The organism is Sphingomonas sp. Leaf21, from assembly GCF_916858675.1.
In the GTDB taxonomy this organism is placed as follows: domain Bacteria; phylum Pseudomonadota; class Alphaproteobacteria; order Sphingomonadales; family Sphingomonadaceae; genus Sphingomonas.
This window is the reverse complement of record NZ_CAKASM010000001.1, coordinates 512,208-596,691: the sequence shown is the minus strand read 5'-3', so window position 1 is coordinate 596,691 and position 84,484 is coordinate 512,208. Positions and strand designations below refer to the sequence as shown.

The following is an 84,484-nucleotide window of genomic DNA, read 5'->3' as shown; positions in this document are numbered from 1 at the left end:
GAAATTGGGTTTCCCCATCGTCGCCTCCTGTCCTCAAAATTAGGACCCGAGGCGTCCAGAAATCTAGGGGCTACTCAAAAACTAGGGGCTACTCACCCGCTCTTGATCCACGTGGCAAGCGTGTGAGCCGCGAGCATCCTCAAGCCGGTACTGGTGAGGCGCAGATCGCGGCGGGCAATACCAGCCGCGACCGTTGCGGCGCAGATCATCCGCATCTGTGGCTGGTCACCGATCTCGCTGGCGGCACCGATCAGCCGCACGGGCCAACTATCGCGCTCCTCGTTCACCTCTGAGGTAAGTTTACGGTCGGCCTGTTCGACAGCGTTAGGTTTGCGTTGACCATCCATCGCCGTTCAACAGATGGATCGATCCGTTGGCTCCGTCAGGCGATACAGGGAACCGCTGTTTTATTGAGTGCCTTCTGCCAATGTCGGTTTCTGGGTCACGACGCCCGATGTCGTCATGGCAAGCGCCTGACCGTGCCAGGGCCGCGAGATTACGCCATCTCCTCGACCTCATGCATGTCGACCACGCGGTGTTCGCGGGCGCTGATTTCCGCTGCCACGCCCATCGCTACCGCGCGAAGACCGTCCTCCGCGGACACCTGGACGGGGCCGTCGCCGCGTACCGCGGCGGCAAATGCGAGGTGCTGGTAATAGGTCGCGCCCTCATGGCTGCCCGCCGCATGTGCCATCGGGTCGATCGCGATGCGGGTCCTCTCGACGCGCTTCTCCCCGCCGAAGCCAACGCGCGGGCTATACACCAGTTCGCCGGGCGGGATGTGGACGTCGAGGCGAGCGGTGTCGCCGGTCGCGCTCATTTCCTCCTGATGCTCGGCGCCATCCGCGAACATCGACAGGTCGAGCAGGGCGCGCACGCCATTGGCGAAGTCGATGGTAGTGAAGCTGTTGTCGATGATGTCGGGCGTGCGGCCGTCATACCGTTCGTCGAGATGGTTCACGTCCATCGCGCCCGAGCAATAGACCCGCAGCGGCTCCGCCTGGACGATCAGCCGCATCAGGTCGAAGAAGTGGCAGCATTTCTCGACCATCGTACCGCCGGTATTGGCCTTGAAGCGGTTCCAGTCGCCGACCTTGGGCAGGAAGGGGAAGCGGTGCTCGCGGATCGACAGCATCTGCAAACGGCCGACACGCCCGCCATGGATGGCATCGATAAAGGCGGCGGCGGGGGGCATGAAGCGATATTCCATGCCGGTCCAGAATGGCCGGGCATGATCGGCGGCGCGCTCGACGATCCAGCGTGCATCGGCGATGGTCGTTGCCAGCGGCTTTTCGCAAAGGATCGCCGCATCCATGCCGAACAGCGGCTCCAGGACGGAGCGGTGGGTGTGATTGGGTGAGGCTATAACGACCGCATCGACACGAGCTTCGCGGGCAAAGGCCTCGACACTTTCATGGGCGGTGACGCCCGCCGCTGCCGTGCCCAGCGCGTCGCGGGCCCAGTCGAGCGATTGTGGCACAGGGTCGGCGACCGCCACGATCTGTGCGCCCGGGACCAGCGCGATGTTGCGCAGATGTTCGACGCCCATCATGCCCGTTCCAACGATCCCGTACCGAATTGGCGCTACCATTGCCCGTGTCCCTATGCCATTCCGACGCCCGATGACGACCATCCGCCTTTCCCGCGAAGCACGGCCGCTCGGCAAGAGCGCAATTTTTGTGTCCCCGATAGCTTGGGGCATGTGGCGTTTTACCGGCGATGACGTCTCGGCGGCGCGTGCCCGTGTCGAGGCGGCGCTGGATGCCGGGATCACGCTGTTTGATACCGCCGATATCTATGGCACCGACGATGCCGGGTTCGGATCGTCCGAGACGCTGCTGGGCCGGGTGCTTGCCAGCGCGCCGACGCTGCGCGAGCGGATGGTGATCGCCACAAAGGGCGGCATCTGGCCGGGCGATCCCTATGATTCGAGTGCCGCCTATCTGGCCGAGGCGCTCGACGCGTCGCTGGCGCGCATGGGCGTCGAGCGGGTCGAGCTGTACCAGATCCACCGCCGCGATTTCCTGAGCCATCCGCAGGAGGTCGCCGCCGCGCTGACCCGCATGGTCGAGACGGGCAAGGTCGCCGGGATCGGCGTGTCGAACCATAGCCCGGCCGAGGTCGATGCACTGGCGACGTTCCTGGGACTGCCCATCCTGTCCACCCAGCCCGAATTCTCGCCGCTGCGCCCTGCGCCGCTGTTCGACGGCACGCTGGACCAAGCGATGGCGCGCGACATGACGGTGCTTGCCTGGTCGCCGCTGGCGGGCGGGCGGCTGGTCGCGGGGGATCATCCGGCTGCGGCGTTGCTGGCAGAGCACGGCCAGCGCTGGGGCGTCGATGCTGCTACGGCCGCTTTGGCCTGGGCCATGGCGCATCCGGCGCGGATCATTCCGATCATCGGATCGCAAAATCCCGACCGCATCCGCGCGGCGGCGGACGTGTATCGCGTCGAGTGGACCCGCGCCGAATGGTATGCCGTGCTTCAGGCCGGAATGGGAGAGCGCCTGCCATGACCGATACGTTTGGCCCTTGCGAGATCAGCTGGTTCTCGGCGTTGTGCGACGACGATTACGAGTTTCTGGGCGTGCCCGACCCGGCATTGCGCTCGAGCTGGGAGCATTGCCGCGACATCGTGTTGCAGGCGGAAACGGCAGGGTATGACAATTGCCTGCTGCCGTCGGGCTATGCGCTGGGCATGGACACCACTGCCTTCGCCGCCGGGATCGCGCCGCTGCTCCGGCGGATGCGGTTGCTGATGGCGGTGCGGATCGGCGAAAGCTGGCCGCCGCAATTGGCCCGGCAGATCGCGACGATCGACCGGATGCTGGGCGGGCGGCTGACCGTCAACATCATCTCCAGCGATCTGCCCGGCGAGACGCTGGACAGCGCGCCCCGCTACGCCCGGACGGTCGAGGCGATGCACATCCTGCGCACCCTGCTCGACGGGAAACCGCTCGATCATGTCGGCGATTTTTGGAAATTGAAGCTCGACCCGCCGCGCTTGACGACTGTCTCGGGGCGGTGCCCGCCCTTCTATTTTGGCGGCCTGTCGGAGGCTGCGCGGGAGGCGGCCGCCGAAGGCGCGGACGTCTATCTGATGTGGCCCGACACGATGGAGGGGGTGCGCGCCATCGTCGCCGACCTGCGCGCGCGGGCCGCGCGGCGTGGCCGCAGCTTGCGCTTCGGATATCGCGTCCATGTCGTGGTCCGCGAAACCGAGGCGGAGGCGCGCGCCGCCGCCGATCGGCTGCTGTCCAAACTGGATGACGCGACCGGCGCGGCGATCCGGTCGCGCTCGCTGGACTCGCAATCGGCGGGTGTCCGGCGCCAGGCCGAACTGCGCGAGGGGAGCGACGACGGCTATGTCGAGGCCAATCTGTGGACCGGCATCGGTCGGGCGCGTTCGGGTTGCGGCGCGGCGATCGTCGGCGATCCCGATCAGGTTCTCGCCAAGCTGCAGGCCTATCGTGAAGCGGGCATCGATGCGTTCATCCTGTCGGGCTATCCGCACGCGGCGGAGGCCGATCTGTTCGCTCGCCACGTCCTGCCGCAGATCGACCATGCCCCGCTGACGCTGTGACCCGCTTGGCGATCGGCTTGGCGGGGCGATAGAGAAACTGTCTCGCCGCCATGCCTTGCGCGTCGCCATGATAGGGCCATGAGACGTGTCGGGGAATTGAGCGCGCGGCATCGCGGGCTGTTGTTTGCGCTGGTCATCACCGCCGGTGTGCTGAACCTCGTCGACCGGCAGGTCATCGCGGTGCTGAAGCCGGTGATCGCTGCCGATCTCGGCTGGAGCGACGATGATTACGGCACGTTGGCCGCCTGGTTTCAGGGGGGCGCGGCGGTCGGTTTCCTGTTCAGCGGCTGGATCGTCGACCGGCTGGGCGTGCGCTGGGCCAATCCGATCGGGGTGGCGGCGTGGAGCGTCGCGGCGCTGCTCCACGGCTGGGCGCGGTCGATGGGGGCGTTCATCGCGGTACGCGTGGCTCTGGGCGCGACCGAGTCGATGGGGACGCCGACCGGGATCAAGACGGTCGCGGCCGTCCTGCCGCCGCGCTGGCGGTCGGCCGGATTCGGTGCGGGCAACGCCGCCAATAGCCTGGGCGCGATCCTGGCGCCGCTCGCGATTCCGATCCTCGGCCTGACATTCGGCTGGCGGGGTACGTTCATCGCGGTCGGGCTGATCGGACTGGTCTGGGCCCTGACCTGGTTGATAGCGGCGCGGGGAATCGTCTTTGCCGCGCCCAAGTCGGCCGACGCCGCGCCGCCGTTACCCGACGCGCCGCTGCTGCACGACCGGCGGACCTGGGCGGTGGCGGGGGCCAAGCTGTTGTCCGATGCGACCTGGTGGCTGTTGCTCTTCTGGCTGCCCGACTTCTTCCACCGACAGTTCGGGCTGTCGGGCGTCGCGCTGGGCGTACCACTGGCGCTGGCCTATGGCGGTGCGGCGATCGGCTCGCTGGTCGGCGGGGTCGTGCCGACCCGGCTGCTCGGACGGGGCTGGTCGGTGAATGCGGTCCGCAAGGTCGTGCTGCTTGCCGCCGCACTGGCCGTCGTCCCGATCCCGCTGGCGCTGCTCACGCACAGCTATCCGATCGCGGTGTCGTTGATGGCGCTGGCGCTCGCCGGGCATCAGGCCTTTTCGACGAACATCTTCGCGATGATCGCCGATATCGTGCCGCAGCACCGTGTCGGTCGGGTGACGGCGTTCGGGTCGTTTTGCGGCAATATGGGCGGGGTAGCGATCGCCAAGATCGCCGGGCTGACCCTCGCGGCGGGGCTCGGCTATCTGCCGTTGCTTCTCTTCGCGGCGGTGGCCTATCTGGCGGCGCTTGGCTGGGTGCAATTGCTGCTACCCCGGCTCAGGCCGATCGAGACCGAAGGCTAAAGCCCCGCTGCTAACGGGCGAGGTGCTTCTTTATTTCCCATGCGATAAGTGGGCATTAGCCTCCGCGTCGATCTGAAAGGGGACCCGATGATCGATCGACGCTTGTCCGTGCTGCTTGTCGGCACCGCTTTTACCCTCATTGCCACGTCCGCCGCCGCACAGGATGCGCCTCCCGCCAGGGCCGATGCCAAGACGGAGGCCAAGCCCGCCGATGGCGAGGTGGTCGTGACCGCGCGCTATCGCAACGAAACGCTGCAACAGGTTCCGATTGCGATCACCGCGCTGGAGGGCGGGGCGCTGGCGGAGCGGCAACTCAACAATCTCGAACGGATCGCAGCTTCGATCCCGTCGGTCGGCTTTCGCAGTGGCGCGTCCAACAAGGATCGCACCGTCTTCATCCGCGGTATCGGCACGATCACGACATCGCCCGGCGTCGAGCCGTCGGTGTCGACAGTCCTCGACGGCGTGGTGCTGACCCGTCCGGGCCAATCGACGCTCGATCTGGGCGAGGTGGAGCGGATCGAAGTATTGCGTGGGCCGCAGGGGACGCTGTTCGGCAAGAACGCGTCGGCGGGCGTGGTCAATATCGTCACGCGCAATCCGACCGACGAATTCCATGCCTTTGGCGAGGCGGGCGCGACCACCGATCAGGAGTATCGCATCAAGGCGGGCGTCTCGGGTGCGATCGTACCGGGCAAGGTTCAGGCGCTGATCGGAGGCCTCTACAGCGATTTCGACGGCAACCTGCGCAATGTCGCGACCGGCCATGACGCGAACGGCTCGCGCCGTTACGGGGCGCGGGGCAAGCTGGTGGTGACGCCGTTCGACACGCTGAAGATCACCGCGATCGGCGACTATCTGAACACGCGCGAGACGGTGGCGGCGGTCTACAGCTCGACCCGGCAGATCGCCTATCCGACGAACGTCATCACCGATTCCGCCGCCCTGGCCACCGCCCTGGCCGGGCAGGGGATCGTCGCGTCGCCGTCGAACCGGCGGCTGGCGACCGATATCGACACCAACGTCAGCGACGAGAATTATGGCGGCTCGCTGACCGGCGAACTGACGCTGGGGGACTATCACGTCACGTCGATCACCGCCTGGCGGCAATGGTTGAACCAGCAGCGTCAGGACTATGATGGCCTCGCCCAGCTGACCCCCGCCTTTCCCTCGGGGGTGGACGATGGCACGGTCAACAGCCGCCAATTCTCGCAGGAGTTGCGCCTGACCTCCCCCAAGGGCGGACTGATCGATTATGTGCTGGGCGCCTATTATCTGCGGGCGCGGACCGACGAGCGATACCAGCGGGCACTGACCACGCTGTCGGGCACGACGCGGACCGACACCACCGGCATCGCCAACTACGGCGTCACCAACCACAATTATGCGCTGTTCGGCGAGGCGAACATCAACTTCACCCCGCATTTCCGGGGTATCGCGGGCTATCGTTCGACCTGGGATACGCTGGACTTCTACCATGTCCGCACGTCGACCAACGACCCGACCAACAGCGGCGCGGCGTCGCTCGACCGGCCCGGCATTCGCGCCTATCACAATGCGACGGGCCGCACCGATGCGCGCGGCGACAGCTATCGCCTCGGGCTCCAGCTCGATCTGGGCGAGCATGCCCAGACCTATTTCACCTATTCGCGCGGTTACAAGGGCCCGGCCTACAACGTCTATTTCAACATGCGTTCGCTCAATGCGACGACCCTGCTCGACGAAGTGCCGCTGAATCCGGAGACGTCCAATTCCTATGAGGCCGGGATCAAGGGCAGCACCGCTAACCGCGCGCTGAGTTATGCACTGGCGGTCTATACGACCGATTTCGACGGCTATCAGGCAAACTTCACCGACTCGGTCGGTGGCGCGCCGGTCACGCGCCTGATCAACGCCGGGTCGGTCCGGTCGCGCGGGATCGAAGCCGACGTTACGTTGCGGCCAGCCCGGGGCTTCACCGTCGACCTGTCAGGCGCGTTCACCGATGCGACTGTCCGCAACTTCAACTGTCCGGTCGGCGCGCCGGTCAGCTGCAACATCAACGGACAGCCGCTGCCCTTCGCGCCGCGCGTGCGCCTGTTCGAGAATGCCGCCTATCGTTTCGCCCTGTCGGATACGCTGTCGATGGAGTTGCAGAGCGACGTCACCTTCAGCAGCAAGGTGCAATATTCGCTGGCCGAGACGCCCAACACCGTCCAGCCCGCCTATGCCATCTGGAACGCCAGCGTCGCGCTGATCCGGCCCGGCGACGGGTGGCAGTTGCGCGCCTATGTGAAGAACATCGCCAATACCCCTTATGCCAGCTTCCTGAGCAACGGCACCTTCGGCGGGACCGTCCGCTTCGCGCCGCGCGACGACCGGCGTTACGCGGGCCTGCTATTGCGGAAGGACTTCTGATGACCGGCGACACCACCCGGCGAGGGGTGCTGCTGGCCGGAACCGGCGGTGCGTTCGGCCTCTATTCGATGGCGGCGGGGGCGGTCCCCGAACCGCGCCGGTCGCGGCGCCTGCCGCGTCTGCCGGGCATCAGACCGCGCAACATCCTGGTCGTGCTGACCGACGACCATCGGTACGACGCGATGGGTTTCATGAAAGCGCAGGATTTCGGCGACACGCCCACGCTCGACCGGCTGGCGCGCGAGGGAACGCATTTCCGCAATGCGTTCGTCACCACTGCGCTCTGTTCGCCGAGCCGGGCGTCGATCTTCACGGGCCTTTATGCCCATCAGCACAAGGTCGTCGACAATAACCACCCGATTCCGCCGGGCCTCGTTTTCTATCCCGAATATCTCCAGGCGGCCGGTTACGACACCGCGTTCATCGGCAAGTGGCATATGGGCGACGAGGGAGACGGCCCGCAGCCCGGCTTCGACCATTGGGTCAGCTTCAAAGGGCAGGGGAGCTATCTGCCCAGTGCCGACGGGCTGAACGTCGATGGCCGCAATGTGCCGCAAAAGGGCTATATCACCGACGAGCTGACCGATTACGCGATCGACTGGATCGGCAAGCGGCCCAAGGGCCGCCCCTGGATGATGCATCTGGCGCATAAGGCGGTGCATTCCGAGTTCATTCCGGCAGAGCGCCACAAGGGGCGGTACGACAAGGAGACGTTCCGCTATCCCGCCTCGATGGCGCCCAACGCGCCGGGGCGGCCGATGTGGGTGGAGAACCAGCGCAACAGCTGGCACGGCGTCGGATATCCCTATCACGGCACGCTCGACATCGGCGACTATTACAAGCGTTATATGGAGACGCTGCTGGCGGTCGACGAGGGGCTGGCGCGGATCATGAACCTGCTGGAACAGCGGGGCGAGCTGGACGATACGCTGATCCTGTATCTGGGCGACAATGGCTTCATGTTCGGCGAGCATGGGCTGATCGACAAGCGCACCGCCTATGAGGAATCGATGCGCATCCCGATGCTGGCGCGTTGCCCGGCGCTGTTCCCGGCAGGCAGCGTGGTCGAACAGGTGGTCGCCAATATCGATATCGCCCCCACGCTGCTCGCCGCGGCTGGACTTCGCGCGCCGGACGGCATGGCCGGGGCCAACGCGCTGCCGCTGGTGCGCGATGCGAACGCGCCGTGGCGAGACGAACTCCTGTATGAATATTATTGGGAGCGCAATTTCCCGCAGACCCCGACCGTCCACGCCCTGCGTGAAGACCGATACAAGTACATGCATTTCCATGGTGTCTGGGATATCGACGAACTGTACGATCTGGCCGAGGACCCGCACGAGACGAACAATCTGGTCGCGAGCCCCGGCCATGAGGATCTCGCCGTGCGAATGAGTGGCAAGCTTTTCGCGCTGCTCGAGCAAAGCCACGGCATGGCCATCCCGTTAAGTGCCGATGCGGGGCAGCGAAATGAACTTCGCGATCCGAAAGGGCCACCACAGGCAGCGTTCCCGCCACGATTCTATCGATCGGGCAAGTCGGCATCATCGTGAACCACGAGCTGCCAAGCCCTACGGTCCACTTCGAGTGTCGGATACGGTGTCATGAGGCGCATAGCCCGACACCGTGATTTCCAGCTGAATGAATGTCCGAACTTTGGAAGCGGAACGGTTGCCCTTCATGACCGGATGCCGGTCGTTGCCGCCTCCGGATTGGGCTTTCCGTATCAATCCTCGTATTCGTCCAGCAGCACGCGCAGCTTTTCGGCATCTTTCGGCGTAGCTGGATTGTAGATGATCATCCCCAACTCGGGTCGGCCCTCCACCGCGAACGACGAATAATCCATCGCGAGCAATCCCGCATTGGGGTGACGGATCCGCTTCACCCCTTCACCATGGGCAACCACGTCGCTGTTCTGCCACAATGCCATGAATTCGGGGCTGACCGCGCTGAGGTCCGCTACCAGCTTGGTGACCTCCGCGCTGGTGCCTGCATTTGCCCGCGCTACGTCTGCGCGAAAGGCGCCCACGACGAAGCGGGCGATGCTTTCCCAATCCTCGTTCCGTTTGCGGACATGGTCGCTGCCGAACATCAGGCGGAGGATGTTACGATCTTCACGCGGCAGCTTGGAATAGTCGGTAAGAAGTACTGTCGCCGCGCGGTTCCATCCCACGACATCCCACATCGCTGTCTTGATGATCGCCGGGCTCAGCACCATCCCGTCAAGCACGCGCTGTAGCCGGGGGGTGATGCCGTCGACCTGCTGGTATCGGGCCTCGGGAAGGCGACCCAGGCCCAGCATGTACAGGTGCTCGCGTTCCGGCTCGGTCAACATCAGGCCCTTGGCGATCCGATCGAGAACGTCCGCGGACGGCGCACCGCCGCGCCCCTGCTCCAGCCAGGTGTACCACGTCGGACTGATGTTGGCCCGGCTCGCCACCTCTTCACGACGCAGCCCGGGCGTGCGTCGCCTGCCGCCGCCAAACCCGAATGCCGCCGGATCGAGGCGCGTGCGGCGATTACGCAGATAGGTGCCGAGCTGGTTGGGCGCTTCGCTGGCCATCATCGATCCTGTTGCAGCTTATACCACGATAAGGTCACTACTTTAACAGGGTCGTGCGGACAGCGATACGCCGCTGTGACAACAAGGAGATAGCTCATGCGGGTATTCCTGACCGGCGCGACCGGCTTCATCGGTTCGCACATCATTCCCGAACTGCTCGGCCGTGGCCATCAGGTTCTCGGTCTTACGCGATCCGACGCAGGCGCACGCCAGCTTGAAGCCGCGGGTGTCGACGTTCATCGCGGTGATCTCGACATGCCCGAGACGCTCGCGCGTGGCGTCGCGGCGGCCGATGCGGTGATCCACTGCGCATTCGACCATGATTTTGCGAATTTCGTCGAGAACACCAGAAAGGACGAACGCAACATTGCGGCCATGGGAGAGGCGCTGGAGGGAACGAGAAAGCCGTTTCTGATCACCTCGGGGGTGGGCAGCGGCATGCCGCTGAATGGCGGGCCAGCGACGGAAGACGTGCTCAACCCGCACCACGCCAACCCTCGCATCGCGACGGAGCTCGCAGGCGCGGCACAGTTGGCGCGCCGCATCGACGTGCGCACTATTCGATTGCCCCAAGTGCACGACACCACCAGGGCCGGGCTGATTACGCCGCTGATCGCCGAGGCGCGCCGGGCGGGCGCGGTGGCGTATGTCGGGGATGGGCAGACGCGCTGGTCCGCCGCGCACGTCAGCGACGTGGCGAAGCTCTATGTCCTGGCGCTTGAAAACGGCGAGCCGGGGGCCCGTTACCATGCCTCGGCGGAGGAGGGCGTCACCGCGCGCGCCATCGCCGAAGCAATCGGCAAGGGCAGCGGGCTACCGGTGCGCTCGGTCGCGGCGGATGAGGTCGAGCGCTATTTCGGGTGGATGGCCCCCTTCGCAAGGCTCGACATGACGGCGTCTAACGCCTGGACGCGCGCCCGGCTCGGGTGGGAGCCGACTGGCCGCGATCTGCTTACCGACCTCGCCGCGATGGATTATTCTGCGACCAACGCGGGGTGATCTGTCCTCGGTTGCTCACTGGCTGATCGGATCGCCGTCAAGCCGGTGAGCAACGCCAAACGCCACCGGCGGCATGGTGAGCGGTATCGTCGGGCTGCTGACGCATGGACGAGCGGTCGAACCTAGAAAGCCGCGGGAGGCCCTGAGCGTCGCCTTCTGGGTCGTCCTGCCAGCACAATACGCAGCGCCGGTCCGACCCGAGCATGGTCACAGCGCCATAGCCGCTGCTGGCGCAGCGTGGAGCCGTTCGATATCGGCCCGTGGAGGCGCACCGAACAGTCGCCGATATTCTCGGCTGAATTGCGATGGGCTGTCATAGCCTACCGCAAAACCTGCCGTGCTCGCCGTGGCGCCCTCCGTCAGCATCAGCCGTCTGGCCTCCTGCAACCGCAGCTGCTTTTGATATTCCAGCGGCGTCATGCGGGTGATCGCCTTGAAGTGCAGGTGGAGCGAGGAGGAACTCATCCCGGCCTCGGCTGCGACGTCGTCGATGCGGATCGGCGCATCGAAACGCCGGCGGATGGCGGCGATCGCGCGGCTGACCTGATTGAGATGGCTGCCAGCGGTGGCTACGTGACGAAGCATGGGACCGTGCGGCCCGGTGAGCAGACGATAGAGGATTTCGCGCTCGATCAGCGGCGCCAGCGCGCCGATCGTGTCGGGTCGGTCGAGGAGCCCGACCAGCCGACATGCCGCGTCGATCAGGTCGGGATCGCCGGGGTAGACGCCGAGCACGGGCAGATCCGTACGGGCCACCCCGCCGCCCTCGCTCGCTATCAGATCGGCCAGCATCGCAGCATCGAGATCGATCTTGCAGCAAAGATAGGGACGCTCGGGACTCGCATCCAGCACATGACCGACCAGCGGCAAGTCGACCGAGACCAAGAGGTAATGGGCCGCATCATAGACCACGCTGTGTTCGCCGATCGACACCCGTTTCGACCCCTGGGCTATTATGCAAAGGGACGCTTCGTAGACGGCGGGCGTGGGGGTGCTCGGCGCGTCGGCTCGAATCAGCGACACATGCGGCATCGTCGTGCTGCAAATGCCTGTGCCAACGACGTATCGATCGATGAGGGCGGAGAGTTGGGCGATCCGGTCCATGCCGACGATCCTTCCCCACTCGCGCGCCATGGGCAAGCACCCGGCGCTCATTCTGGAGGATCGTGCAAGCCATTCGGGCAATCGCTCTACCGCCTGACACGGGCGATGGCCCATCTGCGTTCCGTCACCACAACGGAAGGACCGCATCATGGCAGGAAATATCGACAAGGTCGTCCTCATCACCGGCGCGTCGAGCGGGATTGGCGAGGCGACCGCGCGCGAATTGGCGGCGGTCGGTGCCCGGCTGTTCATCGGCGCGCGTCGCGGAGAGCGTCTGAAGGCACTGGCGGAAGAACTGGGCGAGACCGTCGCCTGGCGCGAACTCGACGTCACCGACGGCGCCGATTTCGACGCGTTCGTGGAGGCCGCCGAAGCGCGCTTCGGGCGTGTCGACGTGCTGGTCAACAATGCGGGTGTGATGCCGCTCTCGCCGCTTGCTGCGCTCAAGCGCGACGAATGGAAGCGGATGGTCGACGTCAATATCCACGGCGTCCTCAACGGCATCGCCGCGGTCCTGCCGCGGTTCGTGGCGCAACGGAGCGGCCAGGTCGTCAATGTCGCCTCGGTCGCCGCGCACATGGTGATGCCGACCGCCGCGGTTTACTGCGCCACCAAACATGCCGTACGGGCCATCACGGAAGGGCTTCGGCAGGAGCATGACGAGGTCCGTTCGACATTGATCTCGCCGGGCGTCGTCGCCACCGAACTGGGGCATGACATCACCGATCCCGAGGTTGCGGCGGCACTGACCGGATGGCGGAAGAAGTCGCTGACGCCGGATGCGATCGCGAGAGCGGTTCGCTATGCCATCGAGCAACCGGAAGGTGTCGACATCAATGAGGTGATCGTACGCCCGACCGCAGCGGACATGTGAGTGCTCGGGCGTGCCGGTGGCGTAGCGGGCACGCCCAAACGATGGACACGAACTTTACGGCCGCTCCCGCCCGCTGGCGGTCATTCGCCGTTCATGGGGCCGGTGTCGAACGTTGGGCCGCGATCGACCAAGCCCCACGGCCTGCCACAGACGAAGGATCGCAACGGGTTCGAGCGAACGGGAGCCTCCTGATGACGTGCTCGATCCTGAATAGCATTAGTGAAATCAGGATAGCCCATTTACGATCGCGGGCATGGTTGCTACGATTTCCTTTCGAGTGGTCTCCCCGCTCATACTTTGCGGCCTGAGAGCAAGCATCTCAGGCCGATTTTTTATGAACGTCAGCAATCGATTGTATGCGAGGAATGGATGGTGGGTGACGTCGTCGTCTCGCCATTCCGACACCGCCGCAGGCGGTTAAAGATTGTCAGACTAATGATTGACGACGCCCGTAAATGAAAGCATACTATCACCAACGAAAGCCACTAATGGCTGAGGGTTCATTAAACCCATGGGAGGATGTATGACGCGAGCGATCCTGCTGACGACGGTATCGGCATTGCTGTTCTGCGAGAGCGGCGCGATGGCGCAAACTGTGCAACCAGTGGAGGCTGCTCAGGCGGGCGGCACGGACGCTGCGGCCCCGGTGGCTCAGACGGGCGACGAGATTGTCGTCACCGGTTTCCGCCGCTCGCTCGACCTCGCCAACGAGGCCAAACGTCGTGCCGATGTGGTGAGCGACGTCATCTCGGCCGAGGATATCGGCCAGTTTCCGGACCTCAACCTGGCGGAGTCGCTCCAGCGCATCACCGGCGTGCAGATCACGCGGTCGGCGGGCGAGGGGTCAGGGGTGTCGATCCGTGGTCTGCCACAGGAATTCACCCGCGTTCAGTATAATGGCCGTACGCTGGGCAGCGGCGGCACGCGCTCGTTCGACTTCACCGCCTTCTCCGCGTTGTTCACCAGCGCGGTCGAGGTCATCAAGTCGCCGACCAGCGACATGATCGAGGGCGGGTTGTCCGGCACCGTCAACGTGCAGACGGCCCGCGCGCTGGACATCGGCAAGACGACGGTCAGCGCCTCGGTCGAAGGCGTGTACGAGCAGGAGCGCGACAAGGTGACCCCGCGCGTCGCGGTGCTGGGCAACTGGGTCAACAAGAGCGGGACGTTCGGCGTCAATGCCGGGATCGCTTATGAAAAGCGCGAATTCCTGGAAAAGTTCGTCAACACCTATGGCGCCGAGACGAGCCGGGAATCGCCGCTGTTCAATGCGGCGGGGCAGGCTGTCCAAGGCGGCAAGACGCCCCCGATCGATTACAATCGCGATGGCGATTTCAACGACACCTACAGTTTCATGCATGGTTATGACGTCTGGAACAATCGCGGCCGTCGCGAGCGCCTGACCGGCATATTGGGGTATCAGTTCAAGCCGAACGACTCGCTCGAAATCTATGGCGACGCCTTTTACAGCCGGTTCAACAACGACACCTATACACGCCGCGCGCAGCTTCGGCTGACCGACATCGCGCCACAGATAGCGGGCGGCACCAATTACGGGGTGCAGTCGAGCGTCATCGATACCGGCTTCAACAGCCAGTTGCTGGGTGGATCGCAGGGTTTCCTGACCACGCTCGACGCCGACGGAATCAGCAACCAGGCGACGGCGCGTGGCACCTTCGCGCGGATCGAGGTGCTGTCGCTGGCGCAGGGCGTCAAATGGACGAGCGGCGCGCTGACCCTGGAAGGGCAGGGCGCCTATTTCCGGTCGACCAACAACAATCGCAATTTCGGGCTGCAGGCGCAGGCACGCGCGTCGGCGGCGGTCAGCTTCCCCAACGGTATCGGCAACGGACCGTCGATCGACTTCGTGCGTGGCTATGACCAGCTCAACGCCAACAACTTCTACCTGAACGTCGCCGATCTCGCCGCCTTCACCAGCACGGATCGCAATTGGGAGGGGCGCTTCGACGCGACCTATGCCCTGTCTGATGGCGGCTTCTTCCGTTCGGTCAAGGCAGGCGTCTATGCCAGCGATCGCCGCTTCCGGAATACGGCGGGCTTCGCGGTCCTGAACGCCGACCAGATCGCCGCCTTGTCGGGCGGCAAGCTGGCCGTGACGCCGGGAATCGAGGGCGGCGGCGGCATCCCGGCTGGCGGCTTCCTGACGCCGGGCGATTTTTCGGGACTGCCCGGCAATCCGCAGTTTCTCGTCGTCGACACCGGCAAGTTCGACGCGATCGTGCCGCGCGCCGCCTATTTCGACGACCAGAACGTGCCCCCCCAGGCAGGCCAGGGTTTCGATGTCGGCGAGAAGACCTTCGCGGCCTATTACCGCACCGACTTCATGAACGGCGACGAGCGGCTGGCTGGCAATATCGGCCTGCGCTGGGTCCAGACGCGGACGACCTCGATCGGGCTCATCCCCGACCTGAACAACATCATTATCGAGCCGGACCGGGTCAATGTCACGGTGCCCGCCGCGGGGCAGACATCGGTCAAGGGTGTCTACAGCGCGCTGCTGCCCAGCCTCAACATCCGCTACAACCTGACGCCAGAGCTGCTGATCCGCGGCGCGGCGGCGCGCGTGATCGGGCGGCCGGGGCTCGGCCAGCTGTCCGCCGGTACGTCGGTCGACGCCAATGTGCGCGCGATCAACTCGGGCAATCCGACGCTTCGCCCCTACAAGTCCGATCAACTCGACCTATCGCTCGAATATTATTTCGCGCGGGGCGGGCTGTTGTCGGTGGCGGCCTTCTACAAGCACCTGACCGACTATATCGTCTCGGGCCAGACGACCGAGGTCTATACGGTGTCGCTGCGCACCGGTGGGTCCTCGACGCTGGAATTCCGCCGCAACCAGCCGCTGAACCTGCTGAATGGCGACGTGAAGGGTATCGAGCTCGCCGCGCAGCTGCCCTTCTCCTACATCACCACCGCGCTGGACGGGCTGGGGCTGTTCGGCAACTACACATATATCGACGCGCCCTCGATCCCCCGCACCCAGGGCGGCGAGGCATTCCCGCTCGACGGTGTCGCCAAGCACAATTACAATATCGGCGGCTATTTCGAGAAGGCGGGCTTCGCGGTGCGCGGATCCTATTCCTATCGCGGTCGCTACTCCAATGGCGGCGGAACCTTTGGCGACGGGAATTTCGTCGAGCCCTATGGTCAGCTCGACGGGTCGATCAGCTACAAGATTTCGCCCGCCGTCGATGTCAGCATGGACGTGACCAACCTGCTCGACGCGCATGCCAAGCAGGTCAATTCCTTCGGCCTGTTCTCGTTCGAGGGCTTCACCGGTCGGCGGTTCACGGGCGGTGTCCGGTTCCGCTTCTAAGCACTGAAGGGTCGGATCGCCCCACCGCGTGCGCGGGCGAGCCGACCGATACCAAGACAGTTCGGGAGATGCTGAGATGAAGACGACACGGCGCGAAATGATCGGCGGCGGCCTGGCGGCAACCGCGCTGGCACCCGCCGCGGTGTCGGCGGTGACCACGGTGCCGACACCGGTCGGGGCGGGGCGCGCCCTGAAGGTGGCGCCGCCCGTGCGCTTCACCCCCGATTGGGCATCGCTGACGGCGGGCTATAGCGTGCCCGACTGGTTCCGCGATGCCAAGTTCGGCATCTGGGCGCACTGGACCGCGCAATGCGTTCCCGAAGCCGGGGATTGGTATGCGCGCGACATGTACCTGCCCGGATCGCGGGCCTATGCTCATCATGTCAAGCATTACGGACATCCTGCCGATGTCGGCTTCATGGAAATCCAAAACAAGTGGAAGGCAGAGCGCTGGGACCCGGCGCGCCAGCTCGACCTGTACAAGCGGGCGGGTGCCAAATACTTCATGGCGCTGGCCAACCATCACGACAATCTCGACATGTATGCATCCGCGCACCATCCGTGGAACTCGACCCGCGTTGGCCCGCGCAAGGACATCGTCGGCACCTGGGCCAAGCTGGCGCGCGAGCGGGGCATGCGCTTCGCCGTTTCCAACCATTCGGCACATGCCTGGCACTGGAACCAGCCGGCCTATGGCTATGATCCCGAAGGGCCCCGCGCGGGCCAGCGCTACGACGCGTGGAAGCTGACCGCCGCGCAGGGGCGGGGCAAATGGTGGCAGGGCCTCGATCCGCAGGCGCTCTATTGCGGGCGCCACATGCCGATGCCCGACGGCATCCGCACCGTCGACGCCGCCAATGCCTGGCACGAGGCGACCGATCGCCTGTGGACCGAAGGGGTTCCCGCCGGCACCGACTTCGCCCGCAACTGGCTGCTTCGCTGCCAGGATCTGGTCCAGCAGCATCGGCCCGACATGATCTATTTCGACAATTTCGACCTGCCGCTTGAGCAGTACGGCCTCGAATTTGCGGCGTGGTACTATAATCAGTCGATGAAATGGAATGATGGGCGGCTTGAGGCGGTGGTCACCGCCAAGATGACCCCGCCGCAGCGTCGCATGGGTATCGTCGACGATGTCGAGCGCGGGGGGAAGAACTATATCGAGCGCTTTCCGTGGCAGACCGACACGTGCATCGGCAACTGGCATTATGATGCGGATCTCTATGCGCGCGACGGGTACAAGTCGGCGGCGACGGTTATCCATACGCTGTGCGACGTGGTGTCGAAGAACGGCAATTTGATGCTTTCGGTGCCGATGCGCGGCGACGGGACGATCGACGAGAAGGAAGAACGGATCGTCGAGGAGATCGCTGCCTGGATGGGCCGGTTCGGCGGCGCGATCTATGGCACGCGGCCCTGGACGATCAACGGCGAGGGACCGACCAAGGCGAATGCCGGTCTGTTCTCCGAGGGTGGTCCCAAGTCGCCCTATACCGCGCGCGACATTCGCTACGCCACGCGGGACGGCAATCTTCACGCCTTCCTGCTGGGATGGCCCGAGGACAACGTCGCCCGGCTCACGCTGCTGGGCGGCAACAACCCCACGATGCAGGGGCAGGTCAGTCGCGTGACGATGGCGGACGGCGGCCCGCCACTCGCGTTCCGGCGGACCGCCGACGCGCTGGAGGTCACGCTGCCAGCGACGGCGCGACGTCCGATCGGGTGCGGCCTCATCATCTCGGGTCCCAACGTAGCAGCATGATGGCAATTTAAGTTCCTGCGGCTGCCATACGCCATGCACTCGTCCGCTGGACCGCGCTGACGCGCGCGCTCATCGCGAACAGCCACGCGACGCCTGTCGTCCGCCCATCGATGCGCCGCCGCCGTCGATCGCATGGGCGCGAGTGGCAGGCGTGACATTGATCGGCCGCCTTGCGATTGCCCGGCGCGTGATTCCGTCCTAATCAGGTCATGCTGCGAAAAACGACGGCGTGGTTGCCACCACCCGTCGCGCATACGTCGGCGGTTCGCCGACCAGTGGCTCCATCAACGTCGACACGGGCCCAGCCCGTGCGAGCGAGGAGCGCGAGACATGCGGGAAGAAGTCACCATCATCGGCGCGGGTCTAGGCGGCCTGATCCTTGCCGGCATTTTGCACATGCACGGCGTGAAGGTCGTCGTCCACGAGGGTGAGGCGTCGCCGGACGCGCGAACGCAGGGCGGGCTGCTCGACCTGCACCAGCATAGCGGTCAGCGTGCGCTCCGCGCGGCGGGGCTGTTTGAGGCATACCGACGACTGGTGCGCCCAGGCGAAGACGCCAAGCGGATCGTCGACCGGAAGGGGACGGTGCTCCTCGACCGGACCGGCGATCCCGCATCGGCACGGCCGGAGGTGGATCGCGGCGAGCTTCGCCGGTTGCTGCTGGACGTGTTGCCGCCCGGCCTGGTGCGCTGGAATAACAAGGTCGTCTCGATCCAGGCGACCGGACGGGGTTGCCATAGGGTCACGTTCTCTGACGGTTCGGAGACGCAGACGACGCTGCTGGTCGGCGCGGACGGCGCTTGGTCCCGGGTCCGCTCGCTCGTGACCGATACCCGCCCCAGTTATACCGGCACCTGCTTCCTCGAGCTGCACCTCGCTGCCGACGATCCGCGCGCGAGCGCCGCGGCGAAGGTGATCGGAACGGGCACGCTGATGGCCGTGGCATCCGGCCAAGGCATCCTGGCGCACCGCAACGCCGATGGCAGCATTCACACCTATGTCGCGGTGAACCGGCCGGAGACATGGCTGACGCGCAACGCGGCGTCGCTGACGGAGCGGGTCGCGTCCCTGTTCGACGAGTGGGCGCCATCGCTCCGAGCGCTGATCACCGGCGGCGATGCGCGGCCGATCGTTCGTCCCATTCATGCACTGCCGCCGTCGCTCACCTGGCCCCGAGTGCCGGGCGTCACGCTGCTGGGGGACGCGGCACATCTGATGTCGCCGTTCGCGGGTGAAGGCGCCAACCTCGCCCTGCTTGATGGCGCGGAACTGGCGCGAGCGCTCGTCCTTGGCGGCGGCGACCGCGAGGACGCGCTGGCCGATTACGAATGCGACCTGTTCGCGCGCAGCGGCCCGGTCGCGCAGCGCAGCGCCGCCAATCTCGAACGCTTCTTTGGGCCGGACGCGCCAAATAGCATGGTCGAGCTATTCGCGAGACGATAAACGGACGTCAGATAAGAGGCGTTGAATGACCGGATGTGGTTCGTTCCGGCATCCGTGCTGTTCCATTGTGTCGTTCCAGCTCCGGCATCACGACTCCTGACGATCGTCACCACGACCGGTAGGGCGCAATGCGCGCGGTCGATATCAAACCATAGAGTTCGTCGCCCTTGCATCCAGAGGATCGCCAGTGCCCAGCGGGCGATCAGGCTGCGTTCGGCATGACATCCTGCTCTGTCTCGATACAGGCGAGCGCCATCATCATGACCATGCGATCCTCGACCGTGACGATACCCTCGATGACACGACCGCAACGCCGCTCGCCAAGCTCGGGCGGCGGCTGCATGGCCTCCCGATCGATCGCCACGATGTCGTTCACCGCATCGACGATGAGCCCCTGCAACTGGTTTCCCGTCTGGACGACGATGATGACATGTCGCGGGGTGGGCTCAGTGACACCCCAACCGAGCAGTTGCCGCAGATCGATCACAGGCAACACGACCCCGCGAAGATTCACGACCCCGCACACGTGCGCAGGTGTATTGGGTAGCGGCGTCGCGACCGACCAGGCGCGGATCTCCCGAATGGCCATGACATCGACGCCGAGCAACTGACCGCCCAGTTCGAAGGTGATGAGCTGCTGTATCACCGGCCGCTCCTCAGAACTCAGACCAATCAGCCTCGGCGGCAAGCGCGGTATTACCCAAGGTCCGCGTCGACGCGACCCGCGCGATCCGCCGACCGGCGACCGCGGCGCGCTCCTGGAGTTGGTGAACGGGAGAAACAGAGGCCGATGCGACATTTCCGGTGCGGAAGCGCGCGATCTGCTGGCTGAGGCTGTCAGCTTCGTCGGCCAAGCTGCGCGCGGCGGCGGTAGCCTCCTCCACCATCGCGGCATTCTGCTGCGTTACGCCGTCCATCTCGCTCACGGCCGTGTTGACCTGATGCAGGCCGGTGGCCTGCTGTTCGGCGGCCGATGCAATGTCCGACACCATCCCGCTGACACCGCCGATACGGTCGATGATCTCGGACAGGGCGTGACCTGTCTGATCGACCAGCCGCACGCCAGCGGCGACCTGTTCGGACGAGGCGGTGATGCGGCTCTTCACGTCCTTGGCGGCGTCGGCCGACCGCTGCGCCAGTGCACGCACCTCGGATGCCACGACGGCGAAACCCTTGCCCGCGTCTCCAGCGCGCGCCGCCTCGACGCCGGCATTCAACGCCAACAGGTTCGTCTGGAAGGCGATGCCGTCGATGACCGAGATGATCTCGGAAATTTCGTTGGATGTGCGCTCGATACCGCCCATCGCCTGCACGGCTTCGCGCACAACTGCGCCCGAGCGCTCGGCAAGCTCACGCATACCCTTCACTGCCTCGTCCGCACTGGTCGCGCGCGCGGCGGTGGAGCGCACCGTCGCGGTGATCTCGTCCATCGTGGCGGCTGTCTCCTCGAGACTGGCCGCCTGCTGCTCCGTGCGCTGGGACAGATCGTCCGAAGCCTGCCGGATGTCGGCGGCGCCGCCGTTGATACCGGACGCGGCGTGGGACACCTGCACCATCGTCGCCTGCAAGGCCTCGGCGGCATTGTTGAAGTCGGCCTTCAGCTTCGCAAACGGACCGGTCAACTCGACATCGACCCGCGAGATGAGGTCGCCTTCTGCCAAGCCCGACAGCCCCTTGCCGATACTCTCGACTATGAGCGCCGTCTGCTCCGCCTTGGCGCGCTCGGCCGCCGCCAACTGGTCACGCAGACCGCCAAGCGCTTTCGCCAGCGCCCCGACCTCGTCAGCCCGGTCGCTATCCGGGACGATCACGTCCATCTTGCCTGCCGCCAGCTCAGAGAGAGCGGCCGTCGCACCGGACACGGGCCTGGCGATCTGACGGATGAGCAGGAACAGGATGGCCGCCATTCCCCCCAGTGCTACCACCAGGGCAATCATCATGAGCATGCGGGCACGCTCGTAGGTGGTGGCATTGTCCTGCGCAGCCTCGCGGCCCAGTTGCCCCTGCAGGTTGGACAGATCGTCCGCCGCCTTCGCCATCTCGTCGAACTTCGCCATCATCGGGCCACCGAGCAGGGCGCCAGCCTCGACGTTCTGGTTCTGCCGGGACAATGCCATCAGACGGGTGTCCAGCTCCAGATAGCCGGGCCAGCGATCGGCGATGGTAGCAAGCATCGCCTTGGCCTGCGGCAACGCCACGATCTCGTTGAGCTTCGCCAGCCTTGCATTGGCGATCCCGCGTGCGACATCCTTCTTCGCGGCAATTCTGTCCATGGTGGCAGGATCGGTCGAGAGCACATGAGCACCTTCCGCTGCACGGAACTTGGCTATGGCTGTCGCAAGATCATCCGCAAGCGTCACCTTCTCCATTCGATTGAAGGCGATGTCGGATGCCTTTGCGTTCATCGTGCTCATTTGCCACGAGGCGAAGACGACCAGGCCGATCAGGACGGCGCCAAGGGTGCCAAAGGCGACGAGCAGCTTGGACGATATTCGAAGGTTCTTCATGGCTAGGGCCCCATCCCACAGATGAAGCATATTCTACGGTTAAAAGGTAAATATGCAGTTTGCGTGGATTTAACCGTATCGTTGCGAGATTTGCCCAGCCTTGGAGGCCATCCACGCCAGACATCTTTAAATCAGTCTGATTACACATAACGGATCGCATTCATGCGCAGTTGCAAGATGCGAATGACAGGGCTCCGTCAAACCCCGGCGCAAACGCCTCGTTCGTCTGGGGCAGGCGACGTTGGCGCGCTATCGCTCTGATCGCCATCAGGACACAGCCCACGTCGATCGATAGGCGTTGAACGCCCGGGCGAACTCGCCGGCGACCGCCGCATTCGAAAGCTGGTACTCCTCCTCGACGCCGCCGGGCGTTGTGAAAACCTTCCGGCCGTAGAGGCATAGCGGAATCGGGTAGCTTTCGCGGAAGCGCAGGTCAGGCGAGCCGTTCTTGTTCACCTTGGCCCAGCTATGGCCGACGACCTGGCTGTCTCCGGGAACGTCCTCGTCCTCAACGAACTGCACAGCGGTGAACGCTAGATCGATCTCCCTCAGGTCGATCAGCGCGAACGCACCGTCCTCTCGCGGCATCAGTGCTACGCCTGGAAAGATCAGGATATGCTCGCCGTTGACGTTCTGGAATCGCATCGCACGTCCTTCGAACCGGACGAGATCGGAACCCGAAAATTCGAGCGTCACCGGCGTGCGCGTGATCGTTCGCGAGGCGTAGGACCGTTCGACCACACGGTTGCCGATAGGCGGTTTCACCACCGGTCGGTCAGGACACACTCCCGCGACGGAAGTACGCCCACCCGGCAAACGATGATGATGTGCTATTGATTCTCATTAGGGATGTTTGTAGCTTCTCCAAAAATGAGGGGCTACAATGAGATTGATCGCTTACCTGCTCTGCACCGGCACACTGGTCGCTGCGACACCCGGCCTTGCGCAACAGGCGCCCGCTTCCACGCAGGAAACGCAACCGGACGACATCATCGTCACCGGCGAGAAGTCGAACAGGACGCTTCAGGAAACGACGACAAGCGTCGCGGTCACGACGCCCGAGCGCATTCGGCAGGAGAACATCCTGACGATCCAGGATGTCTACAATCGCACCGCCAACGTTTCGGAAACCTATGGCTCCGCCGGCTTCACCATTCGCGGGATCAACAACCAGGGTGTGGGTGCGGGCGGCAACGCGGACACGGCGACGGTGTACGTGGACGGCGCGCCCATTCCTCGCCAGGCGCTGTTCGGCGGTCCCACCGACCTTTGGGATATCGATCAGGTCGAAGTCCTGCGCGGGCCGCAATCGACCATCCAGGGCCTGAACGCGCTGGCTGGTGCCATCGTGCTGACGACCCGCGATGCCTCCGTCACCGACTATAGCGCTGACGGCCGTATCCTGTGGACGGACCGCAACGATCGCACCTTCTCGGCCGCGGCAGGCGGTCCGTTGATCCGTGACGAGCTGGGCATCCGCCTGTCGGCCGAGCGTCGTGCTGATCGCGGCATCATCCGCAACGTCACGCGGGGCGGTTACGACGACAGCCTGCGCACGCTCAACCTGCGCGGCAAGCTCCACTGGACGCCGCAGGCGCTGCCGGGCCTCGATGTGAAGGCGAGCTACAATCGCGTGCGGCGCGATGGCGGCTATCTCTACGAATATACCAACATCTCGACGCCGGACTTCTACGATCACCGCCGCGCGACCGGCGACCAGCCCAACCGAGGCTATATCCGTTCCGACATCGCGGTGCTGAATGTCGGCTACGAGATCGCCCCCCGCCTGCGATTGTCGAGCGTCACCTCGTTCAACCGCACCGCGACGCTGGCACAGACGGATGCGGACGGCACGGCCGCCGACATACAGTTCATCAGCAACGACAGCCGCTACCGGACCTGGACGCAGGAACTCCGCCTCAACTACGATGGCGAGCGGCTGAGCGGCGTGCTGGGCGCCTGGGCCTATCGCCGCTCCGGCGGGCTCGACGCCAACAGCCGCCTGAACATCGCGACTCCCGTCACCACGATCGTCGGACTGTTGCAGGGCGGCGGCTTTCCCGCGACCGCCGCGCGGCAGATCGCGACGGCCTATGCCACCGCGCTGCCGCAGATCCCGGTCCGCTATATCGCCGATCAGCCCCTGCTCGTCAGGAACGCGGCGCTGTTCGGCGACGGTCGACTGCGTGTGACCGATCGCCTCTCGCTGCTCGCGGGCTTCCGCTACGATCACGAGGACAATCGCTACGGCGCGGAGACGATCGCCACCTTCAACGGCACATTGCCCAGCCCGGCGGCGTTCGGCGCGGCTGGCACCCCGCTCAACCTGGCGGTGACCGCGATCAACCGCGGCGTGCTCGGCCTGGTCGCGCAGGCGGCATCGGCGCGGGCCAGCAACGCCCGCAGCTTCGACGCCTTCCTGCCGAAGGCTGGCGTCAGCATGGAGTGGACGCCCGATCTGACCACCGCCTTCACCGTGCAGCGCGCCTATCGCTCGGGCGGGTCCAGCCAGAACCCGGCGCGCGCGACGCTGGTCGCCTATGATCCGGAATATAGCTGGAACTATGAGGGATCGCTGCGCTCGCGCTGGCTGGACGGCAGGCTGACGGTCAATGCCAACATCTTCTATGTCGACTGGAAGGACCAGCAGACGACCGCCTTCTTCGGCCTCAACGCCTATGACTATAATACGGTGAACGCCGGCAAGTCGCACCTCTATGGCGGGGAACTGGAGGTGCAGGGCCGCCTCAATCGCATGTTCGATGCGTATGCCTCGGCCGGCTACGTCCGAACCAAATATGATCGCTTCGACCTGCCCACGGGTTCGACCAGCACGGTCGATCTGACCGGATCGCAATTCCCCTATGCGCCCCGCTGGACGCTGGCGGCTGGGATCAACGGCCGCGTCGGTGCCCTCGTCGGCAACGTCAACGCCAATTATCGCAGCGCCGTCTTCACCGATGTCGGGACCGAGCAGACTCAGTCGCTTGTGTCCGGCCGCACGGTGGTGAACGCCCGGCTCGGCTATGATGCCGGTCGCTGGACATTGTTCGCGTTCGCCCGGAACCTGCTTGACGAGGATTACCTCCAATACCGCACCCCGGACGGCAATCGCGGCATCGTCGGCGATCCGCAAACGTTCGGTGCCGGTCTGGAAGTGCATCTGTGACGGCCCTAGCCGTGCTCGTCGCTGTCATCGGTGGATCGGCCGGTGCCACGTGGCTGCGGCGCGCATGGGCGGATCGGCAGCACGAGCGGGTCGGCTTGATCGTGAGCGGATGGGCGGTGCTCGCGGTCACCGTCCTGCTCGATGCGGCGTGGGTCGGCTGGGTAAAGGGAAGCGCGCTCGCCGTGGCCGGGATCGGTGTGGCCGCGCTGGTCGTCGTTGTCCAGGGGCGAACCGTCCGTGCGGCGCGTGCCGGGCGAAGCGCGAGCCTCGCGCCCGAGCCGCTTGAAGGACCATCGAAGGCGTGGCGCGGCTGGCTGAAGGCGCTGCTGGCCGGGCCGCTCGGCATGACGGCGGCCATGGGGATCGCCTTCTGCTACGCGACCTGGGCACCCGGCGATCCACGAACCCGGATCATCACCGGCGGTCTGCTGATGCCGGTCGTCTGGGCACTCGCCATGACCTGGACGCTCGCCGATCAGCGGCTCCTCCGCTCGCTGGCCGTTCTCCTGGGCACGACAGTCGCTGGCTTCATGCTGGCTGCCATGCGGGGCCTGGTATGAAGACCGCCAGCAAACAGGATGCGCCACGGGGCTGGCCGTTGTCGCCGCGCACCGTGCGGGCGGTGCTGAGCGGCCACGGCCTCCTCGGCCTCGCCTTCGCCGCGATCATCTATCTCGTCTGCCTGACGGGCGCGCTGGCCGTCTTCGCGCACGACATAGCACGCTGGGAACAGCCTGATACGCCATCGATCACGGCGCTTGCCCCCGGCGCGCTCGACCAGGCCGTCCGATCCGCGCAGGCGAACGGCCCGGCTCACGCCACGCTGTACGTCTCGCTGCCTTCGAGGGAGGAAGCAGAGGCCAGCATCATCGCCTATACGCCAACACTTCACCGCGAATGGGCGGCTGATCGGAACGGCACCTTGGTCGAGCGGCGGACTCCCATCGCCGACTTCCTCGTCGATCTGCATATCGCGCTGCACCTGCCCCGCGCCTGGGGCGGTTTCGTCGTCGGCCTGACTGGCGTCGCACTTCTTTCGTCGCTGATCTCAGGTATTCTCGCGCATCCGCGCATCTTCAAGGATGCCTTCCACCTGCGACGGGGCGGCGCGCGACGGTTGCAGGAAGCGGACATGCACAACCGCCTGGGCATCTGGGCGCTGCCGTTCCACCTTGCCATCGCGCTGACCGGCGCTCTGCTGGGCCTCAGCACGTTGATCGTCGGCGTCCTGGCGATGCTCCTCTACCGGGGCGACACGGCGAAGGTCTACGGGCTGTTCACGGAAGCACCGCCTGCCATCAACGCCGTGGCGGCACCGCTCCCGCCGCTGGAGCCGATGCTCGCGGAGGCGCGACGTCGCAGCGATCGGGCAACGCCAAACCAGCTCATCATCGAGCGCGCGGGGCGTGCCGACGCCCGCGTCACCATCTCCTCCGAACGTGATCGTCTGCTGGTGCCGCAGGATACGACCATCTTCGACGCGAAGGGCAGGGTCGTGAAGGACCAGCACCCGGCCGACCTCGTGCTGGGAACCCGGATGCTGGGCGGGATCCGCCAGCTTCATTTCGGATGGTTCGGCGGTCTGCCGGTACGGCTGCTCTACGGCCTGCTGGGGCTGGCGCTTTGCATCGTCACGTCGAGCGGCGTGACGATCTGGCTTGCGCGTCGTCGCGATCGTGGCCGCGCCGTACCGCTGTGGGAGCGGTTGTGGGCAGGCATCGCATGGGGACAACCATTGGCCCTGGCAATGGTTGGCATCACCGGGCTCGTCGCTCCTGCGCAAGACGGCATTTTGATCTGGGTCTGGCTGGCGACGACGGCGTGCTCGCTGATCATCGCCGGTGGCGCGCAAGGGTTCGATGCATCGAACGGAGCCGCGCGATATCGTCATCTGGTCGCAGCCAGCACGCTTGGGCTTGCTTTGGTCTACCTGGTCACCCGTCAGCTAGGCTTGCCGGGAATGGGGGTGGAGCTTGCGTTGCTGGCAGGTGCCGGGCTGTTGTTCCGGCATCCGGCTAGCAAACACCGGCGGGAAGGACGGACCGCCGGGTAGCAGCGGGCGCTTCACGCCGCGCCCTCTCCACCTAGGTTGATGCCCGGTCACGACCGAGCGGTTGTGACACCACTATCCGTCGTCCAGGCTATCAGGCGATGGCGCTGAGCGAGCCTGGCTACGGCAACGTGATCGCACGCGACGAAACCTTGTTCAATGCGTCACGCTCTTCCAGCCAAGACCAGTCTATCAAGGCCGTCGTCGCCGATCTTCGTGACCGTGGGGGCCATGGTGGCGAGGGGGCGGCGGATGCGATGGTATGTATGGGAGATACGATCACGCATTGCGACGACTGCGACCTCGGGCAGAGCCTGGAACAGGCGGCGGTGTTCGCCGATGGATCAGATCGGCTTGTCCATCGGCGCGATGGAAGCAGCAGCTGGTCCCGACCGAACGGGGTTGGGAAACGTGCCTGCCATTCTGTCAGCGCGGTGGGCGTACCCCGAGGGTCTCACCGACATCCGAGATGCGAACACGGCCTGACCGCTGCGATCTGGATTGCCCCTGTTCGGGCGCCCGAATATCATCTGGCCATGTCGCCGTATGTCACGACGTCGCTGTCGCCCATCCCGGCCGGGTGGCAAGCGCTTCATCATGCCATCCTGGCGGATGGCACCCTCGCCGCCATCGTGACCGACGTCGATCTGGCCAGCGAATGGGCGCGGATTCACGCCAGCCCTGACGGGCATCTCGACCCGCCTGGCCGCATCGATGATCTCACCAAGGAGGGCTCGGCCAAGCTACTGAGCTGGGGTGAGGATGGCTGGAAGGAAGGCCCCGTCTTCCCGCTCGAAACGCCACATCCGCTGCTTGGACGCTTCGCCGATGGCCGTTGGCTTGTGGTCGGCTCTCGTACACGCGGTGATCCCAATGCCCGCATCTTGTCCCCGGACGGTTCGCTTCTGACCCGGTTCATGCTGGGCGACGGTATCGAGCATGTCGCAATCGACGACCTCGACCGCATCTGGGTCGGCTGGTTCGATGAAGGCATATTCGGCCGAGGATGGAGCGTTCCCGGGATGGAGTGGCCACCATCCTCCAATGGCGTCGCCTGCTTCGCGCCGGACGGCAGCATCGTGGCGGTGCCGACATGGCCCGAGGAAGCAGGGCTCATCGACGACTGCTATGCCCTGACGCCTGCGGCTTCAGGTGCGTGGGTATGCGCCTACACCGACTTTGCGCTGGTTAACTTCGCGCCTGGCGAGCCGACCAGGTGGTGGCGCAACGCGCTTGTTGGCGCGAAGGCGATCGCCATCGACGGCAACCACATGCTGCTCGCCGGAGGCTATGGCAGCGACGCCGCACGACTGGCCCTGGTCGAATTGGACCAGCGTGGAAGCGGCGAAGCGGCGGTCACGCTGGCGACATGGCAGATGCCGCTACGGCTCGCCGGTTCGGAAAGGCCCATGTTACTGACCGGCCGCGCTGACACGTTGCACCTGATCGACGGTGACAGATGGCATCGATGGCGCGTTGGAGATGTCGTCACCGCTCTCGCCTATCCATAGGACCGATCGTTCTAGGGGAACGTGCGATCGAGGGCGTTCCGGTCGATGCGGATGGCGGACAGGTTCAGAATGTCGTGACCCACCTCGACGCGACCGAAAATCGGTGATCGAGGGCGGATCAATCTCGACCGACGTTCCCGGAAATAGCGGGCGGAGCCGTACACGGCGCGCGGTCGACATGGGTGATGTCGTCATCGGCGATATCGACACGCGTGAGGGTGCACCCGCTTCCACTGGCAACGCGGCGGCTGAGCGTGACCCGGCTGGGCGTATCCCGTGGCCCCGTGAACGGCGAGGCGGTGGGAGCGAAGGTCGTGAGGGTGTCGGTGACCCGCTGGGTGCCGTGGTCGTCGCGTCGCGTGAGGTCGGCCGATTGCCTAATCTCCGTGCCGTTCGCCACGCCATATTTCGACGGCGCGACGTGGATGTCGACCGTCAGCCCCGCATGATCGTCGAGGCGCGTCATCGAGGGCCGTGCCGATGGTGGCGAGGTGACGGTCGTTGCCGACTGGCCGAGGTCCAGACGCTTGATCGCCCGTTGCCGCATCGTGGTTTCGGTCAGCGTGCTGGCCAGCGTGTATTCGACACTGGTGCGGACGCGACCGCGGCTGGTCACGGCATAGCCTTCGACGCGGGCGGTGCGGGTCGCCCTGGTCCGCGTCTCGGCCGTGACCTCCGTGCCCGGTCGGGGCGGAAGCTGGACGGTCGACACGCTTGCCGGGGCCAGCGTATTGCGCGTCACCGCCCCGGTCACGATCGCCCGGCGGGGATCGGTCTCTGCCAACAGCGCGCCGCCGATGCGGAAATAGGTGCCGACATTCGGTATCGACAGCGTGACGCGGTGCGGTTTGCCGTCGTTAAGCTGCGCGACGAACGGGGTCAGGTCGAGCCGCGCCGACGGCAGGTTGGTCGCCCGCAGGCCCGGCGCGCGACGCCACAGCGCGGGGTTGATCCCGCCGGTGAAGATCACCGGCGTCACGGCATGAAGCCCGGCGAGCGCACCGTCGATCCGCACCTCGACTTCGCGGAACGGCGCCTGGCAGGCGTTGGACCATGGCGCCATCGGCACCCCCGGTATCCGGGGCTTGCAATCATACCAGAATTCCTCGCGATCCTGCCCGATCGCGAACAGGTCGAGCTGCACGCGGGTCAGGTTGCGAGGCAGTTGCAGCGTCCGCTCGAAAGCGGGCTTCGCCGCGTCGATCCGCTCCAGCCCCGGCGTCACGGGTACGACCAGCGAAGGAGGCGTCCGCGCGTGCTTCGTGGCGGGATCGGCGGCATAGAATACCAGCCGCGCCGACCAGAAGGTGCGACCGTCATGCGTATCGTCGGTGAAATTGACGAGCGAGGCGGCCCCCGCACCCGGTCGGCGGAGCAACGCGGCATAGTCCGTCACGTCGCGCTCGACATGCCATTTCGGTGCGTAGCGCTTGCCGGGTTCCATCGTGGTGCCGACGAACAGCGTCGCATCGCCGATCGTGATGGAGGCCGTGCGGTCGAACTGCAATCCGGCGGTGACGTCCAGATCCCCCTCCAGCACGACCCTGGCCCAGGGACCGGAGCACGCGGCGGGTGGTCGATAGGCGAGCGGCAATGGCGTCTCGCCGAAAAATTCGCGTCGCTCGAACAAGGGCACGACACAGCGCCTGCCCGCCAGTGGGGCGGCCGGTTCCGGCAGAAGGACGACACGATCACCGATCGGCCCCGGTCGCAGCGTTCCGGCCGGATTGGCATTGCGGTCTTCGGCGCGGCCGTCGGGCAAGGTGATATGGGCGGAGGCGGCAGACGGAACCGTCGCGGCCGCCATCATCGTGAACAGCATCCGGGCGATGATCGATTGCTTGACGTGGTACATCGGTCCTCCCGAAGGCGGGATATTGCCGAGCGCGGCGTTCGCTCGCATGGCCGGCGACGAAAACCGCCCGGTCAGGGTCGGGGCGGCGAGAGGCGGGGCGGGGGCAGGATCGTTGATCCCGCCCCACGCCACGGCGATCAACGGTTCGCCAGCAATTGCGCCGGAGTCACCACCTCGACCGGCAGGCCGAGTCCGTCGAGCTGCGGGCGGATCGTCTTGGCATCGCCGGTGATCGCCCACACCCATTTGGACGGCTGGAGATGCTTGCGCAGCGCCGCTTCCGCATCGTCGAGCGTCAGGGCCTGCAACCGCTGCATGTAATTGTCGTAGTAATTCAGCGGCCGGTCGTAGAGCTGGATGTTCGACATCAGGCTCGCAATCGCGCCCCCGGTACGGATGCTGGAGGCGCTTTGCCGCAGGATGTTGGCGACACCGTCGTCGAATTCCTTCGCCGTGATCGGCTTGTCGGTGAGGATGTCGTTCAGTTCCTTCTGGATCTCGCGGATGGCGGGGCCGACCTTGTCCGGCTGGACCTGGGTTTCAGCCGCATATTTGGAGCCGCGATAATCCGGTTCGAAACCGCCGCTGGCGCCATAGCTCCAATGCTTGTCCTCGCGCAGGTTCATGTTGATGCGCGACATGAAGCCCTGACCGAGCGCGAGATTGGCGATGCGCGGTGCCAGCGCCTCGTCACTCGGCGGAAGGTCGACCAGCTGGCCGCCCATGACGGCCGCCTGGACCTGACCCGGCATGTCGATCAGCACGATCTTGGCCGGGCCGGTGACGAGTGCGGGCTGGACCTTGAGCGCCTTTGGCGCGGGTCCGCGTCCTGCCGCGCTCCAGCTGCCGATCGTCGCGTTGAGCTTGGGCAGCAGCGTCGCCAGCGGTTCGTTGGAGACGACGATCATCTTCACCTCGTCCGGGCGAACCCAGCGCCGGAACGCCGCCTGCAGATCGGCGCGGGTCAGCGCGTTGATCTCTTTCGCCGTCGGGATCGTGGAATTCCTGGCCAGCAGGGAGCCCGGCGCTTCCGCCTGGGCAAAGGCCTGCGTAATCAGCGCGCCGGGGTTTTCCGGGGCCGACGTCACGAATGCCATGCGCATTCGACGGATCTGCTCCAGCCGGTCCTGCGGGAAGTCGGGACGGGTCAGCATCAGCATCGCGGATTTCAGCGCGGGTTCCAGGCTGACGCTGGGCGCCGCGACGTACATGGTCGATTCGGTCGTGCCGGCGCTGGCGCCGATCCGGGTGCCGGTCCGTTCCGACTGCTGCCGGAACCAATGGTCGTCATGACCACCCGCGCCCTCGGTCAGCATCTGGAACATCCAGCTGATCTCGCCGGTCTTGTCGGCCGGATCATCGACCGTGCCGACATCGAAGGTCAGGTTGATCGTCGTAAAGGGAATGGCGTCGTGATGGGCGTAGAGCAGCGGAATCCCGTTGGCGAGTTTGGCTTCCTGGATCACGGGCATACGCGGGGCATCGGGCGCGCCGACCGGCGGGATCGGCCCGCGCGTACCGGACTTGGGCGGGACGACCGCCGCCTTGGGCGCATCGGGGACTTCCTGGCCCGCGACGCTCTCGTCACCGGGCGGGGTCATGCGCGGGCCGGGCTTCAACATGGCGCGATAGCCGGGACGGCCCAGCCATGTGTTCGCGGCCGCCTTCACCTGGGCGGGGGTCAGCTTCAGATAGGCTTCCAGGTCGTCCTTGTAATGCTCGGGACCGCCCAGCATGGTATCGGCTTGGAGCAGCAGGCCGCCGCGCCCCTCGACCATCTCGTTGTTGCGGATCGTGGGGATGACCCGCGTGCTCTTCCACCGGTCGAGCGCCTCGGCCGACGGGGGGGTGGCGAGGAACCTGGCAATGGCGGCGTCGAGCGCCTTCGCCGCGACTTCCGGGTCGACGCCCTTGTGCACCGGGCCGGCGATCGAGAACTCGCCAATGCCCTTGTGGGTCGCGTTGCTGACGGAAAGCTGGTCGAACAGCTTGTCCTGCCGGACCAGCTTTTCATAAAGCGGCGCGCCGTTGATCCCGCCCATCAGGCTGGACACGGCGTCGAGTGCGTAATTCTGCGGGTCGCGGACGCCCGGCACCGACCAGGTGCGATAGATGATGGTGTTGGTGACGGGGCCGGTCAGCGTCTGTTCGATCGGCGCCGTCAGGACCGGGATCGGCGACACGGGGAAGCTGTTCTCGCGACCGCGCGGGATGTCGCCAAAATATTTCTGCACCTTGGCCTTGGCGGTGGCCAGGTCGATGTCGCCAGCCAGCAGCAGGGTGGCGTTGTTGGGGCCGTAATAATCCTTGAACCACTGGTGCACATCGGCGAGCGAGGCGGAATTCAGATCCTTCATCGACCCGATGACGCTATGGCCATAGGGGTGCGACGCGGGATAGATGGCGGCGCGGCGGCTATAGCCGACGATGCTGGTCGCGCCATTGTCGCCGTTGCGCTTCTCGTTCTGGACGACGCCGCGCTGTTCGTCGAGCACGGCCTGCGTCACCGCGCCGAGCAGATGGCCCATGCGGTCGCTTTCCATGAACAGCACGCGGTCGAGGCTGCCGGTCGGCACCGCCTCGTAATAATTGGTATAGTCGTTGCCGGTGCCGCCATTGGCGCTGATCAGCCCGGCGTCGCGCAAGTGCGCGAAATAGTCGCCCGGCACATTCTCGCTGCCGTTGAACATCAGATGCTCGAACAGATGCGCGAAGCCGCTGCGCCCGGCCGGCTCGAACACCGAGCCGACATTATAGGTGATGCTGGTGTAGACCATCGGAGAACCATGGTCGGTCAGCACGATGACCTTCAGCCCGTTGGGCAGGGTGAAGCTCTGGAAGGGGATCTGGAAGTCCCGGACCATCTTGGCCAGCGCCGCCTGATCGCTGGCGGTCGATGCCGTCGCCACGGGCTTGCGGGCGGGCTCCCTGGCATAGGCCTGAGCAGGAGCGAGCGTCAGCGCGACACCGGTGAGCAACATGATACGCAACGTCATCGACTTGATCCTTGATCGAAAAGGCACGAGCGCGCGGGCGGAAATGCGCGTCCGTCATGAGGCAGGACAATTCGCGCGGTGAAAGCCGTAACTGCCGGGAAGTTTTCCGCCTTATGCGTGGGCTGGGTTCACCCTGAGATAAGCAGCGATGGACCGCCCCCGTGTCGCCACGGGAGCGGTGCACTAGCGGTCGGTCAGAAGGCCTTGCTGACGCTGAGGTAGAAATTGCGCAGGCGCGGATCGCCATACCCGCTATAGTATAGCGGATATGAAGTTGCATCGAGCGGCGGCATCCTGTTGAAGACATTGTTGATGCCGAAGCGTACCGTCATCTTGGACGGGGCCTTATACGTCAGGTTGAAGTCGTGATACATTTGACTGCTGACCTTCGCAGAGCCCTGCTGCTTCACGACCGCATGGGTATCGAGGAGATAATAGCTGTCCATATAGCGCGTCTGCCAGCCGAAGCTGATAGCACCCTTGGTCCACTGCGCCGAGGCACTGCCACGGAAACGCAGCGTACCGGACCCTCCCGTCGCCGAAGCGAACTGCCTGCTGACGACCCCGGCATAATCGATGGTCGGCGAAATCTCGAAGGCCTTGAGCTTCAGGTAATTGACATAGGTCGCGCGTCCCAGCAGCGCCAGGTTGCCGCCGAACAACGACGTGTCGTAGTTCATCGTAAAGTCGACCGCGTCGGTGCTCAAAGTCTGGAGATTGACCAGCGACAGGTCGATCGAGGTGATCTTGCCCACCGCAAACCCGTCCGACGGGGCAGCGCGAATGACGCGGTCGGGGAACATCTTGAGAAATTCGTCGAACGTCGCCTGGCTGCCACCGAAGAACGACGCGGCGAGGATAACCGGACTGAAATAAATGTCCCGCTTGTGGATACGCGTCCAATCGGCGGAGAATCGAAGCCCGTCGACGAAATGGGGCTCCAGGATCACGCCCCCGGTCAGGGTGCGTGACACTTCGGGCTTCGCATTCGGATTGCCGCCGGTGAAGCCGTTGATGCTCCCGTCTTCATTCAAGGCGATCACCTCTCCGCCGCGGGCGGTATCGGTCATGCCGATATACATATCCGTCCGCGCGGTGCGGACCAGCTGGTCGAGCCGCGGGGGCCGGTAACCGGTCGCATAGGATGCGCGAAACGTGATGCCACCGGTCGGCTGCCAGCGCATGCTGACCATGGGATCGGTATGCGAGTTGTGGCTGATTCCGCGCTTGATGACGGCACCCGGTTCCGGGCAACCATTGAAATAGTCGTACTGGCCCGGAACATAGTCGAAAGAGCATGGGTAATCGTCGGCACCGTTGCCGCTATAGTCTTCGTAACGTGCCGAGACGCGCAGCTCCAGCAGCTTGACGAGCGGCAGTTGATGCGCGCCGCCCACCAGCGGGAACACGGCTTCAGCATAGACGGACTTGTACGTCCCGATCCCCACGGGCTTGTACGTGGTATTGGCGCCATACTCGCTCAGGCTTGTCGAATAAGCCGGATTGGACCGATCCTGATCGATCTGGGTGTTGAGCGTCATCTGCACCTTGCCGCCGGGCAGGGACACGGGCAGCGGACCGGCGAAGCGCAGCGATGGCGAGAGGGTCGTCGAGATCCCGTCCCCGCGCCGGATGGAATAAGGCACCGGGTCCACTGCCAGGTTCAACGGAAAGGCCGAGAGATCGCGCAGAACGTCGATGGTGCCCGACTTGAGGCCGTCCGTGGCCGAATAGGCGATATTGGCCGGGCGGTTTTCCTGCTTCAGGACGAACCGGGTATAGCTTAGTTCGGCCACCGCTTGCCAGTCATAGGGCAGGTGGAAGATCGCCCCGCCAAGCGCGCTGAAGTACGATGTCGAGCTTCTCACGCTGAAATCACGGCTGGGATCGCCGGGCAGTGTGATGTTCAACGCGGTCGTGAACGGGTTGTTGGGCGCATTGCCCGACAAGGTGAACGGACCAGGCAGGTTTGCGCCGATGTTGACCGCCTCGGTATGCCGATACGCCACTGTGCCATACGCCGTTACCGAGCTGTCGAACTCGCGACGCACGGCGATCGATCCGCTATATTGATCGATCGGATAAACCATCGCGGCCCGCGCACCAAAGCCCGAGGCGGTGTTGGCCTGCTCCAGATTGTACGCGCCGACCGACTTCACCAGCGCGTCGACCCCCGATGCCTGCACGCCGCCATAGCCCAGGGGAACCGACCCATAAGCGCTCGACAGGGTCTGGCCGCCATAGGCCGCTTTCAGCTTCAGGGGCCTGTTGTTGGCGGCCTTGAAATTCACCATCGTCCCCTGCGGCGGGACGGTGAACGCGCCGTAGAAGTCGCTGGGGCTGTTCGCCAGGACGGTCTTCAGCCCGCGTTGGCGCAAATTCTCGCGCGCGCCGTAACGCAGCGGGTCGCCCTTGGTCCAGTTGCCGTTGATCGAGATACGCGTCCGGCCGTCCTCGAGCGGAATGCCGGCATTCAGATCGACCGAGCCGCGTCCGGCCGCGAAATCCGAGGTGTTGTTGTAGTCGAGCGTCAGTTCGCCGCCCTTGAAGTCGCGGCGCAGGACGATGTTGATGACGCCGCCCGAAGCGCCGCTGCCATAGATGCCCGATGCCGACGAGGCGAGCACCTCGATCCGCTCCACCGCCGAGATCGGGATCCCCGCGATCGATGGCTGACCGAGGCCGCCGTCTTCGCCCAGGTTGACGCCGGGCTGGCGGCGGCCGTCGATCAGGATCAACGTGTCCGCCGCACCGATGCCGCGCAGGTTGATGTTGCTGAGGCCCACCGCATTGCCGGGATTCTTGCCCTGGCCGATCGGCTGATCCGAGACGTTGGGCGCGGCGTTGACGTTCAGGTTGTTGCGGATGAAGGCTTCGAGGTTCGGCGCACCGCTCTGTTCGATCTCCTTACGGGTCATCACGATGAAGGGTGCGGCGTCATCCTGCGTGCGCTCGATGCCGGTGTTGAGCGACCAGTTCATGCGCCCCTTCACCAGGATGTCAGGCGTGGCGCTTGTGTTGATTTCGTCGCCCGACAAAGGGCGGATGGCCACCGCGCCATCCTCCGACGTGACAAGCTTCAGCCCGGTGCCCAGCAGCAGCCCCTGTAGCGCCAGCATCGGGGAATATTCTCCGCGCAGGCCGCTCGTCTGCTTACCGCCGACATCCTCCATCCGATAGACGATCTCACGCCCGGTGATCTTGCCCCACGCCTGCAAAGCCTCGAGCAGGCTACCCGACGGAATGTCGAAATGCCGGGTGATCTTGCCCGTTTGCGCGGACTGGGCCGAAACGCCCGTCGGCATGATAGCAGTCAGCGCGGTCGCCCCCAATGCGGCCGCAACGATAGTCTTCCTCATCAACTGCCCCCCATTTCAAGCGCGCGTCATCGCGTCGCTCGGCAATGATGACAGTTGGCTGACGAAAAACCGTAACACATTTTGCTAGTAAAAACCGGCGTGGCGGAATTTTCTAACAAAATGAGAAAATTGCGCGTGTCGTTATTTTGGCGTTACGGCTCTTTCGATTGCAGTGGGGGGCTGGGTCGGGCGCGACCGGGCGCGCGACCTGTAAGACGCCATCGCTCGAGATAGGGACAGGTCTACCATCGGGGGCAGTAAGGGGGCGCCCGCCGGTAACGGCATCCCCGTCCTGCCCGCGGTTCAGTTGAGCGAGACCATCGTGACCGACTTGGGCGGCACGGTCAGGGTCAGCGTATCGCCGGACAGCGCCACGCCGGACAGGTCGCGCGGCACGAACGGGTCGGGGGCGTCGAAGCGGATGCGCGTGTCGATCCGATCCGCCGTGACCGTGCGGGCGCTGGCGGTGCGCCCGCTCATCCCCGCGAGGACCGCGCGGATCGGTGCGGCCCGCACCGGGTCCAGGTTCACGATCGACAGATGCACCACGCCCGCCGCATCGCGCGAGGCCGAGGCGCTGAGCGTCGGCAGCCGGGTCGTGCCCTCGACATAATCGGGCGTGGCGACATCGACCGGGATCAGCATCGCGCCCTGATGCACCTTGTAGAGGTCGAAGACATGCCAGGTCGGCGTGACCACCATGTCCTTGCCACGGGTCAGCACCAGCGACTGGATGACGTTCACCATCTGCGCCAGGTTCGCCATGCGGACGCGGTCGGCATGGCGGTTGAAGATGTTGAGGCTTAGCCCGGCGATCACCGCGTCGCGCGTGGTGCTCTCCAGATACAAAGCGGACGGGGCGTTCCGCTCGCCATCATACCATGCGCCCCACTCGTCGACGACCAGCGCCACCCTCTTCTCGGGATCGTAGCGGTCCATGATCGCGGCATGGCGGGTGACGATCTCGTCGGTCAGGTTCGCGCGCGCCAGCGCCTTGGCCCAATCCCCTTGCGTGAAATCGACATTGCGCCCGCGCGCAAACCAGTCATTGCCGGTGAAGGTGTAGAAGTGGAGCGACAGCCCCCACATCAAGGGGCGGCGATCGACATAGGCGAGCGGCGTCGGGTTGGGCCGCCACAGCATCGCCCCCGCCATCAGCTTTTCGGTCCATTCATAATCGTCGGTGTCGGCGCCGACCGCGATCAGCTGCGCCCTGGGACCGGAATAGCTGCGGACGTTCGAGGCATATTGGCGGAATTGCGCGACATAGGTGTCGGCGGTCATGTTGCCGCCGCAGCCCCAGCTTTCGTTGCCGATGCCGACATAGGGGACGGCGAAGGGCTTGGGATGGCCGTTCGCCGCCCGCTCCGCGCCCGGCGTGCTTTCGGGCGGCGCGGTCATGTAGCGCATCCACTCGTCGGCCTCCCGCACGCTGCCCGAACCGACATTGACCGACACGAAGGCCTGCGCGCCGATCTGGTCGAGGAAATCCATATATTCGTGGGTGCCGAAGGCGTTGCGGTCGGGCACATTGCCCCAGGCGGCATTGATCCCGCGCGGTCGCTTCGCATAGGGGCCGACGCCGTCGCGCCAGTGATAGCCATCGGCGAAGCAGCCACCGGGCCAGCGCACCGCCGGCACCTTCACCTCGCGCAACGCCGCCACGACGTCCTTGCGAATGCCCCGCGTATTCGGGATCGGCGAGTCCGGCCCGACCCAGATCCCCTCATAGATGCCGCGCCCCAGCTGTTCGGCGAACTGGCCGTAGATTTCGGGCGCGATCCACGGTCCCGGCTGGTCGACATGCAGCAGCAGGGTCGAGGTGGCGGCCTGTTCCTGGGCCGCCGCCGGTGCGCCGATCGATGCCGCCGCCGCCGCCGCCGCGATCGCAGCCAGCCAGCGCCGGTACGTCCGTCCGATCCGTCGCGTCATCATGGGTCTTCTCCGTTCCCGTCGGTTCATCGCCGCAGGCGGTACAGCCCGGCGCCATGCGCGGGCAGCGTCTGTGCGAAGCGACCATCGGCCTTGCCGGCCGCAGCGCCGCTCCACAGGTCGGTCACGTTCATCTCGCCGGTCAGGCCCAGCTGCTTGAGCGTGATGCCGACCTCCTTCGGGCCGCCGCCGGTGTTGAACAGCGCCAGATAGCGGTCGCCGGGCGCGCCTTCGGGCTTGGCGGACCAGATGCGCGCGCCATCCTCGACGAAATGCGGCTGGTTGTCGGTCGATGCCTGGTTGACCGCGATCACCGCGCGGTTGGTCAGCAGCGCCAGCGTCGGCGCGTCGAGATAGCGCAGGTCGCCGCCCATGATGAGCGGCGAACGGGCGATCGACCAGAGCGTCATCAGCGTGCGCTGCTCGTCGGGCGTGAACTTGGTGTCGCGCTTGCCAAGCGCCAGCCGACCGAGCGGCAGCATGTCGGCATCGGGCCAGCCGCCGGGGCCGCGATAGGGGGTCCAGTTCTCCAGCCGGGTGAACTGCGCCTCCAGCATCGCCCATTCGTCCCAGAAATCGTCCGAGATGCGCCACATCTGCGCATAGCGGCGGACATGCGGGCCACGGATGACCGGGGTTTCACCGGGCGACAGGCTGAGCATGATGGGGCGGTCGGTCGCGAGGATCGCCTTGTGCGCCGCCTCGATCTCCGGCGCATGGGCGTCATAGGGGCGGCTCATATCGTCCATCTTGACGAAATCGACGCCCCATGACGCATAGAGCGCGAACACGCTGTCATAATAGGCCTGTGCACCGGGCTTGGTCATGTCGACGCCGTACATGTCCGGGTTCCAGGGGCAGGTGCTGCCGGTGTCGGCGATGTCGGCGGCGCGGTAGCGGGTGCCGAAGACCGGCAGGTTCTTCTTCACCGCCAAGCGGGGAATGCCGCGCATCAGGTGGATGCCGAACTTCATCCCCATGGCGTGCACATCCGCCGCCAGCTTCGTGTAGCCCGATCCGTCGGCGCTGGAGGGAAAGCGGTTGGGTGCGGGGATCAGCCGGCCATAGCCGTCCATCGCGGGCACCGGCGCGGAACTGTAATTGTAGCTCGACGCATTCGGCTCATACCACTGGATATCGACGGTGAAGATGTCATAGCCGAAGGGCAGCAGCTTTTCGCGCATGATCGTCGCGGTTTCGCGGGCCTGCGCCTCGGTGATGGTGGTGGCGAAGCTGTTCCAGCTGTTCCAGCCCATCGGCGGGCGCGGGGCGAGCATGGCGGGGCGTCTGGCCGCCCGGCCCGGTGCTGCCTGTGCGCCCAGCATCGCGGCTCCGGTCAGTGCGGCTCCGGTCAGGGCCTGGCGGCGGTTGATCCCGCCCTTTTCGATCGTCATGCTTTACTCCCGGGGATTTACGGTGTCTTCGTCTTATTCGTGCCGAGGCTCACGCCCGGCCGTTCTGCGATGCGATGCGGTAGCGGAAGTCGGCGAAGTCGACATGGCCGCGCTCGGCGAGGTCGTGAAAGGTGAACAGGCCGATCCGGTCGCCGCGATAGTCGCGCCACTGCATCGTATAGGGCGTTCCGAACGGCTGGAACCGCCCGTCGCCGCCGTCATGCTCGAACTGCGCCACCCCCTCGACGCCCCAGCGCGTCGCGAGGCGCAGGCGCGGTGCGGCGATCACGGGGCCTTCCACGACAAGATCGTCCTGCGCGATGCAGAGCCTGCGCACGCCCGCCGCCTGCCGAACGCCGATCCACGCGCCGGTCCCGGACAGATGGCTGAGGCCCGCCGTCTGGCCATCGACCATGCCGGACAGGTCGAACACGACACTGGCGCGGTTGTCGGCGGTGCGCCATGCCCGCTGGGTCAGCATGTTGCCGACGCCGCGCAGCCCGGCACGCGCCGGGCGGAACGCCTTCAGCCGCAGCCAGCCGGGACGTTCGCCGAGCGAAAAGGCCTCGCGGCGCGGGGCATGGTTCCATTCCCAGACCGGCTTCAGCCCCTTCGCGAAATCGTCCGACAGGTCGGGCAGGGGCGGGCGGGTCGAGCGGATCGGCTTGCGCGATTGCCACACCATATTGCCGATGCCGTCCGGCCCCGGGCGACCGATGATCGGCCAGCCATCGGTCCATGTCACGGGCAGCAGGCACATGGCGCGCCCCTCCCAGGCACCGTGCCCCTGGTGGGTCAGGAACCACCAGCCGCCATCGGGCGCCTGCAGCAATCCACCCTGATTGGGTTCGCGGTCGACCCGCGCATTCACATGGCCGAGCTGGACCGCGGGGGCGTCCTTCAGGCCCATCAGGCTGGACGCGCGCGCCATCATCGGCACGCGGCCCTCGGGGCGGACCTCGCTGAAATAATGATAATAGGTCCGGCCGAAGCGATAGAGCTTGTTCGCCTCCGACCCTTGCGACTGGTGGATCGGGATCGCCGACGCCGGTTCGATGCGCATCCCGTCCCGGCTCATCCGGTAGAGGCTGATGACATAGGATTTCCCCGTCACCGGATCGGCCGCGAAGCGGGTCATGACCAGCCAGGCGGAGCCGTCCGTGTCCCAGAAGGGGCAGGGGTCGTCGAAGCCCGGCTGGCGCAGAAGCGATCGCGGCGGCGCCCATGGCCCTTCGGCGCGGGTGGCGGTGGTGACGTACAGGCCGCTTTCGGGCGAGGCGAAATAGACGTGGAACCGCCCGGCATGGTGGCGGATCGCCCCGGCCCACATGCCCCCGCCATAACCGTCCATCCGCGCCCATGTCTGCGCCGCCTCGCCCAGCGCCGACAGGTCGGCGACGGCATGGCCGATCGTCGTCCAGTTGACCATGTCGGTCGAGCGCAGGATCACCATCGCCGGGCTCATGTGGAGCGTCGAGCTGATCGCGTAATAGCTATCGCCGACCCGGATCGCGTCGAGGTCGGAATAGTCGGCGGGCAGGATCGGGTTGACGAAGCTGCCGTCCCCCTGATCCCCCCAGCGCGGCAGGGGCGAGAGTGGGGGCGAGAGTAGGGGCGAGGCGGCGAGCGGCGCCTCCGCGCCCGCCGCCCCGGGACGGACCCCGGTGGCGCCGAGCGCGGACAGGCCGAGCAGGACGCTCCGCCGGTCGGTCACTGCGCGGGACGCAGCCAGCCGACGAAGCCGCCCTGCGCGCGCAGCGTCGTGTCGATCGACCCCGTCGACCGCACGGTCCGTTCGGTCCGGGCAAAGGCATCGGGCTTTGCCGGATCGTCGGCCAGCGACACCAGCTTCCAGTCGCCCGCGCCGAGGAAGCGCAGGTCGATCTTCAGCGGACGGGCGGTGGTGCCGTTGATGACCCCCACGAACCAGTCCTTGCCGTGCCGCCGGGCAAAGCCCGCCATGGTGCCCGGCTCGCTGCCCGGCAGGACGATCGTTTCGTCCCAGACCGCCGGGATCGCCTTTATCACGTCGAGCGCGGGGTTTTGCAGATAGGTCGGGGGATAGCCGCCCATCGACAGGAAGGGCGAGGTGAACAGGACCGCCTGTGCCAGTTCGTGCGACCAGCTATTGCCCTGCAACTCCCTGGGCGCGAACACGGTCGGGGTATAGTCGCCCGGCCCGACGACATAGCGGGTGAAGGGCAGGATCGTGTCATGATCGCCCGGCAGCACGCGGTGGTAGCGGGTGATGTGCCATTCGTGACCGCGCACGCCTTCGCGGGTCAGGACGTTGGGCCAGGTCCGCTCGGTGCCCGTGGGTTTCAGTGCGCCGTGGAAATCGACCATCAGCTTTTCGGCGGCCGCATCCCGCGCGAAATCCTCATACCAGGTCGTCCAGTAGAAATTGGGATTTTGCGGGAAGTCGACCTTCACGCCGACGATGCCCAGTTCGGCGTAGCGACGCAATGTCGCGCGGCGCTGGTTGCGGTCGAACATCTCGTTGCTGTGCACCCAGACCCAGATGCCCACGCCCTGCGACTCGGCGTAGCGCACCGTGTCTTCCATCGTCTCCCACTTGCGCTTCCAGCTCGCCCAGCCTTCGTCGACCAGATAATAGGGGTAGCCGAGCTGCTTGGTCCAATCGACCCACTGGTGCTGGTCATCCTCCCGCGGGCCGCCGATCGCCAGCCACTGCCAGCTGGAGACGCCGGGGCGGATCCAGTCCGCATTGGCCAGTTCGGGGGCCGGCGGCGGGTTGAGGTTCTGGACCAGCGTCGAATTGACAAGGCCGGTCAGGTCGCGCGCGATGATGGTTACGCGCCAGGGCTGCACCACCGGCGCATAGGTCGTCCAGCCCATGGGATCGACATACAGGAAGGTGTTGAGCATCCCCGACGCATCGGCGGACAGGCCCGAATCGCCGTAATTGACCACCGCCGCCTCGCTTAGCGTGACATAATAGCGGCCGATCTTGGCGGTCAGCGGCAGGCCTAGCGAGCGCCCCTTCAGCTGACGGAGCGTGCGGCTCTCATAGACCTGCTCGTAACCGGGATCGATCCGGGTGACCCACACGCGCGGATCGGGGGCGGCGAACTTCCAGCCGGACCGGTCGGCCTCGACCATCTGTTCCGGCTTGGCGGGCAGGCGCAGCCGGACGCCGACGCCGTCATCGGCGACATGGATATCCGCCTCGAACCGGGTGCCGTGCGTGGTCAGGGTGACGGTGGCGACATTGGCGCGGTCGACGGCCTCCGCCTTGCCGCCGTCGAAGCGATAGCGACTGTCCGTCTTGCTGCGCGCCACGGCGCCGATCACGGCATCCTCACCCAGCTCGACGCCATCGACCCGCATACCGATGGGCGAGGGGTTGAGGATCGCCTGTCCGTCGACCGTCACCCGGTAGCTCAGCTTGCCCGCCGTGTCGGACACGATCGCCTGGACCTTGCCATCGGGGCTGGCGACCGTCACCGACTTCGCCTGTGCCGCCGACAGCGGCAGGGCCAGCGCCATGCCGACGATCGCCGTTACGCTTGCGCTTCGACGAAGCATCGAAATTCCCATCATCTCAACATTCCTCATCTCGAAAGATTGCGCGCGCTCACCGCGCCTTAAAATAGTCCAGCAGCCGATCCGCCTCGGCCGGGGTGATCGCTGTCACCGATCCGTGTTTGGGGGAGGTGAAATTGGTCGTCGTCATCGGCGACCCCGGATCGTTGAACCGCCCGATGTTGCGGAAGGTGCGGAAATCGGTCGTCTCCGAAAAGCCCATGTTGTTGGGCCGCGCGCCAAAGACGTCGTACATCAGCACATAGGTGCCGGTGCCATGCCGCCGCCACAGCATCGGCGCCTCGGTATCGACCGCTTCGGGATCGACCTTGGTCGGGTCGTAGACATAGCCCCCGGTCAGCCGGGCGGACGTCGCCTGCCGCAAATGGCCGCCGCCATCGTCGGTGCTGAAGAACATGTGATAGCGATCGCCGATGCGGGTGATGTCCGCATCGACCGCGTTCTTGCCCGCGCGGGGGACGGCGAACAGCGGCTTCGGTTCGGTCGTCAGCGTGCGGAACGCGGGATCGGCATAGGAATAGACGATCGAATGCACGCCCTTGCCGATGCGGCTGGTGTAATAGACCATGATCTTTCGCGCGCGCGGATCGTAGATAGCCTCCGGTGCCCATGCGACCCCCGCCTCACGATAGGCGGGGAACAGCCGGGTCACATCGACCCGCGCATGGGTCCAGTGGATCAGGTCGCGGCTTTTCATCAGGATGATGCTGCGGTTGTTGCCCCAGCCATAATCCTGTTCGGGACGCTGCCACGGCGTGTCGCGCAGCCCCTCCTGCTTCGCGAAGATGTGCAGGTCGGTCATGGTCAGGTAGAAGGCGCCGTCCGGTCCCCGCATCAGATAGGGGTCGCGTATGCCTTTCTGTTCGGCCACGTCGCGGCCCGACAATACCGGCTGACCGTCATGCACATCGGTGAAACGATACCCGTCCTTCGAAACCGCGAAGAACAGGGAGTGCGCATGTTCCTTGAAATAGACGAGTAGATAGGCCGTTTTGCTCGCCTCGCCCGGCGGAGTCGCGCGGCGCGCGGGCAGTCGGTCGACGAGCTGAAGCTGGGGGGCGATGGCCGGGGGCGGATCCTGCGCGGCGGCGGCGGTCGCGACCGACATGCCCAACGCGGCAAGGTACGATCCCCAGCGGCCCCACCTCTTCGCGGGCTTGCCCACTCTGGCCGTTCTCGCCGACAGGCTGCCGCTGCTTTTTTTCCTGGCAAACGTCATGGTGCGATTACCTGTATCTACTGCCGGCCAGGCTGCTGACATGGGTGGAAGGGCGAGATCGTTGCGAAACGGTCGGCGTGTCACGATCCCGGGGCGGGGCGGAATTGCCAGCGATCGAAATCGAACAACGCCTCACCGCCGCCGTTGAAGACCAGGAACAGGTCGTGCACGCCCGTCGCGCCGGTGACGGCGGCGGTTTCGGTCCGCCACGCCGGACTGTCGTCATTCTTCGGCGCGAGGGTGCCGACCTCCGGGCCATCCACCCGGTCGAGGTGCAGGGTGATCGTCGGTCTGCCACGAACCCGCGCGACGCTGGCGGCGAAGCTGGCCGCGCCGCGCCCGAAATCGACGCCGCCGACCTTGATGAAACTGCGGTCGGCGATGCGGGTGACATGGACGCGGCCGTCCTCGCCCTGATCGGTCGTTACGCCCGGCGCCCAGCGATAGGGGCGGTCGCGGTCGCGGCCGATGCGCGAGGTCCAGGCGATCGTCTCCGCCTCCACCCAGTGATAGGGATCGACCGGCGCGATCTGCTCGACGCCGCGATCGTCCCACCAGGGCAGGCGGGGAATGGTGCCGTCGGGGTTATAGCGGAATTCCCGCAGCGTGATCGACCGCCGCTCGTGATGGATCGGGGTCAGCGCGAAGTTCAGCTCGTAATGAAAGCCGAACAGATAGCTATGGCTCTTATAGTCGATGATGCCGGGATGGTTGCCGGTGGAGGCGGCGTTGGGGTCCATGATCGGCCCCTTGGGCACCCAGGGGCCGGTCGGCTTGTCGGCCATCGCATAGCCGATCCCCTCCGGGCAGCAGGTCGAGGCATAGGCCATATAATAATGCGGCCCGCGTTTGTAGAACCAGGGGCCTTCCTGATAGTCGATCGGCTTGTCGACCTTGACGATCGGGCCGGTCGTGCTCGTCATGTCGCGGTTGAGCTTGACGTACCAGATGTCGGGATTGCCCCAATATAGATAGGCCTGGCCGTCATCGTCGATCGCGACGGTCGGGTCGATCGCACCGTTGCGCGCGGGAATCAGCGGCTTGCCGATCGGATCGCGAAACGGCCCCTCGGGCTTGTCGGCGACCGCGACGGCGATCACCGTGTCGGGCCTTCCCGCCACCCGGACCGGCGCGTAGAAATAGAATTTGCCGTCGCGCGCGATCACCTGCGGCGCCCAGGCGCCATTGTCCTGCTGCGCCCAGGGGAAGGTCTTGAGCGAGGCGGGCGATCCGCGGTCGGTCCAGTTGACCATGTCGGTCGAGCTGTAGAGCCGCCAGTCGCGCATGTCGAAGCTGGTGGCCCCGTCCTCGTCATGCCCGGTGTAGAGATAGACGACGCCGTCATGGACCAACGGCGCGGGGTCGGCGGTGAAGCGGGTCTGGACGATCGGATTGTCGGCCTGCGCCCCGCCGGGCGTCAGGCTCAAGGCCAGCACTGCCAGCGCGATGCGAAACGACTGCCATCGGTTTGCCATATCCGGTCCTCCCTTACCGGCCTGAGCGACACGCTTTGCTGCGCAGAGCCCATCCCATCTTTTGCAGCAGACGCGGTTTCCACGTGACAGCTGCGCATCCTGCCGAGTCACGTGGTCGTAACGGCGAGAGGGGCGGTCCATCAAGAGGCCACGTCATCCCTATGAGCGCAATTTTGCCGATGCCTTTAAATATATCGTGGTATGGCAGTAGCATAGCGGTCTTGAAGACAAGGTTCTATTTTCAATATCGCCATTGAAGGAGGATGATCCATGTCAATCGTCAATCATGTACCGGCGAAATGGCATCCGCAACGCACTGTAATGTCTCATCAATTGAGTCGAATATCGCAGAGTTTCTAGATACAGGCACGTAAACTAAGCAAATTCGATTAATAAAAGTTCTAGAAATTTGCTGATATTGGTCAAGATGCTTGCGCGGTCTTGTGGAGAATGACAGATTGGCGTTCATGAAGTGACGGCGAAGGATGGTTGGAATGAAGGTGAATCGGCGGGATCTGCTCGGGGCAGTGGGCGTCGCTGGCGCGTCGACCGCACTGGGCGCCATGCCCGCAGCGGCCGCAGGTGCGAAGTCAGGCGGTCGGCCTTTCACGCCCGACTGGAACTCGCTTGCCGAGGGGTATAGCGCGCCCGATTGGTTCCGGGACGCCAAGTTCGGCATGTGGGCGCATTGGGGGCCGCAATGCGTGCCCGAGGCTGGGGACTGGTACGCCCGCGACATGTATCTGCAGGGTTCGGGCGCGTACAATACCCATGTCCGCAAATACGGCCATCCGAGCAAGGTCGGTTTCCTCGACGTCATCGGCCAGTTCAAGGCGGAAAACTGGAACCCCGAGCGGCAGCTGGATCTCTACACCCGCGCGGGCGCCAAATATTTCGTGTCGATGGCCAATCACCACGACAATTTCGACAATTTCAACTCGCCCCACCCCTGGAACTCGACGCGGGTCGGGCCCAAGCGCGATATCGTCGGCACCTGGGCGAAGGCGGCACGGGCGCGCGGGCTGCGCTTCGGCGTATCCAACCACAGCGCGCATAGCTGGCACTGGTATCAGACCGCCTATGGCTATGACGCCGAAGGCCCGATGCAGGGCAAGCGCTATGATGCGGATTGGCGGACCAAGGCCGATGGCAAGGGCACCTGGTGGGAAGGGCTGGACCCGCAGGTCCTTTATAACGGACCGATCATGCGGATCCCGGATGGCTATACCAACCGGACGGAGGCCGACGATTGGCATCGCCGCACCGACAGCCTGTGGAACGAAGGCAAGCCGCCCCACCGCCCGGACCTCGCCGCCGCCTGGGCGCGCCGTTGCCGGGCGCTGATCGACCAGTACCAGCCCGATCTTCTGTATTTCGACGATTTCGACCTGCCCATGGAAGAATATGGTCTTGAGATCGCCGCCTATTACTACAACGCAAATCGCCGCTGGCATAACGGGCGGCTGGAGGCGGTGCTCAACGTCAAGACCACCCCGGCGCAGCGGCGCATGGCGGTGGTCGACGATGTCGAGCGCGGGGGCAAGACCTATATCGAGACCTATCCCTGGCAGACCGACACCTGCATCGGCGGCTGGCATTACAGCCGCGGCGTCTATGACCGGGACGGTTACAAGAACGCGACGGCGGTGATCCACACCTTGTGCGACGTCGTGTCGAAGAACGGCAATCTGCTGCTCAACGTGCCGATGCGCGGCGACGGCACGATCGACGAGAAGGAAGAGGCGGTCGTCGAAGGTATTGCCGCCTGGATGGGCCGCTATGGCGGCGCGATCTATGGTACGCGGCCGTGGCGTGTCTTCGGGGAAGGTCCCGGCTCTGGCGGTGGCGGCATGTTCAGCGAGGCGCAGCGGTCGTACTACAAGGCCGACGATGTCCGCTATGTCCGTAAGGGGGAGGACGTTCATGCGCTGGTGCTGGGTTGGCCCGACGACGGGGTGGTCCGGCTGAACCGTTTCGCCAACGGCAACAGCATCGGGCGGGGACAGGTCGAGCGGGTCACGCTGTTCGGCGACAAGACGCCGCTCGCCTTCAAGCGAACCGATCAGGGGCTTGAGATTACTCTCCCGACGGGGGCGAAAGAAGCGATCGGCGTGCCGCTCGTTCTGTCCGGGTCCGGCCTGGTGGAAGGCAGCGTGGCGTAGATGGGGGACTTCGGCACTTGATAGTCTGATATGTCGTGACGATGCCGCGATGGCGCTGCCGCAGCTCGTGCGCAATCACGCGGCGGACGAATGGAAACGACCGCCGCGCGAATGGGGTGAGGCCAAAAAGCCAGTTCGCCGTGAACTTCGGCGAGCGCTTGGTCATCCGACGGTGACCGGCCTGCCGCATAAAAGTCCTGACAGTCCCCGACGCGACGAACGGCGCCGACTTCGACGCCTTTCTCGAGGCCGCCGAAGCACGGTTCGGGCGCGTCCACGTGCTGGTCAACGATGCGATCGCGCAGCCCAAGGGCATCGACGTGCCGACCCCCGGTGGCCGGCACGCCCATGCTATCCGTCAGGCCGTCGCACCGCCATCGATGTTGAGCGTCGTGCCGGTGATGTAGCTGGCATCCGGTCCGGCGAGAAACGCAACCGCGCCCGCGATCTCCTCGACCTTGCCATAGCGGCCAAGCGGGATCGCCTGCAGCACCTGCCCTGCGAAGTCGCTGTCGGCCGGGTTCATATCGGTGTCGATCGGCCCTGGCTGGACGGTGTTGACCAGGATGTTGCGAGGCGCAAGCTCCTTGGCCCAGCCGCGTGCCAGCGCCGCCACGGCGGCCTTGGTCGCGCTGTAGACGGTGGTCGCGGGGAAGGCCATCTCGCCCGAGATGCTACCGATCAGGATGATCCGCCCGCCGTCGCGAAGGTGCGGCAGGGCCGCGCGGGTGCCGACATGCAGACCCTTCACGTTGACGGCGAACTGACGGTCGTAGGTGTCGTCGGTGTCCTCGGTCACCGAGGAGAACTCGGCCACCCCGGCATTGTGGACCAGGATGTCGATCCCACCCAGGGCGGCGGCGGCCTGTTCGACGCCCGCGCGCTGCGAGGCGGGATCGGCGGCGTTTGCCTGGAAGGCGAAAGCGGTGCCGCCCGCACTCTCGATCGCCGCCACCGCGGCGTCGGCGGCGGCCTTGTTACCGGCATAGGTGATCGCCACGGTCGCGCCATCCGCCGCGAGACGCTTGGCGATGGCCGCTCCGATACCGCGCGATCCGCCGGTGACGAGCGCGGTCCTGCCCTGAATCGACATATTTATTCTCCAAAAATGCTGGCCCGCGACCACGGCATGGTGCGCTGTCGGCAAGCGGAAGATGGGATGACGCTTCGATAGTTCAATAATGCCGAACTATTAAATTCGATATCGTGCCCTATATTCGTCTCATGCCTCGCTTCACTCACCCCCGGCTGGAGGACGTTCCGCTCGATCTGGCGCTGCACGCGCTGGCCGATCCCAATCGGCTGGCCATGGTGGCGCGGCTCGCGGCGACCGAGCGGCTGAGTTGCACCGATGCCGCGCCGTGCGAGACGATTCCGAAAAGCACGCTCTCCAACCACTTGAAGCTGTTGCGCGGAGCGGGGCTGATCGAGACGACGCAGGCCGGGCGTGAAATGATCAACACGCTGCGCCGCGCCGAATTCGACCAGCGCTTTCCCGGCCTTCTCGACGCGGTGCTCGCCAATCGGTCGGCCTGATTACCGCCCGATCGCGTCGAGTTCGGCCACGGCATCGTCGGGCAGCGTCAGCGAGCCCGCGGCGAGGTTCTCGTGGAGGTGCTCCACCGACGAGGTGCCTGGGATCAACAGGATGTTGGGCGACCGCTGGAGCAGCCATGCCAGCGCCACCTGCATCGGCGTGGCCTTGAGCCGCGCCGCCACGCCGGACAGCGCCGCCGATTGCAGCGGGCTGAACCCGCCGAGCGGGAAGAAGGGCACATAGGCGATACCCTCCGTCGCCAGCGTGTCGATGAAGCCGTCGTCATCGCGGTGGGCGAGGTTATACTGGTTCTGGACGCAGACGATCTCGGCGATGTCGCGCGCTTCCCCCAACTGCGTCGGCGTCACGTTGCTGAGGCCGATATGACGCACCAAGCCCCGACGCTGCAGGTCCGCCAACGCCTTGAGCGGTGCGGCGAGCGATCCCTCGGCCGGACCATGCACGTCGAACATCAGGCGCAGATTGACGACGTCGAGCGTCTCCAGCCCGAGGTTCGTCAGGTTGTCCTCGACGGCGCGGGTCACTTCGTCCGGCTCGAACGCGGGCAGCCAGGACGCATCGTCACCGCGACGCGCGCCGATCTTGGTCACGATCAGCAGGTCGTCGGTGTAGGGGTATAATGCCTCGCGGATCAGCCGATTGGTGACGTGCGGGCCATAGAAGTCGCTGGTGTCGATGTGATTGACACCGGCCTCCATGGCGGCGCGAAGCACGGCAAGCGCGCCGTCCCTGTCGCGCGGCGGGCCGAACACACCGGGCCCGGCGAGTTGCATCGCGCCATAGCCAAGCCGCCGCACGCTGCGTCCGGCGAAGGGATAGGTGCCTGCCTGGTCGATCGTCATCGTTATTCTCCTTGCTGGCCCCGAAATACGGCTTGCGGATCGTAACGATAAGCGGGAGTGATCCGCACGGGCTGTACGGAAAACCGAACGATGAAAGCCGACCTTGCCGATCTCAACGCGTTCCTGACGGTCGCACAGGCGCGTGGATTTCGCGACGCAGCCCGGACCACCGGATCGAGCGCCTCCACGCTCAGCGAGGCGGTACGCAGACTGGAGGCGCGGCTGGGCGTCCGGCTGCTCCATCGCACCACACGCAGCGTCGTGCCGACCGAGGCGGGCACGCGGCTGATCGAGCGACTGGCACCGGCGCTGGGCGAGGTGGAGGCGGCGCTCGATGTCGTGAACCTGTTCCGGGACAAACCGGCAGGTACGCTCAGGCTCAACGTGCCGGTCAGCGCGGCGCGGCTGGTGCTCCCGGCGATCCTGCCGGGCTTCCTCGCCGCCTATCCCGACATTCAGGTCGAGATCGTCGCGGAGGACGGGTTCGTCGACATGGTCGCATCAGGCTGCGATGCCGGCATCCGCCATGACGAACGGCTGGAGCAGGACATGATCGCGGTGCCGATCGGCCCGCGGGTCCAGCGTTTCGCGACCGCGGCGGCGCCCGCCTATCTCGATGCGCGCGGGTGCCCCGGCCATCCGCGCGACCTGCTGACCCACGCCTGCCTGCGCGGCCGCTTCACCAGCGGCGCGCTCACCAGCCCCTGGGAGTTCGAACGCGATGGCGAGATCGTGCGGATCGAGCCGCAGGGCCCGCTGATCGCCAGCGTGTCCGGCGCGGCCGACCTGCTGGTCGACATGGCAATCGCGGGCGGCGGGATCATCCACCTGTTCGAGGATTGGCTCGCGCCAGCGCTGGCGAGCGGCGCGCTCGAAGCCGTGCTGCCCGACTGGTGGCAATCCTTCTCTGGTCCGTTCCTCTATTATTCGGGCCGCCGTCTGGTGCCGCCGCCGCTGCGCGCGTTCGTCGATTACATTCGCGGCTAGAGCATCGCGAGCGGTTCGGGAGCGCGTGGGGGCGGAAAGAGCGTGTCGAGGCGGTGCAACTCGGCCTCGGACAGCGTGAGGTCCAGCGCGGCACGATTGTCCCGGACATGCGCGACCGATCCGGCCTTGGGGATGGGCAGGACGCCGTCCCGTGCCAGCAGCCAGGCAAGCGCGATCTGCGCTGGCGTGACCGCGCGGTCCCCGGCCATGGCGGCAAGGTCGGGATGCGCCAGCAGACGACCTTGTTCGACCGGGCTATAGGCCATGACCGGCATGTGATGCCGTGCGAGCCACGGGATCAGGTCATAGTCCGGACCGCGTCTGGTCAGGTTGTAGAGAATCTGGTCGGTCTGACAGCCTTCGCCGCCGGTCGCGACGAGTTCCTCCATGTCGTGGGCATCGAGGTTGCTCACGCCCCAGCGAAGGATCTTGCCCGCCGCGACCAGTCGCTCCATCGCCTCGACCGTCTCCGCGAGCGGTACGCGCCCGCGCCAGTGCAGCAGGTAGAGGTCGAGCCGATCGGTCCCGAGCCGGTCGAGGCTCGCTTCGCAGGCGTGCTGGAGCCGGTCGCGCGAGGCATTCTGGGGATAGGCCTTGCTGACGAGGAACACCTCGTCGCGCACGCCCGCGATTGCCTCCCCGACGAGGCGTTCGGACTCGCCGTCGGCATACATCTCGGCGGTGTCGATCAGGGTCAGGCCGAGTGACAGCCCTTCGCGAAGCGCGGCGATCTCGTCGGACCGGCGGGCGGGATCTTCCGCCATCATCCAGGTGCCCTGGCCAAGCGCGGGGACGGTCGTACCGTCGGGAAAGCGGATCGTCTTCATGCTGCGGTCAACGTCCGACATGGCGGAACGGACCAAGCGCTGTCCGGCGACGTCGGGTCGCCGGAGGCGGGAGGACCGGTCGAAGATCGCCGCTTCCCGTGCTTGGGCGACAGCCGTACCCAACCCTGCCGAGCCGTGTGGCGGAGATACCGGCACGTTCGGCTCGACATGCTTCGGGCGAAGAGGCCTCAATAGCTGATCGTGACCGTCGCCAGCACGCTTCTGGGGGCGTTGTAATAGCCCTGGTCGTAGGTGAGCGCGTTGATCGCCTTGGTGTTGGTGACGTTGCGGACATTCACCGCCAGCTGGAGCTTGTCCGTGATCTTGTAGCTGCCGAGCAGATCGAGCGTCGCATATTTGTCCTGGGTGACGCGGATCGGCTGACCGGTGATCGTCGAGATGGTCGACCCGACGACGTAGATCTTCGTCTGATATTGAAGCGATGCACCCAGCTTCAACGCGGGCAAGACCGGGGGGCTGTAGGTCAGGTTCAGCTTGGCGGTCTGGCGCGGAACGAAGGTGCGGGTCGGCGTGCCGTCATCGCCCTGGATGCGCATGATCGTATAGCCGCCGGTGGCCTGAACGCCGGGCAGGAGCTGGCCACCCAGTTCGAGTTCGATGCCTTCGGACCTGGAATTGACGCCACGATAGATGGTCTGCCCGATCGTCGGATCGAACCCCGCCGCTTCGGCGAAATTGTCCTGCCGGACACGGAACACCGACACGGCGGCGTTCAATCGACCTTCATACCATTCGCCCTTGAACCCGCCTTCGAGGCTGTTGCCCTTGATCGGGGCGATGAGGACGCCGCCTGCGCCGAAGACGTTCTGCGGATTGAAGATCGTGGCATAGCTGGCATAGGCGCTGACATGGCGCGTGAGATCGAGCGTCGCGCCGACAAAGGGCAGGAACCGGTTGTCGCGGTAATTGCTCGGAGCGCCATAGGAATAGCCCTCGCTTCGGGCCCAGGTATAGTTGGCGCCGAGGATGAGCTTGAGCGGATCGACCGGGCGCAGGCGCAGAGTTGCGTAGGCGGAGGTCCGCTGCTGGTGCGTATAGGTCGAGAACGCCGGATCGTCGCTGTACGTCGAGGGGAAGTTCGGGCGGGGGAAGCTGCCGTCGAACAGCTGGTCGAGCGGAACGGACAGTCCGATCGCCGCATTGTCATAGCGCGACAACTGACGATAGGTCAGCGCGCCGCGCAGGAAGCCGACGACGAGCATCTGCTCCTGACCCAGCGCCTCGAAGCTTCCGCTGGCATGAACGTCGAAGGTGAAGTCGCGGTTCGACGCCTTGAACGATCCCGGATAGGAAAACACCCCCAGGCCGGTGGCGCGATCGGGATTGCCATAGACGTAGAACAGGTCGTCCTGCTCGTTGGTCGCCCTGCGAAACGCGCTGGCCTTGATCAGCCACTTGTCGTTGAACTGATGGGTGATGTCGCCAAATATCTGGCGGTCGGTGACGTTGAAGCCCGCCCAGTCGGGACCGGTATTGGACGATCGCGCCAGCGGAATACGCGTGCCATCGGTATAATAGAGCGGCAGGGCACCCCATTGCGCCGCGGAACTCCGGTGGTTCTGATAGCCATAGCCGATGCTTGCGACGGTGTTCGCGCCGAGATCGGCCTCCACGATGCCATAGCCCGTCCAGCGACGCAGGTGGTAGCGATCGAGATAGCTGTCGGCATCCGAATAGACACCGACGCCAAGCGCCCGGATATGACCGTCCTTGTCGAGTGGCGTCGAGACATCACCCTGCAGGCGAAGACTGTCGAACGATCCATATTGCGCCGATCCCGTCGCCTGGAAGTCGCGCGTCGGGCGCTTGCGGATGAAATTGACGACAGCGGAGGGGTTGCCGACGGGCGAGAGCAATCCGGGCGCGCCCTTCAATATCTCGACATGGTCGTAGATGGCGGTGTCGATCGAGCCGACCTGCACCGCAAAGGCCGGAGGCAGGCCGAGGCCGTCGACCTGGAAGTTCTGCACGTCGAAACCGCGCGCCGAGTAATAGAAGCGGTCGGTTTCCTGGGGTTGGACGTTGAAGCCCGGTACGGTGGCGAGCAGCGCGTTGATGTCGTTGAGCTGAAAGTCGTCGATCTGCTGGCGCGTGACCACGCTGATCGCCTGTGGCGTGTCGCGGATGCTGATCGGCAGGCGATAGGCCGAGCTCTGATCCGGCGTCGTATAGGCGTCCGTACCCTTGGTCTGCTGGGCGGTGACGATGATCTCCTCGCTGACAGCCCTTTGCGGAACGGTATCAGGCGCAACGGCAACAACAGCCAGCATCGTGAAAACGGGCGTCACGTAAAATCCCCCACTTGGTTCGCCTCGCCCCTAGAATGCTATTGCGACAAAGTGTCAATAGCAAATGCCGTTGGTTGGTATTCTGGCGATCCCGAGGCGTGCGATCGAATCAGGGTGGGAAACCTGTCGCCCGGGACCCTATGCGACCGGACGCAAGGTGAACCGGGTGATCTCGGAGGGGACGCCCAGCCGGAGAGCGAAGCCCGGCCATAGCCCGGTGCCATTGCTGACATAGAGCGTCATGCCACCGACGACGTACCGTCCCGACACAAACCCGGCATTGCCCCGCGCGACCAGCCGATCGAGCCCGCGGATCATGCCGCCATGCGTGTGTCCGGACAGTTGAAGCGCGACCCCGCGTGCGGCGGCGTCGTGGGCGTGGCGAGGCTGATGGTCGAGGAGGATGATCGGTGCGTCGGCGGGCACGCCGCGAAGCGCGAGGGCGAGGTCGGGACCGGCCTCGCCGACGCCGGGCGCCGACAGGTCAGTGACGCCGGCGACGATCAGCCGGTCGCCGCCCCGCTCGACCACGGCATGTGCGTTTGGCAACATGCGGAAACCGAGGTCCGACAGGTGGCGCATCCAGGCGCCGTAATCGAAGAAATATTCGTGATTGCCCGGTATGGCATAGACGCCGTCCGGCGCGCGCAACCGCTGTAATGGCGCCACGTCATGGCGACGCATCTCGACCGAACCATCGATGAAGTCGCCGGTCACGACGATCAGGTCGGCGCCGGACGCGTTGGTGCGGTCGACGACGGCCTGCGCCCACTCGGAGGTGAAGAGGCGGCTGACATGCAGGTCGGTCAGTTGGACGACCCTGTAGCCGTCGAAGGACGACGGCAGGTCGCGGATCGCCACGGTCACGTCCTTGACCGGCGGAACGCGGAGAGCGTTGGCGACGCCGATCCCGGCAAGCATGGCCGCCAGCACGGCGACAGCGTAACGAAACGCGTCAGCGTCCCGGATCGCCTCGCCATGTGCGAGCATCGCCACCAGCGTGCCGAGGTCCAAGGCCAGTTGTAACAGGGCGAGCAGGAGCAGCATGCCGAACGCCCAGTTGAAGAGGATCACGACCGGACGCGGAAATTCGGGTGCGAAGACCGACCCGGACGACAATCGGCTCCAAAGGTGGAACTGCGATGCGGCCAGCATCAGGACGGCGATCGGGATCTTGGCCAGGAGCGGCAGCGGCAAGGGCCATAGCCAGCGCGTAAGGACGACGAGCGCCGGAACGGCAAAGACGATATTGAAGATGGGGCGCACTCCCGACTTGTATGCGATGCCCCTTGTAAACGAGGCGCGAGCGTTGCGTGTCCGTCGGACGCTGGGGGCAAGGGCCCGGTCCAAGGTCGACACGGCATTAGCGGTCCGGACTCGCCGGATCGCGCTTCTCGGCCTGGTATGGCCATTCCCGGCTGAGCATCAGCGGCACCAAAGACAAATCCATAGAACTTCGTCCGTCGTAAAACGTATGTATCAGGCCATCCGTCGCATCTCCCCAGGCAAGAGGATGTCCCTTGCGCTTCACCTTATCGGTATTGCCGCGTGTCCCGATCCGTCGAAGGGATCATTCCGGAGGCACGCGCCGGTTCGGGATGACGCCGGGGATCGCCCTGACGCTGTTGTCGCTCGGCGGATGCGTTCCGGCGGGGCACCTGACCGAGCTGGGCGCCGCGTCACCGATATTCGACCCGATCGCCTTCTTTTCCGGGACTACGCGTGGGAGCGCTTCGCTCAAGATCCTGACGAAGCGGCGCGCGCAAATCACGGTCGTGGGCCATGGCACCGTGTCCGCCAGCGGCGACATCGTTCTGGAGCAGGATGTTCGGCACGCCGATGGTCGATCGAAGCATCGGACATGGCACCTGCGCCGCATCGGGCCGGACCGCTATGCGGGCACGCTCAGCGACGCCGTCGGCCCGGTAATGGGCGACGCTGTCGGCAACCGGTTGCATCTCGCCTTCGCGATGACCGGCGGCCTCAAGGTGCAGCAGTGGATCTATCTCCGACCGGGGGGACAGGTCGCGCGGAACCGGATGGTCGTCAGCAAATTCGGCATCGCCGTCGCGAGCCTGGACGAGACCATAACACGGGTTCCCGAATGACGGCGGCTATCGCATCCGGCGAACCCGTCATCGTCGGCACCGAGCCGGGACAGACGGAGCAGCGACCGCTGGACCCGTGGCTCGAACCCGCGTCGCTCGCGACGTTCATCCGTGTCCACCTGAGTTATCTATGGCGGCACGCCCGGATATTGTCGTTGCGCCGTCCCCAGCGCTTCACCGAACTGGTCCAGCTTCGCAAGCTGGTCGATCGTGATCGGCGAATGCCCGGCCTGATCGACAAGCTCGCCGTAAAGCAGATGGTCGCCGACAGGCTCGGAGCGCAATGGGTGACGCCGACCCTCTGGTCGGGGATGACCTTGCCCGATCGTCCGCCATGCGCGGCGCCGTTCGTCCTTAAATCGCGTCACGGCTGTCGCCAGATCCGCATCGTGCGCGACGATGGGGAGGATTGGCAGGCGATACGACGCGCATCGGCACGCTGGGTCCGTCGCCCCTATGGTCGCTGGCTCGACGAATGGGGCTATAGGTCCGTCCCGCGCGGCTTGCTGATCGAACCCTTTATCGGCGATGGCCAGTTGCCGATCGACTATAAGCTTTATGTCTTCCATGGCCGGGTGGCGGCGATCCAGGTCCATCTGGAACGCGAAACCGCGCACCGCTGGGCGCTCTACGATCGCAGCTGGCGTCGATTGTCGGCGACGCGGTTCGACCGTGATCCGCCGCAGCCCGCGGCGCTGGCGGAGATGATCGCGGGCGCGGAGACGCTGGCGGCCGGGTTCGATTTCATCCGCATAGACCTTTACGACATCGATGGCACGCCCCGTTTCGGCGAGATGACCTTCTATCCCGGCTCGGGCCTGGACCCGTTCGACCCGTCCGATCTCGATCGCTGGTTGGGCAGGCTCTGGCTCGCTCGGGGCCAGATCGAGCGGGGGCCCATGCCATGACGTTCCGAAGACAGGGGATGGCGGTCAGCTTGAGCGGGAGCGCGCTCGTGTCCGCCCTCATGACTGGTGGCTGTACGTCGCCCCCTCCGATCGAGGGGCCGGTCTCGCTGGGGCAGATCGCCGCCGTGAGCGGCCCCCGCGTCAGGCCGGACCGTGTCATAGAGGATAGCCGCTGTCCCCGTGACGTCCAATGCGTCCAGGCCGGGCGCTTGATCGTGCGGGTCACCGTATTCGGGGGCGGCTGGTCGCGGGAAATGGACCTGACGCTCGGGATGCCCGTTCCGGTCGCGGATGGCAGCCTGACCCTGGTCGATGCCGTTCCGGCCTCCGCTGACCAACCGCGCCGCTATCGCTTCACCTTCCGCTTTCAGGGAGGATTGTGACGGATGACTAGGCCAAAGCCGTGAATTCAAATGCTTGTACGGACGTTGTGTCTTGATCGCACGGCGACCGTCCCCATCTTGTGACCAACGTCAACAACCGAAAGGAGGTGATCGAATGTCTCATTGTCACACGCCGGATACGGCAACACGGTCGGACATGATCGCTTCTGCGGGTCATGCCTGCGCCTGATGGATTGCCGGCTCCGGCCGACAATGGAAAGGCCGTCCCGACGGGGGCGGCCTTTCGCTTTTTCGGCTATGCCGCCCGCTCTGCGGGAAGCAGTCGGTCCGCAACGATATGAAAGCGGTCGCCGTCGACCAGCACCTGCGGGCTGATCGGTCGGCAATTATAGCTGGAGGCCATCGCCGCGCCGTAGGCGCCGGTCGTGTGGAAGACCGCAAGGTCGCCGCGACCGACCCGATCGATCGACTGGGCGAGGCCGAACAGGTCGCCAGTCTCACAGACAGGACCGGCAATGTTCGCGATCATCGTTCCGCCGCGCGGAGCGACCGCCGCGAAACGGTGCAGCGCATTGTAAAGCGCGGGGCGCGCCAGGTCGTTCATCGCCGCATCGACGATGACGAAGGGACAGGTCGCCCCCGGCTTCACCCAGATCACCTGGGTCAGCAATACGCCCGCCAGCCCGGCGATCACGCGGCCGGGCTCGAAGGTCAGCGTGACGTTCCAGCCCGCCGTGACCCGCGCCACCATCGCGCCGTAAGCGTCGAGCGGCGGCATCGCTTCGTCCGGGGCATAGGGAATGCCCAGTCCACCGCCCAGATCGACCCGGCCGATACCGTGGCCGCGCGCGCGCAGTTCGGCGACGAGCGTCCCGATCCGCCGATACGCCTCCTCGAGTGGCGCCAGGTCGCGAAGCTGGCTGCCGATGTGCAGCGCCACACCCTGGAGATCGAGCCCCTTCAGCCCGGCCAGCCGGTCATACATCGCGGCGGCGTCGGTGATGGCGACGCCGAACTTGCTCTCGCGCTTCCCCGTCGAGATCTTGGCATGGGTGCCCGCGTCGACGTCGGGATTGACCCGCAGCACGGCGGGAGCGCGTAGCCCCCGGTCGCTTGCCAGGGCGGCGAGGACCCGGCCTTCCTCCTCGAGTTCGAGGTTGAACTGGCCGATCCCGGCGTCCAGCGCCGCGATCATCTCGCGGTCGGTCTTGCCGACGCCCGAAAAGACGATATCCGCGGGCGCCATCCCCGCGTCGAGCGCACGGCGTAGCTCGCCGCCCGACACGATATCCGCGCCGTACCCGCAATCGGCCAGGAGGCGCAGCACCGCGCTGTTCGGATTGGCCTTGACCGCAAAGGCCAGCCGCTTGGATCCGACAGGGGCGAGCGCGGTCCGGAACGCCTGGGCGGCATGACGGAGTGCGGCGGCCGAATAGACATGGACGGGTGTCCCGACCTCCGCCGCTATGGCGGGCAGGGGAACGTCCTCGGCGTGAAGCACGCCGTCGCGATAGGCGAAAAAGGTCATTGCGAGGGTTCCTCGATCAGCGGCCGAAGCCGTCGCTGTTCTGCTGGCGGCCGCGCAGGTGCGCGTCATGGACGACGACGGCGGTACGACTGTGTCCGCGTCGTTCGGCGCGCAGAAGCTGTCCCACCCGCTTGCCATGGATCATCAGCGGCAGGCCGAGAAGCGCCAGCGGGAAGAACAGGATCATCAGCGGCGAGTGACCGACCGCGATGTACATGCCACAGGACAGCGACAGGAGCGCGAAGCCGCCCGCCTTCCATTGCAGATCGCGGCGGGTCATGCGGCGCGCTCCCGCGAGATGCGGTCGGCGATGACGCGATCGGCCGCCGCCGTCAGTGCGGCCATCACCGCGTCATCGGCGTTCGCGCCGTGCCACACTATGATATCGGCCGGAAATTCCGCTTCGTCGGCCAGCGCGGTGTGCATGTCGGCCAGGTCGAAGCGAAGTCCGATCGCGCGGTCCCGAAGCCGCATCGCCGCCGCCCTGGCGCGCCCGATCAGGGCGGGCGAGCCGTCTATGCCGCGCCCCTCGATCGCGGTGAAGCCCATGCCGTGTGCGTGACGAGCCACCGCGATGAGGAAGGTGCCACATCCGCAATCGGCGTCGACGATGCGGACGGCATGGCGGTGCTTCTCACGCAAGGCGGCGAGCGCGTCGACGATCGCGGGCCAGCGTGGATCGGCCTGTACCGACCGCGCCGCGACGATGTCGCGGGGCAAGGCGGGCGAGGGGAGGGCGGGCATTCGGCGCAAGGCTGTCATCACCGGAGCCCTCATGCCGCACGCGGCAATGCGCGCTCGTCGCTGCCGACGGGGGCAAAGGGGATCAGCGGCACCAACGGCACCGATGCGATCCTGAGATGGGCGTGGTGGATCTGACACTCGCCCGTCGCATAATGAAGCGCCGCGCCGCGCGAGACGAAGCGTCCCTCCAGCGTGCCGTCGCTATCCTGGACGAGCCAGTGACCGGCCCGATCCTGGCCGACATAGATGATGAGCCCGGCTTCGTCGGGCTCCGGTTGGGGTTCGAACGCCATGGTCGTGCCTGTGCCTTCGTTGTACGGGCATGGTGCGCCCGCTCCCTTCAGCTACGCAGGCGGGCATAGTGTTTCGAGATCGATCGGGCGAAACGGCATAGCGACGGCATAGAGCGCCAACGCTTCGTCGCATCCTCGTCACGCCGGGCGGGAGCGCCGGAGCGATGGGCGGATGCAGGCTGGCCCGGCCTTGGGGATCGAACAGGGCCGCCGCGACGTATGCTGGATGCTGGCGGGATCGCTGACCATCAATGCCTTGCCATAGGGCGACTTCCAATGACCGAAGCGACCGTCGGCGGTGATGTCGTAGCTGTTGGCGGCGCGGCAATCGCCATTGGGCACCATGCCCCAGGACCAGGCGAGCCACCCGATATTCGCCTTGTTCAACCGGGTCATCGCCCAGCGATAGGGGGAGGGCTTGCAGTCCCAGCCTGTGCCGGTCGGTCCCTCGCCGAGCAGGAAGGGGATGTTGTCGCGCGTCACGCGCGCGATGATCGCGCGATAGGGGGCCTTGCGCTCGTCCTCGGTGCCCGCCCAATAGCTGTGCGCCGAGACGATGATCGCATGGCGTGGATCGGCACGCTGGAGGATCGGCCAACTGTCGAGCAGCATGGCGTATTCCTTTCCCCAGTCGCTGCCATCGACGATCAACGGCGCGTCCACTCCCGCGGCACGGATGCGCGCGATGGCGTCGCGATACCCGGCGACGAACTGGTCGCGAGCGACGATCTCCCCTGCCTCGTTGGCGATGTTGACCAGCGCCCAGCGTCGATGCTTGCGCAGGACGGCGACGATGTCGGGCCGCGTCCAATAGTCGACGCACCGGCCCAGCCGGTCCCATTTGCCGGTGGCGGCATGGCATTCGGCGATCGGGATCAGTCCGTTCGCGACCGCATGGCCCAGGATCGCATCGAGCTTGTCGGCGGAATAGTCGGGCATGGTGAAGATGCGAACGGCATTGGCGCCGGTCCGCGCGATCTCCGCCATCGTCCACGCGCCCGTCGGATCGCGCGAAGGCGCGAACATCTCGTTGACCCCGCGCAGGATCACCCGCTCCCCCGCCGCCGTATAGAGGTAGCGGCCCTGCACCGTCATCGTCCCGCCCTGGCGCGGCAGCGGGGCGGCGGCACCGAGCGCGACCGCCCCGAGCGACAGCGACGCCAGACGGCGGAATATGTGCCTCGCGGCCTCAGGGATAACGGGCATGTGTACAAACCGCAGGCATGGGGATCGTCGGGGCGGTGCCACGATCGGTGAACGACAGGCCCGCGCCGCGACCGTCCCATTTCGGCCACACGGACGCGCCCGCGCCATTGGGATTGCCGGTTCGCGCGAAGCGGATCCAATAGCCCTGCAAGTCGGGCGCGTCGGCGGGTACGCCGTCTTCCCCAGGCCGATGGAAGATGTAGCGAAGTTCCGAGCTGTGCGTCACCGCCGGGCCGCCGGGCGGCGAATAGCCGAAGTCGTATCGCCAGACGGCGATCCCGGCGCGCTGGCGCGCATCCGCAACGAGCGTCGCGGGGCAGGTGAAGACCAGATCGGTCGCGAGCGCGAGCCGCCCTTCGGCGGTCGCCAGTCGCGTGTCTCCGTCGGGAAGGGCCGGGGCGTCGCTGCCCAGCGCCTCGACCAGTCCGCGCCGCGCCGCCGCCGGATCGTGGAAGAAGTCGATCTCGCGCGCGTTGGACCCGATCAGCAAAGGTACAGCCAGGCCGCCGCCGCGTTGCAAGGTCCGGCTCGGCGGCTCGGTAATGACCTTTCCGTCGATGGTGGTCTGCAGCCACACCGTCCCCGCGTCGGGAAGCCCCGGCGGCGTCGGGATCTCGCGGGACGCCTGCAGCAGTCGGTCGGCCGAAATGGCGCGAAGGGCGTCCGCGGTGGCGTGGGAAAGGCCCGCTTTGTCGGCGATCTCCTGTCCGATCGCCTCGCTCGTGCGCAGGTCGCGCGGCGCCCAGCCGAAGCCGGGGGTGCCGCTCTGTTCGATCGCCTTGTCGAACAGACCCCTGGCGCCGGGTGAAACCTGTTGGAGTCCGACATCCTGCCCGCCCGCCGAGCCGCCGAAGATCGTCACATTGGCCGGGTCGCCGCCAAAGCGCGCGATGTTGCGCCGGACCCAGCGCAACGCCGCCTGCTGGTCCATCAGGCCGTAATTGCCGGAGGCGCGGGTCGCGCCCTCCGCCGTCAGCGCAGGGTGAGCCATGAAGCCCAGCGGTCCCAGGCGATATTGGATCGAGACGAGGACGATCCCCCGCGTGACCAACGAGGAACCGACCGTCCCCTGCGCGCCGCCAGCGCGATTGCTGCCGCCATGGATCCAGACCATGACCGGCTGCGGCCGGGCGGGGGACAGGTTCGCCGTGCCGACCTCCAGATACAGGCAGTCCTCCCGGCTGCCCGTCGCATTGGCGCGGTTCCAGCCTTCGTCGAGCTGCAGGCAGGACGGTGCCGACGCCCGCGCGTCCCGAATGCCCCGCCAGGGCGTCGCGGCCACGGGTGGGCGCCAGCGACGCGGGCCGGTCGGCGGCGCGGCGAACGGGATGCCGCGAAACAGCATCCGTCCATCGGCCTCGCGCACACCGCGCAGGCTGCCCTCGGCGACCCGGACGACCGGCGCGGCGCTCGCGTCGGGCGCGGCGCTCGCCAGAAGCGCGGTCAGGAAGAGGATCACCGGGGCTCGGCCCCGCGATCCCGCTCGCCACGCGCCCAGTCTAGCGCCTGTTGCAGGGTGGTCACCCACACCTCACGCCGATGGGCCTTCAGCCAGTCGATAAAGGCCCGGTGCTGCGCGTCGGTCACCGCCAGATGGTCGCCGCCGACGCCGTGGAACAGCAGCACCGCCATGCCGCCGCCCGTCTCGGCCTGCTGGACGAAGGCGATCATGCGCGCGGCATCGTCACCCTCGCCGAAGCCGCGTGCGGGGACGTGCATCGGATCGAGCGTGCCGGTATCGGCGGCCAGCTCGGCGGAACTGGCACTGACCCCGCGCGCGTAGGTGACCAAGCCCGACGCGCGCAACGGCTCGAGATAATCGACGCCGCCGACCTTCGTCTCACCGCATGGGGTGGCGAAGCCGTGGCGCGTCTTGCCGTCCAGCGCGGTCAGCAGGACGTTCTGCTGCGCGATCTCCTTGAGCATGGAGGCAGGGGTATAGGCCTCGGTCGTGTAGCGCGGATCGGCGGGGAAGGCGGCGGCGCGGCACGGGTGAAAGATGGTGTGGTTGCCCAGCTCATGCCCCTCGGCCGCGACGGCGCGCCAGCGGGCGACATCCTGCGCACGGACATTGGCGAGGAAGAAGCTGCCCTTGAACCCCGCCGCGTCGAGCACCGGGACGGCATGGTCGAGCTGCGACGGGAGCGCGTCGTCATAGGTCAGGACGACGGCGGCCTTTGCACCACCCGGCCAACGCGTCGCGGCAACACCGGGCGCGGCAACCACGCCGATCGCCAGCGCGGCGAGCAGCAGGCGGCGCATCAGCGGGCGCCCCAGATGCCGGGCTGCGCATCGATCGCGCGTTCGATCGTGGCGGCAGTCAGGCGGTCGTCGGCCAGATCGGGATGCGAGTCGCAGCCGCTGAACGCCAGGCCGTTGACGGGCACGAAGGCGATCCGCTTCTCGCCCCCGGCGCGCAGCATGTCGGTCACCTTGCTGACCTCGCGCGCGATCTCCCCATCCGCGCGATCGGTTGCCCACAGGACGAAGAACGCGCTCGGATAGGCCTTGCGAAGGCCTCCGACGAAGGCGGTGTAGGTGCGCTCGTAATCGGCATGGAGCGCGTCGCGATCCGCCCAGCGTTCGCCGGGCTTGAGCGGGGTGGAGAAGTCGTTGGTGCCGAGCGCGATCACCACGACCTGCGGGTGCCAGCCCGGCGTCGTGGCCCGGATCTGGCCATCGAACAGCGCATAGGGATAGGCCTCCGGCACGGTGGGCGCGGCAAAGCCGCCATAGTTGCGCACGATGCCCCGACCGGAAATCGCATTGACCTGATAATCGGCGTCATAGCGTGCCGCCGTGACCCCCGGCACACCGAGCGTCGTGTCGGTCGTCCGCCAGATCACGTCCTGGCTGCACTGACGATCGGGCGAGGTGTTACCGTAACCCACCGTATGCGAGTCGCCGATGAACTCGATCTGCCGCGCACGCGCCGCCGGGGCGGGAAGCGCCATCGAGCCCTGGGGCGCGAACAGACCGCGGACGACCGTCGGCCCCGCCTGGCTTTCGCTGGCCACGTCGACGCGGATGTTGTGGTCGCCCGCGCCCTTGGCGGCGATGCGATATAGCCCCGGCTGCGGCTTGACGAGCGGCATCGCCGCGCCGCCATCGACCCGGATCCGAAGCGACACCGCGCCGGGCCCGACCGACAGATCGACCGCCGGACCCCGGAAGCGCCCTTCGAAATAGGTGCCCGGCCACTGCCGACGATAGCCGTCCCGATCGACGACGCGGCCCCCGATATGCAGCGGCAGCGGGCGTCCCGCCTGCGCCCCGGCACCCAATGGCGTGACGCCGTCGCCCTGACCTGCGAGCGCGGGCACGGCCATCAGTGACAGACCCGCGACGATCGCGGCGACCGACAGAATTCGGGGCAGGGGGCGGGGCATCGTCTCTCCTCGAACGGGGGCGGCGATACCATGCCCCCTTCGCGCCGATTGCTAATCGCGGCGCCTGGTGATGCAACGAAAATCATTTCCTTTTTTATGTATTCGCTGACACGGTTGGATCGTCATGACACAGGACCCCGGAACATCGATCGCTGGCGACTGGGTAGCGCAGGCCGCGCCGGTTGCCGAACGCGTGGCGCCGACGACGCTCGAGGGGTTCCTCGCGCTCGTCGATGAGGCGCGGCCCGTGGTGATGCGCGGCCTTATCGCGCATTGGCCGGTGGTCGCGGCCGGACGACAGGGGGTCGGCGCGCTCGCCGACTATCTCCGGCGCTATGACGGCGGTCGGCCGCTGGGGCTGATGGCGGGGGATCCGTCGATCGGCGGGCGCTTCTTCTACCGCGACGACTTCTCCGGCTTCAATTTCGAGCGGGCGCAGATTCCCCTGCCGCTGCTGCTCGAGGCGCTGGTCGATGCCGCGCAGCAGCCTGTGCCGCCCGCCCTCTATGCCGGGGCCAGCACGGCGGCCGAGCATTTCCCCGGCTGGACGCGCGACCATGTCCTGCCGCTGCCCGTCGGCGATGCACAGGCGCGATTGTGGATCGGCAATGGCAGTCGCGTCTCGGCGCATTACGACATGGCGAGCAATATCGCCGCCGTGGCGGCCGGACGCCGTCGCGTCGTGCTGTTCCCGCCCGAGCAGGCGGAAAATCTGTATGTCGGCCCGCTCGACATGACGATGGCGGGGCAACCGACCAGCATGGTCGATCTGGAGAAGCCCGATTCCATCCGTTTCCCGCGTTTCGTCCACGCGCAGGCGGCGGCGCAGGTTGCGCAACTCGGGCCGGGCGATGCCATCTACATCCCTGCCAAGTGGTGGCACGAGATCCGTGCCGAGGGGCCGCTCAACCTGCTGGTCAATTACTGGTGGACGCGCGGCACCCCCGATGCACCCTTCGCCGCGCTGATCCACGCGATCCTGGCGGTGCGCGACCGCCCCGCTGCCGAGCGCGCCGCGTTGCGCGACTGGTTCGATCTGTACGTCTTCGGCGAGCAGGCGGGGCGGGTCGCCGACCACCTGCCGACCGCCGCGCGAGGCATATTGGGGCCGCCATCGCCCGAGCGCGATGAGCGCATTCGTGGCTTCCTGCGCCGGATTCTGGGTGCGACCTGACCGCCCTTAGCGAGCCGGATCCAGGATGTGCGCCAGCGCGACCGGATGGGGCGGCAGCGCGGCGACGGCGGCGGCGGTGGCCTGTCGCATCTGGCGCAACGCGCTGAGGACGCGGTCGTCGTCCAGCGCGTCGATCACCGGGTCATAACCCTCCGGCGTAACCCCCTGGCCCAGCAGTACGGCGACCCAGCTCGGCGTTGCGAACAGCTCGTCCTCATAGCGGAAGATCCGCCCCTTCTCGCGGAACAGCGCGATCTTGCGGGAGAGAGTCTCCGGCAGCGGCATCGTGCGGACATGGTTCCAGAAAGGCGAGTCGTCGCGCGCGGTGGCGTGATAATGGAGAATGATGAAATCGCGTATCGCGCGGTAATTGTCCCCCATCTGCCGGTTATATTCGTCGCGCTCGACCGACGAGATGCGCTTGTCGGGAAACAGCGCGAACAGCTTGGATATGCCCTGCTGGATCAGGTGGATGCTGGTCGATTCCAACGGTTCCAGGAACCCGCCCGCCAGACCCAGCACGACGACGTTGCGCTCCCAAAGCCGCGTCCGGCACCCGGCGGTGAAGGACAGGCGCCGGGGCGCGGCGGTCGGCGCCGCGTCGAGGCGGGACAGGAGCAAGGCCTCCGCCGCGTTGTCGTCCATGAAACGGCTGGCATAGACGACGCCGTTGCCGGTGCGATGCTGGAGCGGGATCCGCCATTGCCAGCCCGCTTCGTGCGCGGTCGCGCGGGTATAGGGGAGTAGCGGTTCGGTCCGCTTGGTCGGCACCGCGATAGCCCGGTCGCAGGGAAGCCAGTGTGACCAGTCCTCGAATTTGACGCCTAGCGTCTGGCCAAGCAGCAGGCTGCGAAAGCCCGAACAGTCGACGAACAGGTCGCCCGCGATCCGGCTGCCATCCTCCAGTCGGACGGCCGCAATATCGCCCCCGGCGTCGCGTTCGACGTCGACGATCCGCCCCTCGACCCGCGCGACGCCATCGGCTTCGGCACGGCGGCGGAGAAAGGCGGCATAGAGCCCGGCGTCGAAATGATAGGCATAGGCCAGCCCCGACAGGGGCGAGCGGGGATCGGATTGCGGCTTGCCGAACACCGCCCGTTCCATCGCGACCGTCGAGGACGAATAGTCGCCGATCGGCCCGACGCCAGCTTCGTGGCGCATCTTCAACCAGAGCTGATGGAAGTTCAGCCCCTGAATGTCGCGACCATAATGGCCGAAGGGATGAATGTAGTGGCTGTCGGGCCGATGCCAGCCGTCGAACTCGATACCCAGCTTGAAGCTGCCCTGCGTCGCACGGAGAAATTCCGCCTCGTCGATGCCGAGCAACGCGTTGAAGTTGAGGATCGAGGGGATGGTCGCCTCGCCCACGCCGACCGTGCCGATCGCGTCCGATTCGATCAGGGTGATGCGGCGGCTGCCATTGTCGAGATAGCGGCCGGCGGCGGCGGCCATCATCCAACCGGCGGTGCCGCCGCCGACGATGACGACGTGATCGATGGGGGCGTGGGTCATGCGGTGCGCTTTCCGGCGGCGGCGCGCGCCTGTCCAGCCCAATTCCCCAAGGCGCGACGCGCCTCGTCGCGCGAGAGTCCAAGTGCGATCGGATCGGCGCGCTCGGGGCGAAGGCCCTGCCCGATCAGCACGGCGATCCATGCATCGCGCTCGACCGAATCTTCGTCGACCGGGGGCAGGGTGCCGCGCCGGGCGAACTGCGCCAGCGTGGCGGCGAGCGAAGGGGGCATCGCTTCGGCATTTGGCTTGAGGCACAGCTGGTGCGCCGCCAGATAGTCGCGCATCCGGTCGGAACGCTGATTGACCCGACGATTATATTCGGCCGCCAACAGCGCCATGTCGTCGCCGACCGGCAACAGCTCGAGCGCGAGCGCCAGCCCCGCCAGCGCGAGCGTGAAGCCCGTCAGGCCGAGCAGCCCCGGCTGAACCGCCGCGTCACCGAGCGCCAGGACGTTGTCCCGCAGCGGCGCAGCCAATCGTCCCGGTTCGATGGTCATGGCGCCGCCCGATGCGTCCCGTTTCGCCGATGCCGAGGCGCGGGCACCGGGCCAGCGCGCCGACCAGCCGCCATCGACCGCACGATAGCGGTCGATGGGGGAGGGCGGGGTCGCGTCGGGCACGATCCGCAAATGGCGAAAGGGCAGATACGCATCCCACGGCTCGAAACCCTGCCCGGTGGCTACCAGCCGGTCGGGACCGGTCGCGTCGATCACCAGATCGACGGCGATGCGGCGGCCGTCGGAGAGGTCGAGCGCCTCGACACCGATCGATCCGCGCGCGACGCGCGCCAGCGGTGCCGTGGCGGTGACCACCCCGCTCTGGCGCGCCAGGGACGCAAGGCCCTGGGTCAGGGCGGGTGCGGAGCAGTGCAGCGCTGGCTGCATGGCGGGCGGGACGTTCCCCGCATCCGCCGCTACGCAGGCTGGGTTCAGAGTGTGAAAACCGGTCTTGCTCCCGGCGCGCAGCCAAAGCTGGTGAAGCGCGATCCCCGGCGATGCGGGCGCAGGCTCGTCAGCGACCATCCAGAATGCGCCATCCGGGCTCCAGTCGTCGAAGCGGGTGGCCAGGCGCGGCGTCGCCACACCGTGTCGGCGCAGAAGGTCGGGCGGACAATCCAGCCGTGCGAGCATCGCCTGCGCCGATGGCAGGACGAGCGGCCACCGATCGGCGAGCGCCGCCTCCGCGACCGGCATGGGAATCCAGTGAACCGTCGCGTCCGGCAGGGCCTGTGCGAACCCGATCGCGGCGGTCAGCGCCACGGGGCCGCCGCCGACGACGGCGATCCTGCTGGGAAGGTTTCGGATGTTCATGCCGCCGTCCCCGCCACGATCGACGCCAGCGCCGCATCATGGCCCGGCATCCGGCCGACCCGCTCGGCAATCGCGTGCGACAGACCGGACAACGCACGGTCCAATCCCGCCTGATCGGGACGGTCGGCGCGCGGATCCCATCCGTGCGGCACGATACCCTGTCCCAGATAGACCGCGATCCAGCTCGGCTCGAGGAACAGCCCGTGGCGGTAATGCGCAACCTGTCCGGTCGCGCGCCAGAGCGCCATTTTCTCGGCCAGGCTATCGGGCACGGTCATGGTCCGGACATGGTTCCAGAAGGGCGAGTCGTCGCGGGTCGTCGCATGGTAATGGAGGATCAGGAAGTCGCGGATCCGGTCATATTCGGCATCGATCGCGCGGTTGAAGCCGTCGCGATCGATCTGAGCGATGCGGGTGTCGGGAAAATGCTCGACCAGGGCGGTGATCGCCGCCTGAACCAGATAGATGCTGGTCGATTCGAGTGGTTCCAGAAAGCCCGATGCCAGCCCGATCGCCACGACGTTGCCGACGAAGCTGCGCCGCCGTCGCCCTGCCCGAAAACGCAGGAAGCGCGGTTCGGCCAGCGGCGCACCGTCCAGTCCGGCCAGTAGCGCGTCGGTCGCGCGCTCGTCGCTGCAAAATGCGCTGGCATAGACATGCCCGTTGCCGACGCGGTGACGCAGCGGGATGCGCCAGCGCCATCCCGCTTCGCTGGCGGTGGCGCGGGTGAAGGGCTCGGTCGGCGCATCGGGGGTTACGCTCGGCACCGCGACGGCGCGGTCGCAGGGGAGCCAGTGCGACCAGTCCTCCCACGGCTCCGACAGGTCCTGACCGAGCAACAAACTGCGGAAGCCGGAGCAATCGAGGAACAGATCGCCCTCTATCCGGGTGCCATCGGCCAGCAGGACGGCGCGGATGAGGCCGTCTTCGCCGTCACGATCGACCGATGTAACGCGCCCTTCGGTACGCGAAGCGCCGCGTTCCTCTGCCCAGCGCCGAAGGAAGGGTGCGAAGCGGGTCGCATCGAACTGATAGGCATAGCCGAAGCTGGTCGTCGGATCCTCGGCGTCGGTGCCCGGTCGTTCAAACCGGCGGGCTTCGGCGGCCACCACACCGGCCGAATAGGCGCCGATCGGCGGCAGCCCCGCACCCTCGGCATGACGGCGGAGCCAGTAATGGTGGAATCCGACGCTGCCCAGGGGGCGGCCATAGGTGCCGAACGGGTGGATGTAGCGGTCGCCGATGCGTGCGAAGTCCCTGAACTCGATGCCGAGTTTGAAGGTCGCATCGGTCGCCGCCATGAACGCGGCCTCATCGATGCCCAGCCGCTCCAGATAGAGCCGTAGATGCGGCAGGGTTGCTTCGCCGACGCCGACGATACCGATCTCTTCCGATTCGATCAGATGCACACTGCACGCGCGGGGGAGCAGGCCGACAAGGCCGGCCGCCGCCATCCAACCGGCGGTGCCGCCGCCGACCACCACCACGCGCACGGGCCGATCGGCCCCGGGATCGCCCGTCATCACTCCTCCCCCAGCCGGATGGTGTCACCCGCCAGCAACACTAAGATGCAATTCCGTAATAACGAAATCAAGTTGCTATAATTCACTTGTACCCGATCCGGCACCGATTTAACCGCAGCTAAATCAGATTTTACATGCGTTAACTGCGAGTGATGGCGTCGAGGTTACGGCGGCCAAAACAGGGTTCTAGGAGAGGATTGAGGGGATGATGCAGAGGCATTCTGTGCGCGCAGAGGCGCGTCGCAATCGTTTGACGGCAACGGCGTCATTGCTGGCCCTGTGTACGGCGGCGCAGTTCGTTCCGACGGCCGCCTTCGCGCAGACCGCGCCCGCTCCGGCGTCGCGTGACGACGAGTCGAAGCCGCAGACCGACGCCGCGACCGCACCGGGTCAGAGCAGCGTTCCGGCGGGTGCCGCGGCGGGCAAGAAGCCCATCTCCAACAGCCTTTCGATCCCGAACCAGACCGCGCCGGACCAGTCCAACGTGACCGCCTCCGACGTGCAGACCCCCGCCGCCCAGACCGCGAACGAGGGCGACATCGTCGTGACCGGCCTTCGCCAGTCGCTTGCCAATGCGCAGTCGATCAAGCGCAACGCCGACACCGTCGTCGACGCGATCACCGCCGAGGATATCGGCGCGCTCCCCGACCGCTCGGTCAACGAGGCGCTTCAGCGCGTGCCGGGCGTGGCGATCACCCGCTTCGCCGCCGCCAGCGACACCGCGCACTTCTCGGTCGAGGGTTCGGGCGTCACCATTCGCGGCCTCAGCTATGTCCGCGGCGAGTTCAACGGTCGCGACAGCTTCGGCGTGTCGGGCGGTCGCGAGATCGGCTTCAACGACGTGCCGACCGAACTGGTCGGCTCGGTCGAGGTGTTCAAGAACCTCACCTCGGACCTGGTCGAGGGCGGTATCTCGGGCACCGTCAACATCAATACGCGCAAGCCGTTCGATACCAAGGACACGCTGATCTATCTCTCGGGCAGCGTGAACTATGGCGACTTCGCCAAGCGCAGCGCGCCCGCCGTGGTCGGCCTGTTCTCCAAGCAGTGGCAGTTGGGCAATGGCGGCCGTTTCGGCCTGCTCGCCAGCGCCAGCTACAACGAGCAGTATAGCCGTTCGGACTCGGTGTTCTATTCGGCGTTCATCCCGCGCTACAATGACGACGCCAATGGCAACGGCGTGCAGGATGCGGGCGAGGGCCGCACTATCAACGCCGGTACGCCCTATGCCACAACCGCCTATGACCATTATCCGGTGCCGTCGGGTCGCAACGTGGTCTATGTGCCGCTGGGCGCCGGCTCGCGTATGCAGGACTTCGACCGCACGCGTATCGGTTACTCGGGTTCGGCCCAGTATGAGAATGCCAGCGGCAACCTGCTCCTCACCGCGCAGTTCCTGCGCGCCGAATCGAAGCAGACCTGGCTCGACCACACGGTCGAACCGAATGTCTATTACGCCGATGCCAACGCGATCTTCCCGCAGGGCTACAACCCCAATGCGCCGCTCGCGGGCCAGACGTTCAACCAGCCGACCTATGACGCCAACGGGCTGTTCACCTCGGGCACGCTCATCCGCAACGGTGGCGGGCAATATACCACGCTGGCCAATCGCTACTTCCAGACCGACGGGTTCACCCAGGACCAGTCGCTGAACCTGAAATGGGATCCGACCGAGCGCCTGCACCTCAATTTCGACGGACAATATGTCTATTCGAAGGGCCGGGATTCGGATGACGTCATCGAACTGGCGACCTTCTCGGGCGTGTCGATCGACGGTCGCAACGGTGTGCCGCTGGTCAACGTGATCCCGCCCAACGGTCAGACGGCGGCGGCCTATTTCAGCGACCCGACCAAGATCTACATCCGCGACGCGATGAACAACCGCACCAACAGCGACGGCCACGAGTGGGCGTTCAAGGGTGACGCGCAGTACGACCTGTCGGAGGACTCGTTCCTGCGCAAGGTTCGCGTCGGCGGCCGCTATTCCGATCGCGACCAGACGGTGAAGACGAACGACTATAACAACTGGGGTGCGGTGTCGGACACCTGGACCTCGGGCGGCCCCGCCTATGCCTCGCAGTATCCGGGTGCGGTCACCGGCCTGAACTTCAGCGATTTCTATCGTGGTCAGGCGGTGACCCCGCCCTCGACCATCTCGCTGCAGGACTCGCTGCTGACCAACCATGACGCGCTGACCGCGCTGCTTCGCCAGGCTACCAAGGCATCGGGCGGCGGCTACGTACCGCTCGAGGATCGCGGGACGAACCTGATCGACGGCTATTTCCTGCCGAACGAGGTCTACCGCATCCGTGAGCGTACCTACGCGGCTTATGCGCGGATCGACTTCGGTGCGGACAATATCGGCGGCGGGCAGACCAGCCTGTCGGGTAACATCGGCCTTCGCTTCGTCCGGACCCAGGACGAGTCGTCGGGCGGCGTCACCTTCCCGCAGATCTCGACGACGCTCGGCGGCTTCCCGACCGTCGCCGCCTTCTGCGCCTCGCCGAACACCAACAACACCGTTCGCCCGATCTGTACGCTGACGGCGCAGCAGCAGGCGGCGATCGTCGCCTTCTCGAATGGTGCGTCGACGACCGACGTCGCGCGGCAGAGCTTCAACAAATGGCTGCCCAGCCTGAACCTGAAGTATCAGGTCACGCCGACCCTGTTGTTCCGCATCGCCGCGTCCAAGGCGATATCGCGCCCGGCCTTCACCGACCTGCGCAACTTCGTCGGGCTCACCCCGGCGGGCGGCAACACGACCGGTTCCTACGGCTTCCAGTCGTCGGCCCGGAACCCCTATCTGCGTCCGGTCGATGCCAAGCAGTTCGACCTGACCGCCGAGTGGTATTTCGCCAAGGTCGGCTCGCTGACCGGTGCGGTGTTCTACAAGGAATTGTCCAACATCATCCTGGACAATTACGGCTTCATCCGGAACTTCACCAATAACGGCCAGACGTTCGCCGTGTCGGTGAATGGCCCGGCCAATGCTCCGGGTACGGCGAACATCAAGGGTGCGGAAATCTCGTACCAGCAGACCTACGACTTCCTGCCGGGCCTGTTGCGCGGACTGGGGACGCAGGCGACGTTCACCTATATCGATCCGGGCAAGATCCCCAACGCGACGCCCGCCAACGGTCCGGCCGATGGCAGCCGTCCGCCGGTCGACGTGACGGGGCTCTACAACACCCTGCCGCTGGCGCAGCTGTCGAAGTATAACTTCAACGTCTCGGCCTTCTACGACTTCAACGGCATCTATGCGCGCATCGCGTATAGCTGGCGGTCCAAGTATCTGCTGACCAACCGCGACTGCTGCTTCCCGTTCCTGCCGGTCTATGCACTGGCGACGGGCCAGGCGGACGCCTCGCTGTTCTACACGGTCAACAAGCAGTTCAAGATCGGTCTGCAGGTCCAGAACCTGCTCGACGCGACGACGCGGACGACCTTCGTGCTGAACCAGACCGGCCTGGAAGCGCCGCGCACCTGGTTCAAGAGCGATCGCCAGTTCCAGATGAGCGTGCGCCTGACCTACTAAAGCCATCCCCTCCCTGGGATATATCGGGGTCGCGACCTGTGTCGCGGCCCCCTTTTTTGTCAGCGACCGGCCTGGATCAGCGTCGCGTCGGACGGCACCAGATGGTCGAGGAAGGGCAGGATCGCCGCGCCGACGGCGGGGGCGTCCTGCGCGATGCTTGCGGGCAGGATCGGCGCCGAGCGGGGCATCGCGACCCCGGCGAGGCGTTTTCCGAGCGCATCGGCCAGTCGTGCGATCAGTGCACCGGGCAGGCGTCCGCCGATCAGGATCGCGTTGGGATCGACCAGACAGTTGACCGCGATGATCGGCCCGGTCAGCGCACGAACCGAGTCCGCGACCCAGCGTGCGACCGTCGGCTCGGCCTCGTCGGGCAGATCGGCAAGTGCGGGCACGTCGGGCACCGCATATCCCGCCGCCGCCAGCCGATCGAGCAGCGCCGATACCGACACGGTGTCCTGCACGCACGCGTCCTCGCTGCCCAGACCCGGATCGGGCATCAGCCCGATCTCGCCCGAACGGTTCGAAGCGCCGCGCCGGTAGTGACGGTCGATGACCAGGCCACCGCCGAGCCCCGCGCTGATCAGCAGGTAGAAGAAATTGGGATTGTCGAATCCCGTGCCATATTCCGCCTCGACCAGCGCGGCGGCGGCGGCGTCGTTGTCGAGGTGGATCGGCCAGGGCAGCAGGTCGGCCAGCAATCGGGGCAGGTCGGTATCGTCCCAGATCGCATAGCCCGAAGGGGCATGCGGGATGGCGATGCTTCCCATCTTGTCGGGCATCGCGATGCCGACGCCGACCACCCGGGTGCGGTCTACCCCGCCCTGCGCGATGGCGGTGTCCAGCGCATCGCGGAGGAACGACAGCAAGTCCTGCGGCATGGGGAAGCGCATCTCCCGCGTCACCCGGCTGCGCACCGTGCCCGCCAGGTCGAGCGTGACGAGGGTCAAGTGGTCACGGTCGATATTGATGCCGATGCCGAACGCGCCATCGGGCTCGATCGTCAGCTTGAGCGCGGGCTGGCCGCGTCCGCCCGTTCGACGCCCGGCGACCCGGATCAGACCGGCCTGAGCCAGTTTGCCGGTGATGTTGGCGATCGCCGCGGTGGTCAGGCCCGTCTGCCGCGCGATGTCGACGCGCGTCGTTTCCGGGCGAAGGCGGATCGCCTGCAGGACGGTGCGCAGATTATAGTCACCGGCGCGTGCCAGGTTCGTCCCCGACAGCGAAAGCGACAGTCGCGCATCGCGTCGGTTGGCGCCACCGATCGGATCGGCGGCGCTCGGCTTTCCGAACAGACTCTCCGTAATGCCTCCTGATGTTTTCTTTCGCTGGTAGCCGGAGCGACCGCAAAGCTCAATCGGTGGCGCCCGCCGCCGGGGGCGTCACGATGCGATCGGACGCGGTTTCGGCTTGGCCATGGCGCTACGGATCGCGGCCTCCGCCACGGGCGCCATCGCGGTATAGCCCGCTTCGTTGGGGTGGACGCCGTCATAGGTGAGGCTTGCGCGGGTCGCCTGCCCGTCATGGAGCGCCGACCAGTAATCGGCATAGGTCGCGCCGGTCCGCCGCGCATAGTCCTTCAGCCAGCCGTTGAGCACCGCGATGCGCGACGCCGTGTCGAGGCCCGGACGCCATGGGAAGTGATCGGCGGGAGGAATGGAGGCCAGGATCACGCGGATGCCGTGCGCGCGCGCCAGTTCGGCCATCGACATGATGTTCGCCTCGGTCTGCTCGGGCGTCATCGGGCCGGTATTGCCCGCGATGTCGTTGGTCCCCGCCATGATCTGTACGACCTGCGGCTTGAGGTCGATCACGTCCTGGCGAAAGCGGAGCAGCATCTGCGTCGTCGTCTGTCCGCCGATTCCGCGCCCCACGCGACCGGGCGTAAAGAAACCGGGCATCTTGTCGAACCACCCCTGGGTGATCGAATCGCCCATGAAGACGACCGTCACCGGCCCCGTGACGCGGGCATTCGCCGCCTGATACCGGCCCAGCCAACCGAAGTCGTTATGGAGACGGATCTCGCCTTCGTCGGGCGCTTTCGCGGCCGATACGGCCTGCGGCGGGGCGGGGGATGTCTGTTGCGCCGAGGCAGTGGTCGCGGTCAGGAGCAGCAGGGCAGGGGCAAGGCGCATCGACGTCTCCAACATGGCTTTCGGCGTGCCTCCGACCGCCGGATGCCGCCTCTCCTTTTTTAACCCGCCGGGTGGGCCCGCCGAGGTGACTCCACCCTAATCCCGGTATAAGAAAAGTTGAAATAAGTTTTGTTGACAGCGGCGTGCCGAAACCGGCACGTCGGGGCAAAGCCAAAGGGAGAGAATGACGATGGGGTTCAACCGCAGCCTGGCCATGTTGGTGGCCGCCACCGCGCTGAGTAGCGGTGCGATCGGACAGCAGGCGGCACCGCTCGCCCCCGATCCGGCGGCGGTCGCGCATCCCGATCTCTGGCCCAAGCTGCCGCTCAAGCGTCAGCGGGATGCGAAGGTCGAGGCGCGGGTCGATCAGATCCTGTCGCGCATGACCGTCGAGGACAAGGTCGGCCAGCTGATCCAGGTCGACATCGCCTCGATCAGCCCCAAGGATCTGGAGACGTACAAGCTCGGCTCGATCCTGAACGGCGGCAACTCGGCCCCCAACAACGACGAATTCGCGCCCGCGCCCGAATGGCTGAAGCTCTTCGACGCCTTTTACGATGCGTCGGCGAATCGAAGCGACGGTCGGCCGCAAATCCCGCTCATCTGGGGCACCGACGCGGTGCACGGCGCGAACAATATCGTCGGCGCGACGCTGTTCCCGCACAATATCGGGCTGGGCGCGGCGCGCGACCCCGAACTGATCCGCAAGATCGGCGCGGCGACGGCGGCCGAGACGGCGGCGACCGGCATCGACTGGAGCTTCGCGCCGACCGTCGCGGTGGTCCAGGACGACCGCTGGGGCCGGACCTATGAAAGCTATTCGGAAGATCCGGCGATCGTCGAGTCCTATGCGGGCAAGATGGTCGAGGGGATTCAGGGTAGCGTCGGCGGCGACTTCATGAAGCCCGGCCATGTCATCTCCTCGATCAAGCATTTCCTGGGCGACGGCGGCACCGGTGGCCGCGACCAGGGCGATACGCGCGTGTCGGAGGAGGTGCTGCGCGACGTCCATGCCGCGGGCTATCGCAGCGGTCTGGTCGCTGGCGCGCTGACCGTCATGCCCAGCTTCTCGAGCTGGAACGGCACCAAGATGACCGGTAACAAGAGCCTGCTGACCGGCGTGCTCAAGGATCGCTGGGGCTTTGACGGCTTCACCATCGGCGACTGGAACGCGCATGGCCAGGTGCCCGGCTGCACCAACGAGGATTGCGCGCCCGCGATCAACGCCGGGCTCGACATGTTCATGTATTCGGGACCGGGCTGGAAGCAGCTCTACGCCAACACGCTGCGCGAGGCGAAGGACGGGACGATCCCGGCCGCGCGTCTCGACGATGCGGTGCGGCGTATCCTGCGCGTCAAGGTGCTGGCGGGCAGCTTCGAGGCTGGGCGTCCGTCGTCGCGTCCGGTCAGCGGCAAGTTCGACCTGATCGGCGCACCCGAGCATCGCGCGATTGCCCGCCAGGCCGTGCGCGAGTCGCTCGTCCTCCTGAAGAACAACGGAAATATCCTGCCGCTCAAGCCCGGCGCCAATATCCTGGTCGCGGGGCGCGGTGCCGACAATATCGGACAGCAGGCGGGCGGCTGGTCGATCACCTGGCAAGGGACGGGCGTCACCAATGCCAATTTCCCCAACGGCCAGTCGATCTGGTCGGGCATCGACGAGGCGGTCAAGGCGGGTGGCGGCAAGGCGACACTGGCGGTCGATGGCAGCTATTCCGCCAAGCCCGACGCGGCGATCGTCGTCTTCGGCGAGACGCCCTATGCCGAATTCACCGGTGACCGCCCGACGCTGGAATACAGCCCGGAGGACAAGAGCGACCTGGCGCTGCTCAAGAAGCTGAAGGCCGCCGGTATCCCGGTCGTCGCGGTGTTCCTGTCGGGCCGCCCGCTCTGGGTCAATCCAGAGCTGAACGCGGCCGACGCCTTCGTCGCCGCCTTCCTGCCCGGCACCGAGGGCGGCGGCGTCGCCGACGTGCTGATCGCCGGGCGCGACGGCAAGCCGCGCAACGACTTCCACGGCAAGCTCAGCTTCTCCTGGCCCAAGCGGCTCGACCAGTATGTCCTGAACAAGCGCGATCCCAATTACGATCCGCTGTTCCCGATCGGCTATGGCCTGACCTATGGCCAGGGTGCAACCGTGCCGATGCTGAGCGAGGCACGCCCGGCCGTGGCGGCGGGCGACCAGAACGCGCTGTTCGTTCGCGGTCGGGTGGTCGCCGGTGCGCGACTGAACGTGATGGGTCCGGTCCAGCAGACCCGTGTCGATCGCGCCGCGCAGGAAGACAGCCTTCGCTTCGCCTTTGCTGGCACCGCTCCGGCGGGCGCATCGATCGAGGAGGCCAAGCCGATCGACATCACCCGCGAGTCCAACGGGCAACTCAGCCTGCTGCTCGACTATCGCGTCACCGGTGCGCCTAGTGGCGAGGTGACGCTGGGCATGGAAGGCGGCAAACTGGCCTCGGTGCCGATCACCGGGGCACTCAAGGGTGAATTGGGGCAGTGGCGCCAGCTCGCGGTGCCGCTGCGCTGCTTCGCCGATGGCGGCGTGGCGATGAGCGCGGTGTCCAAGCCCTGGATCATCGCGACCAGCGGCAAGCTGAACCTCGACATATCGTCGATCCGGATCGCCAGCGCGCCTCCGGGGCCGGTGAGCTGCGGGGTCCGCTGAACGACGGATCGGGCGGGGGTGGCTCGATAGCGGGCCGCCCCCGATTTCTACCAAGCGTATGAGTCACAGCAGGCCCGCCAAGGGACCGGGACGAAGAGGGGATTGAGAGGATGACGAAGGCGATCGATCGTCGCGCATTTCTGGGTACGGCGGGGCTGCTGGCCGGAGCGGCGGGTGTCCCGGCGCTGGCCACCGACGCGAGGGCCGGGGAGCGCGCCTTTGTCCGGCGCGACGGTATGCGGCTGATGATCGGCGACGATGTCTATCGCTTCGCCGGCGCCAATATCTGGTACGCCGCCTATCTGGGTGCCGATGCTCCTTATGGCGACCGCGCGCGGTTGGGGCGCGAACTGGACGCGCTGGCGGCGATGGGGGTGACCAACCTGCGTATCCTCGCCTCGGCCGAGGAGGGCCCGCTACGCAACTCGATCAAGCCGGGTTTCCGCACCGCCACCACCATCAACCAGACGCTGCTCGCGGGGCTCGACTATGCGCTTGCCGAGATGGCCAGGCGCGACATGCGCGCCGTCCTCTACCTGACCAACTTCTGGGAATGGTCGGGGGGCATGATGACCTATCTGTCCTATGTGAACGGCGGCACGTTCATCAACGCCAACGATCCCGCGCACCCCTGGCCCGCCTTCGCCAACTTCAACGCGCAATTCTACGGCAATGACCGCGCCAGGGCGATGTATGACGACTGGATCCGTACGGTCGTTTCGCGGACCAACAGCGTCACCGGCAAGCCCTATGCCACCGATCCGACGATCATGGCGTGGCAGCTCTCCAACGAGCCACGCCCGGCGGGCGACGCGGCCCATGCCAATCTCGACCAGTTTTACGGCTGGGTCCGCGACAGCGCGAAGCTCATCAAGTCGCTCGACCCCCATCATCTGGTCTGCACCGGCTCCGAAGGATTGAAGGGCGCGCTGGAGCAGCCGGGGATCGTCCTGGCCGAGCATGGCATCCCCGAGATCGACTATCTGACCGCGCATATCTGGCCGAACAACTGGGACTGGGTGAAGCAGACCGACCTCGCCAACACCTATAAGCGCGGCGAGACGCTGACCCAGGATTATATCGCCAAGCATGTCGGCTATGCGCGACAACTCGGCAAGCCGCTCATCATCGAGGAGTTCGGCTATCCGCGCGACGGCGGCAGCAACGATCCCAAGGTCGCGACGACGTTCAAGGACCGTTTCTACGGCCTGATCTATGCCGCGGCGCTGCGCGACATGCGGCAGGGCGGGCCGATCGCGGGCACCAATTTCTGGGCCTGGAATGGCGAGGCGCGGGCGCAGCATCCCGACTATCGCTTCCGCGACGGGGATGGCCAATATATGGGCGATCCCCCGCATGAGCCGCAGGGCTGGTACGGCATCTTCACCGGCGACACGACCGTCCGGCTTGTCGCCGACCATGCCAAGGCGATCGCTCGCCTTCCCAAGACCCGCTGAGCCAGGGACGATCGTCATGCTCCGTCGCGTCATTCGTCCGCTGGCCGCCGCCGCGCTCATGCTCCAGGTCGCACCCGTCCTGGCGCAGGAGGTGCTGGACACCGACCCCAACACGCTCGCCCCGTCCAAGGACCCCAAGCGGACCGCCAACGGCCTGGCGCTCACCCCGCCCATGGGCTGGAACAGCTGGAACAAGTTCGCCTGCAACGTCAACGAGGCGGTGATCCGCAAGACGGCGGATGCGATGGCGTCCAACGGCATGAAGGCGGCGGGATACGACTATATCGTCATCGACGATTGCTGGCACGGCCCGCGCGACGCGAACGGCTTCATCACCGAGGATCGCACGCGCTTTCCCGGCGGGCTGAAGGCGCTGGGCGACTATATCCACGCCAAGGGGCTGAAGTTCGGCATCTATTCCGACGCGGGCACCAAGACCTGCGGCGGTCGTCCCGGCAGCCAGGGGCATGAATATCAGGACGCGCTGCAATATGCCCGCTGGGGCGTCGACTATCTGAAATACGACTGGTGCTCGACCGGCGTCCGCAACGCGGAGGAGGCCTATGCGACCATGGCCGACGCGTTGCGCGCGACGGGGCGGCCGATCCTGTTCTCGCTGTGCGAGTGGGGCAATTCCAGGCCCTGGCTCTGGGGCGCCAGGATCGGCAATATGTGGCGGACGACCGGCGACATCACCGACAAATGGGAAGGCAAGCACGGCTATAGCTGGGGCATCGCGTCGATCGTCGATCTCAACGAGCCGCTCTGGCCCTTCGCCGGGCCGGGCCACTGGAACGACCCCGACATGCTGGAGGTCGGCAATGGCGGCTTGAACGACGCCGAATATCGTGCGCATTTCTCGCTCTGGGCGATGATGGCCGCGCCGCTCATCGCGGGCAACGACGTGGCGGGCATGTCGGCGGCGACGCGCGAGATCCTGTTGAACAAGGAGGTGATCGCGGTCGATCAGGATCCGCTCGGCACCCAGGGTCACCGCGTGGCGCGCGACGGCAAGCAGGAGGTCTGGGTCAAGCCGATGGCCGATGGCGGGCGCACGCTGCTGCTGTGGAATCGCGGCGAAACCCCGGCGCGGATCGGGGCCGACTGGACGATGCTCGGGCTGCCCGCGAAGACGGCGCTTCGCGCGCGCGATCTGTGGTCGCACAGGGATCTGGGCCGCGTATCGCGCCGCTACGAAGCGGAGGTCGCGCCGCACGGTGTCGTCATGATCCGGCTGGTTTCCTGAGCGCCGTCCAGCCGCTTGGGGCAGGCGTCATCCTGTGATAGCCTGACCCCCGACCGGTTCGCATAAGTCCCGGTTACGGAGGGATGGATGCGGCGTTGCTGGCTTGCGATCGCGGGTGTCGTTTTGCTCGGGACGGAGGCGACGGCGCAGACCGCGTCCGGTCGTCCCCCGGCGACCCAGTCGGGCCCCGATGTCGTCGTGCAGGGCGTCCGCTCCAAGCTGAGCAACTGGCGCGAGGCGGAGACGAGTCACGTCGTCGTGCTTAGCGACGGTTCGGAGGCCGATCTCCTCCGCATCACCCGCAATATCGAGCGGCTCCACTTCCTGTTGTCCGGATTGCTAGGGCGGACCGATGCGGCCGATCCGACGGTCAAGCTGCGCATCACGCTGATCGGCGACGTGCCGATGTTCCAGGCGATGGACCTGCGCAACCGGCGCTGGCAGCAGGGGCCCTTCGCCGACCTGTTCTCCGCGATGCGCTATTATGATCCGCGCGAGACCGGGGCGGTGCTGGCGACGACGCGGGTCGACCAGCGCGCGATCATCGAACGCTCGATGCTCAATGCGATGAGCGTTCAGTCCGTCCTGTCCGACCCGGCGCTGCGCGCACAATTGGGCGGTGCCGATCCAGCGTCGCAGGCGGCGTTGTCGAGTGCGGCGATCGGGGATTTCGCCGTGTCCGGCATGGCGAGCGCGGGCGCAAACGGCCCGACCTTTGGCGAGAAGGCGATCCCGATCAGTGCAGACAGCCTGATCTACGCCGGGTACGCGCAGCATTATCTCCAGACCTATTTCCCGGCGGCCTATCCGCGCTGGTATCTCGACGGCTTCGGCGAGGTGTTTTCGACCCTCGTCGTCCGGCGTGACAATGTCCTGGAATATGGCCGCAGCCCGCCGGGTACGTCGTCGGTGCTGCAGTTGTTCGGCAGCTACCCGATCCGCGATGTGCTGAACGATCACTATCTGGCGGAGAACCCGCGCAAGACCCGATGGACGCCGATCCATGCCTGGATGCTTACCCATTTCTTGCTCTTCTCGGACACCAGGCGTCCGCAGCTCCGGCAGTATCTGGCGCTCAGGGCAGGCGGTGCCGATGCGGAGACGGCGGCGAAGGTCTTTGGCGACCAACAGGTGCTGGCCAAGGAACTGCGCAGCTATTTCGGGGCGCGAAAGCCCTATGAGTCGGTCACCTATGCGCCCTCGCTGATCGAGCAGCCGGTGGTCCATCGCCTGACCGAGGGGGAGGCGGCGTTCGTCCAGGGGCAGCTCGAACTCGGTTCGCGCGTCGAGATACCCGCCGCCCCGGCCGCCAATACCCCGCCCGATGCCGCCCGAACGATCGCCAAGGCGCGGGACGAGGCGCTCCGGGGGCGTGACCGCTGGCTCGAACGCTTGCGGCGCGACGCGGCGAAATGGCCCGGCGAATATGGCGCGCAACGCCTGTTGGCGGAGGCGGAATGTCGAAGCGGCCATGCCGACGAATGTCTGGCGGCCGCGAACCGCGCCGTCGCGCTCGCCCCGCAGGATGCCGACGCCCGTGCCTGGGTCGGCATGGCGCGCGTGCTGCAGGCCGATGCGCAAGCCGGACCGGCGCGCGACGCGGCGCTGGTCGAGGCGCGCAAGGCGATCGCGGCCGCGAACCGGCTGGATGTGCGCGCGGTCGAGCCGTTGCCCGCCTATTATCGCAGCTTCGCCCTGTTGGGGCAGAGCGTGCCCGATAACGCGATCGACGGGTTGCAGGCGGCGCTGACCGCCGTGCCCAACGCCCCTGCGACGCGCGTCGACCTGGCGGAGGCATTGGCGGCGAAGGGCGGCGTCACCGTCGCGCGCCGCATCGCCATGCCGGTGGCGCAGGGCCCCTATGACAGCCCCGAGCGTCCGCGCGCCCAGGCACTTGTCGCCGGACTGGTCGGACCAGGCGCGACGACGGGCGGCGCTCGCTAGGCAGCCCGCAGGCGGCGTCGCTCAGACGGTGCAGGTCCGGACCGCCTGCGCCAGTGCGGTCAGCGGATCGCCCGTGGGTACGAACTCATGCGCAAAATAGCCCTGGAAATTCAGGTCCGCGACACTCCTTGCCACCGCCCGCCAGTTCACCTCTTGTGTGTCGTCCAGATTATGGCGCCCCGGCACGCCGCCGGTGTGGAAATGGCCGATATAGGCGATGTTCTTGCGGATCGTGTCGATCAGGTCGCCTTCCATGATCTGCATGTGGTAGATGTCGTAGAGCAGCTTGACGCGGGGCGACCCGACCGCCTTGGCGACGTCGACGCCCCAGGCGGTATGGTCCGCCATATAGTCGGGATGGTTGACCTTGC

The 84,484-nt window shown here is 66.1% G+C and carries 62 protein-coding genes and 1 pseudogene (1 of these 63 running past the window's edge); 29 read left to right on the top strand and 34 right to left on the bottom strand.

The features are described 5' to 3' along the window. Positions 1–122 precede the first annotated feature (122 nt). The gene (locus LRP66_RS02535; RefSeq protein ID WP_230480918.1) at positions 123–293 is read left to right on the top strand and encodes a hypothetical protein; all 171 of its coding nucleotides are present in this window, start codon (positions 123–125) and stop codon (positions 291–293) included. A 203-nt stretch (positions 294–496) separates the two neighbouring features. On the opposite strand, the gene LRP66_RS02530 is transcribed toward LRP66_RS02535, so the two are convergent. Further along, the gene (locus LRP66_RS02530) at positions 497–1,591 is read right to left on the bottom strand and encodes a Gfo/Idh/MocA family protein (RefSeq protein WP_268992427.1); all 1,095 of its coding nucleotides are present in this window, start codon (positions 1,589–1,591) and stop codon (positions 497–499) included. Between the two features lie 31 nt (positions 1,592–1,622). Here LRP66_RS02530 and LRP66_RS02525 point away from each other — a divergent pair, with 31 nt between their 5' ends. From LRP66_RS02525 to LRP66_RS02505, 5 genes are all read left to right on the top strand, one after another. Continuing rightward, on the top strand, positions 1,623–2,516 hold the full coding sequence (locus tag LRP66_RS02525) for an aldo/keto reductase (RefSeq protein ID WP_230480916.1): 894 nt from the start codon (positions 1,623–1,625) through the stop codon (positions 2,514–2,516). After that, a complete protein-coding gene (locus tag LRP66_RS02520) occupies positions 2,513–3,583 on the top strand; it encodes an LLM class flavin-dependent oxidoreductase (protein ID WP_230480915.1) in 1,071 nt (356 codons plus the stop codon). The genes LRP66_RS02525 and LRP66_RS02520 overlap by 4 nt, the downstream gene beginning before the upstream one ends. Before the next feature lie 78 nt (positions 3,584–3,661). Next, a complete protein-coding gene (locus LRP66_RS02515) occupies positions 3,662–4,894 on the top strand; it encodes an MFS transporter (RefSeq protein ID WP_230480914.1) in 1,233 nt (410 codons plus the stop codon). Positions 4,895–4,981: 87 nt separating this feature from the next. Then, complete coding sequence (locus LRP66_RS02510) at positions 4,982–7,291, top strand: TonB-dependent receptor (RefSeq protein WP_230480913.1); 2,310 nt, start codon at positions 4,982–4,984, stop codon at positions 7,289–7,291. After that, positions 7,291–8,844 (top strand): sulfatase family protein, encoded by a 1,554-nt coding sequence (locus tag LRP66_RS02505; protein ID WP_230480912.1) that lies wholly within the window; start codon positions 7,291–7,293, stop codon positions 8,842–8,844. Before LRP66_RS02510 ends, LRP66_RS02505 begins: the two co-directional genes overlap by 1 nt. A 173-nt stretch (positions 8,845–9,017) precedes the next feature. On the opposite strand, the gene LRP66_RS02500 is transcribed toward LRP66_RS02505, so the two are convergent. Continuing rightward, positions 9,018–9,854 carry a helix-turn-helix transcriptional regulator gene (locus tag LRP66_RS02500; RefSeq protein ID WP_230480911.1) on the bottom strand — a complete coding sequence of 279 codons (837 nt, stop codon included), beginning with the start codon at positions 9,852–9,854 and terminating at the stop codon, positions 9,018–9,020. A 96-nt stretch (positions 9,855–9,950) separates the two neighbouring features. Between LRP66_RS02500 and LRP66_RS02495 the strand changes: the two genes are divergently transcribed. Beyond that, a complete protein-coding gene (locus LRP66_RS02495) occupies positions 9,951–10,853 on the top strand; it encodes an SDR family oxidoreductase (protein WP_230480910.1) in 903 nt (300 codons plus the stop codon). Between the two features lie 207 nt (positions 10,854–11,060). Here the strand turns inward: LRP66_RS02495 and LRP66_RS02490 are convergent, their stop codons facing one another. Beyond that, on the bottom strand, positions 11,061–11,957 hold the full coding sequence (locus LRP66_RS02490; RefSeq protein WP_230480909.1) for an AraC family transcriptional regulator: 897 nt from the start codon (positions 11,955–11,957) through the stop codon (positions 11,061–11,063). Positions 11,958–12,105: 148 nt separating this feature from the next. Between LRP66_RS02490 and LRP66_RS02485 the strand changes: the two genes are divergently transcribed. The 4 genes from LRP66_RS02485 to LRP66_RS02470 all read left to right on the top strand — a co-directional run bounded on the left by LRP66_RS02485 (position 12,106) and on the right by LRP66_RS02470 (position 19,373). Further along, entirely contained in the window at positions 12,106–12,831 is a 726-nt protein-coding gene (locus LRP66_RS02485) for an SDR family oxidoreductase (protein ID WP_230480908.1), read from the top strand. Positions 12,832–13,354: 523 nt separating this feature from the next. Beyond that, positions 13,355–16,168, top strand: a complete 2,814-nt coding sequence (locus tag LRP66_RS02480; RefSeq protein WP_230480907.1) for a TonB-dependent receptor — start codon at positions 13,355–13,357, stop codon at positions 16,166–16,168. Between the two features lie 76 nt (positions 16,169–16,244). After that, positions 16,245–17,930, top strand: coding sequence for an alpha-L-fucosidase (locus LRP66_RS02475; protein WP_230480906.1), 1,686 nt, complete (start codon positions 16,245–16,247; stop codon positions 17,928–17,930). Positions 17,931–18,260: 330 nt separating this feature from the next. Next, a complete protein-coding gene (locus LRP66_RS02470) occupies positions 18,261–19,373 on the top strand; it encodes an FAD-dependent oxidoreductase (RefSeq protein ID WP_230480905.1) in 1,113 nt (370 codons plus the stop codon). Between the two features lie 202 nt (positions 19,374–19,575). On the opposite strand, the gene LRP66_RS02465 is transcribed toward LRP66_RS02470, so the two are convergent. The 3 genes from LRP66_RS02465 to LRP66_RS02455 form a co-directional block, all read right to left on the bottom strand. Further along, positions 19,576–20,019 (bottom strand): chemotaxis protein CheW, encoded by a 444-nt coding sequence (locus LRP66_RS02465; RefSeq protein ID WP_230480904.1) that lies wholly within the window; start codon positions 20,017–20,019, stop codon positions 19,576–19,578. 10 nt (positions 20,020–20,029) lie between these two features. Continuing rightward, positions 20,030–21,880 (bottom strand): methyl-accepting chemotaxis protein, encoded by a 1,851-nt coding sequence (locus tag LRP66_RS02460; RefSeq protein WP_230480903.1) that lies wholly within the window; start codon positions 21,878–21,880, stop codon positions 20,030–20,032. Between the two features lie 267 nt (positions 21,881–22,147). After that, positions 22,148–22,645: a hypothetical protein gene (locus LRP66_RS02455; protein ID WP_230480902.1), complete on the bottom strand. Its 498-nt coding sequence runs from the start codon at positions 22,643–22,645 to the stop codon at positions 22,148–22,150. A gap of 118 nt (positions 22,646–22,763) precedes the next feature. Between LRP66_RS02455 and LRP66_RS02450 the strand changes: the two genes are divergently transcribed. The 4 genes from LRP66_RS02450 to LRP66_RS02435 all read left to right on the top strand — a co-directional run bounded on the left by LRP66_RS02450 (position 22,764) and on the right by LRP66_RS02435 (position 28,610). Beyond that, positions 22,764–25,049: a TonB-dependent receptor gene (locus tag LRP66_RS02450; RefSeq protein WP_230480901.1), complete on the top strand. Its 2,286-nt coding sequence runs from the start codon at positions 22,764–22,766 to the stop codon at positions 25,047–25,049. Beyond that, positions 25,046–25,609 carry a hypothetical protein gene (locus tag LRP66_RS02445; RefSeq protein ID WP_230480900.1) on the top strand — a complete coding sequence of 188 codons (564 nt, stop codon included), beginning with the start codon at positions 25,046–25,048 and terminating at the stop codon, positions 25,607–25,609. The genes LRP66_RS02450 and LRP66_RS02445 overlap by 4 nt, the downstream gene beginning before the upstream one ends. After that, positions 25,606–27,102 (top strand): PepSY-associated TM helix domain-containing protein, encoded by a 1,497-nt coding sequence (locus tag LRP66_RS02440; protein WP_230480899.1) that lies wholly within the window; start codon positions 25,606–25,608, stop codon positions 27,100–27,102. Before LRP66_RS02445 ends, LRP66_RS02440 begins: the two co-directional genes overlap by 4 nt. A gap of 98 nt (positions 27,103–27,200) precedes the next feature. Further along, positions 27,201–28,610, top strand: coding sequence for a hypothetical protein (locus tag LRP66_RS02435; protein WP_230480898.1), 1,410 nt, complete (start codon positions 27,201–27,203; stop codon positions 28,608–28,610). A gap of 118 nt (positions 28,611–28,728) precedes the next feature. Here the strand turns inward: LRP66_RS02435 and LRP66_RS02430 are convergent, their stop codons facing one another. The 9 genes from LRP66_RS02430 to LRP66_RS02390 all read right to left on the bottom strand — a co-directional run bounded on the left by LRP66_RS02430 (position 28,729) and on the right by LRP66_RS02390 (position 46,407). Next, positions 28,729–30,465, bottom strand: coding sequence for a peptide-N4-asparagine amidase (locus tag LRP66_RS02430; RefSeq protein WP_230480897.1), 1,737 nt, complete (start codon positions 30,463–30,465; stop codon positions 28,729–28,731). 137 nt (positions 30,466–30,602) lie between these two features. Next, a complete protein-coding gene (locus tag LRP66_RS02425) occupies positions 30,603–33,461 on the bottom strand; it encodes a M16 family metallopeptidase (RefSeq protein ID WP_230480896.1) in 2,859 nt (952 codons plus the stop codon). 194 nt (positions 33,462–33,655) lie between these two features. Beyond that, the gene (locus LRP66_RS02420) at positions 33,656–36,820 is read right to left on the bottom strand and encodes a TonB-dependent receptor domain-containing protein (RefSeq protein ID WP_230480895.1); all 3,165 of its coding nucleotides are present in this window, start codon (positions 36,818–36,820) and stop codon (positions 33,656–33,658) included. A 303-nt stretch (positions 36,821–37,123) separates the two neighbouring features. Continuing rightward, a complete protein-coding gene (locus LRP66_RS02415) occupies positions 37,124–38,755 on the bottom strand; it encodes an alpha-N-arabinofuranosidase (protein ID WP_230480894.1) in 1,632 nt (543 codons plus the stop codon). Positions 38,756–38,778: 23 nt separating this feature from the next. Continuing rightward, a complete protein-coding gene (locus LRP66_RS02410; protein ID WP_230480893.1) occupies positions 38,779–40,146 on the bottom strand; it encodes a glycoside hydrolase family 27 protein in 1,368 nt (455 codons plus the stop codon). A 49-nt stretch (positions 40,147–40,195) separates the two neighbouring features. Continuing rightward, positions 40,196–41,860 carry a glycoside hydrolase family 43 protein gene (locus LRP66_RS02405; RefSeq protein ID WP_230480892.1) on the bottom strand — a complete coding sequence of 555 codons (1,665 nt, stop codon included), beginning with the start codon at positions 41,858–41,860 and terminating at the stop codon, positions 40,196–40,198. Next, complete coding sequence (locus tag LRP66_RS02400; RefSeq protein WP_230480891.1) at positions 41,857–43,695, bottom strand: glycoside hydrolase family 97 protein; 1,839 nt, start codon at positions 43,693–43,695, stop codon at positions 41,857–41,859. The genes LRP66_RS02405 and LRP66_RS02400 overlap by 4 nt, the downstream gene beginning before the upstream one ends. A 49-nt stretch (positions 43,696–43,744) precedes the next feature. Next, positions 43,745–44,878, bottom strand: a complete 1,134-nt coding sequence (locus tag LRP66_RS02395) for a glycoside hydrolase family 43 protein (protein ID WP_230480890.1) — start codon at positions 44,876–44,878, stop codon at positions 43,745–43,747. 134 nt (positions 44,879–45,012) lie between these two features. After that, positions 45,013–46,407 (bottom strand): glycoside hydrolase family 43 protein, encoded by a 1,395-nt coding sequence (locus LRP66_RS02390; RefSeq protein ID WP_230480889.1) that lies wholly within the window; start codon positions 46,405–46,407, stop codon positions 45,013–45,015. 494 nt (positions 46,408–46,901) lie between these two features. Here LRP66_RS02390 and LRP66_RS02385 point away from each other — a divergent pair, with 494 nt between their 5' ends. Both LRP66_RS02385 and LRP66_RS02380 read left to right on the top strand, forming a co-directional pair. After that, entirely contained in the window at positions 46,902–48,569 is a 1,668-nt protein-coding gene (locus tag LRP66_RS02385; RefSeq protein ID WP_230480888.1) for an alpha-L-fucosidase, read from the top strand. A 37-nt stretch (positions 48,570–48,606) separates the two neighbouring features. After that, positions 48,607–48,745: pseudogene (locus LRP66_RS02380) on the top strand (IS256 family transposase); the annotation flags it as partial. 182 nt (positions 48,746–48,927) lie between these two features. Here the strand turns inward: LRP66_RS02380 and LRP66_RS02375 are convergent. Continuing rightward, positions 48,928–49,662, bottom strand: a complete 735-nt coding sequence (locus LRP66_RS02375) for an SDR family oxidoreductase (protein ID WP_230480887.1) — start codon at positions 49,660–49,662, stop codon at positions 48,928–48,930. A 131-nt stretch (positions 49,663–49,793) separates the two neighbouring features. Here LRP66_RS02375 and LRP66_RS02370 point away from each other — a divergent pair, with 131 nt between their 5' ends. After that, on the top strand, positions 49,794–50,105 hold the full coding sequence (locus LRP66_RS02370) for an ArsR/SmtB family transcription factor (protein ID WP_230480886.1): 312 nt from the start codon (positions 49,794–49,796) through the stop codon (positions 50,103–50,105). Here LRP66_RS02370 and LRP66_RS02365 read toward each other — a convergent pair whose 3' ends face one another. Beyond that, complete coding sequence (locus LRP66_RS02365) at positions 50,106–50,969, bottom strand: aldo/keto reductase family oxidoreductase (protein ID WP_230480885.1); 864 nt, start codon at positions 50,967–50,969, stop codon at positions 50,106–50,108. Positions 50,970–51,059: 90 nt separating this feature from the next. Between LRP66_RS02365 and LRP66_RS02360 the strand changes: the two genes are divergently transcribed. Next, on the top strand, positions 51,060–51,956 hold the full coding sequence (locus LRP66_RS02360; RefSeq protein WP_230480884.1) for a LysR family transcriptional regulator: 897 nt from the start codon (positions 51,060–51,062) through the stop codon (positions 51,954–51,956). On the opposite strand, the gene LRP66_RS02355 is transcribed toward LRP66_RS02360, so the two are convergent. The 3 genes from LRP66_RS02355 to LRP66_RS02345 form a co-directional block, all read right to left on the bottom strand. Continuing rightward, positions 51,953–52,783: an aldo/keto reductase gene (locus LRP66_RS02355; RefSeq protein ID WP_230480883.1), complete on the bottom strand. Its 831-nt coding sequence runs from the start codon at positions 52,781–52,783 to the stop codon at positions 51,953–51,955. The two genes, LRP66_RS02360 and LRP66_RS02355, sit on opposite strands and share 4 nt — an antisense overlap. Before the next feature lie 188 nt (positions 52,784–52,971). Continuing rightward, positions 52,972–55,092 carry a TonB-dependent siderophore receptor gene (locus tag LRP66_RS02350; RefSeq protein ID WP_230480882.1) on the bottom strand — a complete coding sequence of 707 codons (2,121 nt, stop codon included), beginning with the start codon at positions 55,090–55,092 and terminating at the stop codon, positions 52,972–52,974. Between the two features lie 138 nt (positions 55,093–55,230). Next, positions 55,231–56,358 (bottom strand): metallophosphoesterase, encoded by a 1,128-nt coding sequence (locus LRP66_RS02345; protein ID WP_230480881.1) that lies wholly within the window; start codon positions 56,356–56,358, stop codon positions 55,231–55,233. A gap of 332 nt (positions 56,359–56,690) precedes the next feature. Between LRP66_RS02345 and LRP66_RS02340 the strand changes: the two genes are divergently transcribed. The 3 genes from LRP66_RS02340 to LRP66_RS02330 are packed head-to-tail and all read left to right on the top strand — an operon-like array spanning position 56,691 to position 58,491. Further along, positions 56,691–57,200, top strand: a complete 510-nt coding sequence (locus LRP66_RS02340; protein WP_230480880.1) for a DUF3833 family protein — start codon at positions 56,691–56,693, stop codon at positions 57,198–57,200. Continuing rightward, entirely contained in the window at positions 57,197–58,108 is a 912-nt protein-coding gene (locus LRP66_RS02335; RefSeq protein ID WP_230480879.1) for an ATP-grasp fold amidoligase family protein, read from the top strand. The genes LRP66_RS02340 and LRP66_RS02335 overlap by 4 nt, the downstream gene beginning before the upstream one ends. 47 nt (positions 58,109–58,155) lie before the next feature. Beyond that, complete coding sequence (locus LRP66_RS02330; protein WP_230480878.1) at positions 58,156–58,491, top strand: hypothetical protein; 336 nt, start codon at positions 58,156–58,158, stop codon at positions 58,489–58,491. Between the two features lie 256 nt (positions 58,492–58,747). Here LRP66_RS02330 and lysA read toward each other — a convergent pair whose 3' ends face one another. The 8 genes from lysA to LRP66_RS02290 form a co-directional block, all read right to left on the bottom strand. Next, positions 58,748–59,980: a diaminopimelate decarboxylase gene (gene lysA, locus LRP66_RS02325; RefSeq protein WP_230480877.1), complete on the bottom strand. Its 1,233-nt coding sequence runs from the start codon at positions 59,978–59,980 to the stop codon at positions 58,748–58,750. A 16-nt stretch (positions 59,981–59,996) separates the two neighbouring features. After that, a complete protein-coding gene (locus LRP66_RS02320; protein ID WP_230480876.1) occupies positions 59,997–60,260 on the bottom strand; it encodes a hypothetical protein in 264 nt (87 codons plus the stop codon). Continuing rightward, positions 60,257–60,742 carry an SAM-dependent methyltransferase gene (locus tag LRP66_RS02315; protein WP_230480875.1) on the bottom strand — a complete coding sequence of 162 codons (486 nt, stop codon included), beginning with the start codon at positions 60,740–60,742 and terminating at the stop codon, positions 60,257–60,259. The genes LRP66_RS02320 and LRP66_RS02315 overlap by 4 nt, the downstream gene beginning before the upstream one ends. A gap of 11 nt (positions 60,743–60,753) precedes the next feature. Next, on the bottom strand, positions 60,754–61,017 hold the full coding sequence (locus LRP66_RS02310) for a hypothetical protein (RefSeq protein ID WP_230480874.1): 264 nt from the start codon (positions 61,015–61,017) through the stop codon (positions 60,754–60,756). A 138-nt stretch (positions 61,018–61,155) separates the two neighbouring features. Then, positions 61,156–62,223 (bottom strand): cellulase family glycosylhydrolase, encoded by a 1,068-nt coding sequence (locus tag LRP66_RS02305; protein ID WP_230480873.1) that lies wholly within the window; start codon positions 62,221–62,223, stop codon positions 61,156–61,158. Then, positions 62,207–63,682 (bottom strand): carboxylesterase/lipase family protein, encoded by a 1,476-nt coding sequence (locus LRP66_RS02300; protein ID WP_230480872.1) that lies wholly within the window; start codon positions 63,680–63,682, stop codon positions 62,207–62,209. Before LRP66_RS02300 ends, LRP66_RS02305 begins: the two co-directional genes overlap by 17 nt. Further along, entirely contained in the window at positions 63,679–64,485 is an 807-nt protein-coding gene (locus LRP66_RS02295; protein WP_230480871.1) for a polysaccharide deacetylase family protein, read from the bottom strand. The genes LRP66_RS02300 and LRP66_RS02295 overlap by 4 nt, the downstream gene beginning before the upstream one ends. Further along, a complete protein-coding gene (locus LRP66_RS02290) occupies positions 64,485–65,612 on the bottom strand; it encodes an SGNH/GDSL hydrolase family protein (RefSeq protein WP_230480870.1) in 1,128 nt (375 codons plus the stop codon). Before LRP66_RS02290 ends, LRP66_RS02295 begins: the two co-directional genes overlap by 1 nt. Positions 65,613–65,736: 124 nt before the next feature. On the opposite strand from LRP66_RS02290, the gene LRP66_RS02285 reads away from it, so the two are divergent. Further along, the gene (locus LRP66_RS02285; RefSeq protein WP_230480869.1) at positions 65,737–66,786 is read left to right on the top strand and encodes a cupin-like domain-containing protein; all 1,050 of its coding nucleotides are present in this window, start codon (positions 65,737–65,739) and stop codon (positions 66,784–66,786) included. Positions 66,787–66,792: 6 nt separating this feature from the next. Here LRP66_RS02285 and LRP66_RS02280 read toward each other — a convergent pair whose 3' ends face one another. From LRP66_RS02280 to LRP66_RS02270, 3 genes are read right to left on the bottom strand one after another with little or no spacing between them, the layout of a single operon-like run. Then, positions 66,793–68,298, bottom strand: a complete 1,506-nt coding sequence (locus tag LRP66_RS02280) for a tryptophan halogenase family protein (RefSeq protein ID WP_230480868.1) — start codon at positions 68,296–68,298, stop codon at positions 66,793–66,795. Beyond that, positions 68,295–69,608, bottom strand: a complete 1,314-nt coding sequence (locus LRP66_RS02275) for a tryptophan 7-halogenase (protein WP_230480867.1) — start codon at positions 69,606–69,608, stop codon at positions 68,295–68,297. The genes LRP66_RS02280 and LRP66_RS02275 overlap by 4 nt, the downstream gene beginning before the upstream one ends. Continuing rightward, positions 69,605–71,131, bottom strand: a complete 1,527-nt coding sequence (locus tag LRP66_RS02270; protein ID WP_230480866.1) for a tryptophan halogenase family protein — start codon at positions 71,129–71,131, stop codon at positions 69,605–69,607. Before LRP66_RS02270 ends, LRP66_RS02275 begins: the two co-directional genes overlap by 4 nt. 208 nt (positions 71,132–71,339) lie before the next feature. Between LRP66_RS02270 and LRP66_RS02265 the strand changes: the two genes are divergently transcribed. Next, a complete protein-coding gene (locus tag LRP66_RS02265; RefSeq protein WP_230480865.1) occupies positions 71,340–74,666 on the top strand; it encodes a TonB-dependent receptor in 3,327 nt (1,108 codons plus the stop codon). A 59-nt stretch (positions 74,667–74,725) separates the two neighbouring features. On the opposite strand, the gene LRP66_RS02260 is transcribed toward LRP66_RS02265, so the two are convergent. Next, positions 74,726–75,613 (bottom strand): ROK family protein, encoded by an 888-nt coding sequence (locus tag LRP66_RS02260; RefSeq protein WP_329959230.1) that lies wholly within the window; start codon positions 75,611–75,613, stop codon positions 74,726–74,728. On the opposite strand from LRP66_RS02260, the gene LRP66_RS18295 reads away from it, so the two are divergent. Further along, positions 75,614–75,979: a hypothetical protein gene (locus LRP66_RS18295; protein WP_329959229.1), complete on the top strand. Its 366-nt coding sequence runs from the start codon at positions 75,614–75,616 to the stop codon at positions 75,977–75,979. A 66-nt stretch (positions 75,980–76,045) separates the two neighbouring features. Here LRP66_RS18295 and LRP66_RS02255 read toward each other — a convergent pair whose 3' ends face one another. Next, positions 76,046–76,798: an SGNH/GDSL hydrolase family protein gene (locus LRP66_RS02255; RefSeq protein WP_230480864.1), complete on the bottom strand. Its 753-nt coding sequence runs from the start codon at positions 76,796–76,798 to the stop codon at positions 76,046–76,048. 184 nt (positions 76,799–76,982) lie between these two features. Between LRP66_RS02255 and LRP66_RS02250 the strand changes: the two genes are divergently transcribed. The 4 genes from LRP66_RS02250 to LRP66_RS02235 all read left to right on the top strand — a co-directional run bounded on the left by LRP66_RS02250 (position 76,983) and on the right by LRP66_RS02235 (position 84,113). After that, on the top strand, positions 76,983–79,466 hold the full coding sequence (locus tag LRP66_RS02250; RefSeq protein ID WP_443026649.1) for a glycoside hydrolase family 3 protein: 2,484 nt from the start codon (positions 76,983–76,985) through the stop codon (positions 79,464–79,466). 110 nt (positions 79,467–79,576) lie between these two features. Next, a complete protein-coding gene (locus LRP66_RS02245) occupies positions 79,577–80,923 on the top strand; it encodes a glycoside hydrolase 5 family protein (protein ID WP_230480863.1) in 1,347 nt (448 codons plus the stop codon). A 16-nt stretch (positions 80,924–80,939) separates the two neighbouring features. Beyond that, positions 80,940–82,169, top strand: coding sequence for a glycoside hydrolase family 27 protein (locus tag LRP66_RS02240; protein WP_230480862.1), 1,230 nt, complete (start codon positions 80,940–80,942; stop codon positions 82,167–82,169). A gap of 87 nt (positions 82,170–82,256) precedes the next feature. Continuing rightward, positions 82,257–84,113 (top strand): tetratricopeptide repeat protein, encoded by a 1,857-nt coding sequence (locus LRP66_RS02235; protein ID WP_230480861.1) that lies wholly within the window; start codon positions 82,257–82,259, stop codon positions 84,111–84,113. A 21-nt stretch (positions 84,114–84,134) separates the two neighbouring features. Here the strand turns inward: LRP66_RS02235 and LRP66_RS02230 are convergent, their stop codons facing one another. Then, positions 84,135–84,484, bottom strand: the final stretch of a protein-coding gene (locus LRP66_RS02230; RefSeq protein WP_230480860.1) for a hydroxypyruvate isomerase family protein. Its footprint extends 490 nt past the window's final position; the window shows 350 of its 840 coding nt (coding positions 491–840); its start codon lies beyond the right edge, outside the window; its stop codon occupies positions 84,135–84,137.

Excerpts from the sequence above, each read along its gene's own strand:
- LRP66_RS02530 (WP_268992427.1), bottom strand. The coding sequence starts at position 1,591 with ATGGTAGCGCCAATTCGGTACGGGATCGTTGGAACGGGCATGATGGGC.
- LRP66_RS02525 (WP_230480916.1), top strand. The coding sequence starts at position 1,623 with ATGACGACCATCCGCCTTTCCCGCGAAGCACGGCCGCTCGGCAAGAGC.
- LRP66_RS02520 (WP_230480915.1), top strand. The coding sequence starts at position 2,513 with ATGACCGATACGTTTGGCCCTTGCGAGATCAGCTGGTTCTCGGCGTTG.
- LRP66_RS02515 (WP_230480914.1), top strand. The coding sequence starts at position 3,662 with ATGAGACGTGTCGGGGAATTGAGCGCGCGGCATCGCGGGCTGTTGTTT.
- LRP66_RS02510 (WP_230480913.1), top strand. The coding sequence starts at position 4,982 with ATGATCGATCGACGCTTGTCCGTGCTGCTTGTCGGCACCGCTTTTACC.
- LRP66_RS02505 (WP_230480912.1), top strand. The coding sequence starts at position 7,291 with ATGACCGGCGACACCACCCGGCGAGGGGTGCTGCTGGCCGGAACCGGC.
- LRP66_RS02500 (WP_230480911.1), bottom strand. The coding sequence starts at position 9,854 with ATGGCCAGCGAAGCGCCCAACCAGCTCGGCACCTATCTGCGTAATCGC.
- LRP66_RS02495 (WP_230480910.1), top strand. The coding sequence starts at position 9,951 with ATGCGGGTATTCCTGACCGGCGCGACCGGCTTCATCGGTTCGCACATC.
- LRP66_RS02490 (WP_230480909.1), bottom strand. The coding sequence starts at position 11,957 with ATGGACCGGATCGCCCAACTCTCCGCCCTCATCGATCGATACGTCGTT.
- LRP66_RS02485 (WP_230480908.1), top strand. The coding sequence starts at position 12,106 with ATGGCAGGAAATATCGACAAGGTCGTCCTCATCACCGGCGCGTCGAGC.
- LRP66_RS02480 (WP_230480907.1), top strand. The coding sequence starts at position 13,355 with ATGACGCGAGCGATCCTGCTGACGACGGTATCGGCATTGCTGTTCTGC.
- LRP66_RS02475 (WP_230480906.1), top strand. The coding sequence starts at position 16,245 with ATGAAGACGACACGGCGCGAAATGATCGGCGGCGGCCTGGCGGCAACC.
- LRP66_RS02470 (WP_230480905.1), top strand. The coding sequence starts at position 18,261 with ATGCGGGAAGAAGTCACCATCATCGGCGCGGGTCTAGGCGGCCTGATC.
- LRP66_RS02460 (WP_230480903.1), bottom strand. The coding sequence starts at position 21,880 with ATGAAGAACCTTCGAATATCGTCCAAGCTGCTCGTCGCCTTTGGCACC.
- LRP66_RS02450 (WP_230480901.1), top strand. The coding sequence starts at position 22,764 with ATGAGATTGATCGCTTACCTGCTCTGCACCGGCACACTGGTCGCTGCG.
- LRP66_RS02440 (WP_230480899.1), top strand. The coding sequence starts at position 25,606 with ATGAAGACCGCCAGCAAACAGGATGCGCCACGGGGCTGGCCGTTGTCG.
- LRP66_RS02435 (WP_230480898.1), top strand. The coding sequence starts at position 27,201 with ATGGCGCTGAGCGAGCCTGGCTACGGCAACGTGATCGCACGCGACGAA.
- LRP66_RS02430 (WP_230480897.1), bottom strand. The coding sequence starts at position 30,465 with ATGTACCACGTCAAGCAATCGATCATCGCCCGGATGCTGTTCACGATG.
- LRP66_RS02425 (WP_230480896.1), bottom strand. The coding sequence starts at position 33,461 with ATGACGTTGCGTATCATGTTGCTCACCGGTGTCGCGCTGACGCTCGCT.
- LRP66_RS02420 (WP_230480895.1), bottom strand. The coding sequence starts at position 36,820 with ATGAGGAAGACTATCGTTGCGGCCGCATTGGGGGCGACCGCGCTGACT.
- LRP66_RS02415 (WP_230480894.1), bottom strand. The coding sequence starts at position 38,755 with ATGATGACGCGACGGATCGGACGGACGTACCGGCGCTGGCTGGCTGCG.
- LRP66_RS02410 (WP_230480893.1), bottom strand. The coding sequence starts at position 40,146 with ATGACGATCGAAAAGGGCGGGATCAACCGCCGCCAGGCCCTGACCGGA.
- LRP66_RS02400 (WP_230480891.1), bottom strand. The coding sequence starts at position 43,695 with ATGCTTCGTCGAAGCGCAAGCGTAACGGCGATCGTCGGCATGGCGCTG.
- LRP66_RS02390 (WP_230480889.1), bottom strand. The coding sequence starts at position 46,407 with ATGGCAAACCGATGGCAGTCGTTTCGCATCGCGCTGGCAGTGCTGGCC.
- LRP66_RS02385 (WP_230480888.1), top strand. The coding sequence starts at position 46,902 with ATGAAGGTGAATCGGCGGGATCTGCTCGGGGCAGTGGGCGTCGCTGGC.
- LRP66_RS02375 (WP_230480887.1), bottom strand. The coding sequence starts at position 49,662 with ATGTCGATTCAGGGCAGGACCGCGCTCGTCACCGGCGGATCGCGCGGT.
- LRP66_RS02370 (WP_230480886.1), top strand. The coding sequence starts at position 49,794 with ATGCCTCGCTTCACTCACCCCCGGCTGGAGGACGTTCCGCTCGATCTG.
- LRP66_RS02365 (WP_230480885.1), bottom strand. The coding sequence starts at position 50,969 with ATGACGATCGACCAGGCAGGCACCTATCCCTTCGCCGGACGCAGCGTG.
- LRP66_RS02360 (WP_230480884.1), top strand. The coding sequence starts at position 51,060 with ATGAAAGCCGACCTTGCCGATCTCAACGCGTTCCTGACGGTCGCACAG.
- LRP66_RS02355 (WP_230480883.1), bottom strand. The coding sequence starts at position 52,783 with ATGAAGACGATCCGCTTTCCCGACGGTACGACCGTCCCCGCGCTTGGC.
- LRP66_RS02340 (WP_230480880.1), top strand. The coding sequence starts at position 56,691 with ATGACGCCGGGGATCGCCCTGACGCTGTTGTCGCTCGGCGGATGCGTT.
- LRP66_RS02335 (WP_230480879.1), top strand. The coding sequence starts at position 57,197 with ATGACGGCGGCTATCGCATCCGGCGAACCCGTCATCGTCGGCACCGAG.
- lysA (WP_230480877.1), bottom strand. The coding sequence starts at position 59,980 with ATGACCTTTTTCGCCTATCGCGACGGCGTGCTTCACGCCGAGGACGTT.
- LRP66_RS02320 (WP_230480876.1), bottom strand. The coding sequence starts at position 60,260 with ATGACCCGCCGCGATCTGCAATGGAAGGCGGGCGGCTTCGCGCTCCTG.
- LRP66_RS02315 (WP_230480875.1), bottom strand. The coding sequence starts at position 60,742 with ATGACAGCCTTGCGCCGAATGCCCGCCCTCCCCTCGCCCGCCTTGCCC.
- LRP66_RS02310 (WP_230480874.1), bottom strand. The coding sequence starts at position 61,017 with ATGGCGTTCGAACCCCAACCGGAGCCCGACGAAGCCGGGCTCATCATC.
- LRP66_RS02305 (WP_230480873.1), bottom strand. The coding sequence starts at position 62,223 with ATGCCCGTTATCCCTGAGGCCGCGAGGCACATATTCCGCCGTCTGGCG.
- LRP66_RS02295 (WP_230480871.1), bottom strand. The coding sequence starts at position 64,485 with ATGCGCCGCCTGCTGCTCGCCGCGCTGGCGATCGGCGTGGTTGCCGCG.
- LRP66_RS02290 (WP_230480870.1), bottom strand. The coding sequence starts at position 65,612 with ATGCCCCGCCCCCTGCCCCGAATTCTGTCGGTCGCCGCGATCGTCGCG.
- LRP66_RS02285 (WP_230480869.1), top strand. The coding sequence starts at position 65,737 with ATGACACAGGACCCCGGAACATCGATCGCTGGCGACTGGGTAGCGCAG.
- LRP66_RS02280 (WP_230480868.1), bottom strand. The coding sequence starts at position 68,298 with ATGACCCACGCCCCCATCGATCACGTCGTCATCGTCGGCGGCGGCACC.
- LRP66_RS02275 (WP_230480867.1), bottom strand. The coding sequence starts at position 69,608 with ATGAACATCCGAAACCTTCCCAGCAGGATCGCCGTCGTCGGCGGCGGC.
- LRP66_RS02270 (WP_230480866.1), bottom strand. The coding sequence starts at position 71,131 with ATGACGGGCGATCCCGGGGCCGATCGGCCCGTGCGCGTGGTGGTGGTC.
- LRP66_RS02265 (WP_230480865.1), top strand. The coding sequence starts at position 71,340 with ATGCAGAGGCATTCTGTGCGCGCAGAGGCGCGTCGCAATCGTTTGACG.
- LRP66_RS02255 (WP_230480864.1), bottom strand. The coding sequence starts at position 76,798 with ATGCGCCTTGCCCCTGCCCTGCTGCTCCTGACCGCGACCACTGCCTCG.
- LRP66_RS02250 (WP_443026649.1), top strand. The coding sequence starts at position 76,983 with ATGACGATGGGGTTCAACCGCAGCCTGGCCATGTTGGTGGCCGCCACC.
- LRP66_RS02245 (WP_230480863.1), top strand. The coding sequence starts at position 79,577 with ATGACGAAGGCGATCGATCGTCGCGCATTTCTGGGTACGGCGGGGCTG.
- LRP66_RS02240 (WP_230480862.1), top strand. The coding sequence starts at position 80,940 with ATGCTCCGTCGCGTCATTCGTCCGCTGGCCGCCGCCGCGCTCATGCTC.
- LRP66_RS02235 (WP_230480861.1), top strand. The coding sequence starts at position 82,257 with ATGCGGCGTTGCTGGCTTGCGATCGCGGGTGTCGTTTTGCTCGGGACG.